This is a genomic window from Paraplanobispora siamensis (assembly GCF_016863175.1).
GTDB lineage: Bacteria > Actinomycetota > Actinomycetes > Streptosporangiales > Streptosporangiaceae > Planobispora > Planobispora siamensis.
In genome coordinates this window covers 56,696-156,254 of record NZ_BOOJ01000053.1, presented here as the reverse complement: position 1 = coordinate 156,254, position 99,559 = coordinate 56,696, and the positions used below count along the sequence as shown (strand labels likewise).

General features: G+C 72.5%; 97 protein-coding genes and 2 riboswitches (1 of these 99 only partly in view). Of the genes, 53 read left to right on the top strand and 44 right to left on the bottom strand.

What is annotated here, in order from left to right; genetic code table 11:
• Nucleotides 1–30 precede the first annotated feature (30 nt).
• Both Psi01_RS31110 and Psi01_RS31105 read right to left on the bottom strand, forming a co-directional pair.
• Nucleotides 31–1,251: an acyltransferase family protein gene (locus Psi01_RS31110; protein ID WP_239128147.1), complete on the bottom strand. Its 1,221-nt coding sequence runs from the start codon at nucleotides 1,249–1,251 to the stop codon at nucleotides 31–33.
• A 119-nt stretch (nucleotides 1,252–1,370) separates the two neighbouring features.
• Nucleotides 1,371–2,204: a sugar nucleotide-binding protein gene (locus tag Psi01_RS31105; protein ID WP_204067685.1), complete on the bottom strand. Its 834-nt coding sequence runs from the start codon at nucleotides 2,202–2,204 to the stop codon at nucleotides 1,371–1,373.
• A 131-nt stretch (nucleotides 2,205–2,335) separates the two neighbouring features.
• Between Psi01_RS31105 and Psi01_RS31100 the strand changes: the two genes are divergently transcribed.
• Both Psi01_RS31100 and Psi01_RS31095 read left to right on the top strand, forming a co-directional pair.
• Nucleotides 2,336–2,563 (top strand): hypothetical protein, encoded by a 228-nt coding sequence (locus Psi01_RS31100; RefSeq protein WP_204067684.1) that lies wholly within the window; start codon nucleotides 2,336–2,338, stop codon nucleotides 2,561–2,563.
• A gap of 7 nt (nucleotides 2,564–2,570) precedes the next feature.
• The gene (locus Psi01_RS31095) at nucleotides 2,571–3,188 is read left to right on the top strand and encodes a hypothetical protein (RefSeq protein ID WP_204067683.1); all 618 of its coding nucleotides are present in this window, start codon (nucleotides 2,571–2,573) and stop codon (nucleotides 3,186–3,188) included.
• A gap of 23 nt (nucleotides 3,189–3,211) precedes the next feature.
• On the opposite strand, the gene Psi01_RS31090 is transcribed toward Psi01_RS31095, so the two are convergent.
• Both Psi01_RS31090 and Psi01_RS31085 read right to left on the bottom strand, forming a co-directional pair.
• Entirely contained in the window at nucleotides 3,212–4,060 is an 849-nt protein-coding gene (locus Psi01_RS31090) for a Clp protease N-terminal domain-containing protein (RefSeq protein ID WP_204067682.1), read from the bottom strand.
• Nucleotides 4,060–4,272, bottom strand: coding sequence for a helix-turn-helix domain-containing protein (locus Psi01_RS31085; protein ID WP_204067681.1), 213 nt, complete (start codon nucleotides 4,270–4,272; stop codon nucleotides 4,060–4,062). The genes Psi01_RS31090 and Psi01_RS31085 overlap by 1 nt, the downstream gene beginning before the upstream one ends.
• Nucleotides 4,273–4,466: 194 nt before the next feature.
• Here Psi01_RS31085 and Psi01_RS31080 point away from each other — a divergent pair, with 194 nt between their 5' ends.
• Complete coding sequence (locus tag Psi01_RS31080) at nucleotides 4,467–5,294, top strand: NAD(P)H-binding protein (protein WP_204067680.1); 828 nt, start codon at nucleotides 4,467–4,469, stop codon at nucleotides 5,292–5,294.
• Nucleotides 5,295–5,360: 66 nt separating this feature from the next.
• Here Psi01_RS31080 and Psi01_RS31075 read toward each other — a convergent pair whose 3' ends face one another.
• From Psi01_RS31075 to Psi01_RS31060, 4 genes are all read right to left on the bottom strand, one after another.
• Nucleotides 5,361–6,008 carry a DNA alkylation repair protein gene (locus Psi01_RS31075; protein ID WP_204067699.1) on the bottom strand — a complete coding sequence of 216 codons (648 nt, stop codon included), beginning with the start codon at nucleotides 6,006–6,008 and terminating at the stop codon, nucleotides 5,361–5,363.
• A gap of 133 nt (nucleotides 6,009–6,141) precedes the next feature.
• Nucleotides 6,142–6,795: a maleylpyruvate isomerase N-terminal domain-containing protein gene (locus tag Psi01_RS31070; RefSeq protein WP_204067679.1), complete on the bottom strand. Its 654-nt coding sequence runs from the start codon at nucleotides 6,793–6,795 to the stop codon at nucleotides 6,142–6,144.
• Between the two features lie 63 nt (nucleotides 6,796–6,858).
• Entirely contained in the window at nucleotides 6,859–7,833 is a 975-nt protein-coding gene (locus Psi01_RS31065; protein WP_204067678.1) for a phosphotransferase family protein, read from the bottom strand.
• 29 nt (nucleotides 7,834–7,862) lie between these two features.
• Nucleotides 7,863–9,053 (bottom strand): acyl-CoA dehydrogenase family protein, encoded by a 1,191-nt coding sequence (locus Psi01_RS31060; protein ID WP_204067677.1) that lies wholly within the window; start codon nucleotides 9,051–9,053, stop codon nucleotides 7,863–7,865.
• A 52-nt stretch (nucleotides 9,054–9,105) separates the two neighbouring features.
• On the opposite strand from Psi01_RS31060, the gene Psi01_RS31055 reads away from it, so the two are divergent.
• Nucleotides 9,106–9,471: a DUF6285 domain-containing protein gene (locus tag Psi01_RS31055; protein ID WP_239128146.1), complete on the top strand. Its 366-nt coding sequence runs from the start codon at nucleotides 9,106–9,108 to the stop codon at nucleotides 9,469–9,471.
• Between the two features lie 68 nt (nucleotides 9,472–9,539).
• Here Psi01_RS31055 and mctP read toward each other — a convergent pair whose 3' ends face one another.
• The 5 genes from mctP to sthA all read right to left on the bottom strand — a co-directional run bounded on the left by mctP (nucleotide 9,540) and on the right by sthA (nucleotide 14,246).
• The gene (gene mctP, locus Psi01_RS31050; RefSeq protein ID WP_275424617.1) at nucleotides 9,540–11,147 is read right to left on the bottom strand and encodes a monocarboxylate uptake permease MctP; all 1,608 of its coding nucleotides are present in this window, start codon (nucleotides 11,145–11,147) and stop codon (nucleotides 9,540–9,542) included.
• A 4-nt stretch (nucleotides 11,148–11,151) separates the two neighbouring features.
• Entirely contained in the window at nucleotides 11,152–11,364 is a 213-nt protein-coding gene (locus Psi01_RS31045; RefSeq protein WP_204067676.1) for a DUF3311 domain-containing protein, read from the bottom strand.
• Nucleotides 11,365–11,500: 136 nt separating this feature from the next.
• The gene (locus Psi01_RS31040; RefSeq protein ID WP_204067675.1) at nucleotides 11,501–12,163 is read right to left on the bottom strand and encodes a carboxymuconolactone decarboxylase family protein; all 663 of its coding nucleotides are present in this window, start codon (nucleotides 12,161–12,163) and stop codon (nucleotides 11,501–11,503) included.
• A complete protein-coding gene (locus tag Psi01_RS31035; protein WP_204067674.1) occupies nucleotides 12,163–12,717 on the bottom strand; it encodes a VOC family protein in 555 nt (184 codons plus the stop codon). Before Psi01_RS31035 ends, Psi01_RS31040 begins: the two co-directional genes overlap by 1 nt.
• A 113-nt stretch (nucleotides 12,718–12,830) precedes the next feature.
• A complete protein-coding gene (gene sthA / locus Psi01_RS31030; protein WP_204067673.1) occupies nucleotides 12,831–14,246 on the bottom strand; it encodes a Si-specific NAD(P)(+) transhydrogenase in 1,416 nt (471 codons plus the stop codon).
• A 120-nt stretch (nucleotides 14,247–14,366) separates the two neighbouring features.
• Here sthA and Psi01_RS31025 point away from each other — a divergent pair, with 120 nt between their 5' ends.
• Nucleotides 14,367–15,281, top strand: coding sequence for an SDR family oxidoreductase (locus tag Psi01_RS31025; RefSeq protein WP_204067672.1), 915 nt, complete (start codon nucleotides 14,367–14,369; stop codon nucleotides 15,279–15,281).
• Between the two features lie 48 nt (nucleotides 15,282–15,329).
• On the opposite strand, the gene Psi01_RS31020 is transcribed toward Psi01_RS31025, so the two are convergent.
• Nucleotides 15,330–16,277 (bottom strand): helix-turn-helix transcriptional regulator, encoded by a 948-nt coding sequence (locus tag Psi01_RS31020; RefSeq protein ID WP_204067671.1) that lies wholly within the window; start codon nucleotides 16,275–16,277, stop codon nucleotides 15,330–15,332.
• 26 nt (nucleotides 16,278–16,303) lie between these two features.
• Nucleotides 16,304–17,911 (bottom strand): CocE/NonD family hydrolase, encoded by a 1,608-nt coding sequence (locus Psi01_RS31015; RefSeq protein ID WP_204067670.1) that lies wholly within the window; start codon nucleotides 17,909–17,911, stop codon nucleotides 16,304–16,306.
• Nucleotides 17,912–18,115: 204 nt separating this feature from the next.
• On the opposite strand from Psi01_RS31015, the gene Psi01_RS31010 reads away from it, so the two are divergent.
• The 7 genes from Psi01_RS31010 to thyX all read left to right on the top strand — a co-directional run bounded on the left by Psi01_RS31010 (nucleotide 18,116) and on the right by thyX (nucleotide 26,826).
• The gene (locus tag Psi01_RS31010) at nucleotides 18,116–18,880 is read left to right on the top strand and encodes an SGNH/GDSL hydrolase family protein (protein WP_204067669.1); all 765 of its coding nucleotides are present in this window, start codon (nucleotides 18,116–18,118) and stop codon (nucleotides 18,878–18,880) included.
• 262 nt (nucleotides 18,881–19,142) lie between these two features.
• Nucleotides 19,143–21,281, top strand: coding sequence for an anthranilate synthase component I (locus Psi01_RS31005; protein WP_204067668.1), 2,139 nt, complete (start codon nucleotides 19,143–19,145; stop codon nucleotides 21,279–21,281).
• Between the two features lie 163 nt (nucleotides 21,282–21,444).
• A complete protein-coding gene (locus Psi01_RS31000; RefSeq protein ID WP_204067667.1) occupies nucleotides 21,445–22,617 on the top strand; it encodes an amidohydrolase family protein in 1,173 nt (390 codons plus the stop codon).
• Between the two features lie 59 nt (nucleotides 22,618–22,676).
• Complete coding sequence (locus tag Psi01_RS30995) at nucleotides 22,677–23,567, top strand: ABC transporter ATP-binding protein (protein WP_204067666.1); 891 nt, start codon at nucleotides 22,677–22,679, stop codon at nucleotides 23,565–23,567.
• Between the two features lie 3 nt (nucleotides 23,568–23,570).
• Nucleotides 23,571–24,353: an ABC transporter permease gene (locus Psi01_RS30990; RefSeq protein WP_204067665.1), complete on the top strand. Its 783-nt coding sequence runs from the start codon at nucleotides 23,571–23,573 to the stop codon at nucleotides 24,351–24,353.
• A gap of 186 nt (nucleotides 24,354–24,539) precedes the next feature.
• Complete coding sequence (locus Psi01_RS30985) at nucleotides 24,540–25,148, top strand: dihydrofolate reductase family protein (protein WP_204067664.1); 609 nt, start codon at nucleotides 24,540–24,542, stop codon at nucleotides 25,146–25,148.
• Nucleotides 25,149–25,224: 76 nt separating this feature from the next.
• Complete coding sequence (gene thyX, locus Psi01_RS30980; protein ID WP_204067663.1) at nucleotides 25,225–26,826, top strand: FAD-dependent thymidylate synthase; 1,602 nt, start codon at nucleotides 25,225–25,227, stop codon at nucleotides 26,824–26,826.
• Between the two features lie 60 nt (nucleotides 26,827–26,886).
• On the opposite strand, the gene Psi01_RS30975 is transcribed toward thyX, so the two are convergent.
• The gene (locus tag Psi01_RS30975; protein WP_204067662.1) at nucleotides 26,887–27,966 is read right to left on the bottom strand and encodes a WD40/YVTN/BNR-like repeat-containing protein; all 1,080 of its coding nucleotides are present in this window, start codon (nucleotides 27,964–27,966) and stop codon (nucleotides 26,887–26,889) included.
• 145 nt (nucleotides 27,967–28,111) lie between these two features.
• Nucleotides 28,112–29,227: a globin domain-containing protein gene (locus Psi01_RS30970; protein WP_204067661.1), complete on the bottom strand. Its 1,116-nt coding sequence runs from the start codon at nucleotides 29,225–29,227 to the stop codon at nucleotides 28,112–28,114.
• A gap of 489 nt (nucleotides 29,228–29,716) precedes the next feature.
• Here Psi01_RS30970 and Psi01_RS30965 point away from each other — a divergent pair, with 489 nt between their 5' ends.
• The 3 genes from Psi01_RS30965 to Psi01_RS30955 are packed head-to-tail and all read left to right on the top strand — an operon-like array spanning nucleotide 29,717 to nucleotide 32,149.
• Nucleotides 29,717–30,406: a gamma-glutamyl-gamma-aminobutyrate hydrolase family protein gene (locus Psi01_RS30965; protein ID WP_204067660.1), complete on the top strand. Its 690-nt coding sequence runs from the start codon at nucleotides 29,717–29,719 to the stop codon at nucleotides 30,404–30,406.
• A gap of 34 nt (nucleotides 30,407–30,440) precedes the next feature.
• Nucleotides 30,441–31,370: an alpha/beta hydrolase gene (locus tag Psi01_RS30960; RefSeq protein WP_204067659.1), complete on the top strand. Its 930-nt coding sequence runs from the start codon at nucleotides 30,441–30,443 to the stop codon at nucleotides 31,368–31,370.
• The gene (locus Psi01_RS30955) at nucleotides 31,367–32,149 is read left to right on the top strand and encodes an enoyl-CoA hydratase/isomerase family protein (RefSeq protein WP_204067658.1); all 783 of its coding nucleotides are present in this window, start codon (nucleotides 31,367–31,369) and stop codon (nucleotides 32,147–32,149) included. The genes Psi01_RS30960 and Psi01_RS30955 overlap by 4 nt, the downstream gene beginning before the upstream one ends.
• A 66-nt stretch (nucleotides 32,150–32,215) precedes the next feature.
• Here the strand turns inward: Psi01_RS30955 and Psi01_RS30950 are convergent, their stop codons facing one another.
• Nucleotides 32,216–32,680 (bottom strand): Lrp/AsnC family transcriptional regulator, encoded by a 465-nt coding sequence (locus tag Psi01_RS30950; RefSeq protein ID WP_239128145.1) that lies wholly within the window; start codon nucleotides 32,678–32,680, stop codon nucleotides 32,216–32,218.
• A gap of 313 nt (nucleotides 32,681–32,993) precedes the next feature.
• On the opposite strand from Psi01_RS30950, the gene Psi01_RS30945 reads away from it, so the two are divergent.
• Nucleotides 32,994–34,295 (top strand): APC family permease, encoded by a 1,302-nt coding sequence (locus tag Psi01_RS30945; RefSeq protein WP_204067656.1) that lies wholly within the window; start codon nucleotides 32,994–32,996, stop codon nucleotides 34,293–34,295.
• Here Psi01_RS30945 and Psi01_RS30940 read toward each other — a convergent pair.
• From Psi01_RS30940 to Psi01_RS30930, 3 genes are all read right to left on the bottom strand, one after another.
• Entirely contained in the window at nucleotides 34,292–34,708 is a 417-nt protein-coding gene (locus Psi01_RS30940) for an SRPBCC family protein (protein ID WP_204067655.1), read from the bottom strand. The two genes, Psi01_RS30945 and Psi01_RS30940, sit on opposite strands and share 4 nt — an antisense overlap.
• 88 nt (nucleotides 34,709–34,796) lie before the next feature.
• Nucleotides 34,797–35,993 (bottom strand): acyl-CoA dehydrogenase family protein, encoded by a 1,197-nt coding sequence (locus tag Psi01_RS30935; RefSeq protein WP_239128144.1) that lies wholly within the window; start codon nucleotides 35,991–35,993, stop codon nucleotides 34,797–34,799.
• A gap of 92 nt (nucleotides 35,994–36,085) precedes the next feature.
• Entirely contained in the window at nucleotides 36,086–36,676 is a 591-nt protein-coding gene (locus Psi01_RS30930; protein ID WP_204067654.1) for a class I SAM-dependent methyltransferase, read from the bottom strand.
• Between the two features lie 172 nt (nucleotides 36,677–36,848).
• Between Psi01_RS30930 and Psi01_RS30925 the strand changes: the two genes are divergently transcribed.
• From Psi01_RS30925 to Psi01_RS30910, 4 genes are all read left to right on the top strand, one after another.
• Nucleotides 36,849–38,576: a sensor histidine kinase gene (locus tag Psi01_RS30925; RefSeq protein WP_239128143.1), complete on the top strand. Its 1,728-nt coding sequence runs from the start codon at nucleotides 36,849–36,851 to the stop codon at nucleotides 38,574–38,576.
• The gene (locus Psi01_RS30920) at nucleotides 38,573–39,274 is read left to right on the top strand and encodes a response regulator (protein ID WP_203877690.1); all 702 of its coding nucleotides are present in this window, start codon (nucleotides 38,573–38,575) and stop codon (nucleotides 39,272–39,274) included. Before Psi01_RS30925 ends, Psi01_RS30920 begins: the two co-directional genes overlap by 4 nt.
• Nucleotides 39,275–39,340: 66 nt before the next feature.
• A complete protein-coding gene (locus Psi01_RS30915; RefSeq protein WP_204067652.1) occupies nucleotides 39,341–39,763 on the top strand; it encodes a hypothetical protein in 423 nt (140 codons plus the stop codon).
• Nucleotides 39,764–39,913: 150 nt separating this feature from the next.
• Nucleotides 39,914–40,162: a hypothetical protein gene (locus tag Psi01_RS30910; protein ID WP_204067651.1), complete on the top strand. Its 249-nt coding sequence runs from the start codon at nucleotides 39,914–39,916 to the stop codon at nucleotides 40,160–40,162.
• Between the two features lie 14 nt (nucleotides 40,163–40,176).
• On the opposite strand, the gene thiC is transcribed toward Psi01_RS30910, so the two are convergent.
• Nucleotides 40,177–41,907: a phosphomethylpyrimidine synthase ThiC gene (gene thiC / locus Psi01_RS30905; RefSeq protein WP_204067650.1), complete on the bottom strand. Its 1,731-nt coding sequence runs from the start codon at nucleotides 41,905–41,907 to the stop codon at nucleotides 40,177–40,179.
• Nucleotides 41,900–42,012, bottom strand: a riboswitch (TPP riboswitch). (Overlaps the previous gene by 8 nt.)
• Before the next feature lie 310 nt (nucleotides 42,013–42,322).
• Here thiC and clsA point away from each other — a divergent pair.
• The 8 genes from clsA to Psi01_RS30865 all read left to right on the top strand — a co-directional run bounded on the left by clsA (nucleotide 42,323) and on the right by Psi01_RS30865 (nucleotide 52,237).
• A complete protein-coding gene (gene clsA / locus Psi01_RS30900; RefSeq protein ID WP_204067649.1) occupies nucleotides 42,323–42,913 on the top strand; it encodes a cardiolipin synthase ClsA in 591 nt (196 codons plus the stop codon).
• 9 nt (nucleotides 42,914–42,922) lie between these two features.
• Nucleotides 42,923–45,424 carry a mannose-1-phosphate guanyltransferase gene (locus Psi01_RS30895; RefSeq protein ID WP_204067648.1) on the top strand — a complete coding sequence of 834 codons (2,502 nt, stop codon included), beginning with the start codon at nucleotides 42,923–42,925 and terminating at the stop codon, nucleotides 45,422–45,424.
• A gap of 268 nt (nucleotides 45,425–45,692) precedes the next feature.
• Complete coding sequence (locus tag Psi01_RS30890; RefSeq protein ID WP_204067647.1) at nucleotides 45,693–46,205, top strand: double zinc ribbon and FHA domain-containing protein; 513 nt, start codon at nucleotides 45,693–45,695, stop codon at nucleotides 46,203–46,205.
• A 26-nt stretch (nucleotides 46,206–46,231) separates the two neighbouring features.
• Complete coding sequence (ftsR, locus tag Psi01_RS30885; RefSeq protein ID WP_239128142.1) at nucleotides 46,232–46,882, top strand: transcriptional regulator FtsR; 651 nt, start codon at nucleotides 46,232–46,234, stop codon at nucleotides 46,880–46,882.
• Between the two features lie 85 nt (nucleotides 46,883–46,967).
• Nucleotides 46,968–47,447: a bifunctional nuclease family protein gene (locus Psi01_RS30880; RefSeq protein ID WP_204067646.1), complete on the top strand. Its 480-nt coding sequence runs from the start codon at nucleotides 46,968–46,970 to the stop codon at nucleotides 47,445–47,447.
• Nucleotides 47,448–47,591: 144 nt separating this feature from the next.
• A complete protein-coding gene (locus tag Psi01_RS30875) occupies nucleotides 47,592–48,212 on the top strand; it encodes a MerR family transcriptional regulator (RefSeq protein ID WP_204067645.1) in 621 nt (206 codons plus the stop codon).
• A gap of 15 nt (nucleotides 48,213–48,227) precedes the next feature.
• A riboswitch (glycine riboswitch) is annotated at nucleotides 48,228–48,319 on the top strand.
• Between the two features lie 162 nt (nucleotides 48,320–48,481).
• Nucleotides 48,482–51,334 (top strand): aminomethyl-transferring glycine dehydrogenase, encoded by a 2,853-nt coding sequence (gene gcvP / locus Psi01_RS30870; RefSeq protein ID WP_204067644.1) that lies wholly within the window; start codon nucleotides 48,482–48,484, stop codon nucleotides 51,332–51,334.
• A gap of 117 nt (nucleotides 51,335–51,451) precedes the next feature.
• A complete protein-coding gene (locus Psi01_RS30865) occupies nucleotides 51,452–52,237 on the top strand; it encodes a hypothetical protein (RefSeq protein WP_204067643.1) in 786 nt (261 codons plus the stop codon).
• 53 nt (nucleotides 52,238–52,290) lie between these two features.
• Here the strand turns inward: Psi01_RS30865 and Psi01_RS30860 are convergent, their stop codons facing one another.
• Nucleotides 52,291–52,752 (bottom strand): hypothetical protein, encoded by a 462-nt coding sequence (locus Psi01_RS30860; RefSeq protein ID WP_204067642.1) that lies wholly within the window; start codon nucleotides 52,750–52,752, stop codon nucleotides 52,291–52,293.
• Here Psi01_RS30860 and Psi01_RS30855 point away from each other — a divergent pair.
• Nucleotides 52,751–53,356, top strand: coding sequence for an alpha/beta hydrolase family protein (locus Psi01_RS30855; protein WP_204067641.1), 606 nt, complete (start codon nucleotides 52,751–52,753; stop codon nucleotides 53,354–53,356). The genes Psi01_RS30860 and Psi01_RS30855 overlap by 2 nt on opposite strands.
• A 39-nt stretch (nucleotides 53,357–53,395) precedes the next feature.
• Here the strand turns inward: Psi01_RS30855 and Psi01_RS30850 are convergent, their stop codons facing one another.
• Both Psi01_RS30850 and Psi01_RS30845 read right to left on the bottom strand, forming a co-directional pair.
• On the bottom strand, nucleotides 53,396–53,587 hold the full coding sequence (locus tag Psi01_RS30850) for a DUF5999 family protein (RefSeq protein WP_203877676.1): 192 nt from the start codon (nucleotides 53,585–53,587) through the stop codon (nucleotides 53,396–53,398).
• Nucleotides 53,588–54,140: 553 nt separating this feature from the next.
• A complete protein-coding gene (locus Psi01_RS30845) occupies nucleotides 54,141–54,728 on the bottom strand; it encodes a TetR/AcrR family transcriptional regulator C-terminal domain-containing protein (protein ID WP_204067640.1) in 588 nt (195 codons plus the stop codon).
• Nucleotides 54,729–54,879: 151 nt separating this feature from the next.
• Between Psi01_RS30845 and Psi01_RS30840 the strand changes: the two genes are divergently transcribed.
• Nucleotides 54,880–55,278: a hypothetical protein gene (locus Psi01_RS30840; RefSeq protein WP_204067639.1), complete on the top strand. Its 399-nt coding sequence runs from the start codon at nucleotides 54,880–54,882 to the stop codon at nucleotides 55,276–55,278.
• Between the two features lie 140 nt (nucleotides 55,279–55,418).
• Nucleotides 55,419–55,832, top strand: a complete 414-nt coding sequence (locus tag Psi01_RS30835) for a nuclear transport factor 2 family protein (RefSeq protein WP_239128141.1) — start codon at nucleotides 55,419–55,421, stop codon at nucleotides 55,830–55,832.
• A gap of 112 nt (nucleotides 55,833–55,944) precedes the next feature.
• On the opposite strand, the gene Psi01_RS43605 is transcribed toward Psi01_RS30835, so the two are convergent.
• The 3 genes from Psi01_RS43605 to Psi01_RS30820 all read right to left on the bottom strand — a co-directional run bounded on the left by Psi01_RS43605 (nucleotide 55,945) and on the right by Psi01_RS30820 (nucleotide 59,155).
• Nucleotides 55,945–57,384, bottom strand: coding sequence for an RNA polymerase sigma factor (locus Psi01_RS43605; RefSeq protein WP_239128140.1), 1,440 nt, complete (start codon nucleotides 57,382–57,384; stop codon nucleotides 55,945–55,947).
• A 198-nt stretch (nucleotides 57,385–57,582) separates the two neighbouring features.
• Entirely contained in the window at nucleotides 57,583–57,921 is a 339-nt protein-coding gene (locus Psi01_RS30825) for a hypothetical protein (RefSeq protein WP_204067638.1), read from the bottom strand.
• A 49-nt stretch (nucleotides 57,922–57,970) separates the two neighbouring features.
• Complete coding sequence (locus Psi01_RS30820) at nucleotides 57,971–59,155, bottom strand: AMP-binding protein (RefSeq protein ID WP_204067692.1); 1,185 nt, start codon at nucleotides 59,153–59,155, stop codon at nucleotides 57,971–57,973.
• 77 nt (nucleotides 59,156–59,232) lie between these two features.
• Here Psi01_RS30820 and Psi01_RS30815 point away from each other — a divergent pair, with 77 nt between their 5' ends.
• A complete protein-coding gene (locus tag Psi01_RS30815) occupies nucleotides 59,233–60,198 on the top strand; it encodes an o-succinylbenzoate synthase (protein ID WP_275424615.1) in 966 nt (321 codons plus the stop codon).
• A complete protein-coding gene (gene menD / locus Psi01_RS30810) occupies nucleotides 60,195–61,850 on the top strand; it encodes a 2-succinyl-5-enolpyruvyl-6-hydroxy-3-cyclohexene-1-carboxylic-acid synthase (protein ID WP_204067637.1) in 1,656 nt (551 codons plus the stop codon). Before Psi01_RS30815 ends, menD begins: the two co-directional genes overlap by 4 nt.
• A 51-nt stretch (nucleotides 61,851–61,901) precedes the next feature.
• Here menD and Psi01_RS30805 read toward each other — a convergent pair whose 3' ends face one another.
• The gene (locus tag Psi01_RS30805) at nucleotides 61,902–62,639 is read right to left on the bottom strand and encodes an ABC transporter permease subunit (RefSeq protein ID WP_204067636.1); all 738 of its coding nucleotides are present in this window, start codon (nucleotides 62,637–62,639) and stop codon (nucleotides 61,902–61,904) included.
• Nucleotides 62,636–63,322 (bottom strand): ABC transporter ATP-binding protein, encoded by a 687-nt coding sequence (locus tag Psi01_RS30800; RefSeq protein ID WP_204067635.1) that lies wholly within the window; start codon nucleotides 63,320–63,322, stop codon nucleotides 62,636–62,638. The genes Psi01_RS30805 and Psi01_RS30800 overlap by 4 nt, the downstream gene beginning before the upstream one ends.
• 335 nt (nucleotides 63,323–63,657) lie before the next feature.
• Here Psi01_RS30800 and Psi01_RS30795 point away from each other — a divergent pair, with 335 nt between their 5' ends.
• The 3 genes from Psi01_RS30795 to Psi01_RS30785 all read left to right on the top strand — a co-directional run bounded on the left by Psi01_RS30795 (nucleotide 63,658) and on the right by Psi01_RS30785 (nucleotide 66,124).
• On the top strand, nucleotides 63,658–64,848 hold the full coding sequence (locus Psi01_RS30795; RefSeq protein ID WP_204067634.1) for a sensor histidine kinase: 1,191 nt from the start codon (nucleotides 63,658–63,660) through the stop codon (nucleotides 64,846–64,848).
• Nucleotides 64,845–65,588 carry a response regulator gene (locus tag Psi01_RS30790; protein ID WP_204067633.1) on the top strand — a complete coding sequence of 248 codons (744 nt, stop codon included), beginning with the start codon at nucleotides 64,845–64,847 and terminating at the stop codon, nucleotides 65,586–65,588. The genes Psi01_RS30795 and Psi01_RS30790 overlap by 4 nt, the downstream gene beginning before the upstream one ends.
• A gap of 290 nt (nucleotides 65,589–65,878) precedes the next feature.
• Nucleotides 65,879–66,124, top strand: coding sequence for a hypothetical protein (locus Psi01_RS30785; protein WP_204067632.1), 246 nt, complete (start codon nucleotides 65,879–65,881; stop codon nucleotides 66,122–66,124).
• 6 nt (nucleotides 66,125–66,130) lie between these two features.
• On the opposite strand, the gene Psi01_RS30780 is transcribed toward Psi01_RS30785, so the two are convergent.
• A complete protein-coding gene (locus Psi01_RS30780) occupies nucleotides 66,131–67,363 on the bottom strand; it encodes an FAD-dependent monooxygenase (protein ID WP_204067631.1) in 1,233 nt (410 codons plus the stop codon).
• A gap of 146 nt (nucleotides 67,364–67,509) precedes the next feature.
• Between Psi01_RS30780 and Psi01_RS30775 the strand changes: the two genes are divergently transcribed.
• On the top strand, nucleotides 67,510–68,103 hold the full coding sequence (locus tag Psi01_RS30775; protein ID WP_204067630.1) for a TetR/AcrR family transcriptional regulator: 594 nt from the start codon (nucleotides 67,510–67,512) through the stop codon (nucleotides 68,101–68,103).
• A 16-nt stretch (nucleotides 68,104–68,119) separates the two neighbouring features.
• Here Psi01_RS30775 and Psi01_RS30770 read toward each other — a convergent pair whose 3' ends face one another.
• From Psi01_RS30770 to Psi01_RS30760, 3 genes are all read right to left on the bottom strand, one after another.
• The gene (locus Psi01_RS30770; RefSeq protein ID WP_204067629.1) at nucleotides 68,120–68,512 is read right to left on the bottom strand and encodes an Hpt domain-containing protein; all 393 of its coding nucleotides are present in this window, start codon (nucleotides 68,510–68,512) and stop codon (nucleotides 68,120–68,122) included.
• A 76-nt stretch (nucleotides 68,513–68,588) separates the two neighbouring features.
• Nucleotides 68,589–69,866 (bottom strand): response regulator, encoded by a 1,278-nt coding sequence (locus Psi01_RS30765; protein ID WP_204067628.1) that lies wholly within the window; start codon nucleotides 69,864–69,866, stop codon nucleotides 68,589–68,591.
• A 108-nt stretch (nucleotides 69,867–69,974) separates the two neighbouring features.
• Nucleotides 69,975–70,715: a GntR family transcriptional regulator gene (locus Psi01_RS30760; RefSeq protein ID WP_204067627.1), complete on the bottom strand. Its 741-nt coding sequence runs from the start codon at nucleotides 70,713–70,715 to the stop codon at nucleotides 69,975–69,977.
• 284 nt (nucleotides 70,716–70,999) lie between these two features.
• Here Psi01_RS30760 and Psi01_RS30755 point away from each other — a divergent pair, with 284 nt between their 5' ends.
• Nucleotides 71,000–71,830, top strand: coding sequence for an inositol monophosphatase family protein (locus tag Psi01_RS30755; RefSeq protein WP_204067626.1), 831 nt, complete (start codon nucleotides 71,000–71,002; stop codon nucleotides 71,828–71,830).
• Nucleotides 71,831–71,911: 81 nt separating this feature from the next.
• Here Psi01_RS30755 and Psi01_RS30750 read toward each other — a convergent pair whose 3' ends face one another.
• Nucleotides 71,912–73,216 (bottom strand): phytase, encoded by a 1,305-nt coding sequence (locus Psi01_RS30750; protein WP_204067625.1) that lies wholly within the window; start codon nucleotides 73,214–73,216, stop codon nucleotides 71,912–71,914.
• Between the two features lie 245 nt (nucleotides 73,217–73,461).
• On the opposite strand from Psi01_RS30750, the gene Psi01_RS30745 reads away from it, so the two are divergent.
• The 3 genes from Psi01_RS30745 to Psi01_RS30735 all read left to right on the top strand — a co-directional run bounded on the left by Psi01_RS30745 (nucleotide 73,462) and on the right by Psi01_RS30735 (nucleotide 76,443).
• Nucleotides 73,462–74,457: a sugar ABC transporter substrate-binding protein gene (locus Psi01_RS30745; protein ID WP_204067624.1), complete on the top strand. Its 996-nt coding sequence runs from the start codon at nucleotides 73,462–73,464 to the stop codon at nucleotides 74,455–74,457.
• A gap of 112 nt (nucleotides 74,458–74,569) precedes the next feature.
• Nucleotides 74,570–75,598, top strand: a complete 1,029-nt coding sequence (locus Psi01_RS30740; RefSeq protein WP_204067623.1) for an ABC transporter permease — start codon at nucleotides 74,570–74,572, stop codon at nucleotides 75,596–75,598.
• A complete protein-coding gene (locus Psi01_RS30735; protein WP_204067622.1) occupies nucleotides 75,595–76,443 on the top strand; it encodes an ATP-binding cassette domain-containing protein in 849 nt (282 codons plus the stop codon). The genes Psi01_RS30740 and Psi01_RS30735 overlap by 4 nt, the downstream gene beginning before the upstream one ends.
• Nucleotides 76,444–76,471: 28 nt before the next feature.
• On the opposite strand, the gene Psi01_RS30730 is transcribed toward Psi01_RS30735, so the two are convergent.
• Nucleotides 76,472–77,203 carry a PIG-L deacetylase family protein gene (locus Psi01_RS30730; RefSeq protein WP_204067621.1) on the bottom strand — a complete coding sequence of 244 codons (732 nt, stop codon included), beginning with the start codon at nucleotides 77,201–77,203 and terminating at the stop codon, nucleotides 76,472–76,474.
• 208 nt (nucleotides 77,204–77,411) lie between these two features.
• Here Psi01_RS30730 and sigK point away from each other — a divergent pair, with 208 nt between their 5' ends.
• The 4 genes from sigK to Psi01_RS43600 all read left to right on the top strand — a co-directional run bounded on the left by sigK (nucleotide 77,412) and on the right by Psi01_RS43600 (nucleotide 80,138).
• On the top strand, nucleotides 77,412–77,999 hold the full coding sequence (gene sigK / locus Psi01_RS30725; RefSeq protein WP_204067620.1) for an ECF RNA polymerase sigma factor SigK: 588 nt from the start codon (nucleotides 77,412–77,414) through the stop codon (nucleotides 77,997–77,999).
• Complete coding sequence (locus tag Psi01_RS30720) at nucleotides 77,996–78,799, top strand: anti-sigma factor (protein ID WP_204067619.1); 804 nt, start codon at nucleotides 77,996–77,998, stop codon at nucleotides 78,797–78,799. Before sigK ends, Psi01_RS30720 begins: the two co-directional genes overlap by 4 nt.
• A gap of 25 nt (nucleotides 78,800–78,824) precedes the next feature.
• Nucleotides 78,825–79,460 (top strand): YigZ family protein, encoded by a 636-nt coding sequence (locus tag Psi01_RS30715; protein ID WP_204067618.1) that lies wholly within the window; start codon nucleotides 78,825–78,827, stop codon nucleotides 79,458–79,460.
• Nucleotides 79,461–79,805: 345 nt separating this feature from the next.
• On the top strand, nucleotides 79,806–80,138 hold the full coding sequence (locus Psi01_RS43600) for a hypothetical protein (RefSeq protein WP_239128139.1): 333 nt from the start codon (nucleotides 79,806–79,808) through the stop codon (nucleotides 80,136–80,138).
• A 165-nt stretch (nucleotides 80,139–80,303) separates the two neighbouring features.
• Here Psi01_RS43600 and Psi01_RS30705 read toward each other — a convergent pair whose 3' ends face one another.
• Both Psi01_RS30705 and Psi01_RS30700 read right to left on the bottom strand, forming a co-directional pair.
• Nucleotides 80,304–81,434 (bottom strand): serine/threonine-protein kinase, encoded by a 1,131-nt coding sequence (locus Psi01_RS30705; RefSeq protein WP_204067617.1) that lies wholly within the window; start codon nucleotides 81,432–81,434, stop codon nucleotides 80,304–80,306.
• A gap of 196 nt (nucleotides 81,435–81,630) precedes the next feature.
• Nucleotides 81,631–82,545 carry an LLM class flavin-dependent oxidoreductase gene (locus tag Psi01_RS30700; RefSeq protein WP_204067616.1) on the bottom strand — a complete coding sequence of 305 codons (915 nt, stop codon included), beginning with the start codon at nucleotides 82,543–82,545 and terminating at the stop codon, nucleotides 81,631–81,633.
• 457 nt (nucleotides 82,546–83,002) lie between these two features.
• Here Psi01_RS30700 and Psi01_RS30695 point away from each other — a divergent pair, with 457 nt between their 5' ends.
• The 3 genes from Psi01_RS30695 to Psi01_RS30685 all read left to right on the top strand — a co-directional run bounded on the left by Psi01_RS30695 (nucleotide 83,003) and on the right by Psi01_RS30685 (nucleotide 86,100).
• The gene (locus Psi01_RS30695) at nucleotides 83,003–83,641 is read left to right on the top strand and encodes a DedA family protein (protein WP_204067615.1); all 639 of its coding nucleotides are present in this window, start codon (nucleotides 83,003–83,005) and stop codon (nucleotides 83,639–83,641) included.
• A complete protein-coding gene (locus Psi01_RS30690) occupies nucleotides 83,638–84,834 on the top strand; it encodes a sensor histidine kinase (protein ID WP_204067614.1) in 1,197 nt (398 codons plus the stop codon). The genes Psi01_RS30695 and Psi01_RS30690 overlap by 4 nt, the downstream gene beginning before the upstream one ends.
• A gap of 111 nt (nucleotides 84,835–84,945) precedes the next feature.
• Nucleotides 84,946–86,100 carry a serine hydrolase domain-containing protein gene (locus Psi01_RS30685; protein ID WP_204067613.1) on the top strand — a complete coding sequence of 385 codons (1,155 nt, stop codon included), beginning with the start codon at nucleotides 84,946–84,948 and terminating at the stop codon, nucleotides 86,098–86,100.
• 45 nt (nucleotides 86,101–86,145) lie between these two features.
• Here Psi01_RS30685 and Psi01_RS30680 read toward each other — a convergent pair whose 3' ends face one another.
• Complete coding sequence (locus Psi01_RS30680; RefSeq protein WP_239128138.1) at nucleotides 86,146–87,339, bottom strand: isochorismate synthase; 1,194 nt, start codon at nucleotides 87,337–87,339, stop codon at nucleotides 86,146–86,148.
• 214 nt (nucleotides 87,340–87,553) lie between these two features.
• On the opposite strand from Psi01_RS30680, the gene Psi01_RS30675 reads away from it, so the two are divergent.
• Nucleotides 87,554–88,417 (top strand): SGNH/GDSL hydrolase family protein, encoded by an 864-nt coding sequence (locus Psi01_RS30675; protein WP_239128137.1) that lies wholly within the window; start codon nucleotides 87,554–87,556, stop codon nucleotides 88,415–88,417.
• Here the strand turns inward: Psi01_RS30675 and Psi01_RS30670 are convergent.
• The gene (locus Psi01_RS30670) at nucleotides 88,410–89,708 is read right to left on the bottom strand and encodes an NAD(P)/FAD-dependent oxidoreductase (protein WP_204067610.1); all 1,299 of its coding nucleotides are present in this window, start codon (nucleotides 89,706–89,708) and stop codon (nucleotides 88,410–88,412) included. The two genes, Psi01_RS30675 and Psi01_RS30670, sit on opposite strands and share 8 nt — an antisense overlap.
• 23 nt (nucleotides 89,709–89,731) lie before the next feature.
• On the opposite strand from Psi01_RS30670, the gene Psi01_RS30665 reads away from it, so the two are divergent.
• Nucleotides 89,732–90,334 (top strand): TetR/AcrR family transcriptional regulator, encoded by a 603-nt coding sequence (locus Psi01_RS30665; RefSeq protein WP_204067609.1) that lies wholly within the window; start codon nucleotides 89,732–89,734, stop codon nucleotides 90,332–90,334.
• 88 nt (nucleotides 90,335–90,422) lie between these two features.
• Here Psi01_RS30665 and Psi01_RS30660 read toward each other — a convergent pair whose 3' ends face one another.
• A complete protein-coding gene (locus Psi01_RS30660) occupies nucleotides 90,423–91,199 on the bottom strand; it encodes an alpha/beta fold hydrolase (RefSeq protein WP_204067608.1) in 777 nt (258 codons plus the stop codon).
• A gap of 130 nt (nucleotides 91,200–91,329) precedes the next feature.
• Between Psi01_RS30660 and Psi01_RS30655 the strand changes: the two genes are divergently transcribed.
• The gene (locus Psi01_RS30655; RefSeq protein WP_204067607.1) at nucleotides 91,330–92,274 is read left to right on the top strand and encodes a helix-turn-helix transcriptional regulator; all 945 of its coding nucleotides are present in this window, start codon (nucleotides 91,330–91,332) and stop codon (nucleotides 92,272–92,274) included.
• Here the strand turns inward: Psi01_RS30655 and Psi01_RS30650 are convergent.
• Entirely contained in the window at nucleotides 92,234–93,574 is a 1,341-nt protein-coding gene (locus tag Psi01_RS30650; protein WP_204067606.1) for an FAD-dependent oxidoreductase, read from the bottom strand. The genes Psi01_RS30655 and Psi01_RS30650 overlap by 41 nt on opposite strands.
• Nucleotides 93,575–93,693: 119 nt before the next feature.
• Complete coding sequence (locus Psi01_RS30645) at nucleotides 93,694–96,873, bottom strand: S41 family peptidase (RefSeq protein ID WP_204067605.1); 3,180 nt, start codon at nucleotides 96,871–96,873, stop codon at nucleotides 93,694–93,696.
• 530 nt (nucleotides 96,874–97,403) lie between these two features.
• Here Psi01_RS30645 and Psi01_RS30640 point away from each other — a divergent pair.
• Nucleotides 97,404–97,697: a DUF3040 domain-containing protein gene (locus tag Psi01_RS30640; RefSeq protein ID WP_204067604.1), complete on the top strand. Its 294-nt coding sequence runs from the start codon at nucleotides 97,404–97,406 to the stop codon at nucleotides 97,695–97,697.
• 116 nt (nucleotides 97,698–97,813) lie between these two features.
• Here the strand turns inward: Psi01_RS30640 and Psi01_RS30635 are convergent, their stop codons facing one another.
• Nucleotides 97,814–98,410: a TetR/AcrR family transcriptional regulator gene (locus Psi01_RS30635; RefSeq protein WP_204067603.1), complete on the bottom strand. Its 597-nt coding sequence runs from the start codon at nucleotides 98,408–98,410 to the stop codon at nucleotides 97,814–97,816.
• A 41-nt stretch (nucleotides 98,411–98,451) separates the two neighbouring features.
• Between Psi01_RS30635 and Psi01_RS30630 the strand changes: the two genes are divergently transcribed.
• Nucleotides 98,452–99,559 carry the 5' portion of a macrolide family glycosyltransferase gene (locus tag Psi01_RS30630; RefSeq protein WP_204067602.1) on the top strand. Its footprint extends 65 nt past the window's final position, so the window shows 1,108 of its 1,173 coding nt (coding positions 1–1,108); the start codon lies at nucleotides 98,452–98,454; its stop codon lies beyond the right edge, outside the window.

The following is a 99,559-nucleotide window of genomic DNA, read 5'->3' as shown; positions in this document are numbered from 1 at the left end:
GGGGTATTCGTCCCGAGTGCCTTCCCTGTTCTATCCGCGCATGCCGAACAGGAACCGGGTCACTCGTGTGCGCCGTACCAGCAGGTCGTATGCGATCAAAGTCAGCGCGAGGGAGGCCGCGACGATCACCGCGTACTTGACCGCAATCGGTGCCTCCCAGCGCACCACGCCGTAGGCGACTGCGACGAGGATCGGCTGGTGCAGGATGTAGACGGGCAGTACGGCGGCGGCCAGATACTTGTACATCCGTCGGGCGCGGCTGTCCGGTGGGATGTCGCTCCCTGTCGGTGTGTCGCTCCCGGGGGAGATCTGAGAGGAGGCCGGCTTCCTGCGGCGGTCGAGAAGGCCCAGAATCCCGACCACGCAGCACCAGCCCGCCGCGCCGTACAGGGTCCGGGCACCGATCGCCAGCGGGGTCATATCGGTGAGGGGGTCACCGCCGGGAGATTCCGCCGTGGCAAGGAAACCCGGCATCCCCACCAGGAACAGGACCAGGCCGGTGACGGCTGCCGGTACCGCGTCCCGTCGCATCGCCGTCCGGAACCTCTCATCGGAGGCGAGCACGAACCCGTACAGGAAGAACAGCAGATACGCCCAGCGGCTCCATCCGGCGTAGGCCTCCTCAAGCCCCAGCAGCGCACTGATCACCGCGATCGGGATGGCCGGCAGCAGGATGGCGCCGCGCCGTTCCGCCGTCTTGGCCAGCCGGTTCAGGAGCCGGCGCCCGCTGTCGCGGGGAAACAGACGGACCAGCGGTGCGATCACGAGCGAGAAGGCCAGCAGCAGCACCACGAACCACAGGTGTCCGGTCTCGAAGTGCTCGCCCTGCAGAACGAAGGGGAACTCGGTCGGCTCCAGCCGTACCGCGAAGAATCGTGGAAGGAAAGCCAGGTACGACTCGTCGTAGGCGGGATCGGCCCGCAGCCTGAGCCACTGCGGCACCGGGATGATCGTCAGGGTCGCGAACACCAGTGGTATGCCGAGCCGCCGTAGTCGTTCCAGGGCGAACCCGCCGGGACCGCGGCGGCGCAATGAGTGCCATGAGCCCAGCCCGGCGATGAGGAAGAGGATCGGCATCGCCCACACCACCGCGAGACCGGCCAGGATAGTGGTCGCCTCGGTGGTCTCGGGGTTCTTCACGTAGTAGTCGTCGCGGGCGTCGAACACCAGGGCGGAGTGGAAGAAGATCAGCCCGACCACCACGAGGGCGCGGATCGCGTCCAGTTCCGGCCGCCGGGTGACTGAGGACACGGGGGATCGTCCGATGCGTGCCGTCGTCATTCTGCTGTCGTCCTCCATACGAGAGTGGTGATTGATCCGGCGGCCGCATCCGGTGATGGTCCGTTACCGGCCCGGCCCGGCCATCCCGGTCAGGCCGGCGTGGGTGCGAGGAACTCGCGTGCGCCCCGGAGGCGGGTGGTCAGCCGTGCCTGGGTCGCGGTGCCGTCCAGGCGCACGTCGAGGGGTCCCGGCGGGCCGGTGTCGGCGCGGAGCCCGGTGGGGAGGGCGGCCGGGTCGAGACCGGCCCGGCGCGCGATCAGCACGCCGAGTTCGTGGCGGCTGACGGCATCCGTGCCGGCGAGGTGGTGGATCCCGGCGTGGGGGGAGGCGGCCAGTTCCAGGAGGGCGGCGGCCAGGTCGGTGACATGCACGGGGCACCGTACGTCGTCGGTGAACAGGACGCCGGTCACGGCACCGGTCGCCAGGGCGTGCACGTGTCTTTCGTGCCCGGAGTCGCCGTCGCCGATGATCAGCGAGGTCCGGGCGATGACGGCGGCCGGCGTGATGCCCTTGATCGCTGTCTCGGCGGCGGCCTTGGCGGCGCCGTACGGGGTCGTGGGATCCGGGAGGTGCGTCTCGTCGTAGCGGGAGGCCGTACCGGAGAACACCGCGTCACTGGATACGTGCACGAGCCGGGCTCCTGCCGCCGCCGCGCCGAGTGCGAGGTGCATGCCGCCTTCGGCCGTGGTCGCCCAGTCGGATTGCCGGTAGGCGGCATTGACGATCGCATCGGGTCGTGTCGCGAGGACCAGGGCTGTGACGTCGTCGCGGTGACGGATGTCCAGCCTGCGCCAGTCCACGTCGGCGACGTCGCCGGGAGTGCGGCTGTGGAAGGTCGCCGCGACACGATGACCGGCGAGCCGCGCCTGACGGATGATCTCCCGCCCGAGAAAGCCGCCGCCACCCACCACAAGGAGATCCACGCGGTCACGCTACAGCCTTGCGTGCCAGGCCACGCGGGTAGAGGAGTGATCGTCTCACGGCCCTCCGGCGCGCGCGTGCCTGCCTGATGCCGGTCCGGAAGTGTCAGCCCACGACCGTATGATCGCCATCCATGACCGGCACCCGCACCGTATCGTTCGACCTCGGCGTCCACGAACTCCCCGAACTGCCCGCCGGGCCGGGCTGGTACCGGCTGCGTTACCACGCCCAGAACATGGACCAGGCCGCGGAGGTGGACACCTCGAGGGACATCATCGACCGCTATCTCCTGCAGATCTGGCCCCGGGGCGAGTCCACGCCGCGCGTCGTCCAGAGCGCGAGCGGACAGCTCGCCTGCTGAGGAGTTCGTGCTCGCCGGTGACCACACGGCGACCGGGCTGGACGGCGCGGGGTGGAGCGTGACGGACGGCACCTGGTGGAGTTCGGCCGCCTTCAGCCGGGGCATGCGCACCGACCCGGCCCTGCGTGACCGGGTCGTCGCCGTGCACCGCCGTACCGCCGAAGCCGTCTACCGCCGGATCAGCGGGGAGGACCTGCCCGGCGAGGCGGCGTTGCGGGGCCGCTTCCACGACCGGTTGCCTCTGGACGACTCGGCCCCGCTGCTGCTCGGTTCCCCCGAGGTCCCCGAGGGGTTCCGTGAAAGACGGGTCTACCGCGTCCTGTTCGCCGGTGACCTGGACGCCGAACGCCTGCGGCGGCTGCGGTGTCTCTGGGCGATGGGGCCGGCCGACGGTTCCGCCGATCCGCCGGCCCGCGTGGCCGGTACGGCCCGCCTGCGCGCGGGCCGCGACGTGCTCACCTGGGATCTCCGCCGGATCGGCCCCGGCACGGCCTGGTGCCTCGACCTGACCGCATGCCTGGGCGGCTCGTCCGACGACACCGTCGGATCACTCCTGCGGGAGCTGAGGACGGCGATGCGGCACGACGCGAGGCTGATCCCCGTGACGATCGAGCGCTTCGCCTGACCGCCGCCGTCAGAAGGCAGCGATCAGGCGCGGCCGATGAGGGTGGCGAGGGCGGCGGCTGACGTGGTGGTGCGTCCTGTCGTGTGCTGATAGCGCCGCACGATGTCGCGGTGGCGGGTCCGCCGGGCCAGCCGCCGTTCGAGGTTCAGCAGCGGGTTGCGCCGGGGCGGTGGGAAGGCGGCGGCCAGGTCGGCCAGGAGCGCCTGCCTGTCGATCCCGGCGGTCGAGAGCACCCATGCCACGCCGGGGTCGAGGGTGATGAGCGCGAGGGCGAGGTGTTCGGGCCGGTGGTCGCGTTCGCGGCGGGAGAGCGCCAGCCGCAGCGACGCCTCGTAGGCCGCCTGGGCGTCCAGGCCGAGCGGCGGGCGCATCCGGGCGCACCGGCGCCGCGCCTTGGCCGCGCCCAGCGGGAACAGCGGTTCGCGTACGGGCGGGCGGTCCAGTGCTGCCGCGCCCGAGGCGCCGAGCAGGCGGTCGAGGTCGATGCCGAGCCCGGCGAGGGCGTCCCGGTCGGCGGCCGCACCGGCTCCGGCGGGCGCCGCGCGGTGGACGGCCTCCCGGATCGCGGCCTCCGTCGCGCCGTGCGCGGCGAGGATGGAGGCGACGGCGTCGTTGCTTCCCGTGACGTTGCTTCCCGTGACGTTGCTTCCCGTGATGGTGCCTTCCGTGACGGTGCCTTCCGTGACGGTGCCTTCCGTGACGGTGCCTTCCGTGACGGTGCTTCCCGTGACGGTGCCTCTCGTGACGGTGCTCCCGGCGGTGAGGGCGAGCAGCAGGTGCTCGCTGCCCGTACGGGGATGCCCGAGGTCACGGGCCAGCTTCAGGGCCCGGCCCACGGTCCGGCTCAGGTCGGGGTGGTCGCCTCGGAACATCAGTCCTCCAGGACGCGGTGGTATTTGCGGTGAACGGTCTGCTTGGTGACGCCGAGCCGGGTGGCGATGTCCCGCCAGGACCAGCCCGCCCGGCGTGCCGCCGCGACGTGCTCGGCCTCCAGTTGCTCCACCAGCCTGCGCAGGCGGGCGACGGCGCGCAGCGCCGCATCCGGATCGGTGCCGTGTACGGCCTGCTCGAGATCGGTGTTCATGGACACGTCGTCAACATATGCTGACGATCGCCATGGCGTCAACATATGCTGACGAACAGCGGCCGGACGTCGCCGGTTCTTGTACGGACGAGCAGAGGCAGGACCTAGGACCAATGCCCGATGCCCCGGGGCGGGGACGGGCCGTAGCGTCGGTGTCCCTAAGAGATCGGTGTCCCTGAGAGGAAGGCGGGTCGATGACGTTTTTGGTGACCGGGGCGACGGGCAAGGTCGGCAGGCGCGTCGTCGACGACCTCCTCCGTGCCGGGCAGCGGGTACGGGCGCTGACCAGGGACCCGGCCCGGGCCGACCTGCCGGAGCCGGTGGAGGTGGTGCGGGGCGACCTCGCCGATCCCCGGACGCTGGGCCCGGCCTTCGACGGCGTGGTGGGAGCGCACCTGCTGACCGCGGGCGGCGACGACTACGCCACTCTGCGGACCGGGCCGGAGCTTGTGGAGCTGGCGCAGAAGGCCGGGGTGCGGCGGGTGACGCTTCTGTGGAACGGGCAGGTGGGCCCGGTCGAGAAGGCCTTCGCGGCCAGTGACCTCGAATGGACCGCGCTCCAGCCGGTCGACTTCATGAGCAACACGCTGACCTGGGCCTCCGCCATCAAGGAGAGGGGCGAGGTGCGCGAGCCGTTCGCCGACGTCCCCGGCGGGGTGGTGGACGAGAGGGACGTCGCCGCCGTGGCGGCGGCGGTGCTCGCCCGCGGCGGTCACGCGGGCAGGACGTATGTGCTGACGGGGCCGCAGGTGCTCAGCCAGCGCGGGCGGCTGGCCGCGATCGCCGAGGCGATCGGCCGGCCGCTCCGCTTCGTCGAGCTCACCGAGGAGCAGGCACGCAAACGCTGGCGGCAGGCGGGGTACGGTGAGGAGCTCATCGAGCTGCTCGTCTCCTGGCAGGGGAACCCGCCGCCCGAGGCTGTCTCCATCTCACCCGCGGTACGCGAGATCACCGGCCGCGAGCCGCGTTCGTTCGCGGAGTGGGCCGCCGACCACGCGGACGCCTTCCGTCCGGACGCCTAGCGGACGCCTTCCGCCCGGAGGCGGGAGCCTGCGCCCTCGTCCGCTGTCACCGGCTCACCCCATGGGTCACGCCCTGTCGTGCTGCCGGCTCACCATCTCGGTGATCCAGATAGGCGCGAACGGAGACGTGCAGCCCGGGGAGGTCGGATAGTCCTTCAGCACCTCCAGGCGCTCACCGATGTCGATGGCGCGGGTGCGGTGCTCGGCGTGCTCGATCCCGATCTGAGCCAGGCAGTGGTTCATCGCCCACTGCAGGCGGTCCGGGGCGTCCTTCATCCGCGTCTCGATGACGTCGAGCAGTCCCGGGAGGTCGAGGCCCTCGGGCTTCTTGGCCACGCGTTCGACGGTCAGCGCCCAGCCGGCGCTGGCCACCACCGGATCCGGATCGGCGGACCAGGCCAGGCGCAGTTCCTCGGCGTGCGGGCTCTTCTTCACCACGTAGTTCACGAGCCAGTCGTGCACCTTGGGCGCGCGTGCCTGGCGCACCATGGCGTCCAGTTCGTCGCGCCCGAACGCCTTCGGGCGGCAGATGAGGATCGCCAGCAGTCTCGCCGCGGTGTCACCGGTCTCCCAGAGCCGGCACGCGAGGTCCTGCTGCGTCTTCAGCCGCTTCGCGAGCGCGCGCAGCTTGCTGAGATTCACACCGTGGTCGTCGCCGTGTTTCTCGTTCACCTCGCGTGTCTTCGGGTCTTCGAGCCCGGCCAGCTCGGCCATCACCTCGGCCACACTTGTCCCGGTCGGCGTCGTCTCGGCCACTCCAGCCTCCTGTCCGTCTCGTTCGAGGTTCAGGCTACGACGGAAACCGGGTTCCTGTCGTACCCGGCCGGGATCGTCCGCAGCGGGCCGCTCAGCCGAGGACGAGCGGAAGCCTCGCGGCGAGATCGCCCAGCGCGGCCTTCTCCGCGCCGGTCGGCGCGCGACGTCCGGTGCCGACCAGCAACGCGTCCCTGTCGGAGAACGAGGCGGGGAACGGGGTTCCGGCGATCTTCCCCAGAGACGCGCGTGCCGCCGCGAGGGTCTCGGCGGGCGGCTCGGCGGCCGACGGCAGATGCGCGATCAGGTCGAGGTGGTGCAGGGTCCATTCGAGGACGTACGCGGACAGGTAGTCGGCGACGGTCAGCACCTCGCCGCGGGTGCCGACGCGGAGGGCGGGATCGGCGAGTTCGGCGGCGCGGCCCGCGGCGGAGCCGACGTCGTCGAAGTGGAACCTCAGCAGCCGCGGCTCGCCGTACGCGGCGGCCAGCCGGGGGATCAACGCGTCGAGCGGGTCCCCGCCGGCCGGGGCCTCGACGAGCTTCCAGTAGGTGACCGCGTCCACGGTCGGCTCGGTCTCGGCGGGCGTCACCAGGGTGATCAGCACGTCCTGGGCGCCGATGACCAGGTGGCACACCACGTCCCGCACGAGCCAGCCGCTACAGCCGGACGGCCGTTCGAAGTCCTCGTCCGGGATCTCGGCGACCGCCGTGCGCAGTGCCGTCCAGGAGCGCGAGAAGAGATCCACCGCGGCACGGTAACGCCGGAGCGGAACGGCGGGCAAGCACGCCGGGGCGACCCGTCTGCGCGGTCATGACAGCAGGCGGAGCAGGTCCCACTCGGTCTCGCAGACGCGGCGGCCGATCGCGGCCAGCTCGACGGACCGGGCGCCGCCGTTCAGGTGGCGCATGGCCTGCATGACGCAGATGATCCCCCACTTGAGCACGCCGAAGGTCTCCCACCAGCGCAACTCGCCGGGATCCACCCGGTGCCCGCCGGCCTTCTCGTAGGCGCCGAGGAGCTCGTCGTACCCGCCGAATCCGCCGACCGGCAGCGGAGAGCCGAACCGCCAGGACTTCACGCACAACCAGCCGAGGTCCTCCACGGGATCGCCCGCGTGGGCCAGCTCCCAGTCGAGCACCGCCCTGACGCCGTCGGGGCCGACGATGAGGTTGCCGTTGCGGAAGTCGCCGTGCACGACGGCGGTCCGGCCGCCCGCCGGGCGGGAGGCGGCCAGGCGGCGGAAGGCCAGCTCGAAGACCGGATGCGGCTGCCCGGTCAGATCCAGCAGGTCGCGCCAGGTCACCAGCGGATCGTCCGGTACGGCCGGCGGCACCGCCGCGGCCTGGGACGCGACCGGCTGGGGGAGCGAGGACAGGGGCATGCGGTGGACCGCGGCCAGGATCTCCCCGCACTGGGCCGCCAGCCGGGGACGAGTGGCGGCGAACGCCTCGTCCCGGAGGATCCTGCGAGGAATCGTCTCCCCGGCCACCCGGGTCATCAGGATGTGCGCCTCACCGGCGGCCAGGATGGCGGGCACCGGCACGCCGCTCGCCGCGGCGGCCCGCATCAGCCTCGCCTCACCGGCCAGCCCGATCCCCGCGCCAGGCGCGGCGCCCGGGGAGTCGAGGCGCAGGATCAGCTCGTGAGCGGCGCCGGCGGCGTCCACCGCGTCGATCGCCCACGTCTCCCGGGACGCCCCGCCCGGCAGCCGCACGCTCGCCGTGATCGCCGCCCCCTCGCCGAGCGCTTCGGCGACGATCGCCTCCCTGCCCGTCCCGTCCATCGAACCCTCCCGCCTTCCGGTCGCCGCCCCTACCGCAGGCCGAACTCCCAGCTGCCCCCGGCCGCGTACGTGCCGAGGACGCGGCGGCCGACCGAGTCGATGTGGACCTCGTCCGGGCCGTCGTAGATGCGGCCGGCGCGGGCGTGGCGGTACATCCGGTCCAGCGGGGTGTCGGGGGTCAGGCCCGCCGCGCCGTACACCTGGACGGCCCGGTCGATCACGTTGTGCAGCATCCGGGCGCCGACCACCTTGATGGCGCCGATCTCCACCCGGGCGTCCTCGCCCCGGTCGATGGCGTGGGCGGCGTGCAGCGTCAGCAGCCGGGCCGACTGGATCTCGGCGTAGGAGTCGAACACGTGCTGGCGCATGAGCTGCTTGTTCGCCAGCGGCTGGCCGAAGGCGCTGCGGTCGTGCAGGCGGCGGCACATCAGGTCGAAGGCCCGCTGGGCCTGGCCGAGCCAGCGCATGCAGTGGAAGATCCGCCCGGGGCCCAGCCGCCGCTGGGCGATGACGAACCCCTGGCCGCGCGGGCCGAGCAGGTTGCCGGCGGGGACCCGGACGTTCTCGTAGCGGACCTCGCAGTGGCCGCCGTCGAGGCCCAGCACCGGCGTGTCCCGGACGATCGTGTATCCGGGCGTGTCGGTCGGCACCAGGATCATGGAGAAGGCCAGGTGCGGCGGGGCGTCCGGCTCGGTGCGGCACATGACGGTCGTGTAGGCGGCCCGGTCGGCGCCGGTGGTGAACCACTTGTGGCCGTTGATCACCCACTCGTCGCCGTCCAGCACGGCCGAGGTGCGCAGCTGGGTGGGGTCGCTGCTGGAGACCTCCGGCTCGGTCATCGCGAAGCTCGGCCAGATCTCCGCCCGGACCAGCGGCGCCAGGAAGCGCTCGCGCTGCTCGGGGCCGGCGTACAGGTGGAGCATGAGCGAGTCCTGCAGGGTGAACGTGCCCAGGGCCAGCTGCCCGAACTCGCTGCGTCCCTGGACCTCGTTGACGTAGACGTAGTCGAGGAACGGCAGCCCGCCGCCGCCCAGCTCGGCGGGGTGGCCCAGGGCCCACAGGCCTTCCTTCTTCGCCTCGGCCTGCAGGTCGCGCAGGAGCTCGCCGGCTTCGGGCCCGCCCCGGTGCAGGACGGCTTCGGCGGGTTCGACCCGCTCGGTCATGAACACGTGGACGGCGTCGCGGAGCGGCCGCACACTGTCGGGAACCGCGAAAGTCATGTAAGGATCTCATCGGAGATTCGTTGCCGAGTCAACGGATAAGGAGTTCCTTATGCCGCAGAACGGGATGTCTCCCCCGTCGCCCGGTCCCCATGACGTCCCGTCGGCGGCCCGGCTCGTCGCCGCGGTCCGTGACTTCCTGGAGAGCGACGTGCTCCCCGCGGTCGAGGGCCGGGTCCGCTTCCACACCCGGGTCGCCGTCAACGTGCTCGGCATGGTCGAGCGGGAACTCGCCCTCGGCCCGGAGCAGGCGGACGCGCACGCGCGGCGCCTCGGCGAGCTCGGTTTCGCCTCCGACGCCGAACTCGCCGCCGCCGTCCGCGAAGGGCTGGACCACCCCGCCCTGGTCGCCGCCCTGACCGAGTCCGTCCGGGCCAAGCTCGCCGTGGCCAACCCCGCCTATCTCGACGGGGGATGAGCGGAAAGCGGTACGGCCCGCGCCGCCGGAAAGCGGGCGCGGGCCGTACTGAAGGGTCACATGGCGGATCAGTGGGCCTTGGGCGCCCCCGGGGAGAAGTCGAGGTCCTTGATGCGGGGGTCGCCCTCGTCGGCGAAGTAGTGGTCGGGGTGGGTGGTGTCCTCGCCGTCGGCGGCGTTCATGGCGCGGGCGACGACGGTGCCGAGCGCGGCGACGACCAGGTTCACGGCCAGCGCCAGGATGCCCGCGTAGATGGTCATCTTGGTGTCCAGTCCCAGCTTCTCCAGCGGGAACGCCGAGCCGGCGAAGTGCAGCTTGCCGGTGGCCGGGTTGCCGATGTTGTAGAGCAGGAGCATGCCCGCGCTCATGCCCGCGATCCAGCCGGCGATCAGGCCGCCGCGGTGGAACCAGCGGGTGTACAGGCCCAGCGCCACCGACGGGAGCGTCTGCAGGATGATGACGCCGCCGATGAGCTGCAGGTCGATGGAGAAGCCGGTGTCCAGGAACAGGATGCAGGCCACCGCGCCGACCTTGACCAGCAGCGAGGTGAGCTTGGAGACCCGGGCCTCGTCGGCGTCGCCGGCGTCCCGATTGATGTACTCCTTGTAGATGTTGCGGGTGAACAGGTTCGCCGCGGCGATCGACATGATCGCGGCGGGGACCAGCGCGCCGATGCCGACCGCGGCGTAGGCCACGCCGGTGAACCAGTCGGGGAACATCTGGTCGAACAATCGCGGCACGATCGTGTTGTTGTCCTTGCCGATCGGCGTGGTCCCGGCCGCGATGGCCATGTAGCCGAGCAGCGCGATCAGGCCCAGCAGCAGGCTGTAGGCCGGGAGCGCGGACATGTTCCGCTTGATCACGTCGCGGTTGCGGGAGGCCAGCACGCCGGTGATGCTGTGCGGGTACAGGAACAGGGCCAGCGCCGAGCCGAAGGCCAGCGTGACGTACTGCAGCTGGTTGTTGGCGTTGAGCAGGATGCCGTCGCCCGGCGCGGGGCTCGCGGCGAACTTCTCCTGGGCCTTGTCGAAGATGAGGTCCCAGCCGCCCAGCTTGATCGGGATGACGATGATCGCCACCAGGATCACGATGTAGATCAGCGTGTCCTTGACGAAGGCGATCAGCGCCGGGGCGCGCAGGCCCGACTGGTAGGTGTAGGCGGCCAGGATCGCGAACGCGATGATGATCGGCAGGTGGCCGGTCACGCCCATCGACTTCAGCACCGCCTCGATGCCGACCAGCTGCAGCGCGATGTACGGCATGGTCGCCACGATGCCGGTGATCGCCACCAGCAGCGCCAGCGTGGGCGAGCCGAAGCGGGCCCGGACGAAGTCGGCCGGGGTGACGAAGCCGTGGATGTGCGAGACCGACCAGAGCCGGATCAGCACGAGGAAGACCATCGGGTAGATCACGATGGTGTACGGCACCGCGAAGAAGCCCATCGCGCCCGCGCTCCAGAGCAGGGCGGGCACGGCCACGAAGGTGTAGGCGGTGTACAGGTCGCCGCCTACCAGGAACCAGGTGATCCACGAGCCGAAGCTCCGGCCGCCCAGGCCCCACTCGTCCAGGCTGGCCAGGTCCTGCGGGCGCCGCCAGCGCGCCGCCACGAACCCCATCCCGCTGACCACCAGGAACAGGACGGTGAAGACGATGATCTCGGTCAGGTGCTGTTCCACGCGGTCACCGCCCCCGCTTGGTCATCTGGTAGACGATCGTGGTGCAGGTGACGCCGACCGCGATGAAGGCGAGCTGGAGCCAGTAGAACATCGGGAAGCCGAAGAGCCGGGGCTCGTCGGAATTGAACAGGAAGGGCAGGAGAGGCAGGACGATCGGCACGACGAGCAGCCAGTTCCACGGGCTGCGGTCGCTCCGGTCCCCGTTCGGGGTGGTCAAAACGGTCTCCTCGATCTGAAGCGGCACCCGGTTTGCGGGAGTGGTGCCTGCGGGTTGACCGGCAGAGTAAGCACGGAGCCGTTTCGTTGTGGTCACCGATCGCCGAGCGGACCCGTCGGCGCGACGAACGGTCGGCTCAGCCGCCCGCCGTCCGCCCGTCACCCCCGGTGACCACGTCGTCGACGATGTCGCGCGTCCCGTAGCCCTCCGGGGCCGCCACTTCGACGATCGGTTCGGGCCGGTCGTCGAATTCCAGGCGGAGCGCTCTTGACATGGTCGCGTGCATTTCGTACAGGCACGTGATGTAGGTGAGCTCCAGGATCTCCTCGTCGCCCAGGTGCGCCTTCAGCACCGCGAAGACCCCGTCGTGCACCCGGCCGCCGTCCAGCACCAGGCCGTCGGTGTAGGCCAGCACGGCCCGCTCCAGCTCGTCGAAGTGCGGGCTGACCTGCCAGTGCGCGACCGCCTGGACCTTCTCGTCCGGCACCCCGATCGCCCGCAGCTGCTTGCAGTGCTGGGAGAAGACGAACTGGCTGCCCCGCGCCCACCCGGCCCGGCACTGGCCCAGCTCGCGCAGGACCGGGTCGAGCCGGGCCTCCCGGTAGAGCTGGAAGCCCTTCACGCAGTGCCACAGGATCACCGGGTGCAGGGCGAAGACGGTCCACCAGTCGCCGGGGGAGCCGGTGGCGGTGCCGGGCTCGGCGACCGGGTCGCGGTCCGGGCCGAACAGGCGGTCGTAGAAGAACAGGGTCAGCGGGTCGGTGACATGCTCGCGCGGGACCTGGCGCAGCCTCGGCATCACACGGTCCGCTCGGCGGCGGTCTTCGGCTCGTGCCGCACGTCCTCGGGACGGTCGAGCGCGCGCGTCCAGGCCGCGAACTCCACCAGGATCCCGTCGGGGTCCTTGAAGTAGATCGACCGGACGAACACGCCCTCCTGCATCTTCGGGGCCACGCCGAACTCGCTGTCGTCGTGGTTGAGGATCACCCCGACGTCCACGCCCTTGGCGATGAGCCGCTCGCGGTACTCCTCGATCTTCTCGGGCGCCACGTCGAAGGCGATGTGGTTCATCGAGCCGACCGCCGACAGCAGCTCGCCCCGGTCGGGCAGGTTCCTGGGCGCCGAGACGCCGGGCACCCCCTCGGGGGCGTCGGGGAACCAGAAGAACGCCAGCGCGTTGCCCCCGCCGCAGTCGAAGAAGAAGTGCTGACCCCAGCCCATCGGCAGCTCGATCGTCTTGATCAGCGGCATGCCCAGGACGCCGGAGTAGAAGTCGACGGTCTGTTTCATGTCCGAGCACACCAGCGCGACGTGGTTGACCCCGCGCAGCTCGAACTCCGTGTTGCCGCCCATGGCCTCTCCTTGCCGGAGCTCTTCGGAAGCCCCTCGAAGTAATCAACTACTTATCACACGGGGCCCGCCGGGACACCTGCCACGACGGGACCGGGGTACGGCGGGCCGCGCCGTCACAGCTCGGAGGTCAGGCGGGCGATCACCCGCATCTTGTTCATCGCGTCCAGGGCGGCGACCTTGTACGACTCGGCCAGCGTCGGGTAGTTGAACACGGCGTTGACCAGATAGTCGACCGTCCCGCCGCACCCCATCAGCGTCTGCCCGATGTGGACGAGCTCGGTGGCGCCGGTGCCGAACACGTGCACGCCGAGCAACCGCCGGTCGTCGGAGGAGACCAGCAGCTTGAGCATGCCGTACGAGTCGCCGATGATCTGCCCCCTGGCCAGCTCCCGGTAGCGGGAGACGCCCACCTCGAACGGGATCTTCTCGCGGGTCAGCTCGTCCTCGGACTTCCCGACGAAGCTGATCTCGGGGATGGTGTAGATCCCGATGGGCGACAGCTCCTGCATCTCCGCGACCGGCTCGCCGCACGCGTGCTGGGCGGCCAGCCGGCCCTGCTCCATCGAGGTGGCCGCCAGCGCGGGGAAGCCGATCACGTCGCCGACCGCGTAGATGTGCGGGACGACCGTGGCGTAGTTCTCGTCCACCGTGATCCGGCCCCGGTCGTCGGCGGCGAGCCCGGCGGCCTCCAGGCGGAGATCGGCGGTGGTGCCCTGGCGCCCGGCCGAGTACATGACGCAGTCGGCGGGGATCTTCTTGCCGCTCTCCAGGACCGTCAGGGCGCCGCGGGGCCGGCGCTCCACTGCGGCGACGGTCTCGCCGAACCTGAAGGTCACGGCCAGGTCCCGCAGGTGGTACTTCAGCGCCTCCACGATCTCCAGGTCGCAGAACTCCAGCATCCGCTCGCGGCGCTCCACCACGGTGACCTTGGTGCCGAGCGCGGCGAACATCGAGGCGTACTCGATGCCGATGACGCCCGCCCCGACGACGACGAGGGTCTCGGGCACCCGGTCGAGGTGCAGGATCGCGTCGGAGTCGATGACCGTCCTGTCGTCGAACTCCACGCTCGCCGGGCGGGCCGGGGAGGTGCCGGTGGCGATCACGATCTTCTCGGCCGTGACCTTGCGGTCGTGCTCGCCGGGGACGTCCCCGACGATCCCTATGGTGTGCGGGTCCGTGAAGCGCCCGGTCCCGTGCAGGACCGTCACGTGGTTGCGGGCGAGCTGGTTGCGGATCACCTGGATCTCGCGGCCGATCACGTGCTGGGTGCGCATGCCGAGATCCGCGACCGTGATCTCCTGCTTCACCCGGTAGCTGGCGCCGTACAGGTCCCGCTGGTTGAGACCGGTCAGGTACAGGACCGCCTCGCGCAGCGTCTTGGAGGGGATCGTCCCGGTGTTGATGCACACGCCGCCGATCATGTGCCTCTTCTCGACCACCGCGACCCGCCTGCCGAGCTTGGCCGCGGCGATCGCCGCCTTCTGCCCGCCCGGACCGGTCCCGAGCACGAGGAGATCGAAGTCATACATCGGCGAAGACCTTCCGGCCGGGGACCTCATTGTCCGGCCTGCCGCCGGTCCGGCCAATAGCGTGAAGAGTCCCGGAAAACATGACATCGGGTGTCCTGTTTTCCCGGCAGGCTCGCAGTCATGGAAACGACGCTGAAGGGAAAGGTCGCCCTCGTCGCCGGGGCGACGCGGGGGACGGGACGCGCCATCGCGACGGAGCTGGGGGCCGCCGGGGCCACGGTCTACTGCACCGGCCGCACCACGCGGCGGGACAGGTCGGAGATGGGCCGGCCGGAGACGATCGAGGAGACCGCCGAACGGGTGACGGCGGCCGGCGGCGAGGGCGTCGCCGTACCGGTGGACCACCTGGACCCCGAGCAGGTCAGGGCGCTGGTGGAGCGGATCGACCGCGAGCACGGCCGGCTCGACATCCTGGTCAACGACATCTGGGGCGGCGACCACCTCACCGCCTGGAACACCCCGGTCTGGGAGCACTCCCTGGACGACGGCCTGCGCATCCTGCGCCTGGCCATCGACACCCACCTCATCACCAGCCACTATGCGCTGCCCCTGATGATCAGGAATCCGGGCGGTCTGCACGTCGAGGTCACCGACGGCACCTGGGAGTACAACCAGGCCAACTACCGGCTGTGCGCCTTCTACGACCTGGCCAAGGTCTCGGTGAACCGGCTGGGCTTCTCCATGGCCCACGAGCTGCGCCCGCACGGCTGCACCGCCGTCTGCCTGACGCCGGGCTGGCTGCGCTCGGAGGCGATGCTGGAGGGCTTCGGCGTCACCGAGGAGAACTGGCGCGACGCCCTGGACAAGCAGCCGCACTTCGTGATCTCCGAGTCGCCCGCCTACACCGGGCGCGCGGTCGTCGCCCTGGCCACCGACCCGCAGCGGGAGCGCTGGTCGGGGCAGTCGCTGTCCAGCGGGCAGCTGGCCGGGGAGTACGGCTTCACCGACGTCGACGGCAGCCGGCCGGACGCCTGGCGCTATCTCGTCGAGGTCCAGGACCCGGACAGGCCCGCCGACGCCACCGGCTACCGGTGACACCCGCCCCGCCCGGTCGCACAGGACGGCTCAGTCGTCCAGCGCGGCTCAGTCGTACAGCGCGGCCATGCGGGCGGCGGCGTCGGCCATGAGCGTGCGCAGCTCCGGTGGGTCCAGGACCTCCGCGTCCGGGCCGAAGCGCATCAGCTGGCCGTAGGCGACCTTGTGGGACTCGACGGGCAGGCGGGCGGTGACCCAGCCCTGCCCGTCGGGCTCCCCGACGGAGGCGAGCGCGTCGCCGACGGCCGCCGGATCGGCGACGAAGCGCAGCATGCGCAGCCCGTACGGGCTGAGCCGGACGGTGACGTGCGTGCGCAGCAGGGACCGGGCGAACTCGGCGGCCCGCTCGGACCAGAAGGCGGCCAGGTCGAAGCCGGGATCCCGGTCGAAGCGCCGGTCGAGGTGGGGGACGACGGCGGAGAAACGGTCCACCCGGTAGATCGCGGTGCGGGTGGCGAGATACCAGACCCCGCCCTTGAGCACCAGCCCGTACGGCTCCAGCGTGCGCTCGGCCCCGCGGTAGAGGGCGGTGACGGGATGGTCGTCCCACACGGCGCGGGCCAGCGGGGCCAGCGCCTCGGGCGGCGGGCTCTCGCTGGCGAACCAGCCCGGGGCGTCGAGGTGGAAGCGCTGCGCCGCCGTCGCCGGGGCGTCGCGCAGGCCGGGGGAGAGCGCCGCGGCGGCCTTCAGCCGGGCGGTGGCCGCGACCTCGCCCAGCCCCATCTCGCGCAGCGCCCCGGGCACCCCGGACAGGAACAGCGCCTGCGCCTCGGCCCGGTCCAGCCCGGTCAGGCGGGTGCGGTAGCCCTCCAGCAGCCGGTAGCCGCCCCCGCGCCCGCGGTCGGCGTAGACCGGGACGCCCGCCTCCGACAGGGCGGCCAGGTCCCGGTGCACGGTCCGCTCCGACACCTCCAGCTCCCGGGCCAGCTCGGCGGCGGTCATGCCGCCGCGCGACTGCAGCAGCAGGAGAACCGACATCAACCTGGCCGCGCGCATCCGCCGACCCTAACGCCCCGCGCCGCTCAGTGCGGGATCAGGGGCAGGACGACCGCCGAGGGATGATCCGGGTCGTGGAAGACCTCGTGGCCGGTGGCGATCATGGCGCTGCCGGTGCCCAGCGGGTCGCCGGTGCCGAGGTTGCGCGCGATCCGCGGATAGGCGCCGCCAGCCACGTGCACCCGGACGCGGTGGCCGCGGCGGAAGCGGTGGCCCATCGGCCACAGGTCCACCTCCACCCGGCGCACGCCGTCGGCGCCGGCCACGGGCGCCCCCGGCGTGAGCCGCCGCACCCCCTCGCACACGTTGTAGGAGGTGCCGTCGGGGTGCACGTCGCACACCCGCACGACCACGTCGGCGTGCGGGGAGGTGGAGCGCAGGTAGATCTCCGCGCGGACCGGGCCGATCATGTCGGTGTCCCGGCGCAGCTCGGGGCCGGTGTAGACGAGCACGTCGCGCCGGGCCTCCAGGCGCCGGTTGTCACGCGGCTCGGAGTTGCCCAGCAGCACCGGGCCGCCCAGCGCCGGGGTGGGATGGGCCGGGTCGTAGCGGTAGCGGTCCGGCTCCGACTCCACCGGGTTGTCCGGAGCGAGCCCGAAGCCCGGCCGCAGGTGCCAGCGCTGCTCCCGCATGCCGGGCACCGGCCAGTCCGGATAGTCGCGCCACTGTCCGGCGCCGGTGACGTAGAGGCGGACCGGCTGCTCCCGCACCCCCGAGGGGTCGTCCATCAGGTGCGCCCGGAACCACGTCAGCGCGTCGGCCGCGGCGGCCCGCACCTGCCGCATGTCCGCGTGGTACCACGGCCCGATCGTCAGGTGCGGCCGCCGCCCCGCGGCCCGCATCGCCGCGTAGTCCTTGATCTGCCACGGCAGGAAGACGTCGTACCAGCCGCCGACCATGGTGACCTCGGCGCCCACCTCGCCCACCGAGCCGGAGAAGTCGCGCCTGCCCCAGTAGGCGGCCGGTTCGGCGTGGTGGGTCAGCAGGTCCTGGAAGAACGGCATGCCCCGGCCGGCGGACAACACGTCCAGCTCCGCCAGCGGGCGCCCCGACAGCGCGGCCCGCCGCGTCTTGCGCGGGGCCAGCAGCACGCCGGCGCCGCCCAGCGGGCTGTCCATCGAGGCGGTCAGCGTGGTCCAGATCAGTGACGACTCCAGCGCGAACGCCCCGCCGACGTAGGCCGCGTCGCGGAACTGCGAGGCGGTCACCGAGGTGGCCATGGCCTTCAGCTCCGGCCCGGCGAACGGGGCGATCGCCCACTGCGTGTAGCCGAGGTAGGAGGGGCCCTGCATGGCCAGGCTCCCGCCGTACCAGGGCTGCTTGCGCAGCCAGGACAGGGTGGCCAGGCCGTCGTCGTGCTCGTCGCCGAGAGGGTCGAGCAGCCCGCCCGAGCCGAACCCGCCGCGGCAGCTCTGCATGATTACCTGGAAGCCCTGGCGGGCGAAGGCCCGGCCGTACATGAGCCCGAACACCCCGCGCCTGCCGTACGGCGAGCGGACCAGGATGGTGGGCGGGCGCGCCACCCCCGCCGGGGCGTAGCGGTCGGCCATGAGGGCGACCCCGTCCGGCATCGGGACGGGCAGGTCACGCTGGACCGTCACCCGGTGGGCGGTCCGCGGCCACGCGATCGCCATATGTCCTCCCGGCGCCGATGTCTACCGGCTGGTAACAGACATTGTCCACTTACTGGTAACAGAAGGAAGGCCGGTCTGACCAGTGCTTCCGGGTATGAGACATCTCATGATTCGGCCGTGGCGGATCGCCTTGTCCCGGCGCGGCCCGACCGGTCGCGCCTTACGGTCGCGTAGGGGGAAGTCCGCGCGGCAAACTATCGCGACATGTCATCAATAACCTCGTATGTCGCTCTTGGGGACAGCTTCACCGAGGGCTTGGACGACCACGCCGACGGCGGCAGCGGCTACCGGGGCTGGGCCGACCGGCTGGCCGAGCACCTGGCTGCGGGGGAGCCGGGACTGCGTTACGCCAACCTCGCCGTCAGGGGCCGCCTCATCCGGCAGATCCTGGACGAGCAGGTGCCGCGGGCCGAGGCCCTGACGCCCGACCTGGTCTCGCTGTGCGCCGGGGGCAACGACATCCTGCGCCCGGGCGCCGACCCCGACGCGGTCGCCGCGCTGCTGGACGCCGCCACCGCCCGGCTGCGCGCCACCGGGGCCCGGGTCGTGCTCTTCACCGGATTCGACATCCGCCAGGTGCCGGTGATGCGGCTGGTCCACCACAAGGTCGCCGTGTACAACCTGCACATCCACGACATCGCGGCCCGGCACGACTGCACGCTCGTGGACCTGTGGGCGATGGGCGTGCTGCGCGACCGCCGTTCCTGGAGCCAGGACCGCCTCCACCTGTCGGCCGAGGGCCACCGCCGGATCGCCCTGCGCGCCGCCGAGGTGCTCGGCCTGCCCGTCGAGGAGGACTGGCGCGAGCCGTACCCGCCGCTGACCCCGGCGGTGTGGGCCGACGCCCGGCGGGAGGACCTGCGCTGGGCCCGGCAGTTCCTCGGCCCCTGGATCAACCGCCGCCTGCACGGCCGCTCCTCCGGCGACGGGCTGGACGCCAAACGGCCCGATCTCACGCCGCTGGGCTGAGCAGGGCTGAGCAGGGCTGAGCAGGGCGGTGCCGTACGGCGGGCGGCTCACCGGCCTCCACCGGTGGGCCGCGCACGTTGCATGATCACGCTCTGCGCCGGTAGTCTGGCGCACATGCGAAACGCCGATACCCTTCAGTGGTGGCGCCGCTTGTAGGCGGCGCAGGTTTTCGCATACGCGAGCAGACGGACGGCCGCCCGGGTAGGCGGCCTTTTCTGCGTCCGCCCCGGGCATCAGCGAATCGACAAGGGGCGAGACTGCAGTGGAGACGAGCGGATATACCACCGCCGGTGGCATCGGGGTCGAGGTCTCGACGGCCGACGTGCCGGAGACCGTGCTCGATGAGGTCGTCGGCACGCTCGGTGAGCGGCGCGGCGGCGTGCTCTCCTCCGGGATGGAGTATCCCGGCCGCTACAGCCGATGGCACCTGGCCTACGTCGACCCCTGCCTGGAGATCGTGGCCCGCGGCCGCAGGATCGCCGTCCGCGCCCTGAACGACCGGGGCCGGGTCGTGCTGCCGGCGATCACCCCCTGCCTGCTGGCGGCGGGCGAGCCCACCGCGGAGCCGGCCGCCGACCACGTCGAGGTGTACGTCGCCGAGTCCGACGAGATCCTCCCCGAGGAGATGCGCAGCCGCCGGCCCACCGTCTTCACCGCCATCCGCGAGATCATCGCCGCCTTCAGGGGCGAGGACGAGCACCTGGGCCTGTACGGCTCCTTCGGCTACGACCTGGCCTTCCAATTCGAGCCGATCCGCCAGGTGCTGACCCGGCCGCAGGACCAGCGCGACCTGGTGCTGCACCTGCCCGACCGGATCATGGTGATCGACCGCAAGCGGGAGACCAGCAAGGAGTTCCGCTACGAGTTCACCGTGAACGGCGTCTCCACCCACGGCCTGCCCCGCGAGGGCGAGGTCGTCCCGCTCACCCCGGCCCCGGCCGAGATCCCGGCCGACCCGGTCAAGGGCACCTACGCCAAGGTCGTGGCCGCCGCCAAGGAGAAGTTCGTGCGCGGCGACCTGTTCGAGGTCGTGCCCGGACAGGTCTTCCACGCGGCCTGCCCCGACCCGGCCGGGTTCTACCGGGAGCTGCGCCGGGCCAACCCCGCGCCGTACGAGTTCCTGTTCAACCTCGGCGAGGGCGAGCACCTGGTCGGCGCCTCCCCGGAGATGTACGTCCGGGTCGGCGGCGACCGGGTGGAGACCTGCCCGATCTCCGGGACCATCGCCCGCGGCGGCAACCCCGTCGAGGACGCCGACGCGATCCGCACCCTCCTGTCCAGCGTCAAGGAGGAGTCGGAGCTGACCATGTGCACCGACGTGGACCGCAACGACAAGTCCCGCATCTGCGTGCCCGGCAGCGTCCAGGTCATCGGCCGCCGCCAGATCGAGATGTACTCCCGCCTGATCCACACCGTGGACCACATCGAGGGACGCCTGCGGCCGGAGTTCGACGCCCTGGACGCCTTCCTCACCCACATGTGGGCCGTCACCGTCACCGGCGCGCCCAAGGCCTGGGCGATGCAGTTCATCGAGGACCACGAGGCCACCACCCGCCGCTGGTACGGCGGCGCGGTCGGCTACATCGGCTTCGACGGCTCGATGAACACCGGCCTGACCCTGCGCACCGCCCAGATCAAGGGCGGCGTCGCCACGGTGCGGGCCGGGGCCACGCTGCTGTTCGACTCCGACCCCGACGCCGAGGAGCGCGAGACCGAGCTCAAGGCCAGCGCCCTGCTCGGCGCGCTCGCCGCCGTCGGCGCGCCGACGGCCGAGGCCGCCGCGCCGGTCGCGGCCGAGCGCCCGGGCGAGGGCATGAAGGTCCTGCTCGTCGACCACGAGGACTCCTTCGTCAACACCCTGGCCGACTACTTCCGCCAGCAGGGCGCCGAGGTCGTCACCCTCCGGCACGGCTTCCCCGTCGAGATGATCGACGAGATCGCCCCGTCCCTCGTGGTGCTGTCGCCCGGCCCCGGCTGGCCGTCGGACTTCGGCCTGCCCGCGCTGGTCGGTGAGCTGTACGCCCGCGACCTGCCGGTCTTCGGCGTCTGCCTCGGGCTGCAGGGCATGGTCGAGCAGGCGGGCGGCACGCTGGAGCTGCTGTCCTACCCCGAGCACGGCAAGCGCGGGCAGGTCAAGCGGATGGGCGACAGCGCGCTGCTGGAGGGCCTGCCCGAGGAGTTCACCGCCGCCCGCTACCACTCGCTGCACGCCAAGCAGCCGGGCGTGACCGGCTTCGCCGCCACCGCCCTGACGCCCGACGGCGCGGTGATGGCGATCGAGGACGTACGGAACCGCCGCTTCGCCGTGCAGTTCCACCCCGAGTCGATCCTCACCGCCGAGGGCGGCGCCGGAGCGAAGATCATCGCCAATGTCCTGAGGCTCTCCCGGTCGGCGGGCTGAGGGGGACGAGACGGGCAGGGCGGGCGCAGCCGCCGGGAAGGCCGGGTCCGGCGGGCCGAAACGGCGGCGCGAACACGCTCCGTAGTCGTAGAGTGCTCCCCACGTGACACTGCGGGCGGACCGGCGGACCGGTCCGCCCGCGGCCGTGTGAGAGGAGCCCGTGATGCGGCCGCAAGACGTCCTGCCCGCCGAGCCGGCCGGTGCTCTGCCCGACACGGTCCGGGAGGCGCTGCTGGCGCCCATGGTGGACCACAACTGCCGGCCCGTGCGCCGCGACGACCTGACCCGGGCCCGGTTCGAGATGCTGATCGCCGGCACGGACACCCCCGCCCCGCCCGGCACCACCCACTTCGACACGCCGGCGGGCGTCGCGGTCCGCCGCTGGTGCGCCCCCGCACTCGGCCTGGAGCCGCACGTGTCCCCGGCGATCTACCTGACCCGCCGCTCCGAGCTGGGGCCCGCGGAGGTCAACCGGCGGCTGCTGTGCGAGGCCGGGATCGTGGCCTTCCTCGTCGACGCCGGCGGCAACGGCCCGGAACCGCTGTCGGCGGCCGAGATGGGCCGGCTCGGCGGGGCGGCGGCCGACGAGATCGTCCGGATCGAGCGGGTCGAGCAGGACGCCGCCGAGACCGCCGTCTCCGGGGTCTCCTACATCTCCTCCCTGGAGACCGAGCTCGCCGGCCGGGCGGCGCGGGCCGTCGGCCTCAAGTCGGTCATCGCCCGCCGTCACGGCCTGGACTTCGACCCGGCGCGCCCGAGCCGCGGCGCGGTGATCGCGGCCGCCAACCGGAGGCTGGCCGACCCCAAGGAGCCCCTCACCGACCCCGTACTGCTGCGCCACCTGCTCTGGACGGCCGTGGACGTGGCCAGGGAGCGCAACCTGCCGCTGCAGATGCACACCGGCTACGGCGACTCCGGGCTCGATCCGCACCGCGCCGACCCCGCGCTGATGGCCGGCTTCGTCCGGGCCCTGCAGCCGATCGGCGTGCCGCTCGTCCTGCTGCACTGCTATCCGTTCCACCGCGCCGCCGCCCACCTGGCCGCCGTCTTCCCGCACGTCTACGTCGACGTCGGCCCCGCGCCGACCGCCACCGCGGCGGGCTCGGCCGCCGTCATGGGCGAGCTGCTGGAGCTCGTCCCCTTCCACAAGCAGCTGTTCGGCTCCGGCACCCGCGGCCTGGCCGAGACCTGCCACCTCGGCGCGCTGCGCTATCGGCGCGGCCTGGCCCGGGCGCTGGCCGAACGGCTGGCGTCGGGGGAGTGGAGCGCGGCCGACGCGGCCAGGGCGGCGCACATGGCGGGCTCGGGAAACGCCCGCCGCGTCTACCGCATGTGATCGCATCTCCTCCCGCAGGAGGAGGTGTGATCCACGACACAGCGGAATAATCCCGGTTGATGACTGCCATCGAGATCCGGAACCTCGCGAAGAGCTTCGGCCCGGTCAAGGCCGTCGACGACGTCTCCTTCTCCGTCGACGCCGGCACGATCACCGGCTATCTCGGGCCGAACGGCGCGGGCAAGACCACCACCCTGCGCTGCCTGCTCGGTCTGGTCACCGCCGACCGGGGCACCGCCCTGGTCGACGGCCGGCCGTACCCCGCCCTGGAGCACCCCCTGACCGAGGTCGGCGCGGTGCTGGAGGCCACCAGCTTCCACCCCGGCCGCACCGCCCGCGATCACCTGCGGGTGATCTGCACCGCCGCGGGGCTGCCCGCCGCCCGCGCCGACGAGGCGCTGGCGCAGGTCGGCCTGGCCGAGGCCGCGCGCAAGCGCGTCGGCGAGTTCTCCCTGGGCATGCGCCAGCGCCTGGCGCTGGGCACCGCCACGCTCGGCCGTCCCCGCGTGCTCATCCTCGACGAGCCGGCCAACGGCCTCGACCCCGCCGGGATCGAGTGGCTGCGCGGCTTCCTGCGCAACCTCGCGCACGACCAGGGCGTGGCCGTGCTGGTCTCCAGCCACGTCCTGGCCGAGGTCCAGCAGACCGTGGACAACGTCGTGATCATCGCCCGCGGCAGGCTCGTCCACCAGGGCTCCCTGGCGGAGCTGACCGGCAACGGCGAGCGCCCGGTCCGGGTGCACGCCGCCGAGGCCGACCGGCTGGTGCCGGCGCTGGAGGCCGAGGGCGCCAGGGTCGAGCGGGCCGGTGACGGAGTGCTGCGCTTCTACGGCGTCGACGCCGAGACCGTCGGCCGGGCGGTGCTGGAGGAGCGGGTGCTGGTCACCGAACTGGTGCGGGAGCGCTCCGACCTGCAGGAGATCTTCATGCAACTGACCAGGGAGACGTGAGCCGTGGTGGCACTGGTCCGTTCCGAACTGCAGAAGCTGTTCACCACCCGGCTGTGGTGGATCATGCTCCTCGTCACGCTCCTGTTCACCGGGATCGGTCTGGGCGTCACGATCGGCTTCGCGGGACAGGCTCCCCCGGGTGCCCCGCCGACGCCCGGCAGGGAGACCCTGGAGTTCCAGCAGGCGGTGTGGGCCTCCGGAACCGGGTCGGCGATCTTCGTGATGGTTCTCGGCATCGTCATGATGACCGGTGAATACCGCTACCAGACGATCACCACCACCTTCCTGACCACCCCCCGGCGGGGCCGGGTCGTGACGGCCAAACTGGCCGCCGGGCTGCTGGCCGGCGTGCTGTTCGGCGTCGCCTCCCTGCTGCTCATCGCCGTGGCGGTGATCCCGACCGTGCTGATCGCCGGGGGCGAGGTCACCCTGCTCGGCGGCGGCATCCCCCGGATCATGCTCGGCGTGCTGGCCACCTCGGCGCTGTACGCGCTGTTCGGCATCGGCCTCGGCGCGCTGGTCCGCAACCAGATCGCGGCCGTCGTCGGCGCGATCGTCTGGGTCTTCGTCATCGAGACGCTGCTGACGGCCATCCCCGCGCTCCAGGGAGTCGGCAAGTTCACCCCGTCCGGGGCCGCGCAGAGCCTGATCGCCGTCCAGGTGGACACCGGGTTCGGCGAGGCCGACCTGCTGCCCGCCTGGGCGGGTGCGACGGTGCTGGTGGCCTACGCCCTGGTCTTCGCCGTCGTGGCCTCCCTCACCACGGTCCGCCGCGACATCACCTGAGGCGCCGCGTACGGCCGCCGCGATCCCGGTGATCCCCGAGATCGCGGCGGCCGTACGGCCCGCGCCGGAGATCCGGGAAAAATCTTCGCCCGCGGACGTAGAGAACGCCCCGGCGTCTCCGACCCCCTGTGAAAGCGCCCGCCGGGCGCGTCACCCCACGGGGTCCCGAAGACGAAGGAGCCTGCCGTGCGCAAGGTCATCTACTGGGTGCACACCTCCATCGACGGCCACATCGAGGGGCCGGACGGCGAGTTCGACTGGCCCTCCATGGGGCCGGAGCTGTCGGCGTACTCGATCGCCCTGAGCCGGGAGGCCGGCGCCTTCCTGTACGGGCGCAAGGTGTGGGAGATGATGTCGGGCTTCTGGCCGCACGTGGAGTCGATCTCGGACGACCCGCACGACCTGGCGTTCGCGCCGATCTGGCGGGAGACCCCGAAGATCGTCTTCTCCCGCACCCTGGAGAGGGCCGACGGGGACACCCGGGTGATCGGCGAGGACATCGCCGGGGAGCTCACCGCACTCAAGCGGCGGCCCGGCAAGGACCTGCTGCTGAACGGAGGCTCCTGCCTGGCGGCCGCCCTCGCCGAACTCGACCTCATCGACGACTACCGCATCGTCGTCCACCCGGTCGTCCTGGGCGGCGGCAAGCCGCTGTTCCCGGGCCTGAAGGACCGCCTCGGCTTCGAGCTCGTCGAAACCCGGACCTTCGACTCCCGCACCGTGATGTTGCGCTACGGGCGCACCGGCCGGGGCAGTGAGGCGAGGGGCCAGGAACCGGTCGGCGATCGGCGCTAGGCTTGCCTGCGGCCCTGATCCCGACACCGGAAGGTTTCCCGCCGTGGATGAAAGTCAGCCGCGTTTCCTCGACGACGTGACCGTGGAGCTGGTCAAGCACAGCGCCTCGGACACCGACGTGCTGTGGGCGGCCCGGGTGTCCACCGCGGGGGAGCAGTCCCTGGACGAAATCGGCAAGGACCCCGAGCGGTCCAAGGGCCTGATCAACTATCTGATGCGTGACCGGCACGGCAGCCCGTTCGAGCACAACTCGATGACCTTCTTCGTCAGCGCCCCGATCTTCGTCTTCCGCGAGTTCCACCGTCACCGGGTGGGCTGGTGTTTGGCAGGTGACTCGGAGATCACTCTCGTGAGCGAGAGAGGCCACATCCGTAGGCGGACGATCGCCGAGCTGTACAGTCTCTGGCACCGCGGGGTGGAGGACACCCTTCCCCGATCCGGTGGAGGTGTGACGTGGCATGTCAAGGCGGGGAAGTGGAACGCGCAAGTGAGGCGCGCGGGTCAGCTGCACTACTCGGGACCGCACGAGACGAGGGAGTCGGCCGAACGGGCGGTGGCGGCGTTCAGGGCGGAGAACCCCTCTGAGAGGCTGAGAAAGCTCGACTCGGTCCGCCGCAACCATGTGCGTTGCTATGACGAGACGACATTGCTGGCCTCGCGTGCGAAGATCGTGGACGTCATGGAGTCCGGTGTCAAACGGTTGATCCGTCTGACTACGTCCGGCGGTAGAACTCTGAGGTGTTCCGCCGACCACGCGGTGCTCACTCCGGACGGCTGGCGCAAGGCCGGTGAGCTGAGGGCGGGCGATGCACTCATGGTCGCCGGAACCGCCCCACGCCCGTCTGAGGCTCTGGTTCCCCCATCGCTGCGGCGTGGCGTCGGCGTCTGGACTTCCATGCGACGAGGGCCGCTCATCAAGGAGAATGACACCTGTTACCTCTGCGGCGATAGTTTCCCGCGGGAAGACCTCACGCTCGATCACGTGGTCCCGGTGGCCGCTGATCTGCTGAAGGCACTCGACGAGCGCAACCCCGCGCCCGCGTGCAGGTCGTGCCACCGAAAGAAGACGGACTCCGAGCAGGCCTTGGCGAAGCGTGGAGGAAAGGTATCGGTTGCGAAGCCCGATTCGATCGTCTCGATCGAAGAGGACGGCGAAGAGATGACCTACGATCTTTCGGTTGAAGGCCCATGGCACAACTTCCTCGCCAACGGGATCGTGGTCCACAACTCGTACAACGAGGAAAGTGGGAGATACCGCGAGCTTCAGCCCAACTTCTACGTTCCGGGCACGGAGCGCAAGCTCGTGCAGGAGGGCCGGCCGGGCAAGTACGTCTTCGTCCAGGGCACCGAGGAGCAGCACAAGCTCGTCTCGGAGGCGATGGAGGCCTCCTACCGGCAGTCGTACGCCGCCTACCAGGAGATGCTGGGGGCCGGGGTGGCCCGCGAGGTGGCCAGGGCCGTGCTGCCGGTCGGGCTGTTCTCCTCGATGTACGCCACCTGCAACGCCCGCTCGCTGATGCACTTCCTGTCGTTGCGCACCAAGAACGAGCAGGCGAAGGTGCCCTCGTTCCCGCAGCGCGAGATCGAGATGGTGGCCGAGAAGATGGAGGCTGCCTGGGCGGAGCTGATGCCGCTCACCCACGCCGCCTTCGTCGCCAACGGCCGCGTGGCGCCTTAGAAGGCGGCGTGGTTCCCTCCGGTTCCCGGGGCCGGGGAAACCCCGGGAACCGGAGAGGGGTCACAGCAGCGCCGCGCGCACGGTCAGCACGTCCGGCAGGTGCCGGGCGACGGTGAACCAGCTCTCGCCGTCGTCGCGCGAGCCGTACACCTCGCCGTCGCGGGTGCCGAAGAAGACGCCCGCGGGCGAGGCGCACATCGCGTCGCGCAGCACGCTGGCGTGGACCGCGTCCTTCGGCAGGCCGTCGCTCAGGGCCTGCCACGATCCGCCGGCGTCGTCGCTGCGGTAGACCCGGCAGCGGTGGTCGACGGGGGTGCGGTCCATGTCGGCCTGGAGCGGGAAGACGTAGATCGTGTCGGGCCGGTCGGGGTGGACGGCGATGGGGAAGCCGAAGTCGGAGGGGAGCGAGTCGCCGATCGAGGTCCATGACCCGCCGAAGTCGTCGCTGCGGTAGACGCCGAAGTGGTGCTGGAGGAACAGGCGCTCGGGGCGGGCGGGGTGGCCGGCCACCTTGTGCACGCACTGGCCGAACTCGGGGTACTGCGAGCCCTCGGGCATGAACGGCGCGCGGATGCCCTGGTTGGCCGCCTCCCAGGAGGCGCCGCCGTCGGTGCTGCGGTAGAAGCCGCCGGTGGAGACGGCGACTCCCACGGTCTTGGGGTCGGTGGGGTGGGGCAGCACGGTGTGCATGCAGAGCCCGCCGCCGCCGGGCTGCCACTCGGCGCGGTGCGGATGGTTCCACAACCCGTCGACCAGGGAGTATGTGGCGCCGCGGTCCTCGGAGCGGAACAGCGCGCCCGGCTCGGTCCCGGCCCAGACGACGTCGGGCTCGCTCGGGGAGGGCGTGAGCTGCCAGACGCGTGCCAGGGCGGCGCCGGTCTCCTCGGGGAAGGCGATCGGCGGCTTGTCTGCCTCCTGCCAGGTCGCGCCGAGGTCGTCCGACCACATCACCGATGGGCCGAAGTGGCCGTATTCGATCCCGGCCAGGAGCCTGGGGGCGGGGCCGCGGGTGTCGATCGCCACCGAGGGCACCCCGATGGTGGAGAAACGGACCGGCTCGACCTCGAACGGGCCGCCGCCGGTGGAGCGGGCCAGGAACAGACCTTTTCGAGTGCCGACTGCCAGGAGTGCGTCGCGCATGCTCGTCTCCCTTCGATTCGGCTTCATGATTCCACGGCGATTCCTTTCTCGCACGTGTTTCCGATCGGCGCGGCGTGTTCGAACGGATCTTCGCGTCAGGGAGGGGGCGGCCCGGATGGAGGGGGCTCCGGGGCCGGTCGGACGGTCAGAACTCGCCCAGCGCGATGTCTCTCCGGATGTTGGCCAGCGGCACGCCGCTCCACTGGAGCCTGCGCACCGCCTCGTTGACCATCTCCGGTGGCCCGCAGACGTAGACGTCGTGCTCGGCCCAGGAGTGGAAGCGCTCCATGACCTCGGGCAGCCGGCCTCGCATGCCGTCGTACCCGGCGTCGTCGGAGACCACCGGGAGCACCCGTAACCAGGGGAAGCTCGACTCCATCCGGATCAGGTCCGGCAGGTCGTAGAGCTCGTGGGTGTGACGGGCGCCGACCAGCAGATGGATGTTGGGCCGTCTGCCCGAGGAGATCACGTGCTCCACGATCGCCTTGAGCGGCGCCAGGCCGGTGCCCCCCGCCACGCACAACATGTCCCGCCCCGAGTCGGAGGGGGTCATCGTGCCGACCGGCGGGCCGAGCATCACGGTGTCGCCGATCCGGGTGTGCTCCACCAGCGCGGTGGAGACCCAGCCGCCGGGCACGGCCCGCACGTGCAGGCGGATCGTGTTGTCCTCGCGGGGCGCGTTCGCGATGGAGAAGGTGCGCCAGACGCGGGGCCAGCGCGCGGTCTGCACGTTGACGTACTGCCCGGGGACGAACGGCATGCGCTGGCTGGGGCGCAGGGTGATCACCGCGATGTCCCGCGTGCGGAGCTCGTGGTCGATCACCTCGGCCAGCCACCAGGCCGGGGAGATCCCGGCGTCGGCGTCGGCCGCCTCGATCATGGCGTTGGCCGCGGCGGTGTAGGCGGCCACCCACGCCGCCTCGATCTCGGCGGTCCAGATCTCGGCGGCGAAGCGCCTGATCGTGGCCAGCAGCGCGTTGCCGATGGCGGTGTAGTGCTCGGGGATCACCCCGTACTTGCGATGGTCGCGGCCGAGCTGGCCGAGATAGGAGGCCAGGCCGTCGGGACTGTCGAGGCTCCAGACGATTCTGGTGAGCGCGCCGAACAGGCGGTCGCGCTGAACGTCCATCGCCGGCGGGAACATCCCCCGCAGATGCGGGTTCTCGGCGAACAGGCGGCCGTAGAAGTACGCCGCCGCCCTGTCCGCCACGGGTTCGACGACGGCGAAGCTCTCCTTGACGAGATGCGGATTCAAAGACATGTAACAGAACCCACCCTAATTGACCGGATCAGCGTCCGGTCTTGCAGATCCACCTCCCTGACGGTCCGGGTAATGAGCGCCCCGGCGGCCCCGGCGCACCTGAGCACTCGAATTTTAGTCTTCCATCACCATCCGGACGTCACAACCGATTCCCTCCAATATGGTGCGCGATTGAACTCTCTGTAATTGCCGCGTTATTTCTTGTAACAGCATGTTAGGGGTAGGGGGTGATAAGCGAATTTAATTCATATTTTCCCGAATTCCGGTATTTACCCATTGTGGAAGCCGTTGTCGCTCCCGCGAACCGGGCTCGGGGTCCGCAACTTCTCCGCGGCGCCGAGGCGGGCCGCTTCCCGACGAGATGACACTGATACCTGGGATACGTGACATGGGGGAAATGGTGTACGCCATGATGGGACTGCTGCTGGAGATGGGATGGGTACCGCCGAAGCGGGCGGTACGACTGTGCGCACGGCCCCTGGAGATCGCATGTCCCGACCCTTGATCGGTATCACCGCCTACCTCGAAGCCGCCCGCTGGGGCACCTGGGTCCGGGAAGCGGTGCTGTCCCCGCCGGCCTACGCCCGCGCGGTGGAGAAGGCCGGGGGCGTCCCGGTCCTGCTGCCCCCGCTCGGCATCGCCGGGATCGACGACTGCGTGCGCGGACTGTCCGGCCTGATCCTGGCCGGCGGCGCCGAGCTCGACCCCACCCTGTACGGCGCCGCCCGCGACGACCGCTCCGAGGAGCCCCAGCCCCACCGCGACCGGTTCGAGCTGGCCCTGGCCCGCGCCGCCGTGGCCGCCGACCTGCCGCTGCTGGCGGTCGCCCGCGGCATGCACGTGCTCAACGTCGCCCAGGGCGGGAGCCTCATCCCGGACCTGCCCGCGGTGGTCGACCATGATCGACACGAGGAGAGCGGGCGGGCGCACGCCATCCAGATCAGCGTGTCCAGCAAACTGGGCAAGGCGATCGGCGACCACGCCGAGGTGACGGCGCCCCACCGGCAGGCCGTCAAGCGGCTGGGCACCGGCCTGCTCGCGGTGGCCTGGGCCGACGACCAGATCGTGGAGGGCGTCGAGCTGCAGGGCCACCGCTTCGGCGTCGGCGTCCAGTGGCACCCCGAGCGCGAGTCGGACAACCGCCTGATCGAGGCGCTGGTGGAGGCCTGCGCCCACTGAGGCCGGGCCGGGACGCGGGGGGTATGGTGCGATCATGGCGCTGCACCCCCAGGCCGAGGCCTATCTGAAGCTGTTCCCCACCGATCTGGGCACGCCCCTCACCGAGCTCACCCCCGACAAGATCGCCGAGATGCGCACCCTGGACGGGTTCGCTGAGCAGCGGGGACCGATCGTGCCGCTGCCGGTCGTGCGTGACGAGCTCGTGCGCGGCGGGACCCCGGTCGGCGTGCCGGTCAGGGTCTACCGGCCCGTCGAGGACGACCGGCCGCTGCCGGCGATCGTCTACTTCCACGGCGGCGGGTGGGTGTTCGGCAGCGTGGCCCGCAACGACGCGCTCGCCCGGGACCTGGCGGTGCGCAACGGCGCGGTGGTGATCTCGGTGGACTACCGGCTCGCCCCCGAGCACCCCTTCCCGGCCGCGGCCGACGACGGCTGGGCCGCGGTCAGGGACGTCTTCGTCCGGCCGGAGGCCTACGGGGCCGACCCGGAGCGGATCGCGCTGGTCGGCGACAGCGCGGGAGGCAACATCGCCGCCGTGGCCGCCTGGCTGGCCAGGGACGCCGGGTTGCGGCCGGTGCACCAGGTGCTGGTCTACCCGGTGCTCGACGTCGCCATGGACACCCCCAGCTACCGGTCCTACGCCACCGGCTTCGGCCTCGGCGCCGACGAGATGGCCTGGTTCGCCCGGCAGTACGGCGGGGACCCGGCCGACCCCAGGCTGGCCCCGCTCCGCCTGGCCGACAAGTCGGGCCTGGCGCCGGCGACGGTGATCGTCGCCGAGTGCGACCCGCTGTGCGACGAGGGAGAGGCCTACGCCGCCCAGCTCGCGGCGGCCGGGGTGCCGGTGGAGGTACGGCGTTACGAGGGGGCCATCCACGGCTTCTACGGCCTGCCCGGTTTCTTCGACCAGGCGATCGAGGCGCGCGAGTACGCCGCCGCGCGACTGAAGGAGGCGTTCCGGTGAAGGACTACGAGAAGCTGAAGATCGACTGGGCGGCCGACGGGGTCCTCAGGATCGTGATCAGCGAGCCGCGTCGTCTCAACGCGGTGGACATGACCGGCCACCGCGAGCTGGCCGAGATCTGGCGCGACGTGGACCGCGACGACGACGTGCGCGCCGTCGTCGTCCGGGGGGAGGGCGAGGCCTTCTCCGCGGGCGGCGACCTGTCGATGATCGAGGAGATGATGCGCGACCACGGCACGCGCATGCGCGTGTTCACCGAGGCCCGCGACATCGTCTACAACGTGCTCAACTGCTCCAAGCCGGTCGTCTCGGCGATCCAGGGCCCCGCGGTCGGCGCCGGCCTGGCGGTCGCCCTGCTGGCCGACATCTCGGTGGCCGGGCGCAACGCGAAGATCATCGACGGGCACACCCGGCTCGGCGTCGCCGCGGGCGACCACGCCGCGATCGTCTGGCCGCTGCTGTGCGGCCTGGCCAAGGCCAAGTACCACCTGCTGCTGTGCGAGCCGGTCACCGGCGAGCAGGCCGAGGCGATGGGCCTGGTCAGCCTGTGCGTCGACGACGACCGGGTGCACGAGCGGGCCCTGGAGATCGCCGCCCGCCTGGCCGCCGGGTCGGCCGAGGCCATCCGGCTGACCAAGTACTCCCTGAACAACTGGCTCCGCCTGGCGGGGCCGTCCTTCGACGCCTCCCTGGCCATGGAGTTCCTCGGCTTCACCGGGCCGGACGTGTCCGAGGGCGTGCGGGCCGTACGGGACAAGCGCCCGCCGCGCTTCGCCTGACCACCCGATCACCTGACCGCCTGCCCGCCCTGAGGCCGGGCGCCCGTCGCGTACGGCGGGCGCCGGTCAGGCGGGGTCGGGCAGGCGGCTGATCACGCTGTTCTGCACCCGCTGGAAGATCACCGAGGTGCGGAACCCGGCGATCTCCCGGCGCTGGCTGAGCTGGTCGAGCAGGAAGCCGTGCAGGTGGTCCAGGTCCTGCACGGCGACGTGGAGCAGGAAGTCGTCGCCGCCGGCCAGCACGAAGACGCTCAGCACCTGCGGCAGGCGGCTGACGGAGTCCTTGAAGGACTCGATCACGGCCCGGCTCAGCGGGCGCACCTGGACCGAGACCATGGCCTGGACGCTCCGGTTGAGCGCCGCGTGGTCGATCTCGGCGTGATAGCCGCGGATCACCCCCCGCCGGGTGAGCGCCCGGACCCGTTCCAGGCAGGTCGAGGGGGCCACCCCGAGGGCCCGGGCGAGCTCCCGGTTCGACTGCCGCGCATCCGTCTGGAGAAGGCGGATGATTTCCGCATCAAGTTCGTCCACGCCGGAGATTCTGCCCTGATTCTGATCAAACGTTCGGCTGATCGCCATATCCGGTGCTCGTTTGACTACCTTCCCTGGCGGATCGCCGATCGAGGGAACGGGTGGTTGGACGATGAGGGAGACGGGATGGCCGAGCGGAACCGGCACGGGTTCGGGTGTGGGGTCCCGAGGCTCGGACGCGGGTCCGGGGCCGGGGGCGCGAGGGGTTGGGTCCCGGGGTGCGGGGTTCCGGGGCGCGGGGCCGGGGCCGGGAGCGCCAGGGGCGGGTTCCCGGGGCGCGGGGTCCGGGCTGGGGACGGCGCGGGGGACGGGGTTGTTCCTCGGGGCGGTGCTCGGGCCGGGGGTGCTGGCCCTGCCGCACCTGGCCGCGGCCGCCGCCGGCCCGGCCTCGGTCGTGGCATGGGCCGCCCTGCTGGCGCTCAGCGTCCCGGTCGCGCTGACCTTCGCCGCGCTGGGCGGCCGCTTCCCCGACGGCGGCGGGGTGGCGACCTTCGCGCGCCGGGCCTTCGGGTCCCGGACGGCGGCGGTGACCGGGTGGTGGTTCTACTTCACCGTCCCGGTCGGGGTGCCGGCCGCCGCCATGATCGCCGGCGAGTACGTCGCCTCGGGCCTGGGCCTGGGACCGGCCGGCACCGCGGCGGTGACCTGCGCCCTGCTGGTCGCGGCGTTCGCCGCCAACCACGCGGGACTGCGCTTCTCCGGCGGGCTGCAACTGCTCCTAGCCGGGCTGCTGGTCGCGCTCCTGGTCGCCGCCGTCGCGGCGGCCCTGCCCGCCGTACGGCCGCAGGAGTTCACGCCCTTCGCCCCGCACGGCTGGAGCGGGGTCGCCCACGCGGCCGGGGTGCTGTTCTTCGCCTTCGTCGGCTGGGAGGCGGCCAGCCACCTGTCGGCGGAGTTCGCCGACCCCCGCCGCCACCTGGTGCGGGCCACCGTGCTCACCCTGGCGATCGTCGGTGTGCTCTACCTGGGGCTGGCGGTGACCGCGATCGGCGTGCTGGGCGAGCGGGCGGCGACCTCGCCGGTGCCGCTCGCCCTGTTGCTGGAGCACGGCGCCGGCCAGGCCGCCCGCCCGGTCACCGCGGGGGTGGCCCTGCTGCTGAGCTTCGGCGCGATCAACACCTACGTCGCCGGAGGCGCCCGCCTGGGCGCCGCGCTGGCCCGCGACGGCGCCCTGCCCGCCTGGGTCGCCGGGCCGCCGGTCCCGGGCGGCCGGAACGGCGGTGCGGCGGGCGGCCCCGTGCCGGAACCGGGGGAGGGGGCGCCGCATCGGAGTCTGGCCGTGCTGGCCCTGATGTCCGGGGCGCTCACCGCCGCGGCGCTGGGATACGGGATCGGGCTCGACCCGCTCATGCGCACCACCTCGGCCTGCCTGGCGGCGGTCACCGTGGTGGGCGTGGCCGCCGCGACCCGCCTGCTGAGCGGGGCCGGGCGCCGCACGGCCGCGGTGGCCACGGTCCTCACCCTCGTGCTGCTGGCCTCCTGCGGGCCGTACCTGCTGGTCCCCGCCGCCCTGGCCGCGGCGGGCCTGGCGATCTCCAGGCTGGGGCGGGCTGCGGGAACCTCCCGGATCCGGACCTTCCGGGTGAGGTCCGCAAGGCCTCCCGGCACTCCCTAGAAGCGCTTGCGCAGGGAGGCCAGGCCGGGCTCGAAGACGCCACGGGTGAGGATCTTGCTCACCTTCGCCTCGTCCTCGGACTCGAAGGAGGCCGACCACTCGACGAAGGAGTGGCCGCTGTCGGTCACCGGGGCGACTCGGTAGGTGGCCCGGTAGTCGCGGACCGGAAGCGGGCTCTCGAGGATCTCGTAGCTCGCCGACCGGGAGGTGTCGTCGAGGGTGAGCAGCCGCTCCCGGAACAGGCCGCCGGCGGACTCGGCCCGGCGGATCGCGCCCGGCTCCGAGGCCCCGCCCCCCTCGATCTCGCAGCTGGTGACGCCGGGCAGCCACTCGGTCAGGTTGCCGAAGTCCCTGAGGTAGTCCCACACCTTGTCGGCCGGTGCGTTGATCACGGTGCTGGCGTAGACGGCCATGGACGCTCCTTTGCGTTCGTCTGCGCTACTTCGCGTGCGCTTCCGGACCACCTCATGGTCTGCCCGCCGGGCCCGCGGCGCAATCGGCTCAGAAGCTCCGGGGCAGCCCGAGCACCTGGGTGGCGAGATAGTTGAGCAGCAGTTCCTCGGTGACCGGGGCGACCTTGCCGATGCGGGCGTCGGCCAGCAGGCGGGCGACCGGGTACTCCAGCGAGTAGGCCATGCCGCCGTGGGTCTGGAAGGCGTGGTCGGCCGCCTCCCAGGCCGCCTGCGAGGCGGTCAGCTTGGCGATGTTGGCCTCGGTCCCGCACGGCATGCGCTGATCGAAGAGCCAGGCGGCCTTGTAGAGCATCAGCCTGGCCAGTTCGATCTTGGCCTTGACCTGGGCGAGAGGGAAGGCGATGGCCTGGTTGGCGCCGATCGGGCGGCCGAAGACCTCGCGCTCTTTGGCGTACTGCACGGCCACCCTCAGCGCCACCTCCGCGCCGCCGAGCGCGGAGGCGGCCAGCAGGATGCGCTCGGGGTTGAGGATGTCCCACAGCACCACGGCGCCCTGGTCGACCTCGCCGACCACGTTCGCGGCCGGTACGCGCAGGTCGTCGATGAAGACCATGTTGGACGGGGTGGTGTTGGCCCCCATCTTGGGGATCGGCTGGAAGGAGAGCTGCCCGGCGGCCACGGCCTCGGGCACGTTCACCAGCAGGACGGTCATGCCGTTGGTGCGGGGCTTGGCCTCGGCGGCCGGGACGGTGCGGGTGACCAGGAGCATCCAGGTGGCGCGCTGCACGCCGGTGATCCAGATCTTCTGGCCCTTGACGACGAACTCGTCGCCGTCGCGCCGGGCGAAGGTGGAGATGCCCAGGGCGTTGGAGCCTGCGTCCGGCTCGGTCAGGGCGAAGCAGGTCTCGACCTCCCCGGTGGCCAGCTTGGGGAGCAGCTGCTCGCGCTGCCACTGACTGCCGTGCCTGGCCAGGGTCAGCGCGCCGAACCCGGGGGTCAGGACGTAGGTGAAGGCCGAGCCCCCGGCGGATCCGGAGGCGGAGAGGGTCTCGGTGGCCACGGCCAGCTCGAGCAGCCCCTGCCCGCCCCCGCCGTACTCCTCGGGTACGGCCAGGCCCAGCCAGCCCCCCTTGGCCAGCTCCGCCCAGACCTCCTCCGGCCAGCGCTTCTCGCTCTCGCAGCGCTGCCAGTAGTCCAGGTCGTAGCGCGAGCAGATGTCGGCGATGCCGCGCTGGACGGCGAGGGCGCTGTCCGGAAGCGTGAAGTCCACCGTGATCAACTCCATTCTCGTTGCGTGCGCAATCGTAGAACGAAGTTCGGTTCAGGGGCGAGGGTTTCCCGTCCCCGATCGGAGACGGTCATGCGGAACCCGGACGGCTACACGCGGGGCCGGCGGGAGTGGTAGACGAAGGCCGGCGGGATGTTGCCCCACACGGTGCGGCCCAGGACGACCTCCTCGAAGACGCTCTCCAGCCGCCGGCGGAAGCGCCGCGCGGGCGGCAGCCGCTTGGCGAAGCTGTAGGCGAAGGTGGTGAAGGCCGTGTTCGGCCCCATGGCCGCGGCCACCGCGTCCAGCAGCTCGCCCTGCGTCCGGTCGGAGAAGGCGGCCCAGGGCAGGCCGCTGACGATCGCGTCGGCGTGCGGCAGGCCGCGCTCCTTGAGCAGGTCCGGCAGCGTGGCCGCGTCGGCGACCGTGACGTCCACCCGGGGGTGGCGGGCGGCCAGGAACTCCGCCAGCTTCGGATTGATCTCGACCGCGAGGTGGTGCCCACGCCCGCCCAGGCGCCGCTGGATCTCGGCGGTGAACGCGCCCGTGCCGGGTCCGAGCTCGACGATCACGGGCTCGCCCCGATGGGGGACCGGTGCCGTCACGGCCTCGGCGAGCCTGCGGGAGCTCGGCGCCACCGCTCCGGTGACCCCCGGGGAGCGCATCCACTGACCCAGGAAGAGCGTGGTGTCGTTGGTCATGGAGTGAAGATTAGGGTCTCTTTTGACATGGTTGACCAGCCATTCGGCCGATCCTCCGGCCACTAGGAGGAGACGGCCCCTTCTCCGGGAGGAGCGATCCAAGGCCGGAGGCGGATAGCGTTCGTCTATGACGTCCCGCGTTCAGGTGCCGGATGCCAGGACGCGAGGCCCGGTGTCCGACGTTCTCCTGGCCTGCGCCGCGGTCGCCCTCGGCCTGTTCGTCAGCGGCAAGACGGGCGATCCGGTGCCCTGGCCGGCCGCGGCCGGGCTGTCCCTGCTCGCCGGGGCGCCCATGGGATTCGTCCGGCGCTGGCCGCTGGAGATCTGCCTCTACCAGTCGGCCCTGCTGCTCGTCTGCGACCGGCTCGACGTCTTCGCCGCCGACACCGTGCAGACCCTGATCCCGGTCGCGGTCGGGCTGCTGGCCTACCGGCACACCTGGCGGCGGATCGTGCCCGGCGCGGTGCTGGCCGGGATCGCCACCGCCTTCAACCTCGCCGACCCCGGCACCGCGTTCACCGCGGGTGCCTGGTACTTCCCGGTGGGCCTGGCGGTCATCCCCGTCATCGTCGGCCGCTATCTGCGCCATCCCATCGAACCCGTGGCCGCGGTCGAGCGCCGTCCCGCCCTCGACCTGCTCCTGGCGGGCGGCGGGGTGGCCTTCATGGTCCTGGACACCTGGACCAGGTGGAACGACGGGCCGCTGCCGGTCTGGGCGGCGGGCTGGTGCGCGATCGGCTGCGGCATCACGGCCGGGCTGGTGCGCAGGCTGCCGGGCACGGCCTTCGCCCTGCAGGGCGTGCTGGTCCTGCTGGCCAACCAGAACGCCGGTTTCGCCGCGAACTCGCTGCAGGGCCTGTTCCTGGTCACCCTCGGCGTCTTCGCCACCCGCGCCTCGTGGTCGTGGACCATCGTGGCCTATGTCCTGGCCACCGGGGTGACCGCCCTCAACATCGTCGGCGAGGAGCTGTCGCAGGTCACCCCCACCCGGGTCGCCGCCCTGCTGGCCATGGTGGCCGCGCCGATCATCATCGGCCGTTACCTCGGCGTCCGCAAGGACGCCGCCGACCTGCAGCTGGCCATGGCCGAGGAGGCCAGGCAGCTGTCGGCCGAGCGGGCCCGGGCCGACCTGCTGGCCGAGCGCGAGCGCATCGCCCGCGACGTGCACGACATCGTGGCCCACCACGTGGGCGCCATGGTGCTGCGGGCCGGCGCCGCCCAGTACGCCGCGCCGTCGGGGCCGGTCGCCGAGGCGCTGTCCGACATCCGCAGCACCGGCCACCAGGTGCTGGAGGACCTGCGCGGCCTGCTGAACGTGCTGCGCGACCCCGAGCTGGCCCACCTTCCCGTCGCCGCGCCCGAGGAGGTGGTGCACGACGCGGTGGACCGGGTCAACGCCGCGGGACTGAAGGTGGAGCTGCGCTCCAGCCCCGAGGCCGGGCTGGTGCCCCTGGTGACCCGGGCCTCGGCCGCCAGGATCGTCCAGGAGGGCCTGACCAACGTGCTCAAGCACGCGGGCCCCGGCACCTCGGCGGTCGTGGAGCTGAAGGTGGCCGGGGACGCGTTGCAGGTGAACGTGCTCAGCGGGCCCCCGCCCGGCGACACCCCGGAGGCGGAGACGCCCTCACCCGTCCTGCGGGACGCGCTGCCCTCCTCGGGACAGGGCATCGCGGGCATGCGGGAGAGGGCGCGGGCGCTGGGCGGGGACCTGTCGGCGGGGCCGACCCGGGACGGCGGCTGGCGCCTGGCGGCCACGCTCCCGCTGGAGAGCTCGGCGCATTCTTGCGGCATGACGCCGCAACGCAGGATCCTGCCCTGGAGGCGGGAGGAAGGACGACAGGAAAGCGTGATCGAGTACGACATCGCAGGGGCCCACCGCCCGGCGGAGGAGACCCGGTGATCCGGGTCGTCATCGCCGACGACCAGGCGCTCGTACGGGCGGGCGTGCGGATGCTCCTGGAGGCGGCCGGGGAGATGGAGGTCTGCGGGGAGGCGGTCGACGGGGCGCAGGCCGTACAGCACGCCGAGCGGCTCCGCCCCGACGTGCTCCTGATGGACCTGCGCATGCCGAGGATGGACGGGCTGGAGGCCACCCGGCGCATCCTGGCCGCCTGGCCGGCCGCGCGGATCGTGATCCTGACGACCTTCGCCGAGGACGAGAACGTCTACGCCGCGCTGCGCGCCGGAGCGATCGGCTTCCTGGTCAAGGACGACGAGCCCGAGCGGATGGTCGACGCCGTGCGCCGCGCCGCGGCCGGGGAGCCGCTGCTGGCCCCCTCGGTGCTGCGCCGCGTGGTGGAGCGGGCGCTGGCCGCCGAGGAGAAGGTCACCGCGCGCGTCCCCGCCGGGCTCACCGACCGGGAGCTGGACGTGCTGGCCCTGGTCGGGACGGGGCTGTCCAACGCCGAGATCGCCGACACGCTGCACGTGGGCGTCACGACCGTCAAGACCCACGTCTCCACCGCCATGGACAAGCTGGGCCTGCGCAACCGCATCCAGGCGGCGGTGGTCGCCCACCGGATCGGGCTGGTCGACGCGGGGTTCCGCCCGGTGCGCAATCCGCCCCGCGGCGGATCGGCGGGTCACCCCGGAGGGTGACGACGCGCCGCGTCCCCGGCGACCACGATGTGCTCCTGACCACTCACCGAAGGAAGGACACATCCCATGCAGGAGGTCATCACCCAGGGGTCCGCGGTCCCGCAGGGCCGGCCCGTCTCCACCGGGCTTCTGTACGGCCTGCGCATCCTGGTCGTCGCCCAGGCGGCCGGACTCATCGTCGCGGCCTCGTTCGCCGGGCAGGCCGTCAACGGAGGGGCCGACCTGGCCGAGACCCACGTGATGGTGGGCATGGTGGTGCACCTGATCGCCCTGCTGCAGATCGTGGCCGCGGTGCTCGTCTGGCGGCCCGGCCGCGGCGCCGGCTGGCCCGCGCTGGCCAGCCTGGGCCTGTTCCTGATCGGCATGGGTCAGCACTTCAGCTGGGAGGCGCTGGGCACCCACGTGCCCAGCGGCCTGGCCCTGTTCGGGTTGTCGGTGGCCGTGCTCATCTGGGCCTGGTCGCCCCGCGCCGCCGTCCGGCGCTCCTGAGGCAGGACGGGCGCCGCTCCGCGGCGCGGCGGAGCGGCCTCCCGTGACGCGGGGGCGTCCTTCCGGCCCGCCCCCCGGGGCCGGGGGACGCCCCCTCCCGCGTTCGCGCGGGCGGCGGTAGGAGCCCTCCTTCCTGGGCAGGCTAACGCCATGAACGACACCGAACGTGACGAGAGCTGGGTGCCGGACTCCGGCGGCCCCGCCGACCAGCGCATGGAGGACGCCGTCGGCAGCGCCGGCTCGATGACCGAGACCTCCTATCCCGACGAGCCGCAGAACCCCGCCGACCGGGCCTCCGGCATCGGGTCGGCCATGCCCGCGGAGTCCTCGGGGCTGGGGGAGACGACCGGCCGGGGCGCCGAGGGGCGCGTCGAGGGCGCCCCGGAGACCGAGGGCTGACGGTTTCCGGGCGGTCAGTCGGCCAGGGGGAGGTACAGGCGGTTGCCGCCCGCCGCGAACTCCTCGGCCTTGGCCCGCATCCCGGCCTCGATCTCGTCGTCGCCGGGTGCGGCCGCGGCGCCGTACTTGTCGGCGATGTCCCGGCTGATCCGCATGGAGCAGAACTTCGGGCCGCACATCGAGCAGAAGTGGGCGGTCTTGGCCGGGGCCGCGGGCAGGGTCTCGTCGTGGAAGGACCGGGCGGTGTCCGGATCCAGCGACAGATCGAACTGGTCCTCCCAGCGGAACTCGAACCGGGCGTCGGACAGCGCGTCGTCCCAGGCCTGCGCGCCCGGGTGCCCCTTGGCGAGGTCGGCCGCGTGCGCCGCGATCTTGTAGGTGATCACGCCGGTCTTCACGTCGTCGCGGTTCGGCAGGCCCAGGTGCTCCTTGGGCGTGACGTAGCAGAGCATGGCGGTGCCGTACCAGCCGATCATCGCCGCGCCGATGGCCGAGGTGATGTGGTCGTAGCCGGGGGCGATGTCGGTCGTCAGCGGGCCGAGAGTGTAGAACGGCGCGTCGTCGCAGAGCTCGCGCTGCAGGTCGACGTTCTCCTTGATCTTGTGCATCGGGACGTGCCCGGGGCCCTCGATCATGACCTGGACGTCGTGCGCGTGCGCGATCTTCGTGAGCTCGCCCAGCGTCCGCAGCTCGGCGAACTGGGCCTCGTCGTTGGCGTCGGCGATCGAGCCGGGACGCAGGCCGTCGCCCAGCGAGAAGGCCACGTCGTAGGCGGCCATGATCTCGCAGATGTCGGCGAAGTGCTCGTACAGGAAGCTCTCGCGGTGGTGGGCCAGGCACCAGGCCGCCATGATCGAGCCGCCCCGGGAGACGATGCCGGTCTTGCGCCCGGCCGTCAGCGGGACGTGGGCCAGGCGCACCCCGGCGTGGATGGTGAAGTAGTCGACGCCCTGCTCGCACTGCTCGACGAGGGTGTCGCGGTAGACCTCCCACGACAGGTCCTCGGCGGCGCCGCCGACCTTCTCCAGCGCCTGGTAGAGCGGGACGGTCCCGATCGGCACCGGGGAGTTGCGGATGATCCACTCGCGGGTGGTGTGGATGTTGCGCCCCGTGGACAGGTCCATCACGGTGTCGGCGCCCCACCGCGTCGCCCACGTCATCTTGTCCACCTCCTCCTGGATGGTGGAGGTGACGGCGGAGTTGCCGATGTTGGCGTTGACCTTCACCAGGAAGTTGCGTCCGATGATCATCGGCTCGCTCTCCGGGTGGTTGACGTTGGCCGGGATGATCGCCCGCCCGGCGGCCACCTCCTCGCGCACGAACTCCGGCGTCACGCCCTCGCGGACCGCGACGAACTGCATCTCCCTGGTGATCTGCCCGCGCCGCGCGTAGGCCAGCTGCGTCACCGGCGCCCCCGCCGCCCGCAGCGGCCCGCGCCCGCCCCCGGCGAAGACCGCGTCCAGGGACCGCAGGTCACGGTCCCACGACTCCTGGTCCCGGTGACCGTCGTCGGCCGGCCCGGGCCGGCGCCCGCCGTACCGCGCCACGTCACCGCGGTCGAGGATCCACTCCTCGCGCAGGCGCGGCAGCCCGCGGGTGACGTCGACGCTCACGGCAGGATCGGTGCAGGGCCCCGAGGTGTCGTAGAGCGTCACAGACTCCCCGTTGGTCAGCCGCACCTCGCGCATGGGGACCCGCAGGTCACCCACATAGATCTTGGAACTGGACAGCCGCGCGTCAGCCATCGCGCAAACTCCCTTCGCCGGCATTACCCGGAGCAGGTTCTGGCGGTCGGCGGCCGTCACAGCCGTCCTCTCAGCCCGGTTCTCCGGGCTCCCGCGTTGGTCGGCCGAAACCCTAGCGCGTCCCCCTCCCGATCACCACCCCCACGATCAAGACACGCCGACACATGCTCTGGGGTGCGGGATGACTGCCCAACGACGCCCTCCGTCGTCACGGCCACCTGCGAGGGGGCGCCGGTGAACCAACGGAGGAGCGCCCGGAGCGAAGCGAGGACGCGACGAGGGCGGGAGCCGGATCGAGGAGCCCCCGAGCCTGCGATGCGAAGCGTCGCCATCAAACACAGCCCCCGAGCCGCGACGCGAAGCGTCGCCATCAACACAGTAGTGTCGCTATCAGGCACGGGGAGGAGATAAACGGGTGAGTTCGGAGATATCGGGAACCGAGGATCGGATCTGGACGGTTCCCAACGCGCTGAGCCTGGCCAGGCTGCTCGGCGTCCCGGTCTTCCTCTGGCTCGTGCTGGGCCCGAAGGCCGACGGCTGGGCCGTCGCGCTGCTGATGCTCGCCGGGTTCTCCGACTGGCTCGACGGCAAGATCGCCCGGGCGTGGAACCAGACCAGCAGGCTCGGCCGGCTGCTCGACCCGCTGGCCGACCGGCTCTACATCCTGGCCACCCTGCTGGGCCTGGCCCTGCGGGACATCATCCCCTGGTGGCTGGCGCTGATCATCCCGCTCCGGGACGTGATGCTGCTGGGCATCCCGCCGATCCTGCGCAGACTCGGGTACGGCCCGGCGCTGCCGGTGCACTTCCTGGGCAAGGCCGCCACGGCCAACCTGCTCTACTCCTTCCCGCTGCTCTTCCTGGCCCACCACGACGCGTGGTACGCCCAACCGGCGCGAATCGTGGGCTGGTCACTGGCGATCTGGGGCGTCGGGCTGTACTGGTGGTCAGGGGTGCTGTATTGGGTACAGGTGCGGCAGCTCCGAAAAGGAGCCGAAAGCCGTTAGAGGTGATCAGTGAAGGCCGTCGTCATGGCGGGCGGTGAGGGGACACGGCTGCGGCCGATGACCGCGAACCAGCCCAAGCCCCTGCTCCCTGTGGTCAACAGGCCGATCATGGAGCATGTGCTGCGCCTGCTCAAACGGCACGGGCTCACCGAGACCGTGGTGACCGTGCAGTTCCTGGCCGCCCTGGTGCGCAACTACTTCGGCGACGGTGACGAGCTCGGGATGAACCTGTACTACGCCACCGAGGAGCGGCCGCTGGGCACCGCCGGGAGCGTGAAGAACGCCGCCGACGAGCTCCGCGACGCGCCCTTCATGGTCATCTCCGGGGACGCGCTCACCGACATCGACCTGACCGACATGATCCGCTTCCACCGGGAGAACGACGCCCTGGTCACCATCGGGCTCAAGCGGGTGCCCAACCCGCTGGAGTTCGGCATCGTCATCGTCGACGAGCAGGGCCGGGTGGAGCGGTTCCTGGAGAAGCCCACCTGGGGCCAGGTCTTCTCCGACACCGTCAACACCGGCATCTACGTGATGGAGCCGGAGGTCCTCGACGAGGTCTCCGCCGACGGGCCGGTCGACTGGTCGGCGGACGTGTTCCCGGAGCTGCTGAAGCGCGGGGCCCCGCTGTTCGGCTACGTGGCCGACGGCTACTGGGAGGACGTCGGCACCCACGAGAGCTACCTGCGGGTCCAGGCCGACGTGCTGTCCGGCCGGGTCAAGGTGGACATCGGGGCCTTCGAGCTCTCGCCCGGCGTCTGGGTGGCCGAGGGCGCGGTGGTGGACCCCGACGCGATCCTGAAGGGCCCCCTGTACATCGGCGACTACGCCAAGGTCGAGGCCGGGGCCGAGCTGCGGGAGTACACCGTGCTGGGCAGCAACGCGGTGGTGCGCGAGGGCGCGTTCCTGCACCGCGCGGTCGTCCACGACAACGTCTACGTGGGACCGAGCACCCACCTGCGCGGCTGCGTCATCGGCAAGAACACCGACCTGATGACGGGGGCCCGGGTCGAGGAGAACGCGGTCGTCGGCGACGAGTGCATCATCGAGGCCGAGGCCTACGTCTCCTCCGGGGTCAAGGTCTACCCGTTCAAGACCGTCGAGGCCGGAGCCGTCGTCAACACCAGCGTCATCTGGGAGTCGCGGGGCCAGCGCAACCTGTTCGGCCCGCGCGGGGTCTCCGGGCTGGTCAACGTCGAGATCACCCCGGAGCTGTGCGTACGGCTGGCCAGCGCCTACGCCACGACCCTCAGGAAGGGCACCTCGGTGGTCACCTCCCGGGACTCCTCCCGGGCCGCCAGGGCCCTGAAGAGAGCCGTCATCAGCGCCCTGAACGCCAGCGCCATCAACGTGCTGGACCTGGAGGCCGCCCCGCTGCCGGTCTCGCGTTTCCACACCGCCAGGGAGAACGCCGTCGGCGGGATCGCGCTGCGCACCACCCCCGGCGACCCGCAGAGCGTGGACATCGTCTTCATGGACGAGACCGGCGCCGACCTGTCGCAGTCGGCCCAGCGCAAGCTGGAGCGGGTCTTCTCGCGCCAGGAGTTCCGCCGCGCCTTCCCCGGCGAGATCGCCGAGCTCACCTTCCCCTCCCGCGCGGTCGAGGGCTACACCCACGAACTGCTGCGCTATGTGAACATGAGCGGCGTGCGCGACGCCGACATGAAGGTCGTGGTCGACTGCGCCGGCGGCACCTCCTCGCTGGTGCTGCCCAGCCTCCTGGGCCGGGTCGGGGTGGACGTGCTGACGGTCAACAACCGGCTGGACGACGCCTCGCCCACCGAGACCTTCGCCGAGCGCCGCCGTGACCTGCAGCGCCTGTCGGAGCTCGTCAGCTCCTCCAGGGCGGCCTTCGGCGTACGGTTCGACCCGGTGGGCGAGCGGGTCTCGCTGGTCAACGAGATGGGCCAGCTGATCAGCGAGGAGCGGGCCCTGCTGGTCGTGCTGGACCTGGTGGCGGCCGAACGGCGCGGCGGCCGGGTGGCGCTGCCGGTGACCACCACCCGCGTGGCCGAGCAGGTCTGCCGGTTCCACGGGGTGCAGGTCGAGTGGACCTCCACCGCGATCGACGCTCTCACCGCCGCCTCCAAGGCCTCCGACATGGTCTTCGCCGGGGACGGGCGCGGCGGTTTCATCGTGCCGGAGTTCGGCCCCACGGTGGACGGCCTGGCGGTGTTCCTGCGCCTGCTGGGCCTGGTCGCCAGGACCCGGCTGTCGCTCAGCCAGATCGACGCCAGGATCCCCGTGGCCCGCCTGCTGCGCCGTACGGTGCCCACCCCCTGGGCGGCCAAGGGCGTGGTGATGCGCTCTGTCATCGAGGCCGCCGAGGGCTACCGGATCGACACCACCGACGGAGTCCGGGTCGTCGCCGAGGACGGCAGCTGGGCCCTGGTCCTGCCCGACCCCGCCGAGGCCGTCACCCACCTGTGGGCCGAAGGCCCCGACGTCGACTCCGCCCAGGCCCTCCTGGAACGCTGGGCCCGCGTAGTGGAACGCGCCGCCGGCCTGTGACCCCGTACAAGATCATATACTCCGGCGCCGCCGCCGAACGCCATGCGACGCGCCATCGCCGCCATGGGCAGAGATGTAGACCTTGGACCGTGCCCCGCTGTAGCTTTGACACGACCGAACCCGCGGTCGACCGCTCGCCTTGACCTTTGCGCCTCAGCGGCGTAAGTTTCGGCATTCGCAGTCTGAACACACTTGAGAAGCGAAGAAGCGAGGCGCGCATCCCCGAGCACCGTTGCCGCGTCTTCGCGGTAGGAGGCCGAGCCGATCGATGCCGAGCGTCTACTGCACGCAGTGCGGTCATGCCAACCCCGAGGACGCGCGTTTCTGTTCTCGCTGCGGGTCGCCGCTGACCAGAGCTGAGGTCCCGGGAGACAGCACGTCGACAATCTCCTTGTCCGGGATCGAGGCCTATGAGGCGGAGACAGGGGAGACGCTCCTCGCAGAGCGGCAGGCCGTCGAGCAGCTGCGTCCGGGCACGGCTCTGCTGGTCGCCATGCGCGGCCCGAACGCCGGCAGCCGCTTCCTGCTGGACAGCGACCTCACCACCGTGGGCCGCCACCCGGAGAGCGACATCTTCCTCGACGACATCACCGTCTCGCGGCGCCACGTGGAGTTCTACCGGCACGGCGGGGGCATGTTCACCGTCCGTGACGTCGGCAGCCTGAACGGCACCTACGTCAACCGTGAGCGGATCGAGGAGGTCCCGCTCTACGGCGGGGACGAGGTGCAGATCGGAAAGTTCCGTCTGGTGTTCCTCACCCGCGGCGCCGCTGGAGGATGATGAGCCCGCAGGCCGCTCGTGCGCATATGAGCATCGGGGAGGTCCTCGCCCTTCTGCAGGGCGAATTCCCCGACGTCAGCATCTCCAAGATCCGTTTCCTGGAGGGCGAGGGGTTGATCGAGCCGGAGCGGAGTCCCTCCGGCTACCGGAAGTTCACCTACGCCGACGTCGAGCGGCTGCGGTACATCCTCAGCGAGCAGCGTGACCGCTACCTCCCGCTGCGCGTGATCAAGGACCGGCTGGAGGCGGCCGACCGGGAGGACCGGCCGGTCGCCCGGCCGCGGGCGATCCCCGACGAGGCGCCCGCCGAGGTCCGCCTCACCCGGGAGGAGCTCCTGGCCGCGGCCGACCTCGACGAGGAGACCCTGACCGAGCTCGAGGACTACGGCCTGCTGTCGGCGGTGGCCCGCCACTACGACGCCGAGGCGCTGGCCGTGGCCCGCAGCGTGGGCGCGCTGGCCGCCTTCGGGCTGCACGCCCGCCACCTGAGGGCGGTCAGGGCCGCCGCCGAACGGGAGGCCGGGCTCGTGGAGCAGGCGGTGGCCCCCCTGCTGCGCCGCAAGGGCCCCGGCGCCATCGACAGGGCGGACGAGACGGCCAGGGAGATATCCGGCCTGCTGCTGGAGCTGCACGCTTCGCTCCTGCGTTCCGGGGTACGTGACGCGCTGGGTAGGTGAGGCCGGACCTGACCGGGCGCTTCCCGCCCTGTGGGTGTTACGTTGAAGAAACCGGTCGGAACTCAGCGAAAAGACGGAGCAGCCCGTGTTGCAGATGGAGGTCGTGGGCGTTCGGGTTGAGATGCCCTCCAACCAGCCCATCGTCCTGTTGAAGGAAGCGCGGGGGGAGCGCTATCTGCCCATATGGATCGGCATGAACGAGGCGACCGCGATCGCCATGGCCCAGGCGGAGGAGCCGCCGCCGCGGCCGCTCACCCATGACCTGTTCCGCGACGTCCTGGACGCTCTCGGTGTGGGGCTGCGCACGGTGAACATCGTCGCTCTCCGTGAGGGCATCTTCTTCGCCGATCTGGTGTTCTCCAACGGCGTCGAGGTGAGCGCCCGTCCCTCGGACTCGATCGCCTTGGCACTGCGCACCGGCGCGCGTATCTTCGCCAGTGAGGACGTGGTCCGCGAGGCCGGAGTGATCATTCCGGACGACCAGGAGGGCCAGGAAGACGAGGTGGAGAAGTTCAGGGAGTTCCTTGACCAGATCTCGCCGGAGGACTTCGGCCGCGCGGGGTAGGAATTTCGGTGCATTTACGCTTCACGACGCGCCGAGTGGGGTCGTTGACTGAGCTGGACCCCAGTCATACGGTGCGAGTGAACCTGTGGCCGTGTGCAAACCCCCAGATCAGGCCATGGGATGAGAGAAAGCCGGAGGTCCGCAGTGGCGGTCAGCAGCGGCGAAGGAAAGGCGGCCGGCCAGGATGATCCGGGGCGGCGCCGGTCGGCGCGCCAGCGTGCCGGAGAAGAAGGTCTGCTGTTCGAGGGGCAGCAGGTGAGCCTGCCCGCCGACGTCGGCTATCGGGGCCCCACGGCCTGTGCCGCTGCCGGGATCACCTACCGGCAACTGGACTACTGGGCCCGCACCGGACTGGTCGAGCCCACGGTCAGGGCCGCCCACGGCTCCGGCTCCCAGCGCCTGTACGGCTTCCGCGACATCCTGGTGCTCAAGGTCGTCAAACGCCTGCTGGACACCGGCGTCTCCCTGCAGCAGATCCGCATCGCCGTGCATCACCTGCGTGCCCGCGGGGTCAGCGATCTGGCCCAGATCACCCTGATGAGCGACGGGGTCAGCGTCTACGAGTGCACCTCGCCCGACGAGGTCATCGACCTCCTGCAGGGGGGTCAGGGAGTGTTCGGCATAGCTCTGGGCCGGGTCTGGCAGGAGGTGGAGGGCTCTCTGGCGGAATTGCCCGGCGAGCGTGCGGAGACCCCTGACGGCCCTTTAGCCGAGCACCACGCCGATGAGCTGGCCCGCCGTCGCAGGGCGCGCCGTACGGGGTAAGGTTGATACCGCTGTTGACCCTGTGCGGGAGAGACCCCGACCCGATCGGGGCGCCGAAGGAGCAACCTCCCCGGAATCTCTCAGGCACCCTGTACCGCACGGACGAGGCAACTCTGGAAAGCAGGTGCGTCCGCCAGGCGCGTCTCACCGACGGTGAAAGCCCGCCCCTTCCGGGCAGGTGAAGCTCTCAGGTCGAGATGACAGAGGGGGAGATCCGGCAGCACATGTCCGCGCCCAGCGCCGGTCTCCACCGCCTCGGGAGGCTTTCCATGACCGATCTGTCACCCCTCAGCGAGCTCACCCCTCCGCCGTTCGCGACCCGTCACATCGGGCCCGACGACACCGACCAGGCCCGCATGCTGGAGGCGGTCGGGTTCGGCTCCGTCTCCGACCTGATCGCGGTGGCGGTGCCCGAGACGATCAGGGCCAAGGACCGCCTCGCCCTGCCCGCCGCGGCCAGTGAGGCCGAGGCCATCGGGGAGCTGCGCGCCCTCGCGGCCCGCAACACCGTGCTGACCTCGATGATCGGCCTGGGGTACCACGACACGATCACCCCCGCCGTCATCCGCCGCAACCTGCTGGAGAACCCGGGCTGGTACACCGCCTACACGCCCTACCAGCCGGAGATCTCCCAGGGCCGCCTGGAGGCCCTGCTGAACTTCCAGACGGTGATCTCCGACCTGACCGGCCTGGACGTCGCCGGCGCCTCCCTGCTGGACGAGGCGACCGCCGCGGCCGAGGCGATGACCCTGGCCCGCCGCGCGGGCAAGGCCAAGTCGAACGTGTTCGTGATCGACGCCGACGCGCTGCCGCAGACCAAGGCGGTGCTGCACACCCGCGCCGAGCCGCTGGGCATCGAGCTGGTCGAGAGCGACTTCACCGCCGAGCTGCCCGAGTGCTTCGGCGTCCTGGTGCAGTACCCCGGCACCAGCGGCCGGATCCGCGACTTCCGGGCGGTGGCCGAGGCCGCCCACGCCCTCGGCGCCCAGGTGGTCGCCGCGGCCGACCTGCTCTCCCTGACCCTGCTGGCCGCCCCCGGCGAGCTCGGCGCCGACATCGCGGTCGGCTCCTCGCAGCGTTTCGGCGTCCCGCTGGGCTTCGGCGGTCCGCACGCGGCCTACATGGCGGTCCGTGAGGGGCTGCAGCGGCAGATGCCCGGCCGCCTGGTCGGCGTCTCCGTGGACGCCGACGGGCGCCCGGCCTACCGCCTGGCGCTGCAGACCCGCGAGCAGCACATCCGCCGGGAGAAGGCGACCAGCAACATCTGCACCGCGCAGGTGCTGCTGGCCGTGATCGCCGGCATGTACGCCGTCTACCACGGCCCCGAGGGCCTGCGCCGGATCGCCCGGCGCGTCCACCGGCACGCCGTCGTGCTCGCCGAGGCCCTGCGCCACGGCGGCGTCGAGATCGTGCACGAGACCTTCTTCGACACCCTGCTGGCCCGGGTGCCCGGCCGCGCCGCCGGCGTCGTCGAGACCGCCCGCGAGAACGGGATCAACCTGCGCCTGGTCGACGCCGACCACGTCGGCATCTCCTGCGACGAGCGCACCGAGTCGCTCCACCTGGAGCAGGTCCTGGCCGCCTTCGAGGTCAGCGGCGCCGTCCTGGCCGACCTGCACGCCGTACAGGACACGATCCCCGGCGAGCTGCTGCGCACGGGCGACTACCTGACCCATCCGGTCTTCCACAGCCACCGCTCCGAGACGGCGATGCTGCGCTACCTGCGCCGCCTGCAGGACAAGGACATCGCGCTCGACAAGTCGATGATCCCGCTGGGCTCCTGCACCATGAAGCTCAACGCGACCACCGAGATGGAGCCGATCACCTGGCCGGAGTTCGCCGGGCTGCACCCGTACGCCCCCGAGGACCAGGCCGAGGGCTACGTCGAGCTGATCGAGGGGCTGGAGGGCTGGCTGGCCGAGGTCACCGGCTACGACGCCGTGTCGATCCAGCCCAACGCCGGTTCCCAGGGCGAGTTCGCCGGTCTGCTGGCCATCCGCGCCTACCACAAGGCGCGGGGCGAGGGCAGCCGCGAGGTCTGCCTGATCCCGTCCTCGGCGCACGGCACCAACGCCGCCAGCGCCGTCATGGCGGGCATGAAGGTCGTCGTGGTCGCCTGCGACGACAACGGCAACGTCGACCTCGCCGACCTGGCCGACAAGATCGGCAAGAACCGCGACCGGCTCGCCGCGATCATGGTGACCTACCCCTCCACGCACGGCGTGTACGAGGAGACCATCACCCAGGTCTGCGAGATGGTCCACGAGGCCGGCGGTCAGGTCTACGTCGACGGCGCCAACCTCAACGCGCTGGTCGGGCTGGCCAAGCTGGGCGAGTTCGGGGCCGACGTCTCCCACCTGAACCTGCACAAGACCTTCTGCATCCCGCACGGCGGCGGCGGGCCGGGCGTCGGCCCGGTCGCGGTCCGCGCCCATCTGGCCGACTACCTGCCCGGCCACCCGCTGCGCGAGGGCTCGCCGGTCGGCCCGGTCTCGGCCGCGCCGTACGGCTCGGCGGGCATCCTGCCCATCTCCTGGGCCTACATCCGGATGATGGGCGGCGAGGGCCTCAAGGCCGCCACCGAGCAGGCCATCCTGTCGGCCAACTACCTGGCCCGCAGGCTCGCCCCGCACTACCCGGTCCTGTACACCGGGCGCGGCGGCCTGGTCGCCCACGAGTGCATCATCGACCTGCGCCAGATCACCAAGGAGACCGGCGTCACCGTGGACGACGTGGCCAAGCGCCTGATCGACTACGGCTTCCACGCGCCGACCATGTCCTTCCCGGTGGCCGGCACGCTGATGATCGAGCCGACCGAGAGCGAGGACCTGGCCGAGCTCGACCGGTTCTGCGACGCCATGATCGCGATCCGGGAGGAGATCGCGAAGGTCGGCTCGGGCGCCTACGACAAGACCGACAACCCGCTGCGCAACGCCCCGCACACCGCCGACTGCCTGGTCGCCGACGAGTGGGGCCACGCCTACACCCGCACCGAGGCCGCCTACCCGGTGCCGTCGCTGCGCGAGGGCAAGTACTGGTCGCCGGTGCGCCGCATCGACCAGGCCTACGGCGACCGCAACCTCGTGTGCGCCTGCCCGCCCCTGTCGGCCTACGAGGACTGACCCCTCCTCGTGCGGCCCGCCCGCGCGGGCCGCACATCCGATGGGCGCGTGCGGGGGGACGCGGACGGCCCCGAGTCGTTAGGCTCGGGGCGACCGCGTACCCGGGAAGGATCCTGCATGCCTGAGGTGGACACGCGTCCCCTGGACACCGCGCGCCGGCTGGCCGAGGACGGCGACCTGGACGGCGCCGCCACGATCTTCGCAGAGCTGGCCGCCGACCCCGACGAGCCCGACCGGGCCCAGGCCGCCGTGGGGCTGGCCGTGGTGCTGCAGGAGCGCGGGGACGTGCCGGGCGCCCGCGCGGCCGCCCGGACCGCGCTGGCCACCGGCCACCCCGAGTTCGCCGCCCAGGCGGCCTGCCTGCTGGCCGGCAGCTTCGAGCGGGAGGACCTGCCCGACCAGGCCCGGGCCGCCTGGCAGGCCGCGCTCGGGCTGGGCAACCCCGCCTATCTGGCGCCGGCGCACATGGCGCTGGCCCGCCTGGCCACGGGGGAGCAGGAGGCCCGGCAGGCCCTGCGGGCCGCGCTGGCCACCGGCGACCCGGAGATCGGCTCACGCGCGGCGCAGCGGCTGGCCGAGTCCTTCCTGCAGGAGGGGGAGGCGGGCCTGGCCGCCGACGCGCTCCTGGGGGCCCTGGAGATCCCCGAGGTGGCCGACGCGCCGAGGCTGCGGGTGCTGCTCGGCATCGCCCACCTGGAGCTGGCCTGCGCGGAGTTCGCCGCGGCGGTGGAGGAGGACGGCGACGACGCCGAGACCGGCGCCCTGGCCATCGAGCTGCTGGCCCGCACGCTCCCGCTGCGCGGCCGCGACGAGGACGCCGAGCAGGTGTGGCGCTACGGTCTCGAGCACGCCGACGAGCGCCTCGCCGAGGAGGTCCGCCTCAGGCTCGACCGCGACGCCTGAGGCCCTGGCCTTTACCGCGGCGATCGAGGCCCCCCGCCCCCGGGCGGCCGGGGTCAGTCGCGGTGGCGCAGGTTGCCGAGGGCGTGGGCGATGTTGACGGCCACGATGCCGCCCCAGGCCAGCAGCAGCCCCGCCAGGCCCGCCTGGCTCGCGGCGATGCCGGTCAGCGGGATGCCGATGCCCAGGGAGCCCAGAGCGACGGCGACCGAGGCGTTGCCCCGCTTCTTCTCCTTCGGGTACGGCTGGCCGGGATAGGGCGCGTACGGCGAGGCGCCGGCCGCGTGCACCTCGGCCCGGACCCGGGCGGCGATGGTCGCGTCGAGACGGTCGACGAACGATTCCACGAGCGCGGCCTCGTACTCGGGGCCGAGGTCGCGCCGGGCGTCGACGGTGGCGCGCATGTCCTGACGGATGTCGTTGTAGTCCTGCACGCCTTCAGTCTGCACCCGGGCATGGCCGCCGGTATCGGCCATGAGGACGAGATTGCCGTCCATCCGGGTACGGTTTCGTCGCATGGAGCTCATCACACCGCACGGCCCGGCCAGGGTGGAGATCGACCACGCGCCCGACCCGTCGTTCCTGCTCGTCCTCACGCACGGATCGGGCGGGGGAGTGGAGGCCCCGGACCTGCTGGCCGTACGGGACGAGGTGCTGAAGATCGGCGGGACGGTCGCCAGGGTGACGCAGCCCTTCCGGCTGCGGGGGGCCCGGGCGCCGGGCTCGGCGGTCAAGCAGGACGAGGCCTGGACGGCGCTGGTGGGGGAGTTGCGCGCGGCCCATCCGGGGCTGCCGCTGGCTCAGGGGGGCCGCAGCAACGGGGCCAGGGTCGCCTGTCGTACGGCTGGGGCGGTGCGGGCCGCGGCGGTCGTCGCGCTGGCGTTCCCGCTGCACCCGCCGGGCAAGCCGGAACGGTCCAGGGCACAGGAGTTGCGCGCGGCGGGTGCGGATGTGCTGGTGGTCAACGGCGACCGTGACCCGTTCGGCGTGCCGGAGGAGGGCGACGCCACCGATCTGGTGGTGCTGCCGGGCGAGGGGCACGACCTGAACAGGGACCCCGCCCGGGTGGGCGAGATCGTCGCGGGATGGCTCGGCGCGAGGATGCGCGCGGGCCGGGCGTGAGGCCGGGGGCCGCGGGGAGCCCGGAGCGGGCTCCGCGGCTCAGGCGACGCCGAGCAGGGGCCGGTGCGGCTCTATGACGGCGCCGTCGGGCAGCAGCTCACCGGTGTCCTCGAACAGCACCACACCGTTGCAGAGCAGGCTCCAGCCCTGCTCGGGGTGGGCCGCAAGGGTTCGGGCGGCTTCGCGGTCCCGTGCATCAGCGGACGGACAGGACGGCTCGTGCGGGCACATCGGCGTGCCTCCGGATTTCTCGTATCGGCTCGCCGGGACCGACATCGGGCGACCGGGGGCACCGTCACCGATGGGGCCCCGTTCCCACCGTGACGGGAGACGAGCAACTGGGTTGACATATGACCGTGCGTACCTCGAACGGGGTGAGGTACGCACCTTGGAAACAAGTGTGCTGTAGATCACGTCCGGCCGACATAGTCAGTTAGGACCGTTTGAGAGCCACTGGGGATGGCCCCAACGGAACTTCCTTCGGCGATGTGACCTATAGCACAGAGTGCCTTATGGAGACATAACAGGCCAAGTGAGACACGCCGAATCCGGGTAAACGATCGGTTACGAGTTCCTGACGTGCGACGGAGGCCGTACGGCCCGCTGCGACCAGGGGCGCTCGGAACGCGGGCCGCAACGGCCCTGAGGGCCGTTCCGGCCCGGCTCGGCGGGCGGCAGGACGCCTCGGGGCGCGGCTCCCCGGTCGACTCCGAAGGCGGTCGGGCGTCTCGGGGCGCGGCTCCCGGGCGGGCCGGGGCGAGCCGGGGCGGGCCGCCCGAGCGGCTCAGCGGGTGGCCAGACCGGCCAGCATCGCGTCGAGGCCGCGCTCGAAGTCGGCGTCGGCGGCCGGGCTGCCGCCGCCCTGGGAGGGGGGCCGCCACGGCTCGTCGCTCTCGTCGGGGGCGTCGGCCCAGCCCGACTGCTGGACCTCCACCGCCACCGCGCCCAGGACGTAGGCCCGCAGCGCCCGCACGGCCTCGGCCGCGTCCGCCAGCCCGGCCTCGGCCAGCTGCTCGGTCTGCTCCCGCAGGGCCGCCGCGGCGCGGCCCTTGGGCTGCTTGGTCAGGGCCAGGGCCAGGACCCCCGGGTGCTCGCGCAGCGCCGCCCGGCTCGCCCGGCACCAGGCCCGGGCGGTCTCCTGCCAGCTGTCGCCCGGCTCGGCGTGCACGGCGGTGACGTGCTCGGCCAGGGCGTCCATGAGCGCGTCCTTGCCGCGGGGGAGGTGATGGTAGATCGCCATCGCCTCCACCTGGAGGGCGTCGCCCAGCCGGCGCATCGTCAGCCGCCGCAGCCCCTGGCCGTCGGCGATGTGCAGGGCCGCCTCGATGATGCGCTCCCGGGAGAGCGGGATCGGAGGTCGTTTGGCAGGCATGGGGATCATCGTGCCAGCCGGTGCCTTACTGTGTAAAGGCAGCCACGCCGGGCACGACCTCCCCAAGTGGGTGAGCAGGAGGCGGACGGCGTAGGCTGCGGGGTGTCGTCCGCCGGGAGCCGCCCGGCGATGGGGTGAGAGAGGACAGACGATGGCGTTTTTCCGACCGCGGGTGAGCCGGGAGGCGGAGGTTCGCTACCACGCCGACCAGGAGGTCGGGAAGACCTTCCCCGAGCTCCTGGAGAAGGCTCGGGTGGCGGAGGCGGAGCTGCGCCGGGTGCAGGCCGCCTCGACCTCCGTCGAGGAGCTGCGGGCCGCGGGCCTGGTCCTCGACCAGGCGCTGACCAAGGCGCTGCGCGCGGCCGAGGCGGCCCAGCGCGCGGCCTTCGGCGTCCGGTCCTACGACGACCGGATCAGCCGCCGCAAGGCCAGGGCCACTCCCAACGGAGCCATGTGGAAGAGCGAGGTCGAGCGCCTGCGCACCCTGCGCGAGCAGCACCGCCTCACCGGCGTCCCGCGCGACGTGCTGCCCGTCGGCACCGCGCACTGACGCACGCGCCCGGTCCCGTGGACCAGGCGCCGCGCGCCGTACCGCGCGTGGCGGGTCCCTCGGCACGGCCGGCCCGTCCCGGGCGGGCGGGGCGGGACAGCTTTCCACGCCGCGATCCTTCCCGAGCCGAGGAGTCCGTCGTGACCGCCACGCACAAGGAGATCTACGAGCGCTACGTCTGGGCCACGATGAACCGCGACGCCGCCGCGGTGGCCGGGCTGTTCACCCCGGACGGCGTCATCGAGGCGCCTCTCGTCCCGCCGGGCCGGGCCTTCCCGCGGCGGATGGAGGGCCGCGAGGAGATCCGCGCGCAGCTGGCCGCCTACTACGGGCGGGCGGTGACCGCCGGGGACGGCCGCACGGTCAACGTGGACGAGACCCGGTACGTCCTGCACGCCACCGCCGATCCGGACGTGTTCGTCGTCGAGATCGACACCGTCTTCGACGGGCCCGAGGGGGCGGCCACGACCATGTCGCTGGTGCAGATCTTCCGCCTGCGCGGGGGGAGGATCGCCCTGCTGCGCGACTACTTCGCTCCGGAGGAGGTCGGCTGAGCCCGGCTTACCGGGCAACGGAAGATCCCCGGTACACGGACCGTACCGGGGGTCTTCCGTTGCCCGGACCGGCCGCGTACGGCCGGTCCGGAAGCGCCTGCGCAGTGCCGGCTCAGCTGGCCCAGTCGAGCAGCGGGCGGGTGTTGCTCGGGTGGCGCAGCTTGGACAGGGACTCCTTCTCCAGCTGGCGGATGCGCTCGCGGGTCAGGCCGAGGTGCTTGCCGATCTCGTCGAGCGTGTGCGGCTTGCCGTCGACGAGGCCGAAGCGCAGGGCCATGATCCGGGCCTCCCGCGGGGAGAGGTTGCCCAGCACGCCGCGCAGCTGCTCGGCCAGCAGCTGGCGGTCCACCACCTCCGAGGCCTCGGGGGAGTCGACGTCCTCGATGAGGTCGCCGATGGTGGTCTCGCCGTCCTCGCCGATCGTGGCGTTGAGGCTGATCGGCTGGCGGCTGGTGCGCAGCAGCTCCTCGATCTGGTCGGGGGTCTTGTCCAGCTCCACCGCCAGCTCCTCGGGCGTGGGCTCGCGGCCGAGACGCTGGTGCATGTCACGCTCGACGCGCGACAGCTTGGAGAGCATCTCCAGCACGTGGACCGGCAGCCGGATGGTCCGGGCGGAGTCGGCGAAGCCGCGCTGGATGGCCTGGCGGATCCACCACATGGCGTAGGTGGAGAACTTGTAGCCCTTGGTGTAGTCGAACTTCTCCACCGCGCGGATCAGGCCGAGGTTGCCCTCCTGGACCACGTCGAGCAGGGCCATGCCGCGGTCGGTGTACTTCTTGGCGACGGAGACCACGAGCCGGAGGTTGGCCTCCAGCATGTGGTCCTTGGCGCGGCGGCCGTCCTCGGCGATCCACTCCAGGTCGTCGCGCATGGAGGCGGGCATGTCGGGCTCGGCCTCGAGCTTGGCCTCGGCGTACAGGCCGGCCTCGATCCGCTTGGCCAGCTCGACCTCCTGGGCGGCGGTGAGCAGCGTGCGGCGGCCGATCGACTTCAGGTAGGTGTGCACCGAGTCGCCCATGGCCGAGGACTGGTCGTCCAGGTCCTTGGAGGCCTCGGCCTCCAGGTCGGCCTCGTCGACCTCCTCCCACTCCTCGCCGTCCAGCTCCAGCTCGGGGTCGAGGTCGCCGGGGGCGTCCTTGGGGGCCGTCTTCGCGGTGGCCTTCGCGCTCGCCTTGGCGGCGGCCGCCTTCCGGCGGGTCGCGGGGGCGGGGGTCTCCGCCGTCCCGGAGGTCTCAGCGGGGGTCTCGGCGGCCGGCGCGACGGCCTTGCGGGCGGCGGTCTTGCGGGCGGCCGGCTTGGCCGCCTTCCTGGTGCCGCTCTTCTTCGCCGCGGCGGCGAGCGTGGGCTCGTTGTCGGCGGCCAGGCTCACCCCCGCCTCGGTGAGATCGCGCAGGATCGACCTGCCCTCGGCCGGGCTGACTCCTGCCTCGGCGAACGCATGGCGTAGCTCCGCGAGAGAAAGGTGACCCTGAACTCGCCCTCGGTCCAGGAGCTGGGCGAGGGTCGTCGGGGCCTCGGACAGGGATGAGGTCGCGGCGGCGGTTTGGGGCATGAGGACACCTCCTCCATTACGGAGTCGTCGTGTTGCGGATTGTCGGGTGGGGCGGCCGGGGGGCCGCTCGGCGCACCAGTACCAATAACCCCGTTTGGGACCTTTCTGTTCCCGACTTGACGGGGAAAATATGATGGGTGGATCGGCCTGAAACCGATCCACCAACCGATCCACCCCTGTGCGGTGAGGTCCGTGCGCCTACTCGGTGACGTCCACCGGGCCCTCGACCTGCGGCATCGGCATCGGCTCGGCCCCTTCCATCCGGTGCTCGGTCCAATAGCGCGTGACCGCCTCGGGGTCGGGGTTGACCTCCCTGGAGACCACGTAGTCCTCCGGAGGCGACGTCTCCTCGGGAGCGGTGCTCGGAGTGGGCGGGGGAGCCTCCTCGGAGGCGGGAAGGTGGGGCTCGGTCGCGGGGCTGGGCTTGTCGGCCCGCTCCAGCCCGCCGGCGAAGGCGGCCGCGGATACGGACACGCCGCCGATGAGGACCACGGCCACGACTCCGGCGGAGACCCACAGCTTGCGGGTTGGGTTCATCGGGCCGTCCCTCCTGGTTGGGTTACCTCTATGACGTGCGCAAGCGCGCTCACGGTTCCCGCTTATGACCATAACGGAGGAACGCGAGGTCCGGCTTCCCGTTGGGCAAAAGTGGTATTTCGGTCACAACCTCGAGCTCGGCGGGGGCCGCGTAGACGGGCAGCCGCTCCTTGACGAAGGCCCGCAGCTCCGCCAGGGCCGGGGGGTCCGGGGAGACGACGACGGCGACCACCCGCTCGCCCCACTCGGGATCGGGACGGCCCACCACGACGGCGTCGGCGATCGAGGGATAGGCGCAGACCACCGCGGCCACCGCGGCGGCGACGACCTTCTCGCCGCCGGTGTTGATGACGTCGTCGGCCCGGCCCAGCACGCCGAGCCCGCCGCCGTCCAGCGTGCCGAGGTCGGAGGTGACGAACCACCCGTCCTCCGTGGCCGCCGCGGTGAGGTCGGGGCGCAGCCGGTAGCCCGAGAACAGCACGGGGCCGGCGATGCGGATCCTGCCGTCGTCACCGATCCTCAGGTCCACCCCGCGCAGGGGGCGGCCGTCGTAGACGCATCCGCCGCACGTCTCGCTCATGCCGTACGTGGTGACGATCCGGGCGCCGGCGGCCCCGGCCCGGGCGAGCAGCTCCGCCGGGGCCGCCGCCCCGCCGAGCAGGATCGTCCGGAAGATCGACAGGTCGCCGGTGACCTCCAGCAGGCGGCGCAGCTGGGTGGGGACCAGCGAGACGTGGTCGGCGCCGGAGTCCAGGACCGCCTCCGGCGAGAAGGCGTCGTGGATGACCGGGTCGGTCCCGTTCAGCAGGGACCGCACCAGCACCTGCAGCCCCGAGACGTGGGAGGGCGGAAGGCAGCACAGCCACCGCTCGCCGGGCCGGGCCCCCAGCCGTTCCAGGGACGCCGACGCGGAGGCGCGCAGGGCCGCGGCCGGCAGTTCGACGCCCTTGGGGACGCCGGTGCTGCCGCTGGTGGCGATGACCACCGCCACCTCGGCGCGGACGCCGGCGCCGTCGGGCCGGGGCACCCCGTCGAGGTGGGTGGGGCGCAGGGCGGCGAGCGCGGCGGCCAGCGCGGCCGGCGGCAGGCCGGGCGAGAGCGGCAGGACGGCGGGGCCGTCGCCGTCCAGTGCCGCGGAGACCGCGTGGAACAGTCCGGGCCCCGGTGGCAGGGTGACGGCGTTCAGCTCCCGCGGCCCCCCGGAAGGTGACTCCGCGTGCGCGGGACCAATCATCACAGTCGTAAGGTTAGTCCCGACAGGCGGACATTCGGCCGGGAGGGCCCCGGAGTGACGAAAGGGGCGAAACGATCGTGACAGTCGGTCGCCCGGAAGAGGGAACGGCCGGGTGGGACGGCGGCTCGCTCCGGGTCTTCCGCATCCCCATGCGCACGCGCTTCCGCGGTCAGACCGTCCGCGAGGGCGTGCTGATCGAGGGACCCGCGGGATGGGGCGAGTTCTCCCCCTTCCCCGAGTACGGCCCCGCCGAGTGCGCCCGCTGGCGGGCCTGCGCCGAGGAGGCGGCCTTCACCGGCTGGCCGGCGCCGTTGCGCGACCGGATCCCGGTCAACGCCATCGTGCCCGCCGTCGGTCCCGAACAGGCCCACGAGATGGCGCGGCGCTCCGGCTGCGGCACGGTCAAGGTCAAGGTCGCGGAGCGTGGTCAGAGGTTCGCCGAGGACCTGGCCAGGGTAGAGGCGGTGAGAGACGCGCTCGGCCCGTCCGGCCGGGTGCGGGTGGACGCCAACGGGGCGTGGGACGTCGACACGGCGGTGAGCGCCATCGCCGAGCTCGACCGCTTCACGCTGGAGTACGTCGAGCAGCCCTGCGCCACGCTGGAGGAGCTGGCCCGGGTCCGGCGGAAGGTGGAGGTGCCGATCGCGGCCGACGAGTCGATCCGCCGCGCCGAGGACCCGCTGCGGGTCAGGGCCGCCGAGGCCGCCGACATCGCGGTGGTCAAGGTCCAGCCGCTCGGCGGGGTCGCCGCCGCGCTGCGCGTGGTGGAGGCCTGCGGGCTGCCCGCGGTGGTCTCCAGCGCCGTGGAGACCTCCGTCGGCCTGGCCGCGGGGGTGGCGCTGGCCGCCGCCCTGCCCGAACTGCCCTACGCCTGCGGCCTGGGCACCCTGTCCCTGCTGGAGGGGGACGTGGTGGCCGACCCGCTGGTCCCGGTCGACGGGATGCTCGCGGTGTGGCGTCCCACCGTCGATGAGGCCGCTTTGGCACGCTATGAGATGGAGTCACCCGCCTGGGTGCGCCGCCTTGAGGAGGCAGTCCGGTGAATCCCGCGACCGCGCTCGCGACCGTGCTGGTCGATGAGCTGGTGCGCTGCGGCCTCACGGACGTGGTGCTCGCCCCCGGCTCCCGTTCGGCCCCGCTCGCCCTGGCCGCGCACGCCGACAGCCGGATCCGGCTGCACGTGCGCATCGACGAGCGCTCGGCGTCCTTCCTGGCCGTGGGCCTGGCCCGGCGCGGCGAGCGCCCGGTCGCGCTGATCTGCACCTCGGGCACCGCCTCGGCCAACTTCCATCCGGCCGTCATGGAGGCCCACGAGTCGGGGGTGCCGCTGCTGGTGCTCACCGCCGACCGGCCGCCGGAGCTGCGCGACACCGGGTCCAGCCAGACGACGGACCAGCTCAAGCTGTACGGCACCGCGGTGCGCTGGTTCAGCGAGGTCGGCGTCCCCGAGGAGCGGCCCGGGCAGGTCGCCTACTGGCGCTCGCTGGCCTGCCGCGCCTACCACCGCTCCCTGGGCCCGGACGACCCCGGCCCGGTCCACCTGAACCTTTCCTTCCGCGAGCCGCTGATCCCCGACGGGGACTCCTCCTGGTGCGAGCCGCTGGACGGCGGCGCCGGCGGGCCATGGGTCCGCGCCCGGGTGGCGCCCCCGACGGTCGCGCTGCACCTGCCCCCCACCCGGCGGGGCGTGCTGGTGGTCGGCGACGGCGCCCCCAACGTGCGCCGCTACGTCGCGGCGGCGGGCATGGCGGGCTGGCCGGTGCTGTCGGAGCCCAACGGCGGGGCCCGCTACGGCGACCACGCGATGTCGGCCTACCACTACCTGCTGGGCACCCCGGAGTTCGCCGACGCGCACCGGCCGGAGGTGGTCGTCACCCTCGGGCGCCCCGGCCTGTCCCGGCCGCTGCTCAACTGGCTCAAGCGCGCCGACGAGCACATCGTGGTCGCCCCCGACCTGACCCGCTGGCCCGACCCGACCCGCTCGGCCACCCAGGTGGCGCAGGCCGTGGAGATCCCGATCGCGGCCGGCGACGACACCTGGCTGCACTCCTGGCGCCGGGCCGACACCGCGGCCAGGGACGCGATCGACGGGGTGCTGGACGGTTCGGGGCTCAGCGAGCCGCGCCTGGCCCGCGACCTGGTCGACGCGCTGCCCAACGGGTCGCTGCTGGTGTCCGGCTCCTCCATGCCGATCCGCGACCTGGACCAGGCGATGCGGCCCCGGCGCGGGGTGCGGATCCTGGCCAACCGGGGCGTGGCCGGCATCGACGGGGTGGTCTCCACGGCGATGGGCGCGGCGCTGGCCCACACCGGCCCGGCGTTCGCGCTGATGGGCGACCTGACGTTCCTGCACGACCACAACGGGCTGATCCTCGGCCCCCGCGAGCCGCGGCCCGACCTGTGCCTGGTCGTGGTCAACAACGACGGGGGCGGGATCTTCTCGCTGCTGCCCCAGGCCGCGCTCCGCGACCCGTTCGAGCGTGTCTTCGGCACCTCGCACGGGGTGGACCTGGCCTACCTGGCCGCCGCCACCGGCACGCCGTACACCTTCGTCGACGCGCCGGACCAGCTCCCCAAGGCCATCCGCGGCGAGGGGGTGCGGATCGTGGAGGCGCGCACCGACCGCGAGACCAACGCGGTCCTGCACGCGACGATGCGCGAGGCGGCGAGCGCGGCGATCCGCGCCGCCCTGTGAGGCCGGCCGGGCCTCGCACGGCCCGACCGGCCCCGGAGCGACGCCGCCTCCTCAGGCGACGTCACGGCGGAGGGCGATCAGGCGGGCGGCCATGACGATCGCCAGCACGTAGGCGGCGAACAGCGCCCCGCCCGCCCACGCGGGCAGCAGTTCGGCGTCGCCGATGCTCATCCCGGCCAGGGCGCGGGCCGCGCCGGCCGGCAGCCAGCGGCCCAGGCCGGGCAGGAGCATGGTCAGCAGATAGTCGGCGTACATGAACCAGAGCATGGCCACGACGACCGCCGTCGTCTGGTTGCGGATGAGCGCGCCCAGGCCGACGCCGAGCAGGCCGTACCCGGTGACGGTTACGACCGCGCCGGCCAGGGCCGCCGGCACGCCCGGCGCCGTGACGGGATGCCCGCCCAGCCGCAGCAGCAGCGCCCCGGCCGCGAGGGTGGCCAGCGCCGCGACGGCCGCGACGGCCAGCCCGATGATCCCGTAGGCGGCCAGCTTGGCGTCGACCACCCGGCCTCGGTCCGGGGTGACGAGGAACCGCCAGGTGATCGTCTGGTGACGGAACTCCCCGGCCGTGCCGGAGATGCCCAGCAGCAGGGTGAAGACGTAGGCCTGCTGGGCCATGGCGTAGACGTTGCGGACCCGGTCGTCGGCGGGCAGCGGGCCGTCCGTCCCCATCAGGGCGACCCCGAGTCCGGCCCAGAGCACGCAGGTCACCGGGGCCAGGACGGCGAGGGTCCGTACGGTACGGCTCGCGCGGGCCCGGAGCAGCTCGGCGCGGATCAGGCGGTTCACCGGATCGCCTCCAGATAGATCTCCTCCAGGTCGGAACCGGGCGTCAGCGGGCCGGTGAAGACCGCCTGCCCCTCCGAGATGATGATCGCGTGGTCGGCGATCTGCTGGATCTCCGCGAGCACGTGGGTGGAGACCAGCACCGTACGGCCCTGCAGGGCGTAGGCCCGCAGGAATCCGCGCAGCCAGTGCACGCCCGCCGGATCGAGGCCGTTGGCGGGCTCGTCGAGGATGAGCGTGCCGGGATCGCCCAGCAGCGCGCCGGCCAGGGCGAGCCGCTGGCGCATGCCCAGGGAGAACCCGCCCACTCTGCGGTCGGCCGCCTCGGTGAGGTCCACCTGCTCCAGGACGTGCGCGACGCGCTCCGGGGCGAGCCCGGCGGCCGTGCGCAGCGTCTCCAGGTGGACGCGGGCGGTCAGGCCGGGATGGAAGGCCGCGGCCTCCAGCACCGCGCCGACCGTGGCGAGGGGGTCGGCGAGTTCCCGGTACGGCCGGCCGTCGACGAGGGCCGATCCCCAGGTGGGGGTGACCAGGCCGAGGATCATGCGCAGGGTGGTGGTCTTCCCCGCCCCGTTGGGACCGAGGAAGGCCGTGACGGTGCCCCGCTCGACGTCGAACGACAGGTCGTCGACGGCGCGCACGCGGCCGAAGGACTTGCTCAGGTGGGTGACGGTGATGGCTGACATGCTCCGACGGTGCATCGGGAGGCCGCTCCGGTTCACGGACCCGTGGACGGATCCGCCGATGTCCGGCCGGGGACGGAAGGCTCCACCCACGGGAGGAGGGGATCGCGCCGCGCGGGGAGGGCGACCTCTGCCGGGAGGGGCCGTCGTGCCGCTGTGCGGGGGTACGCCTGGGAAGGGGGCGTCGTGCCGCTGTGCGGAGGGCCGCCTGGGGAGGGGGGCGTCGTGCCGCGTGGGGGACGGTCTCCGCCGGGGAGGGGCCGTCGCGCCGCGGAGGGAGGATGATCTCCACCCACGGGTCCATGACGGGGGCGGGCGGTCGGGATACCGTGGCGGCCGTGTCCTGGTTGCGTTGTCCCGTCGTTCTGCGGGCCTTCGTCGTCCTCCTGGCGGGTCAGCTGCTCGTCGGGACCGGCTGGGCGACGGTGCAGGCCGCGCAGCGGTGGGGGTGGGGCGCGGGCGCGGCGGTGCTGGTGGTCGGCGCGGCCGCCTCCGGCTGCTGCCTGTGGGCGCTGGTGCGGGAGGGGGAACGCCGCAACGCCGTGCTGTTCGGCCTCGCCGTGTCGGGCGGGCTCATCCTGCACGCCGCCGTCCCCCACACCGGCGCGGCCCTGCTGTACGCCTCCGTCTGGCTCCTGCCGTTCCGGGCGGAGCTGCGGCCCGCGGCGGTGCTGGCGGTCACCGGCACCGCGGGCTTCGCTGTCGTGTCCCTGCTGTCCGGGATGGAGGGCGGGCCGCTGGTCGGCAACACCCTGGGCCTGGCCTACTCGGCGGCGATGGCCTTCCTCATCCGGCAGCTCGCGCTGACCGGGGAGCGGACGGCGGAGGTGGCCGAGGCGCGGGCGCGCGAGGCCGTGCTCGCCGAGCGCACCCGGCTGGCCCGCGAGGTGCACGACGTCTTGGCGCACTCCCAGTCGGCGCAGATCGTGCACCTGGAGGGCGCGCGGTTGCTGCTGGGACGAGGGCAGGACCCGGCGGCGGCGCTGGACCGGGTCGAGCGCGCCGTACGGCTGGCGCGGACGGGCCTGGAGGAGACCCGCCGGGCCCTGGACGCGCTGCGCGGGCAGGAGCTGCCGCTGGCCGAGCGGCTGGAGCGGCTCGCGATCGAGTTCCGGTCGGTGACCGGCGACGAGTGCGTCGTGTCGGTCGCGCCGGACCTCGGGCCGATGGAGGCCGAGGCCAGGCTCGCGGTGGCCCGTACGGCTCAGGAGGCGCTGACGAACGTGCGCAAGCACGCTCCGGGGGCCTCGGCCTCGGTGACGCTGCGCCGCTCGGGCCGCTGGTGCGAGCTGGAGGTGCGCGACACCGGAGGGTCGCCGGGGTCGCCGGGGTCCTTGGAGTCTTCGGGGTTCTCGGGGTCGCAGCCCCCGGCCGGGTCCGGCTACGGGCTGGTGGGCATGCGGGAGCGGGCCGAGCTGATCGGCGGCTCCCTGACGGCGGGACCCTGCGCAGAGGGGTTCGGCGTGCTGCTGCGGGTTCCCGCGCACGGCGGGGGCGACGACGGCACGGCGGAAGGCGGGCGGGGATGATCGGCCCGGGCGGGGAGGCGCCGGATCCCGGCCGTCCGGAGCCGGACGGAGGTACGGCGGGCAGTCCGGGCCTGGGCGGGACGGGGCCGGGGCGCGGGGTGCGGGTGGTGGTCGTCGACGACCAGACCGTGGTGCGTGAGGGGCTGGTGCTCCTGCTCGGTCTGCTGCCGGGGATCGAGGTGGTGGGGACGGCGGCCGACGGCGAGGGGGCGGTCGAGATCGCCGGGAGGCTGCGGCCGGACCTCGTGCTGATGGACCTGCGCATGCCCCGGATGGACGGGGTGGAGGCCACCCGCAGGATCCGCTCGGCCTGTCCCGAGGTGCAGGTCCTGGTGCTGACGACCTACTCCGACGACGAGTCGGTGTTCGCCGCGATCCGGGCGGGGGCGCGCGGCTATCTGACCAAGGACACCGACGCCGAGGGGCTCGCCTTCGCGCTGGCGGCCGTGGCGGAGGGCAGGGCCCAGTTCGACCCCGAGGTGCAGCGCAGGCTCGCCGAGGCCGCGGCCGGGACGCGCCGGGTCTCCCGGCTGCCGGACGGCCTGACCCCGCGGGAGGCCGAGGTGCTGCGGCTGATCGCGGCCGGTCGCTCCAACGGCGAGATCGCCGGGGAGCTGTTCATCTCCGAGGCGACGGTCAAGACCCACATCAACAACCTGTTCGCCAAGGCGGGCCTGCGCGACCGGGCCCAGGCCGTCACCTACGCCTTCCGGAACGGCCTCGCCCCGGACGGGCGCTGACCCCGGCCCCGGGGGGTGTCCGGACTCCTGATCCCGGCCTGAGGGTCACCGGAGAGCCGGGACCGCGCGCCTGATCGGCGCGAGGAATGAAAAGCGATTGTCGGCGGACTTTGCTGGGATATGAGGCTTTTCTAGCGGCAGCAACCTTGCTGCACCTTTTATGCACTTTGGTGGCTACGTCTGAGCGGCTCACTGGAGGAAGTGAGCCGGATCACAACGCCCACGGCGCAGGGATCCGGCACCGGCCTCCGACCACGAGGTGCACCGCCGCTCCGCAAGGGATCTCCGCCATGACTCACATCGCCACCCTCAGCCTCATCCTCCGCATCGTGACCAACCTGCTGGGCCTGCCCCTGGTCGCCGGAGCGGTGCTGGCCCTCGGTGGCGCGACCGGCGACGCGGCCCTCACCACGGCCTACGCGCAGGAAGGGGCCCGGACGGTGCCGGTCGTGACGCTGGAGGAGCTGCTGAAGCTCACCGAGAAGGAGGTCCTCGAGAAGGTGAAGTCCAAGAGCGCCGTCAAGGCCCGCGTGTGACGTACGTCAGAGGGCGGCCGGGCGGTCCGCGGGGCGGGGCGCGTAGGGCTTGAGGGTGATCGCGTTGGCGGCCCTGTGGATCGGCGCGACGACCTTCGCCATCATCCGCTCCTTGCCCGGCAGCCTGTCCATCAGGCCGAGCATCACCATCGACATGCGGACCTGCCCGCGGGTGCGCATCACCATCCGCTTGACGTTGGCCGGGCCGAGCTTCTGGTTCGCCGCCGCGAACGGCCGCATCTCCCGCTCGTAGGCGGCGAACCCCTCCCGGTGGTCCCCGCCGGCCGCGGCCAGCTCGCCCGCCAGCACGTACGCGCCGACCAGGGCCAGGCTGGTGCCCTGGCCCGAGGCGGGCGAGGCGCAGTACGCGGCGTCGCCGAGCAGTGCCACCCGGTCCGACGACCACCGGTCCATGCGGACCTGGCTGATCGAGTCGTAGTAGAAGTCCGCGGCGGTCTCTGCGGACTCCAGGAGGCGCGGCACCTCCCAGCCCTCGCCGGCGTAGACGGAGGCCAGGGCGCGCCGCTGTCCCCCGGGGTCGCGCGGCTCGCCGTCCACTGCGGCGGCGTCGAACAGGAACATCGCCCTGGCGCCGGCGTCGCCCGCCGTGCTGTAGGCGAGCACCGTCCTGCCGGGGCCGATGTAGGTGACCTCCTCGCGGTCCAGCCCGAGGTGGTTGGGCACGCCGCAGATCGAGATGCGGTAGCCCAGGTCGTGGACGAACCGCTCCTGCGGCCCGAACGCCAGCGCGCGGGTGACCGAGTGCAGGCCGTCGGCCCCCACCACCAGGTCGAAGGCACGGCTGCGCCCGCTCGCCAGGTCGACCTCGACCCCGTCGGGCGTCTGGCGCAGGGCGGTGACGGAGTCGCCGAAGAGATAGGCGACCGAGTCCCGGGTCCGCTCGTACAGCAGGCGGTGCAGGTCGCCGCGGAGGATCTCGGCGTCGCCGTGCGTCCGGCCGCCGAAGGTGTCGCCGTCCATGCTCGCCACCCGCCTGCCGGTCGCGTCGACGACGACGCCGCTCCGCACGTCGGTGCGCATCGCGCGGATCTCCTCCAGCAGGCCCATGCGCTCGGCGACCGTGAGCGCCGCGCCGCGGATGTCGACCTTGTAACCGCCCGCCCGGACGGCGGGGGCGCGCTCCACGACGGTCGGGGTGAAGCCGTGCAGCCGGAGCCAGTAGGCGAGGGTGACGCCCGCGACACCGGCGCCGGAGATCAACACGTTCGCGTTCTTCATCACTGCGGCTCCCTGCCGTCGGTCTCGGTCCGGGCGATCGCCTCGGACAGCACTGACGGTACAAGCGTTTCAGACGATCGTGCAAGACGATTGTTCAAAACATCTGTGTTAGACATCTGTTCAAGAAAACGGGTAGGGTCGGCGGCATGGGCAACCGAGAAGACCTGCTGGACGGCGCCAGGCGTTGTCTGCTGGAGAAGGGCTACACGCGCACGACCGCGCGTGACATCGCGCAGGCGTCCGGGGTCAGCCTCGCCGCCATCGGCTACCACTTCGGCTCCAAGGACGACCTGCTGAACGAGGCGCTGCGCGGCGCGATCGAGGAATGGGGCGACCAGATCGCCGCGGCGATGGCCGGTGCGGCGCCCGCCGACGCAGGCCCGGCCGAGCGGTTCGAGGCGACCTGGACGAGCATCCTCAAGGCCTTCGCCCGGACCCGGCCGCTGTGGGCGGTCCAGTTCGAGGTCCTGGCCCACATCGAGCGCACTCCGGAGCTGCGCAGCAGCTTCGCCGCCGCCAACCGCCAGGCCCGCCTGGGCCTGGCCGAGCTGTTCGGCGTCGAGGTGGAGGCGCTCGGCCCGCGCCGGGCGGAGATGGTCGGCGCGTACTTCCAGGCCCTGCTGTCGGGCACGGCCGCGCAGTGGCTCATGGACCCCGACGGCGTGCCGTCGGCGGGTGAGCTGCTGGACGCCGTACGGGCCGTCTGCGCCGGGCTGGGGCCCGCGGAGACCGCCGGGTGACAGCCGTCCCGCCGCCTCAGACGGGCCGGGGGACGATCGGCAGGCCGGAGCGGAGGTCGTCGAGGACGTCGGCGAAGTGGGCTTCCGCCTCGGTGAGGGCGGACCTCAGCAGGGCTGAGCGGCCACCGGTCCCGGCCGTGCCGGCCAGCTGCTCGATCTCGGCGCACAGCGCCGCGACGGAGTCCACCCCGAGGTTGGCCGCCGCGCCCTTCAGCGCGTGGGCCCGCTGGGCCGTCGCGGCGTGGTCCGCGGCGGCGACGGCCGCGTCGAGGCCGGCCAGCATGGCCGGAGCGCGCTCCAGGAAGGAGGCGACGAGCCTGCCGATGAACTCGATCTCCTGCGGGCTGCCGTCCTCCACCAGGTCCGCCAGGCGCGCCCGGATGCTCAGCGCGGTGCCGGGGGCGGTCATCGGCGCCGCCGGGGGAGGGGGGCGGAGCGAGCCATGGCCACCCCGGGCGTCGGGGTCGCCGGTCGGCGGGAGGGGGTCATGCCGCCACCGCCGTCGTCCCGGGGGCGGCGCCCTTTGCCGGGCCCTTCCCCGGGTTCCTCCCCGCGCCCGTCTTCGCATCCGTGCCCGCCTCCGGCACGATGGCCCAGACCGGCTCGACCAGCTCCACGATGTGCTTGTAGTTGGTCAGCCGCTCCAGGAGCATCTCGGTGACCAGGATCCCGCGGCCGATGAGCACCAGGCCGTTGACGGCGACGATGTCCTCGGCGATGCGCATGCCGACCTCCAGCTCGCCGATGCGCAGGGCGTGCACCGTCTCGTGCTCGGCCTCGATCCCCCGGATCCGGCGCAGCGCGGCCAGTGCCGGGCCGTCGTGGTCGCTCTGGTCCTCCATCGCGGCGATGGCGTGCTCCGCGGTCACGCCGCGGCTGGTGAAGGCCTCGAAATCGGTCGCCGCGCGTAGTACGGCGACGGCCGAGGCGACCACCGGGTCCGCCTCATCGGGTGCGTGCCAGTGGACGCCGCCGGCGGGCCGGAGCCCGCGGATGATCTCGATGACGTTCTCGAGCATCGGCACCCCGCCGAGCAGCCGGATCGCGGTGCCGGGCATGGCGTCGATCATCTTCTGCTCGTCCTCGGGCAGCGGCATGCCCCGGTCCAGCTTCTCCAGCACGCTGGGCGGCAGGGTCACCGCGCCGAGCTGGGAGGCCATGGCCGCGACCTCGATCTCCCAGGCGTTGCCCAGGCCGAGCTCGCCGCACAGGGCGCCGACCAGGTCGCGGATGCGCCCGGCGCGGGCGAAGGCCTGGGGGCTGGCCAGTTCCAGACAGCCGAAGAGCGCCTGCAGGCTTCCGCGGAGGGTCTTGTCCAGGATCTCCCGCTCGGCGCTGACCAGGCGGTGCCGTTCCAGCGCGTCGCGGACGGTGGCGCGCAGCTCCCGGGTGGGGCAGGGCTTGCACAGGAAGCGGAAGACCTGGCCGGTGTTGATCGCGGAGATGGCGGAGGTGAGGTCGCCCTGGGCGGTGTGCAGGACCCGGGTGATGTCGGGGTACTTCAGCCGCACGTGCCCCAGCAGCTCGATGCCGTCCATGTCGGGCATCCGCATGTCGCTGATGACGACGGCGACGGGTCCTCCGCGCTCGAGCATCTCCAGGGCGGCCAGCCCGTCGGGCGCGGTGATGACACGGTAGTCCGTGCCCAGCTGGTGGGTGAGCGTCTCCAGCACGGTCGGCTCGTCGTCCACCACCAGGACGGAGGGCGTCTCGCCGGTGAACACCGAGGAGCGCCGCCACAGCTCGTTCGACTCGTTCGACATCGCAGTCCCGTTCTTCTACGTCTGCCCCCTCGGTCGGCTCCGGCGCGCGGTTCCTGAGGCAAACGGCGGCCCTTCCGGGTGCGGGACGGGAGCGGGCGGCAGGACGGGTCAGCGCTCGATGAGGGTGACCTCCAGGGAGTAGTGCGAGGCCCGGTAGACGTGGGAGCCGTGCTCGACGGCCCGGCCCTGGTCGTCGTAGGTGGTGCGGACCATGGTGAGCAGCGGCGCGCCGCGCCGTTCGTCCAGCAGCCGGGCCTCGGTCGCGCCGGCCGCCCGGGCGCCTATCCGCTGGTTCGCCACCCGCATGCGGACCCCGGCCGAGCGCAGCAGCTCGTACAGGCCGCGTTCCTGCAGGCTCTCGGCGGCCAGCGGGGCCAGGCCCGAGGGCAGCCAGTTGTGCAGCAGCGCCAGCGGCTCGCCCCCGGCGTAGCGCAGGCGCTCCATCCGCAGCACCTCGGTGCCGGCCGGGACGCCGAGGATCGTGGCGATCTCCTCCTCGGCCGCCAGGGACTCCAGCGAGAGCACCCGGGTCGCGGGCTCCTGCCCGGCCCGGCGCAGGTCGTCGTAGAGGCTGGTCAGCTCCACCGAGCGCTTGACCTGGCCGTGCACGACCTGCGTGCCGACGCCGCGCTTGCGCACCAGCAGGCCCTTGTCCACGAGGTACTGGATCGCCTGGCGGATGGTGGGCCGGGACAGGCCCAGCCGGTCGGCCAGGAGGATCTCGTTGTCCAGCCGGGATCCCGGGGGCAGGTCGCCGCGCCGGATCGCCTCGGAGATCTGCTCGGCCACCTGGAAGTACAGCGGCACCGGGCTGGACCGGTCCAGATCGATGGCGAGATTGGCGGTCATCGGCCCCTCCTGCGGCTGCGCTGCGTGATCAGTTTAGCGGACATCATAATGTCCTGACAAACAAGGTCGCGGCACCGGTCAATCGCGGGGTAACCGTGTCCTGACCGGGTCTTACCTGCTTGTCTGGAGGTGTGCCCGCCCCGAGATCATCCCGCGTGCCCCGCGCCCGTCCGGCCAGGTCGGCGGGGATTCCCGGACCGGATTCCCGCATGGGAGGCGGCGGACCGGGAAGTGAGGGCCGGACAGCCCCCCGACCAGGCCGCGGACGTCACTGGAGGAAAGACATGAACCTGACCACCTCGCGTGAGCTGTCGGAGATCGCCGGGCAGGCCGCCCGCGCGGTGGGCGACCGGCTCCGCAAGGCCTTCAGGTCACGGCCCTCGGTGGAGACCAAGAAGGACTTCCACGACCCGGTGACCGAGCACGACCGCGCCGCCGAGGAGACCATCCGAGAGGTCCTCGCCGAGCGCTGCCCGGGCAGCACGGTGGTGGGCGAGGAGGGCGGCACCGCGGCCGGCGCCGCGGGAGAGTCCGCCGGGAGCGGGATCCGGTGGTACGTCGACCCGATCGACGGCACGGCGAACTTCGCCGCCGGCATACCGTTCTTCTGCGTGTCGATCGCCGCGGCGGAGGGCGACGAGGTGGTCGCGGGGGTGATCTACGACCCGCTGCGGGACGAGATGTTCCGCGCCGACCTGGGCGGGGCCTGGTGCGACGACGTACGGCTGCGCAGCGCCGGGGCGGCCCGCGACCGCGAGGCGGTGCTGCTGAGCAGCTATCCCGGCCCCCACGACCTGGCGGCCGACGGCCGGGAGGCGCTGCTCCGCTTCGGGCGGATGGTGGAGTCCTTCGCCTCGGTCCGGCGCCCGGGCAGCACCGCGCTCAAGCTGGCCCACGTCGCCGGCGGCTGGGCCGACGTGGCCTACGGATCCGGTGTCAGCCCCTGGGACGTGGCCGCCGGGGCGCTGCTGGTCCGCCAGGCCGGGGGCGCCTACCTCCCCTTCGGCGGGGCGATCCTCAAGCCCGGCGGCTACATCGCCCACGTGGGCGGCTTCGACCTGGCGGGCTCGGTCATACGGGAGATCGCGTTCCCGGACGCGGGCCGTACGGCATGAGCGGGATCCCGCGGTCCGGACGGACGCCCCGCGGCACCGGCCCGAGCGGGGACGGTCACGGGGCGCCCGCACGGCACGGGTTCAGCGGCGGGGGTTCCAGCCGCGGGTGTCGACGGCCAGGTCGTGCAGGTCGGCGACGTCGTCCCACTCGACGAACTTGAAGTTGGTGTTCTCCCGGTCGCCGTCGGCGGGCAGGTTGGCGCCGTCGTGGACCACCAGGAGGCCCTCGTCGAACTTCTCGCCGAGCGGCACGTTCATCACCATGGCGCCGTCGCTGTGCTCGGCGGCGTCGATGCCGTCGTCGGCGCCGACGCGGAACTGCCCGAGATAGGCGTTGGCGCCCTCGCGCCGGTAGACGGCGAAGGTGCTGTCACCCTGGCTGGAGGCCAGCAGGTACCCCTTGCCGCCGGAACGGTGGTAGATGGTCAGCCCCTCGGCGTCGGCCGTCAGGTGCGTGCCGCCGAAACCGGGGTCGGCGCCGAAGGCGCACTCCTCGGTCCCGGGGTCGTAGGTGCCCGGCACGCCGTACCCGCGGACCTTGTCCATCAGCACCGGCTCGCCGGTCAGGTCGGCGCGCATCCTCCAGATGCCCACCGTCTCCTGGGCGGCGTAGAGCACGTCCCGCTCGGCGTCTACGACCATGCCCTCGACCTGCGGCAGCTCGCCGGGCTCCAGGCACGGGCTCCAGGTGTTGCCGTCGGGCAGGGTGAAGGAGGAGGGCAGGCTGATCTGGCGGACCTTGTCGTAGCCGATCTTCCCGCCGGAGACGGTCTTGAGCCTCAGCAGCGCGACGGCCGTCTCGTGCCGCCGGCTGACCAGGACGTAGGCGCCGGTGGAGTCCTTCCAGACGGCCAGGCCGTAGGCGGTCTCGGCCTCGTTGACCTGCTCCTGCGTGGTGTTGAAGACGAACGGCACGGCCGGATCGGTGACGTCGGCCAGCGGGGCGCGCCCGGCGGCGGCCGCGGCCGGGTCGACGGCGTAGAAGCGGATGTGGTCGCGGCCCCGGTCGGAGACGGCGATCAGGTCCCGGCCGGCGAAGCCGTACAGGACGTCGGCGTTGTTGAAGCGGCCGGGCTCGTCGTCGTCGCCGGGGGCGGCGGGCGCCGGGATGTGCTGCAGCTGCGCGCCCTTGAGGTCGTAGGCGTACAGGCCGCCCTCCTTGGCGGTGGCGGCCACCACGCTCTTGCCGGGTCTGGTGGGATGGACCCAGATCGCCGGGTCGTCGCCGTTGGCGTTGCCTCCCGCCTCGTCGTCGAAGAGGGCGGGGGTCTCGACCTCGGGGTGGGCGGTGGGCACGCTGTCCGCCCCGGCGGCCTGGGCCGCGGGTAAGGCGGTGACCAGGCACGCGGCCGCCAGGGCCAGGGAGAGTCGTGACAGGGGACGCATGGCGCCTCCAGGTGGGGGTCGGGCTGATCGGCGCTCGATCATCTTGATGTCACGTTAACGAGTGATGAATGACTGAGCAATATTACATACATATGTCATGACATAAGGATGAACGTCGCATCGCGCAAAAGGTGATGGTTTCGCATAGGTCCTAATGTCACGACAAACTGTTGACACGAAGGTAATGCCGCGGTTACAAACCATGCACGGGGGTTCCAGCGGAACGAAGCGCGGGAGGCTTGCCGATGAAGCGGACGACAGGGCTGGTCGTGGCGGCCGTGCTGGGGCTCTTCGCCCTGGGCGGCTGTTCATCGGGAGGGCAGGAGGGCGGCGCCCAGACCGCCGGTTCTCCCACGAGTGCGGCGGCCGAACCGCCGGCCGGTGGCGGCACCTTCGCCGTCATCACCCACGCGGCCTCCGGAGACGCCTTCTGGGACGTGGTCAAGAACGGTGCCGAGGCCGCCGGCAAGCAGTACGGCGTCACGGTGAGCTACCAGGGCGACGGGGATCCCGCCCGGCAGTCGCAGCTCATCGACCAGGCCGTGAGCCAGAAGGTCGACGGCATCGTGGTCTCCATGGCCAACCCCGACGCGCTGAAGGAGTCCGTCGGCAAGGCCGTGGCCGCGAAGATCCCGGTGATCACCATCAACTCGGGCGGTGACAAGTCCAAGGAGTTCGGCGCCATCACGCACGTCGGCCAGTCCGAGGACGTGGCCGGGCGGGGCGCCGGTGAGCAGCTCAAGGCCGCGGGCGTCAAGAAGCTGCTCTGCGTGATCCACGAGGCGGGCAACGTCGGCCTGGACCAGCGCTGCAACGGCGCGACCGAAGGGCTGGGCGGCACCGTCGAGCGGCTCCAGGTGGAGGGCACCAACCTCGCCGACGCCACCTCGAAGATCACCGCCAGGCTGCAGTCGGACACCTCGCTCGACGGCGTGCTCGCTCTGAACCCGGCCGTGGCCATCGCGGCCCGCGACGCCATCGCCGACTCCGGTTCCAAGGCGAAGCTGGGCACCTTCGACCTGTCGGGCGACGTGGTCACCGCCATCAAGGACGGCGAGATCCTGTTCGCCGTGGACCAGCAGCAGTACCTGCAGGGCTGGCTGCCGATCACCTTCCTCACCCTCTACGCGAAGAACCTCAACACCGTCGGCGGCGGCCTCCCGGTGAACACCGGCCCCGGCTTCGTCACCAAGGACAACGCCGAGCAGGTCGCCAAGCTCGCCGAGAGCGGCACCCGGTGACCGGCGGGCACGGCGGGTACGGCCCGTCCGGCGGGTGCGGTGCATGCGGCACGCCCGCCGGACGGGCCGGGACCCGGGACCGGGATCAGGACCGCGACCGGGAGGGCCGGGCATGACGGTGGCCGACGAGCGGCTCGCCGGGACCGGCCTGGCCCGGCGGCTGCTGATCCGCCCCGAGCTGGGCGCGGTGGTCGGCGCGATCGCGGTGTTCGCCTTCTTCGCCGGCCAGTCGGAGACGTTCCGCTCGATCGAGGGAGTGGCCAACTGGCTGGACCCGGCCTCCACGCTCGGCATCATGGCGGTGGCCATCGCCCTGCTGATGATCGGCGGCGAGTTCGACCTGTCGGCCGGGGTGCTCACCGGCAGCACCGGCCTGATCATGGTCATCCTCTCCACCAGATACGGCCTGTCGGTGTGGACGGCGATGCTCGTCGCCCTCGTCGTGGCGCTGCTGGTGGGCTTCCTCAACGGGCTGATCGTGGTCCGCACCAAGCTGCCGAGCTTCATCGTCACCCTCGGCACCTTCCTGATGCTGCAGGGGATCAACCTCGGCGTCACCAAGGCGCTCACCGGCACCGTCCAGGTGAGCGGGCTGCGCCGTGCCGAGGGCTACGACCAGGCGCGGGCCCTGCTGGCCGGGACCTTCTCCCTCGGCGGGACCGACTTCCGCGTGGCCATCCTGTGGTGGCTGGGCGTCACCGCCCTGGCCACCTGGGTGCTCATGCGCACCAGGCCGGGAAACTGGATCTTCGCGGTGGGCGGCGACGAGCGGGCCGCCCGTGCGGTCGGCGTGCCCGCCGACCGCACGAAGATCGCTCTGTTCATGACCACCGCCGTGGCGGCCTGGCTGGTCGGCTCGATCCTGGCCCTGCGCTTCACCTCGGTGCAGGCCAACGCCGGACTGGGCCAGGAGTTCGTCTACATCATCGCGGCGGTCATCGGCGGCTGCCTGCTCACCGGCGGGTACGGCTCCGCGGTCGGGGCGTCCATCGGGGCGCTGATCTTCGGCATGGCCGACAAGGGCATCGTCTTCCTCGGCTGGGACGCCGACTGGTTCAAGTTCTTCCTGGGCGCGATGCTGCTGCTGGCCACCCTCGCCAACCGGCTGGTGCGCCGCTACGCGGAGGAGGTACGGCATTGACCGCGACGGGAGGCGCCCCCGCGCGGGGCGAGGCCGGCTTCGCCGTACCGCTGCTGGAGACCCGCGAGTGCGGCAAGACCTTCGGCGGGGTGATCGCGCTGCGCGAGGTCTCCATGCAGGTGCGCGCCGGGGAGGTCACCTGCGTGCTCGGCGACAACGGCGCGGGCAAGTCCACGCTCATCAAGATCCTGTCGGGCGTGCACCCGCCGGACTCGGGCGTCTATCTGGTGGACGGCGCCCCGGCCGCCTTCACCAGCCCCCGTGACGCCCTCGACCGCGGCATCGCCACCGTCTACCAGGACCTGGCGATGATCCCGCTGATGTCGGTGTGGCGGAACTTCTTCCTCGGCTCGGAGCCCTCGCTCGGCTGGGGCCCGCTGCGCCGCTTCGACGTGGCCCGGGCCAAGCGCACGGTCCGCCAGGAGCTGCGCTCCATGGGCATCGACATCCGCGACGTCGACCAGCCCGTGGGCACGCTGTCCGGCGGCGAGCGCCAGTCGGTGGCCATCGCCCGCGCGGTGCACTTCGGCGCCCGCGTGCTGATCCTGGACGAGCCCACCTCCGCGCTGGGCGTCAAGCAGGCCGGGGTGGTGCTGCGCTACATCGCCCAGGCCCGCGACCGCGGTCTCGGGGTCGTCTTCATCACCCACAACCCGCACCACGCCTATCCCATCGGCGACCGCTTCCTGCTGCTCAACCGGGGCGCCAGCATGGGCGAGTACGGCAAGGCCGACATCACCCGCCAGGAGCTCACCTCCCTGATGGCCGGGGGAGCGGAGCTGGAGCAGCTCGCCCACGAGCTGAGCCGCGACGAACCGCCCGGCGGGCCGAAGGAGATCCGGTAGGCGGGGGATCCGGCGGGCGGCTCCTCGCTCAGCGGGGGAACAGCTCGAAGCCGATGCAGGGACGGTCGCCGAAGCGGGCGGAGTCGTGTGAGGTCATCTGCTCGATGAAGGTGCGGCAGTAGCTCTCCGGCTCCTCCTCGGTGAGCGCCTCGATGTAGGTGCGGTGCTCCAGCAGGGAGCGGATCGCGCGCTCCACGCCGCCGCTCACGGCCACGGCGTGGGTCGGGCGGGGGGACCCGGCCACGGCCACCCACCGCACGCCGTCCCACGGGGCGAGCCCGCCGGCGGCCAGCTCGGGGAAGATCCAGCGGTTGCCCGCGTCCGCGGCGGCGTCCAGGACCGCCCGGCCGACCGCCCGGTGGTCGGGGGTGTTCCACGCGTTGCCGCCCCAGGTGTCGTGGTGGTTGATGGTCAGCACCAGCTCCGGCCGGTGGCGCCTGATCGCCGCGGCCAGGTCCTTGCGCAGCGCCGGGCCGTACTCGATGGCCCCGTCCGGATGGCTGAGGAACTCCACCGACGTCACCCCGACCACCGCGGCGCTGGCCCGCTGCTCCTTCTCGCGCAGGGGGCCGGCCTTGTCCGGGTCCATGGTGTCGATCCCGGCCTCGCCCCGCGTGACCAGCAGGTAGGAGACCTCCCGCCGCTCGTCGGTCCAGCCGGCGATCGCCGCGGCCGTGCCGTACTCCAGGTCGTCGGGGTGCGCCACGATGGCCAGGGCCCGCTGCCAGTCGGTGGGCATCGCCTCGAGCTGCTCCGTCATCAGATCTCCCCATATGAATCTACTTTGTAAAGGCATGGGGGCAGCCCGGCCCTCCCCACAACACCAAGCCAATTCCCCACAGAGTGGAGCCAATCACGAAGCCTCCACCGAATCGAGATCAAAATGCCCGCTCGGCCGGGCAATCCGCAGGTCGGTCTGCTCCGAATCAGCCGTGTACGCATCCGGGCCGACGGCGAGGAGGGGCTGCATGAGGGCGGAGCACGAGCCGCGGCCACGGCAGGATCGCGGGCGGCCGGGGCTGGAGGAACTGCTGGAACGGGTGGCACGGGGTGATCGCACGGCTTTCGAGCGGGTGTACGAGCAGGTCGCGGGGCCGGTGTACGGCGTCGTCCTGCGGGTGCTGCGCGATCCGGCCCAGTCGGAGGAGGTCGCCCAGGAGGTGCTGGTGGAGGTGTGGCGCGGCGCGGCGCGCTTCGAGGCGTCACGGGGGTCGGCGATGTCGTGGGTGATGACGATCGCCCACCGCCGCGCCGTCGACCGGGTGCGCTCCGCCCAGGCCGGCACCGACCGGGAGACGCGCGCCGCCCGGCTGGAGGTGCACCGGCCCTATGACGAGGTCGCCGAGTCGGTGCAGACCCGGCTGGAGCGCGAGCGGCTGCGCCGGTGCCTGGACGGGCTGACGGAGTTGCAGCGCGAGTCGGTGACGTTCGCCTACTACGGCGGGTACTCCTACCGTGAGGTCGCCGAGCTGCTGAAGGTACCGCTGGCGACCGTGAAGACCCGGATGCGCGACGGGCTGATCCGCATGCGCGACTGCCTGGGAGTGGAAAGATGAACGGCGCGCTGAGCGGGCGCGACCCGCACACGCTGGCCGGGGCGTACGCCCTCGACGCCGTCGACGACGCCGACCGGCTGCGCTTCGAGGAACATCTGGAACGCTGCGCCGAGTGCGCGCAGGAGGTGCGCGGGTTCACCGAGACGGCCGCCCGCCTCGGTCACGCCCTGGCCCTGACGCCCCCGCCCCGGATGCGGGAACGGGTCCTGGCGCAGATCGGGCACGTCCGCCAGCTGCCCCCGGTCGTGGCGCTCCCCGTCCCCGAGTTCCCCGAGGCGTCGCGGGCGTCGCGGGCGCGCCGGGCGAGACCGTCGTGGCGGTCGGGGTCGGTGTGGTGGCCGAAGCTGACGGCCGGGCTGACGGCCGTGAGCATGGCCGCCGCCGTGGTGCTCGGGGTCGTGGCGATCCGGGCCCAGGACCTGCTGGACACGACCAGGCAGGACAACCGGCAGATCGCCGCCGTGCTGGCGGCGCCGGACGCCCGGGCGGTCACCGACAGGACGGAGGCGGGAGGCAGGGCCAGGGCGGTGGTCTCCCGCTCCCAGGACAGGCTGGTGTTCGTCTCCTCGGGCTTGTCACCGCTGCCCGAGTCCAGCACCTACCAGCTGTGGCGGATCGGCCCGTCGGGCATCACCTCGGCCGGGCTGCTGCGACCCGACGCCTCCGGAGGCGATCCGCCGCCCGTCGTCGTCGAGGGCATCGGGGAGACCGCCACGATGGGCGTCACGGTCGAGCCCGCGGGCGGATCGCGGCAGCCCACCTCCACGCCGCTCATCATGCTGACCCTGCCCGAGGCCTGACCGCTCCCGCCGGTAGCCTGCGGTGGTGGCCGAGCCGTACCTGACGCTGGAAGAACCGATCGAGCACGAGATCGAGATCAAGGGATCGCGGTTCATCTGCCTGCTGGCCCCCGCGCCCTCCGAGGAGGCCGCCCGCGCGGTCGTCGCCGCCCGCAAGGAGCTGCACCCCGACGCCACGCACAACTGCTCGGCCTACGTGATCGGCGGGGACCGGCGGGTCCAGCGGGCCGACGACGACGGCGAGCCCGGCGGCACGGCCGGCGCGCCGATGCTGGAGACGCTGCTGCGCCGGGGAATCGGCGACGTGGCGGCGGTGGTCACGCGCTACTTCGGCGGAGTGAAGCTGGGCGCGGGCGGGCTTGTCCGCGCCTACGGCGGCGCGGTCGCCAAGACGCTGGACCTGGTGACCCCGGTGACGATGGTGCCCGCCAGGGTCATGGCGGTGACCGTGGACCACATGCGCGCCGGACGCCTGGAGAACAGCCTGCGCGCCTCGTCGTACGAGGTCAGGAAGGTCGTGTACGGCGCGCAGGTCGCCCTCGAGGTGGTGGTGCGCGAGTCGGAGCTGGAGTCCTTCCCCGACGCGATCGCCACCCTGACCTCCGGCCGGGCGGCCATCGAACCGGGCGAGACGGTCCACCTGCGCAGCGGCGACCGCTGAGCGCCCCGCCCTGACGGCGGGTGGCGGGTTTCGGACCTCGCAGTCGCCGTGACGGGAGGGGGAACCGGATCCGGGAGATGATGGATGTCATGCTGATCCGTCACCGCGGCCATGAGCCGATCGTCGATCCCTCCGCCTATGTCGCGCCGAACGCGACGCTCGTGGGGCGGGTGCGGATCGGTCCCCGGGCACGGGTGATGTACGGGGCCGTCCTCGACGCCGAGGAGGGCGCGATCGAGGTCGGCGAGTGTGCGATCGTCTGCGAGAACGCCGTGCTGCGCGGCGAGGTGACGCTGGGCGACCACGTCTTCGTCGGCCCGCAGGCGACCCTGCTGGGCTGCGGAGGTGGCGCGGTGCGTCTATCTGGGCACCGGGGCGACCGTGCTGCAGGAGGCGGTGCTCGGAGCGGGGGCGGTCGTCGCGGTCGGGGCCCTGGTGCACGCGCGCACCACGCTGCCGGAGGAGTCCTTCGTGCCGCCGAACACCGTCGCCGTCGCCGGGGAGGTGTACGCGCCCGGCGACCCCGGTCTGCCCGAGGCGATCAAGGGGGTGGGGTTCGCCAAGGTGGCGTTCGGGATCGACGCCGACTGGGAGGACCGGATCAGCCGCTACGAGCGCGTGGCCGAGGTCCGCTCGGCCCAGTTCGCCGCGCACGCCGACGACGAGATCGTGGGCTGAACGCCCGCCGGGCGCCGTCTTGCGGAAGCGGAGGGCGGTACGGCGGGCCGCGACGCGGCGGCGGCGTGCCGCAGGGACGTGTCACCGGTCTTCCGGGTCACCGGCCTTTCACGTCACCGGTGTTCCGTGCCGGTGGCGAGGTCCCATATCCGCACGGTGCGGCCGTCACCGGAGACGACGACGGTGCGCCCGTCCGGTCGGGCGGCGGCCACCGTCCAGACCGGGTCGCCGTGGACGAGTGGCGTGCCGGCCGGGGTCCGGCCGGAGGAGGCTGGGGATGAGGCCGCCGGGGAGCGGCCGGAGGAGGAGGTTGCGGACGAGATGGACGCGGACGCGGGACCGGAGCCCCGGGGAGCCTCCGGTTGCCGCAGCCACAGGATCGCGGGGGCGAGCAGGATCGCGGCGGCGGCCGTACCGGCCACCAGGAGACGCCGCCGGGCTGGACCGGCCCCGTGCGGCGTTCCGCCCCGTCCGGAGCCCGCCGGACCGGCGGCGGGGGTCTCGCCGGTGAGGATGCGCCGCGGTGACGGTGGGGCGGGCGGCGGGATTCTTGGCCAGGCAGGCGGCCAGCAGCGGGCGCAGCCGGTCGGGCACTCCGGCCAGGTCGGGCTCGCGGTTCAGGACGGCGCCCATCACCGCGGCGGGGGTGGTACCGGGGAAGGCCGGACGGCCGGTGGCGGCGTAGACCATGGTGGCGGCCCAGGCGAACACGTCCGAGGCGGCGCCTGCCTCCTGCCCGTCGAGCTGCTCCGGCGACATGTAGGCCGGGGAGCCCACCAGCTCGGATCGCGTGGTGGTGTGCTCCAGCAAGCGGGCGATGCCGAAGCCGACGACCACGGGCCCCTCCGGGCCCATGATCACGTTGCTGGGCTTGAAGTCCCGGTGGACGACACCGGCCCGGTGGACGGCGGCCAGGGCCGTCAGGGTCGTGATCGCCAGCCGGTCCAGGCCGCCCCCGGTCCGTGGCCCGTCCTCGGCGACCAGCTCCCGCAGGGACGGCCCCGGCACGTACTCGCTGATCAGATAGGGGCGGTCGCCGGCGACGCCGGTGGCGACGACCTGGGCGGTGCAGAAGGCCGCGACCCTGCGGGTCAGCTCCGCCTCGCGCAGGAACCGCCGCCGGACGCCGGGGTCGTCCGCCATCCGGGCGTGCAGCAGCTTGATCGCCACCTTGCCGCCTGCGGCGGACCGCCCCAGATGGACGACGCCCTGCCCGCCCTCGCCCAGGATCCCGGCCAGCCGGTAGCCGCCGATCTCCGCGGGGTCACCCGTGCCGGGCGGGCTGGGATCGGGCACCGCTCACTTCCTCTCGCCGTCCGGCCGTCCTCGATCGGACAGGTCCGTCCTTGATCCGGGAGACGACGATAGACGCCGTCCCCAGGGGAGGGGAACCGGCGGCGGCCGGGATCGGGAGCCGGATCGGCGGGGCGGGCGCTCGCATCCCGCAGGCGCCCCCGCCCAGGAAGCCCCCGCCATCCCGCAGGCGCTCCGCTCAGGAAACCCCCGCCGTCGCGCCGGCGGAACGGGCGCGTGCGGCGTCGACGAGCTCGCGTACGGCGGGCGCGACCTCGGCCGCGAAGCGCTGCAGGTCGGCCGCCGAGTCGCTCATCAGGGTGTAGGTGCTCATCCCGTGCTCAAGGGTGAGCCCGGCGAGCTGCTCGGCCCAGTCGCGCGGCGAGCCGTCGAGGAAACCGCCGCCGGAGCCGAAGCGGCCCTCGACGTTGTAGAGCCGCCGGATCTCCGCCGGGTCGCGTCCGGCGTCCTCGGCCGCCCGGTCGATCGCGGCGTTCATGCCGCCCAGCTCACCGGGGGGCGCGTAACCCGAGCTGGGCAGCCAGCCGTCGGCCTTGGCGCCGGTCAGGGTCAGCATGCGCCGCTTGTAGGCGCCGAGCCAGATCTCCACCGGGTGCGCCGGCGCGGGACCCGGCCGGGCGGCCTTGATCCGGTAGTGCCCGCCCTGCAGGTGCAGCGGACCGCCCTCGGTGTTCCAGATCGCGCGGATGACGTCGATCGCCTCCGACAGCGCGTCGACGCCCTCGCCCGGGGTCAGGGACGGCCCGCCGATCGAGGCGATCGCCTCGAGGAACCCGCCCGAGCCGAGGCCCAGCTCGACCCGGCCGCCGCTGAGGACGTCGAGGGTGGCGACGCTGCGGGCCAGCACCACGGGGGGCCGCAGGGGCAGGTTCGCCACGTTCGGCGCCACGCGGATCCTGGAGGTCCTGGCCGCCACCACCGACAGCAGCGTCCAGGTGTCGAGGAAGTTCGCCTGGTACGGATGGTCCTGGAAGCTCACCAGGTCGAGCCCCTCGCGCTCGGCGAGGGAGGCCAGCGAGAGCACCTCTTCGGCCCGGGCGGTGATGGGCGTGATGAAGGCACCGAACCGGAGATCATGCCCGTAGTCGGTCATATGTCATTCCCCTGCGTCTTTGAGCCGTCCCGCCGGGTGGCCGGTCACCGGTCCGTTCCGATCTCCTCCCTCTCCGGGAGCGCCGGCGGACCTCTTCAAGAACGCTAACGGACGGACCGGCGGCGATTTCTTCGACAGTGCGCGATCATTCAAGATCACTGGCAAAACTGTGAGATACGTCACATCGGCTGCCTGGGGTGGCGAGCGCGGGAGCCCGGCGGCGAGGGCTCGAATCCGCCCGCCGACGCGTTCCGCGACCTGTCGGCGAGATGGTCCTTTACCGGTCTGACGTGCGGGAACACCGGGAAACGACGGGTCTCCCCGCCGGGCCGCCCGGCCCCCACGGCCCCGTGCCGGGCTCCTGGGGTTTTCCGCACCCCGGCGCTGGGGTGATCGCCAGGAAGGTCCGGCGGTACGCCTCATGCACGGCATATCCGCGGGTCTCTAGCCTTGTCTCATGAGTTCATCGACTGTCGACGGGGTCGCCGGGTGGGCGATCGGCATTATGGAGACCCTGGGAGCGCCCGGGGCCGGGATCGCGATCGCCCTGGAGAACCTGTTCCCTCCGCTGCCCAGCGAGGTGATCCTGCCGCTGGCCGGGTTCACCGCCAGCAAGGGGAACATGGGCCTGTTCGACGCGGTGCTCTGGACCACGCTCGGCTCGGTGATCGGTGCGCTGGTGCTCTACGGGGTCGGCGCGCTGCTCGGCCGGGAGCGGGTGATCCTCATCGCCTCCAAGCTGCCGTTGATCAACGTCGCCGACATCGAGAAGACCGAGGCGTGGTTCGCCAGGCACGGTAAGAAGACGGTCTTCTTCGGGCGGATGATCCCCATCTTCCGCAGCCTGATCTCGATCCCCGCCGGGGTCGAGCGCATGCCGCTCTCGATCTTCACCATCCTCACCCTGGCGGGCAGCCTCATCTGGAACACGGCCTTCATCATGGCCGGGTACGCCCTCGGCGAGAAGTACCACCTGATCGAGCAGTACATGGGGATCGTCTCCAAGGCCGTGCTGGGCGTCGTCCTGCTCGCCATCGTGATCTTCATCTGGGTCCGGGTGGTGGACCGGCGCAAGGGCCGGCACCACGCCCGATGACGGCGGGAGCGGCGACGGCGGCCAGGACGCTGGCCGGGCTCGCGCTCGGAGTGCTCTCGGCCCTGGCCGGGCTGGTCTTCCTCCTCGTGGCGGTCCCCTCGCTGCTCCTGCCCGCCGCCCGGCCGCGCGTGCTGGCGGGAGCCGTACGGCTGGCGGCCCTGGAGGTCGCGCGGCTGGAGCTGCTGGGCGGGGCCGGGATCTCCGGCTACGACGGCCGCCGGGCGTTGCGCTACCTCGCTGTACGGCTGCCCGCCGGCCTGCTGGCGGCGGGGGTCCTGCTGCTGCTGGTCCTCGGGATCGGCACGGGGATGACGATCGTGTGGATGTGGGGCCGGGGGGAGACCTTCGACGGCATGGAGCCGGAGCCGCTGATCGTGGCCTACATCGGGGTCGGCGGTCTGGTCCTGTTCTTCCTGGAGATCATGGGGATCATCGGCCTGGCCGTACTCGAACGGAGGATCGCCGTGGCAGCGCTCGGCCCCAGCCGCACCGAGCGGCTGCACCGCCGCATCGCCGAGCTGGCCGAGACCCGCGCGGGCGTCGTGGCCGCCGTCGACCAGGAACGCAGGCGCATCGAGCGCGACCTGCACGACGGAGTGCAGCAGCACCTGGTCGCGCTGGCGATGCTGATCGGCCGGGCACGCCGGGGCCGCTCGCCCGAACTGCTCGACGAGCTGCTCGGCCAGGCCCACACCGCGGCGCAGGAGGCGCTGGGCGAGCTGCGGGAGGTCGCCTGGCGGGTCTACCCCAGCGGGCTGGACGCCCTCGGCCTGCACGACGCGCTGGCCGGAGTCGCCGAACGCGCGGGGATGCCGGTGACGATCCGGTACGGCCTGCGCGAACGGCCGCCGGGGCCGGTGGAGACGGCCGCGTACTTCGTGGTCAGCGAGGCCGTCACCAACGCGGCCAAGCACGCGGGCGCCCGCGCGGTCACCGTCGAGGTCACCGAGAGGATCGCGGGAGACGGCGCGCCGGGCGGCGGAACGGCCGAGGCCGGAGGGGGGCCTTCCGGATCCGCCGGGCGGCGGAGCGTGGTGGTGCGGGTGGAGGACGACGGCAAGGGCGGTGCCGACCGCGCGGGCGGCGGACTGTCCGGCCTCGCCCGCCGGGTCGCCGCGCTGGACGGCGGTCTGCGGGTGGACAGCCCGCCGGGCGGGCCCACCGTGATCACCGCGGAGCTCCCCTGCGGCTGACCCCGGCCCCACCGCGTCATCCGGGCGCCTGACCGGGATCTCCGGCTTTACCCCCTTCTCTGCAAACCGACTAGTCGGTACGTTGAGGCGAACGGCAAGGAGGGCAGCTCGATGACGACGATCCACGGCAGCTGCGACGACCGCTTCGACGGCGTGCGCAAGGCGTTCGAGGAGAACTTCTCCGCCCGCGGCGAGCTCGGCGCCGCGGTCACGGTGACGGTCGGCGGCACGACCGTCGCCGACCTGTGGGGCGGTCACACGGACCCGGGACGCAGCCGCCCGTGGGAACGTGACACGCTGGTCAACGTCTGGTCCACCACCAAGGGCGTCGTCGCCCTGTGCGCCCACATGCTGGCCGACCGGGGAGAGCTGGACCTGGACGCGCCCGTCGCCTCCTACTGGCCCGAGTTCGCCGCCGGGGGCAAGCAGGGCATACCGGTGCGCGACCTGCTCTCGCACCGGGCCGGGCTGTCCGGGCTGCGCGAGCCGACCTCCCCGGCCGACCTGCTCGACTGGGAGCTGATGACCTCGCGGCTGGCGGCCGCGGAGCCGCTGTGGGAGCCCGGCACCCGCTCGGGATACCACGCGCTGACCTACGGGTACCTGGTCGGCGAGGTGATCCGGCGGGTGGGCGGGCGCACGGTCGGGCGTTTCCTGCGCGAGGAGGTCACCGGGCCGCTGGGCCTCGACTTCGCCGTCGGGCTGCCGGAGTCGGAGGACGGGCGCGTCGCCGAGCTGTCCCACGCGACCCCGCCTCCGGGCAGCGAGCAGGCGGAGATCTTCGCCCAGATGCACCCGGCCGCGATCGCGGCCCTGGCCAATCCCGTCTTCGGGGCGGAGGAGGCCAACGAGCCGGCCTGGCGCCGCGTCGAGGTGCCGGCCGCCAACGGGCACGGCACGGCGCGGGCGGTCGCCGCGCTGTACGGCGTCATGGCGTGCGGCGGGTCGTGGGACGGCCGCCGGCTGCTGTCGCCCGAGGCCGTCGAGCGTGCCAGGCAGGGGCAGGGATCATGCGTCGACCTGGTGCTCGGCGCCGGGTTCGGCGGCGAGACGGAGATCGCGCTGGGCTACTGGCTGAGCGGCCCGCGCGGATCGTACGGCCCCAACCCCCGCGCCTTCGGCCACGACGGCTACGGCGGCTCCTGCGGCCTGGCCGACCCCGAGGCGCAGGTCAGCATCGGCTACGTCATGAACCGCATGGGGCCGCTGGTCGCCGACGACCCGCGGAAGATGGCGCTCATCGAGGCCGTCTACGCGGCGCTGTGACCAGACCGCCGGGACCGGCGCGCGGGCGCCGGTCCCGGCGGGGTCTCAGCCCTCCAGGGCGTACTGCATGACGCGGAGCTTGGCCTGGGCCTCGGCCAGCTCCGAGGCCGGGTCGGAACCGCCCATGATGCCGCAGCCGGCGAACAGCCGGGCCCGGGAACCGGTGATCTGCGCGCACCGCAGGGCGATGCCCCACTCGCCGTCGCCCCGGGCGTCGATCCAGCCGACCGGCCCGGAGTAACCGGCCCGGTTCATGCCCTCCAGCTCGCGGATGACCTCCAGCGCGGTCCGGGTGGGCGTGCCGCCCACGGCCGCCGTGGGGTGCATGGCCTCCACCACGTCCAGCACCGAGGCCCCCGCCGCCAGGTGGCCGGTCACCGGGCTGGCCAGGTGCTGGACGTTGGACAGCACCAGCAGCTCCGGCTCCTCGGGCACCTTCAGCTCCGAGCAGAGCGGGTCGAGCGCCTCGCGGACCGACTCCACCGCGCAGGCGTGCTCCTGGCGGTCCTTCTCCGAGGCGAACAGGGCCGCGCCGCGGGCCATGTCGTCGGCCCGGCTGGTGCCGCGGGCGGTCGTGCCGGCCAGGACCAGGGACTCGATGGTCTCGCCCGTACGGCGCACCAGCAGCTCCGGCGTGGCGCCGACCAGGCCGGCGCAGGAGAAGGTGTAGCACTCGGGGAAGCGCTCGGCCAGGCGGGACAGCAGCAGCCGGACGTCGATCGGGTTCTCGGCGACGGCCGTCAGGTCGCGGGCCAGGACGACCTTCTCCAGCCGTCCGGCCCGGATCTGCCGTACGGCGCGCGCCACGGCGTGCTGCCACTCGGGCGCGGTCAGGCTGCCGTCGCCGTACCGGATCCTGCCGGGGTCGGCCAGCGGGCTGACGGTGTCGAGGCGCTCATCGCCGATGGTGGTGAACCAGGCCCGGCCGTCGCGGCGGGCGAGGATCGCCCGGGGCACGACCAGCACGGAGCCGGCGGAGCGGGGGTCGAAGGTGAACGAGCCGAAGGCGACCGGGCCGGAACCGGGGGCCCGGACCTCGTCGTCGACGTGGGCCTCACCGAGCGTGGCCGCCAGCCAGTCGCGGGCCCAGGCGAAGCGGCCGGGGCCGGGCGGGACCCTAACCCGCGCGGCCTCGCCCCAGGCCACCAACCCCTCGCCGTGCCTTATCCAGGCATAGGGAGCGACACCGGGAAGTCGTGAGATCAGGTCACCGGGGTCGCCGACGGCCGTGGTTCTCACGACGAGAGGACGGGTCAATCCGAGAGTGGCTCTCACCCGTCCCACTTTATGCGGAAACTGAACGTGTTCGACGAGGGCCCCCCGGTAAGCATGTCCGCAGAATGGTGTCAAGAAAACCAAGGGAGTGGGTCAAGGCCGGGCGTGTCTCTGTACTGCGGTGATACATCCGAATCACAACTGATCGCGAATCGGAGGCGCCATGATCCGCAGGACTGTGACCACATTCACAGGGGCGGTGGCCCTCACGATCCCCCTGGTGGCCCCGCTGACCCCCGCGGCGGCCGCCGCGCCGTGGCGTCCCGCGGTCATGGCCGCGCTGGGGGACTCGATCACCTCGGGATTCAACTCCTGCGGCTGGTACGTCTCGTGCACCTCGCGCTCCTGGGCGGCCGGGGACCACGCGGGCGTGCGGAGCCACTACCTGCGCCTGAGTTCCGGGTTCCAGTCGCTCAGGGGCAACAACGTCAACCTCGCCGTCCCCGGGGCGACCAGCGCCGACCTCGCCGGGCAGATGGCGCGGGCGGTGAGGCGCGGGGCCGACTACGTCACGATCCTGATCGGGGCCCAGGACGCCTGCGTGTCCCAGGAGCGGGTGATGACGCCGGTCGAGATCTACCGGCGGCGGCTGACCGAGGCGCTGCAGGCGTTCCGGCGGGCCAGGCCGCACGGGCGGGTCTTCCTGGCTAGCGTCCCCGACCTCAAGCGGCTGTGGCGGGTGGGCAAGGACAGCCCCGTGGCGCGCGGGTTCTGGGCGGTCGCCAGGATCTGCCCGAGCATGCTGGCCAGGCCGGCCTCCACCGCCGCGGCCGACCGGGAGCGCAGAGACCGCGTGCGCGCCCGGGTCGCCGCCTACAACGCCGCCCTGGCCCGGGTGTGCGCCGACTACGGCCCGGCCTGCCGCTTCGACGGCAACGCCCTGTTCGACTATCCGTTCACGCTGGACCACCTCAGCAAGTGGGACTACTTCCACCCCAGCGCCGCCGGCCAGAGGCTGATCGCGACGCGGACCTCCGCCGCGATCGACGACTGGATCCCCGGCCCCGCCCGGGAGCGGGGCCCCTTGAGTCCCGTCAGATGAAGAGGGAGCAGATCGCTCCCCGCAGCAGGGCCGGCCGCCCGGTGCGCTCCTCGTGCCGGTCGGCTCCCGCCGCGCAGGCCAGTACGGCGCGCACGCCGAGCGAGCGCAGGGGTTCCGGCTCCCAGCGCCCCGCGCGGGCGCGGGTCCAGGCGAGCCGGGCCGCGGGGACGTCGGCGCCGGTGACCAGCGCGGCCAGCGAGGCGCCGGCCAGATAGGCCAGGGCCACCCCGTCGCCGCCGTACCCTCCGGCGTACCCCAGCCCGGTCGCCGGATCGAGGCGCACCGACGGCTCGCCCCGGCGGTGCAGCCCGAGCACGCCCGACCAGCGGTGGGTGATCGCGGTCCCGCGCAGGACGGGGAACATGCCGACCAGCCGGTCGCGGAGCACGGCGTGGTCGTAGGGGGCGTCGCCGTACCCCGCCCCGCAGCCGCCGATCACGATCCGGTCGTCGGCGGTGCGCTGGATGTAGGGGAACAGGCGGCTCAGGTCCGCCACGGTCTCGCGGCCCCGCCACCCCAGCTCGGCCCAGACCTGCGCGGGCAGCGGCTCGGTGGCCGCGACGCAGGAGGTCAGGGTGAGCACCCGGCCCCCGGGGGTGTAGCCCTCGGTGCAGACGAGCACGTGCCGGGCGCGCACGCTCCCTTCTCCGTCCCCGCTCACCGTGCGGACCAGGCCCGGCCGGGTCTCCACGGCGCGGGTGCCCTCGTGGACGGTCACCCCGAGGCGCTCGACGGCCTCCGCCAGGCCGCGCACCAGCTTGCCGGGGTGCAGGCGGGCGCAGTGCGGGGTGTGGGCGGCGCCCAGCACCCCCTCGGCGCGCAGCCGGGTGCGGGCCTGCGCGGCGGTGAGCAGGCTCCAGCCGTCGGGGCGTGAGCGCGCCGCCGCCAGCAGGCGGCGCAGCTGGGGGCGGTTGCGGGCCAGGTAGAGGGTGCCGCCCCGGTGCCAGTCGCAGTCGATCCCCTCGGTCCGGAGTACGGCCTCGATCCCGTCGAGGGCGGCGGCCGCGGCCCGGCGCATCTCCTCGGCGGCGGCCCGGCCGTGCCTTCTGGCCAGGACGGCGGCGTCGACCGGCAGTTCGGCCGAGCACCAGCCGCCGTTGCGGCCGGAGGCGCCGTACCCGGCGTGCTCGGCCTCCAGGACGACGACCTCGAGTGAGGGGTCGAGCCGTTTGAGTTGGTAGGCGGCCCACAGGCCGGTGTACCCGGCGCCGACGACGGCGACGTCGGCCTCGGCGGGACCGTCGAGCGGGGGACGGCGGCGTGGAGCGGCGGCCCAGATATTTTCCATCATGATCTTCATGATAAATTATGGATGTGACGGGCAAACGTGGAAGGCCGCCCAAGGCCGGGCGGCGCGAGGAGGTCCTGGAGGCGTCCCTGGCGCTCGTGGCGCGCACCGGGATCGAGGCGCTCACCCTCGGGGAGCTGGCCGCTGAGCTGGGCGTGAGCACCTACGTGCTCACCTATCACTTCGGTTCCAAGGACCGGCTGCTGGCGGCGATCGTGGAGCTGGTCGAGACGCGCTTCCAGGCCGAGCTGGCCGCCCTGGCCGGGGAGCTGACCCCGGCCGAGCTGCTGCGGCGCTACTGGGCTGCGGCGAGCGGGGAGTCGGCCGACGGCATGATGCGGCTCTGGCTGGAGATCGTGGTGCTGGCCTCGCGTGACCCGGGGCGCTTCCCGGGTTTCCTGGAGCGGGCCGCGCTGGGCTGGCGCGAGGCCCTGGCGCCGGTGCTGGGCGGGGCCGGGCGGGCGGGGGCGCGGGAGGCGGCGACGCTGGTCGCGGCGGCGGTCACCGGGCTGGAGGTGCACCGGCTGATGGAGCCCGGCCGGGCCGATGCGGCGATGGGCCTGCTGGTCTCCATGCTGGAGTCCGGCGCCTTCGGGGCCTTCGGCACCTCCGCGGCGGAGAGCGGCTGACCCCGGGCCCTCCGGGACGCACGAGGCCGCGCCGGAAAACAGCCGGCCCGGGACCCGGACGGATCGGGTCCCGGGCCGGCCGTACGGCTCACCCGGCCAGGGAGGCGAGGACGGCGGCCGTGCGGTCGGGCACGGAGAACATCGGCCAGTGGCCGGTGGGCAGCGCCTCGAAGCTCCACTCCGGGCCGCCCAGCGCCGCGAAGAACGGGTGACCCGAGTCGATCATCGCGCGGACCTGCTCCAGCGGGAAGGAGCACGAGACGAGCGTCTTGGGCAGCTTGTCCGCGCCGCCGGTGAGCCTGAGCGGCTGCGTCATGCTCCGGTACGGCTGCGGCGTGGCCCGGGAGGCGAACCACTCGCGCTCGGCCTCGCCCAGCCCCTCCAGGCTGGCGCCGGCCGCCTCGTGCTCCTCCCAGGAGATCAGGGGATAGACGGTGCCGCCGCCCTGCTCGGCGACCCGCCGGGCGACGAACTCCCTGCCCTCGGGGTCGGACATGTCGATGTGCGCCATGCCGTCGGCGAGCGGGCCGCTGTCGAGATAGACCACCCGGGCGATCCGCTCGGGGATCCGGTCGGCGGCGCCGGTGACGGGCGTGCCGCCGCCGCTGTGGCCGACGAGGATGACGTCGTGCAGGTCGGCGTAGACGATCGTGTTGACGATGTCCTGGATGTGGGTCTCCAGGTCGGTCTCGGGGGTGGCCAGGTGGGCACGGTCGCCGAGCCCGGTGAGGGTCACCGGGTGCACCTCGTGACCGTCGGCGCGCAGGGCCGCGGTGACCTTCTCCCAGGCCCAGCCGCCGAGCCAGTAACCGGGCACCAGGACGTAGGTGCCCCTGCCGCGACCGCCGCCGATGTGCTCGCTCATGTTCTCTCCTTGTCTCCCGGCCGGGCCTCTTCGCGGGCCGGGTGTCTTCGCTGACCTGGCGTCTTTTCGCTCTGGTTCCACCGTAGGATCGAATCCGGGCAGAACCGGTCCTGATTTTCGGAGAACTTTCATGACAGTCACCCGCGTGCTCGCGTTGCTGGAACTGCTGCAGGCCAGCCCGGGTCTGACCGGGCCGGAGCTCGCCGCCAGGCTGGAGGTGGACGAGCGCACGGTGCGGCGCTACGCGAGCAAGCTGTCGGAGCTCGGGGTGCCGGTCGAGGCCGAACGGGGCCGCTACGGCGGCTACCGGCTGATGCCGGGCTACAAGCTCCCGCCGCTGATGCTCACCGACGACGAGGCCACGGCCGTGGTGCTGGGACTGCTGGCCGGGCGGCGCACCGGGATGGCGGTGGGGGAGACGGCCAGCGAGAGCGCGCTGGCCAAGATCCGGCGGGTGCTGCCCCAGACGCTGCGCGACCGCGTCGAGGCGGTCTCGGCGACGCTGGAGCACACCCGCTCCCCGGCGCCCGCGAGCACGCCCAGGGCGGGCCCGCTGCTGGCGCTGGCCGAGGCGGCCCGGCACGGTCGCACCGTACGGCTGGCCTACCGGTCCTGGAAGGGGGAGGAGTCCGAACGGGACCTGGACCCCTACGGACTCGTCTTCCACTCCGGCCGGTGGTACGTCGCCGGTCTCGACCACCGCAGCGGGGAGATCCGGACCTTCCGGGTCGACCGGGTGGCGGGCGCCTCCCCCACCGGGAGGGGCTTCGAGGTCCCCGGGGACTTCGACGCGGTCGCGCACGTCACGGGGTCGCTGTCGGCGGTGCCGTACCGGCACGAGGTGCGGGTGCTGCTGGAGACCACCCCGGCGGAGGCGCGCCGCCGGATCCCGCCGGAGGCCGCCACGCTGGAGGAGCGGCCCGACGGGGTGCTGCTCTCGGCCAGGGCCGAGCGGCTGGACGGGATGGCCCAGATGCTGGCCGGGCTGGGCTGGCCGTTCACCGTGATCACGCCGGACGGGCTGCGCGAGGAGGTCAGGGCACTGGCCGCCCGGCTTGCGGGGTACGCAGGCTGACCGGCCCGCGCCCCGCCGCCGGTGCCAGGACGCCCCGCAGCACGCGCAGCAGGCAGGCGGGACGCACCAGGGCCGAGGGCGGATCGATGAGGTTGGCCACGCGCAGGAAGCGGCGGCCGAGCTCGGCGTCGTGCTCGGCGGCGCGGTGGAAGCGCTCCAGATAGGCGTTGACCAGCCTGATCCCGGGCGTCCGCCGGCCGCGCACCCCCGGCAGCCGCAGGTCGCCGCTGACCACGATGTCCCACGGGGCGTCGACGACCCGGGCGATCGACCGGAACAGCTCGCGCGCCGGCCTGTCCCGCCGGGCCCACTCGCCCAGGCGCAGCGCCTCCACCGCGGCCACGCTCATGCCCTGGCCGTAGATCGGGTTGAAGGCGCACACCGCGTCGCCGACCACCGCCAGGCCGCGGGGGAAGCGCGCCAGCCGCTCGTAGCGCCGCCGCACGCTGGCCGGGGTGCGGTGCCGGCGCCCCTCGTCGAGCGGCTCGGCCGAGGAGACCAGCTCGTGGATGTCGGGCGCGGGCAGCGACCCGGCGTAGGAGACGAAGCCCTCGTAGTCGAGCGGGGCCGCCTCGCCGTACCCCCCGATGGTCACGATCCACCGGTCGCCCTCCATGGCCAGCGCCACCCCGGCGCGCGGAACCGCCCTGGTGGCGGCCATGATGACCACGGGGTCGCCGTCCAGGTGGCCGGGGAGCCTGCGGAACAGCCGGGTGCTGTAGGTCAGGTCGATCTCGACCCGTTCCTGCTCGGGCACCGGGAAACCCATCCCGGCCAGCCAGGCCGGGGTGTGCGAGCCCCGGCCCGAGGCGTCGACGACCAGGTCGGCGGTGATCGTCTCGCCGGAGACGAGCCGGACGCCGGTGACCCGGTCGCCGGCTGTGACCAGATCGGCGACCTGGCGCCCGCCGGTCACCTCGACCCCGGGCAGCCGCGACACCCGCCGCCGGACCTGCCCCTCCAGGAGCGGGCGGCTCACCAGGAGCCCGGGCATGTCACCCGGCGCGGGGGCCAGGCGGCGGCCCTCGTTGATCCACCGGCAGTCGGCCTGCAGGTCGCCGCCGAACGCCCCGCGGGCGGTGAGCTCGTCGGTCAGGCCGGGCAGCAGCTCCTCCATGACCTGCAGGCCCCGGGCCAGCAGGCCGTGGGCGTGCCTGCTCTGCGCGGTGCCCCGGCGGTGGGCGTCGCCCTCGGGCAGCTCGTCCCTGTCCAGTACGGTGACCCGCTCGGCGACCCGGTCGAGCGCGGCGGCGGCAAGCAGGCCGGACATGCCGGCCCCGATCACGACGGCGTGCCTCATGGCCTCTCCGAAGGGTGGGGGAAGATCGGTCGGCTTCCACAGTGGGACGTCCCCCGCAACCTCCCAACCCCTATCCGGGCGCGCCCGCCCCTATCAGGGCCGGTTATGCGCCGGGCCCGTCATCCGGCCGGGTCCGCGGCCGGCCCGTCCTCGTGCGCGACCGGCTTCGGCGGCACCGACAGCCGCGGCCGGGCGGTCAGGTCCGGCGTGTGCGGCGGGTGGGTGACCAGGCGCTGGAGGGCGACGTCGATCGCCTTCTCCAGCTGTGTGTCGACGCCCGCGGCGTAGTCCTGCGGGGTGATGTCCACCTCGATGTCGGGGTCGGTGCCGTAGTTCTCCACCTTCCAGCCCACGTCGTCGAAGGCGAAGGAGAACTCCGGCTGGGTGGTGACCGTCCCGTCGGCCAGCCGGTGCCGGGGCCAGATCCCGATCACGCCGCCCCAGGTGCGCTTGCCGATCAACGGGCCCAGGCCCAGCAGCTTGAAGGTGTGGCTGAAGATGTCGCCGTCGGAGCCGGCCCACTCGTTGGTGACGGCGACCATCGGGCCGCGCGGCGACTCGTCGGGGTAGGGCTCCGGCACGCCCCAGCGGGGGAAGTTGTAGCCCAGGCGGCGCCGGGCCAGCTTCTCCAGCAGCAGCGAGGAGACGTGGCCGCCGCCGTTGAAGCGCACGTCCACGATAAGCCCCTGGCGGTCGTACTCGGCCAGGAAGCCGCGGTGGAACTCGGCGTAGCCCTCGGGCCCCATGTCGGGGATGTGCAGGTAACCGATGCGCCCGTCGCTGCGCTCGTGGCAGCGGGCGCGGTTGGCCCGTACCCAGTCGCGGTAGCGGCCCGGCCGCTCGTCGGAGATCGCCCCGACGACGACGGTCCGCTTCTCCTCGCCGCGGCCGACGGTGAGCTGGACCTCCTGGTCGGCCTGGTTGACCAGGAGTTGGTCCGGGCCCGTCGACAGGCCGACCGGGAGGCCGTTGACGGCCAGGATCGCGTCGCCCGGCCGTACGTCCAGCCCCAGGCGGTTGAGCGGGGAGGTGGACTCGGGGTCCCAGCGGTCGCCGTCGACGATGCGGGTGATGCGGTACACGCCGTTCTCGAAGACGAGGTCGGCGCCCAGCTTGCCCTGCCGGTAGTGCGGGCGGGCGCGGTAGGCGCCGCCGCTCTCGTAGGCGTGGGAGGTGCCCAGCTCGCCCAGCAGCTCCCACAGCAGGTCGGAGAACTCGCCGCGGGTGGTCACCTTGTCCACCAGGGGCAGGTAGCGCTCGTAGACGCCGTCCCAGTCGACCCCGGCCATGTCCTCGGTCCAGAAGTTCTCCCGCTGCAGCCGCCAGGCCTCGCGGAACATCTGCCGCCACTCGGTCTCCGGGCAGACCGACACCTTCACCCGGGACAGGTCGATCCATCCGCCGGCCCGGTCGGCCCCCTCCTCGTCGGGCACCTCGCCCGCCTTGACCACCCGCAGCCGGTTGTCCGACCGGTAGAGCATGGTCGTGCCGTCGCGGCCGATCCGGAACTCCGACACGTCCCCGGTGAGGACCTCGTGCTTCTGCTTGGCGAAGTCGTAGAGGTGCAGGGTGCCGTCGGAGGACTCGGCGTACTCGTCGCCCAGCGCCCCCTCGACGGGGAAGGTGAGGTAGACGGCCTTGCCCTTGATCCCGGCGATGGCGTCGTAGCGGCACTCGGGGACGGGGAAGACGACGATCCGGTCCTCGATGCCGTCGGTGTCGACGACGAACTCGACGTCCTCGTCATCGTCGTCGTCATCGCCGTCCAGCGGCCGGGGCTCCGGCACGAACGGGGAGCCGACGTCCCTGCGCAGCGCGATGGCGTAGGGACGCGAGCCGAGCGGGAAGCCCAGGTCGAACTGGAGCTCGTCGTAGACGGGGTTGAAGACGCGCTGCCCGATGAAGTAGAGGTACTTCCCGCCGGGGTCGAAGGCGGGGGAGTGGTCCTCCAGGACGGGGCGGGTGGCGCGGAAGGTCTCCCCGGTCTCCACCCGGTACAGCTTGATCGCCGCGGTCTGCGCCGTGTCGGGGAAGGCGTAGGCGAGCCAGCGGCCGTCGGGGGACCAGGCGAGGTCGTCGATCGCGCCGAACCGGCTGGAGTCGGCCACGGCCGCCGTGACCGGGTCGGCGGCCAGGTCGACCAGGAGCAGCTGGTTGCGGTGGTTGGTGATCGCGACCAGGTCGGCCTTGGGGGAGACCTCCAGGGAGGTGACCCGGCCGGTGTCGAGGTGGTCGAGCCGCACCGGCGGGGCGACGCCGTCGGCGGGGATCACGGTCAGGACCTCGCGGTCGCCCTCGTCGCTGGCCGCGGTGATCAGCCGTTCTCCGTCGTTGAGCCAGGTCAGCAGCCGGTATCGGACGCCGGAGGAGGAGCCGTGCTGGCGGACCGGGCCCTCCCAGGCGGCGAAGGAGAAGGCCTTGCCGCGGGTGGTGATCGCCAGCCCGCTGCCGTCGGGGCTGAGGGTGGCGCTGTCGAGGAAGCTCGCTGCCGCGACGAAGCGGCGGTTGCGCTGGGTGCGCGAGCTGCGCAGGCTCACCGGGACGTGGCGCGGGTCCCCGTCCTCGATGAGATAGAGCTCGCCTCCGGCGTGGTAGACCAGCCTGCGGCCGTCGCCGGACAGGTTGCGGGCGTAGTAGTCGCGGTGGTCGGTGTGGCGGCGCAGGTCCCCGCCGTCGGCCGTGCAGGAGTAGACGTTGCCGATCTCCTCGTGGTCGGAGATGAAGTAGACGCGGTCTCCCGCCCAGCAGGGGGAGGCGAGGTTGCCCGGCAGTGCGATCAGCCGCCGGAAGTCCTGCCCGGTGCCGATCCACAGGTCGCCGACGGTGCCGCCGCGGTAGCGCTTCCAGCGGGCCGGGTCGGCGGTGTTGCGGCCGATCACGATCTGCGGGCCGTACGAGACGGTGTTGGCCGGGCCGTACGGCAGGCGCTCGGGCACGCCGTGCGGCAGGACCCGGTGCAGCCACCGCTGGCCCTCGAAGGGCTGGCCCTCGTCGCTGGCGTACACGATCGCCCCGTCGGGGTCCCAGCCGGTGACCGTGGAGCGGACCCCGTGATAGGTGACGCGCCGGGCCGAACCCCCGTCGGCGGGCATCACGTAGACCTCCTCCGGCCCCTCCTCGCGACCGGCGAAGGCCAGCTGGTCGCCGCGCGGGGAGAAGCGGGGGTAGCCCGCCTCGGCCACGCCCGCGGTGAGCCGGAAGGCCCGCCCGCCGGAGGCGGGCACCATCCACAGGTCGTCCTCGGCGGCGAAGACGACGACGTCACCGAAGATCGTCGGGAAGCGCAGGTAGGCGGACATCGTGTCACTCCGTGATCGGGCGGCCGGAAGGTGCCCCGGCCGCCCGATCATGGATCACTTCAGCGGCGGGCGGGGCCGTTGCGCGCGGCGACGGCGTTCCCGGGCGGATCGTGCGCCCGCCGGGCCGGACGGAGCCGCCGCGGTGTCACTGTGGATGTCACTGCGGCCGTCACTGCGGCTGTCACTCGGTGGTGTCGGGACGCCTGCCGGCCTGCTTGGCCTGCTTGGCCTGGCGGTTGGCCTTGATCGCGGCCTTCTTCTGTTTTCCTGAGGACTTGGCGGGCTTCTTTTTCTCTGCCACGGTTTCCCCCGTTGTGGCTTGGATAGTGATGTGACGGATCGACACATCGAGGCCGTTAATACCCTTTGTGAACATCAATCACCCGTCGGTGACCGTAGCGAGAATCCCGTGGGCCGGGCGGTGTGGCCGCCGTCAAAAGAAGTGGTAAATGGGAGCCCTCGAAACGGATAACGATCTTCACGATTGGGCAGAACGTCGGCACACGCCTTGCGTCCCGGGGAGGTGCGGCATGGCCTGGTCGCAAGACGAGGAGCGAATGCTGCTTCAGATCGAGCGCCATCTCAGTGATGAGGACCCGCGTCTGGCCGCGCGGCTGGAATCGTTCAACGAACGCGTCCAGAGACGGGAGAACGGCCGCCGCAGACGGCGGACCGACGCCGCGGACGAGGACCGCAGGCGGACCCGCCGGCGCCCGCGCCGCTCGACGGTCGTCATCATGATCAGCTGGCTGCTCATCGCCACCCTCATCGCGACCCTGCTCGTCATGGTCCTGCGCCACGACGCCGCCGCACTGCCCCTGTGATGCCGTGACGCTGTCCCTGTGATGCCGTGACGCTGTCCCTGTGACCGCCGTTCCCGCGATGGCGCGGCGCTGTCCCCGCGGCGGCGCGGCGCCCCGGGACCGGCCCGCCGGCGGGCCTACCGGGCCGCCAGCCGGTTCAGGTGGTAGCGCACGATCTCCACGGCCCGGCCGGGGTCGCGCACGCCGATCAGGATGTCGGAGGACAGGCCGTCGATCATGGCCAGCAGTGCGATCGACTCGCACTCGGCGTCCAGCTCGGGCCGTAGCTCGCCGGTGCCCTGGGCCTGGCGGATCAGCTCGGCGACGTGGTCGCGCACCCAGTCGTAGCCCTCGCGCAGGGGCTCGATCAGTTCCGGGAGGTCCGGGGCGCGGACGCCGAACGCCTGGGCGACCCGGCGCTCGGCCCGGCGGCGGGCGTCCAGCGGCAGGATCTCCACGGCCATGGCCTCCAGGAAGGAGAGCGCGGAGACGTCGCCGAGGTCGCCGACCCTGGTCATGATCCGTGCGGTGACCTGCTCGCCCAGGTGGCCGACCACGTGCCGGAGCAGCTCCTCCTTGCTGCGGAAGTAGTGCTGCACGGCTCCGAGCGAGATGCCCGCCTCGACGGCGATGTCGCGCAGTGTCGCGCGATCGGGCCCGTGGCGGCCCGCGATGCGCAGCACGGCCTCGGTGATGTGCCGGCGCCGTTCATCGTGATCAACTATTTTCGGCATACCCCTCCCTTTTTCATACCTGCGTATTATAATACGTAGGTATGGCAACCGTTGCGTTCTTCGCCCCCGTCGGCGCCGGGCACGTCAACCCCATGCTGGGGCTCGCCGCCGAGCTCGTACGGCGCGGCCACAGGGTCACCTACGCCACCACGGCGGCGTTCGCCGGACGCGTCGCCGAGACCGGCGCCGAAGTCGTCCCGGTCACCTCCACCTGGGAGGGGCGCGGTGACCTGAAGGTGCCGCAGATGCACGGCAGGGAACTCGTCCGGGCCATGGGCCTGCTGCTCGACGAGACGAAGGCGATGCTCGCGCAGCTGGAGGGCGGCGAGCGCCCCGACCTGGTGGTCCACGACGGCCCGATGTGCTGGTGGGGGCGGATCCTGGCCGGGCGGTGGGGGGTCCCCGCGGTGGAGACCTGGCCCAACCTGGTCAGCAACGAGCACTGGTCGATGAGTACGAAGTACACGACGGTCAACCCGCTGAGCCCGCGCTTCCTGCTCATGGCCGTCCGGCTGGGCCGCTTCCTGCGGGAGCAGGGGTTCGGCGGGCTGGAGGGCTTCATGCGGGGCGACACGGCCGCGCTCAGGCTGGTGATGCTGCCGCGCGCCTTCCAGTACGCCGGTGAGACCTTCACCGACCGCTACGCCTTCGTCGGCCCGGCCCTGTCCGAGCGCTCCTACCAGGGCGGGTGGAAACCCTCCGGAGATCTCCCGGTGGCGCTGGTCTCGCTCGGCACCGCCTACAACGACCGGCCCGACTTCTACCGCACCGTGCTGCGCGCGGCGGCGGACCGGCCCTGGCAGGTCGTCCTGGCCGTGGGCGAGATGGACCGGGAGGCGCTGGGACCGGTGCCGCCCAACGTCGAGGTGCACCGGCAGGCGCCGCAGCTCGCCGTGCTGCGGCACGCGCGGGCGTTCGTCACGCACGCCGGGATGGGCGGCACGATGGAGGGCCTGCACTTCGAGGTGCCGCTGGTCGCGGTGCCGCAGATGGCCGAGCAGCGGGCCAACGCCGACCGCATCGCCGAACTGGGCCTGGGCACGGTGCTGCCGCCGGAGGAGGTCACCGCGGAGAGGCTGTGGGGCGCCGTGGAGAGCGTGGCCGCCGACGAGCGCGTCCGCGAGCGGCTGGCCTGGATGCGGCGGGAGA

Excerpts from the sequence above, each read along its gene's own strand:
- sthA (WP_204067673.1), bottom strand. The coding sequence starts at position 14,246 with ATGTATGACTTCGATCTCCTCGTGCTCGGGACCGGTCCGGGCGGGCAG.
- Psi01_RS31000 (WP_204067667.1), top strand. The coding sequence starts at position 21,445 with ATGCGGCCGCAAGACGTCCTGCCCGCCGAGCCGGCCGGTGCTCTGCCC.
- sigK (WP_204067620.1), top strand. The coding sequence starts at position 77,412 with ATGAGGGCGGAGCACGAGCCGCGGCCACGGCAGGATCGCGGGCGGCCG.
- Psi01_RS30760 (WP_204067627.1), bottom strand. The coding sequence starts at position 70,715 with ATGACCGCCAATCTCGCCATCGATCTGGACCGGTCCAGCCCGGTGCCG.
- Psi01_RS30935 (WP_239128144.1), bottom strand. The coding sequence starts at position 35,993 with ATGGAGTTGATCACGGTGGACTTCACGCTTCCGGACAGCGCCCTCGCC.
- Psi01_RS30890 (WP_204067647.1), top strand. The coding sequence starts at position 45,693 with ATGCCGAGCGTCTACTGCACGCAGTGCGGTCATGCCAACCCCGAGGAC.
- Psi01_RS30800 (WP_204067635.1), bottom strand. The coding sequence starts at position 63,322 with ATGTCAGCCATCACCGTCACCCACCTGAGCAAGTCCTTCGGCCGCGTG.
- Psi01_RS30915 (WP_204067652.1), top strand. The coding sequence starts at position 39,341 with ATGCAGGAGGTCATCACCCAGGGGTCCGCGGTCCCGCAGGGCCGGCCC.
- Psi01_RS30635 (WP_204067603.1), bottom strand. The coding sequence starts at position 98,410 with ATGCCGAAAATAGTTGATCACGATGAACGGCGCCGGCACATCACCGAG.
- Psi01_RS31055 (WP_239128146.1), top strand. The coding sequence starts at position 9,106 with ATGCCGCAGAACGGGATGTCTCCCCCGTCGCCCGGTCCCCATGACGTC.
- Psi01_RS30790 (WP_204067633.1), top strand. The coding sequence starts at position 64,845 with ATGATCGGCCCGGGCGGGGAGGCGCCGGATCCCGGCCGTCCGGAGCCG.
- Psi01_RS30695 (WP_204067615.1), top strand. The coding sequence starts at position 83,003 with ATGAGTTCATCGACTGTCGACGGGGTCGCCGGGTGGGCGATCGGCATT.
- Psi01_RS30965 (WP_204067660.1), top strand. The coding sequence starts at position 29,717 with ATGTCCCGACCCTTGATCGGTATCACCGCCTACCTCGAAGCCGCCCGC.
- Psi01_RS31010 (WP_204067669.1), top strand. The coding sequence starts at position 18,116 with ATGTCATCAATAACCTCGTATGTCGCTCTTGGGGACAGCTTCACCGAG.
- Psi01_RS30765 (WP_204067628.1), bottom strand. The coding sequence starts at position 69,866 with ATGTCGAACGAGTCGAACGAGCTGTGGCGGCGCTCCTCGGTGTTCACC.
- Psi01_RS30995 (WP_204067666.1), top strand. The coding sequence starts at position 22,677 with ATGACTGCCATCGAGATCCGGAACCTCGCGAAGAGCTTCGGCCCGGTC.
- Psi01_RS30960 (WP_204067659.1), top strand. The coding sequence starts at position 30,441 with ATGGCGCTGCACCCCCAGGCCGAGGCCTATCTGAAGCTGTTCCCCACC.
- Psi01_RS30770 (WP_204067629.1), bottom strand. The coding sequence starts at position 68,512 with ATGACCGCCCCCGGCACCGCGCTGAGCATCCGGGCGCGCCTGGCGGAC.
- gcvP (WP_204067644.1), top strand. The coding sequence starts at position 48,482 with ATGACCGATCTGTCACCCCTCAGCGAGCTCACCCCTCCGCCGTTCGCG.
- Psi01_RS30750 (WP_204067625.1), bottom strand. The coding sequence starts at position 73,216 with ATGCGTCCCCTGTCACGACTCTCCCTGGCCCTGGCGGCCGCGTGCCTG.
- Psi01_RS30690 (WP_204067614.1), top strand. The coding sequence starts at position 83,638 with ATGACGGCGGGAGCGGCGACGGCGGCCAGGACGCTGGCCGGGCTCGCG.
- Psi01_RS43605 (WP_239128140.1), bottom strand. The coding sequence starts at position 57,384 with ATGCCCCAAACCGCCGCCGCGACCTCATCCCTGTCCGAGGCCCCGACG.
- Psi01_RS30845 (WP_204067640.1), bottom strand. The coding sequence starts at position 54,728 with ATGCCTGCCAAACGACCTCCGATCCCGCTCTCCCGGGAGCGCATCATC.
- Psi01_RS30930 (WP_204067654.1), bottom strand. The coding sequence starts at position 36,676 with ATGACCAACGACACCACGCTCTTCCTGGGTCAGTGGATGCGCTCCCCG.
- Psi01_RS31080 (WP_204067680.1), top strand. The coding sequence starts at position 4,467 with ATGACGTTTTTGGTGACCGGGGCGACGGGCAAGGTCGGCAGGCGCGTC.
- Psi01_RS31060 (WP_204067677.1), bottom strand. The coding sequence starts at position 9,053 with ATGACTTTCGCGGTTCCCGACAGTGTGCGGCCGCTCCGCGACGCCGTC.
- Psi01_RS30650 (WP_204067606.1), bottom strand. The coding sequence starts at position 93,574 with ATGAGGCACGCCGTCGTGATCGGGGCCGGCATGTCCGGCCTGCTTGCC.
- Psi01_RS31020 (WP_204067671.1), bottom strand. The coding sequence starts at position 16,277 with ATGCGCGCGGCCAGGTTGATGTCGGTTCTCCTGCTGCTGCAGTCGCGC.
- Psi01_RS30860 (WP_204067642.1), bottom strand. The coding sequence starts at position 52,752 with ATGCGACGAAACCGTACCCGGATGGACGGCAATCTCGTCCTCATGGCC.
- Psi01_RS30720 (WP_204067619.1), top strand. The coding sequence starts at position 77,996 with ATGAACGGCGCGCTGAGCGGGCGCGACCCGCACACGCTGGCCGGGGCG.
- Psi01_RS30975 (WP_204067662.1), bottom strand. The coding sequence starts at position 27,966 with ATGCGCGACGCACTCCTGGCAGTCGGCACTCGAAAAGGTCTGTTCCTG.
- Psi01_RS31100 (WP_204067684.1), top strand. The coding sequence starts at position 2,336 with ATGACCGGCACCCGCACCGTATCGTTCGACCTCGGCGTCCACGAACTC.
- Psi01_RS31075 (WP_204067699.1), bottom strand. The coding sequence starts at position 6,008 with ATGGCCGAGCTGGCCGGGCTCGAAGACCCGAAGACACGCGAGGTGAAC.
- Psi01_RS30775 (WP_204067630.1), top strand. The coding sequence starts at position 67,510 with ATGGGCAACCGAGAAGACCTGCTGGACGGCGCCAGGCGTTGTCTGCTG.
- Psi01_RS30780 (WP_204067631.1), bottom strand. The coding sequence starts at position 67,363 with ATGAAGAACGCGAACGTGTTGATCTCCGGCGCCGGTGTCGCGGGCGTC.
- Psi01_RS30970 (WP_204067661.1), bottom strand. The coding sequence starts at position 29,227 with ATGTCTTTGAATCCGCATCTCGTCAAGGAGAGCTTCGCCGTCGTCGAA.
- Psi01_RS30685 (WP_204067613.1), top strand. The coding sequence starts at position 84,946 with ATGACGACGATCCACGGCAGCTGCGACGACCGCTTCGACGGCGTGCGC.
- Psi01_RS30700 (WP_204067616.1), bottom strand. The coding sequence starts at position 82,545 with ATGACCGACTACGGGCATGATCTCCGGTTCGGTGCCTTCATCACGCCC.
- ftsR (WP_239128142.1), top strand. The coding sequence starts at position 46,232 with ATGAGCATCGGGGAGGTCCTCGCCCTTCTGCAGGGCGAATTCCCCGAC.
- Psi01_RS31015 (WP_204067670.1), bottom strand. The coding sequence starts at position 17,911 with ATGGCGATCGCGTGGCCGCGGACCGCCCACCGGGTGACGGTCCAGCGT.
- Psi01_RS30865 (WP_204067643.1), top strand. The coding sequence starts at position 51,452 with ATGCCTGAGGTGGACACGCGTCCCCTGGACACCGCGCGCCGGCTGGCC.
- Psi01_RS30670 (WP_204067610.1), bottom strand. The coding sequence starts at position 89,708 with ATGATGGAAAATATCTGGGCCGCCGCTCCACGCCGCCGTCCCCCGCTC.
- Psi01_RS30855 (WP_204067641.1), top strand. The coding sequence starts at position 52,751 with ATGGAGCTCATCACACCGCACGGCCCGGCCAGGGTGGAGATCGACCAC.
- Psi01_RS30640 (WP_204067604.1), top strand. The coding sequence starts at position 97,404 with ATGGCCTGGTCGCAAGACGAGGAGCGAATGCTGCTTCAGATCGAGCGC.
- Psi01_RS30730 (WP_204067621.1), bottom strand. The coding sequence starts at position 77,203 with ATGACGGAGCAGCTCGAGGCGATGCCCACCGACTGGCAGCGGGCCCTG.
- Psi01_RS30645 (WP_204067605.1), bottom strand. The coding sequence starts at position 96,873 with ATGTCCGCCTACCTGCGCTTCCCGACGATCTTCGGTGACGTCGTCGTC.
- Psi01_RS30660 (WP_204067608.1), bottom strand. The coding sequence starts at position 91,199 with ATGAGCGAGCACATCGGCGGCGGTCGCGGCAGGGGCACCTACGTCCTG.
- Psi01_RS30850 (WP_203877676.1), bottom strand. The coding sequence starts at position 53,587 with ATGTGCCCGCACGAGCCGTCCTGTCCGTCCGCTGATGCACGGGACCGC.
- Psi01_RS30745 (WP_204067624.1), top strand. The coding sequence starts at position 73,462 with ATGAAGCGGACGACAGGGCTGGTCGTGGCGGCCGTGCTGGGGCTCTTC.
- Psi01_RS31090 (WP_204067682.1), bottom strand. The coding sequence starts at position 4,060 with ATGTTCCGAGGCGACCACCCCGACCTGAGCCGGACCGTGGGCCGGGCC.
- Psi01_RS31040 (WP_204067675.1), bottom strand. The coding sequence starts at position 12,163 with ATGCCGAGGCTGCGCCAGGTCCCGCGCGAGCATGTCACCGACCCGCTG.
- Psi01_RS30740 (WP_204067623.1), top strand. The coding sequence starts at position 74,570 with ATGACGGTGGCCGACGAGCGGCTCGCCGGGACCGGCCTGGCCCGGCGG.
- Psi01_RS30825 (WP_204067638.1), bottom strand. The coding sequence starts at position 57,921 with ATGAACCCAACCCGCAAGCTGTGGGTCTCCGCCGGAGTCGTGGCCGTG.
- Psi01_RS30820 (WP_204067692.1), bottom strand. The coding sequence starts at position 59,155 with ATGATTGGTCCCGCGCACGCGGAGTCACCTTCCGGGGGGCCGCGGGAG.
- Psi01_RS31025 (WP_204067672.1), top strand. The coding sequence starts at position 14,367 with ATGGAAACGACGCTGAAGGGAAAGGTCGCCCTCGTCGCCGGGGCGACG.
- Psi01_RS30785 (WP_204067632.1), top strand. The coding sequence starts at position 65,879 with ATGACTCACATCGCCACCCTCAGCCTCATCCTCCGCATCGTGACCAAC.
- Psi01_RS31065 (WP_204067678.1), bottom strand. The coding sequence starts at position 7,833 with ATGGACGGGACGGGCAGGGAGGCGATCGTCGCCGAAGCGCTCGGCGAG.
- Psi01_RS30840 (WP_204067639.1), top strand. The coding sequence starts at position 54,880 with ATGGCGTTTTTCCGACCGCGGGTGAGCCGGGAGGCGGAGGTTCGCTAC.
- Psi01_RS30940 (WP_204067655.1), bottom strand. The coding sequence starts at position 34,708 with ATGGCCGTCTACGCCAGCACCGTGATCAACGCACCGGCCGACAAGGTG.
- Psi01_RS30755 (WP_204067626.1), top strand. The coding sequence starts at position 71,000 with ATGAACCTGACCACCTCGCGTGAGCTGTCGGAGATCGCCGGGCAGGCC.
- Psi01_RS30910 (WP_204067651.1), top strand. The coding sequence starts at position 39,914 with ATGAACGACACCGAACGTGACGAGAGCTGGGTGCCGGACTCCGGCGGC.
- Psi01_RS31085 (WP_204067681.1), bottom strand. The coding sequence starts at position 4,272 with ATGAACACCGATCTCGAGCAGGCCGTACACGGCACCGATCCGGATGCG.
- Psi01_RS30655 (WP_204067607.1), top strand. The coding sequence starts at position 91,330 with ATGACAGTCACCCGCGTGCTCGCGTTGCTGGAACTGCTGCAGGCCAGC.
- Psi01_RS31035 (WP_204067674.1), bottom strand. The coding sequence starts at position 12,717 with ATGGGCGGCAACACGGAGTTCGAGCTGCGCGGGGTCAACCACGTCGCG.
- thiC (WP_204067650.1), bottom strand. The coding sequence starts at position 41,907 with ATGGCTGACGCGCGGCTGTCCAGTTCCAAGATCTATGTGGGTGACCTG.